80 protein-coding genes and 1 pseudogene (1 of these 81 only partly in view) are annotated in these 98,268 nt (G+C 69.3%); 36 read left to right on the top strand and 45 right to left on the bottom strand.

Translation table 11 applies throughout. From position 1 onward, the window contains the following. Nucleotides 1-637 precede the first annotated feature (637 nt). From C7416_RS05260 to C7416_RS05245, 4 genes are read left to right on the top strand one after another with little or no spacing between them, the layout of a single operon-like run. A complete protein-coding gene (locus C7416_RS05260; RefSeq protein WP_111517431.1) occupies nt 638-2,278 on the top strand; it encodes a cyclic peptide export ABC transporter in 1,641 nt (546 codons plus the stop codon). A 26-nt stretch (nt 2,279-2,304) separates the two neighbouring features. Continuing rightward, a complete protein-coding gene (locus C7416_RS05255) occupies nt 2,305-3,330 on the top strand; it encodes an alpha/beta hydrolase (RefSeq protein WP_111517430.1) in 1,026 nt (341 codons plus the stop codon). A gap of 60 nt (nt 3,331-3,390) precedes the next feature. Continuing rightward, nucleotides 3,391-4,473: a GNAT family N-acetyltransferase gene (locus tag C7416_RS05250; protein WP_111517429.1), complete on the top strand. Its 1,083-nt coding sequence runs from the start codon at nt 3,391-3,393 to the stop codon at nt 4,471-4,473. Then, a complete protein-coding gene (locus tag C7416_RS05245; RefSeq protein WP_111517428.1) occupies nt 4,470-5,828 on the top strand; it encodes a lysine N(6)-hydroxylase/L-ornithine N(5)-oxygenase family protein in 1,359 nt (452 codons plus the stop codon). The genes C7416_RS05250 and C7416_RS05245 overlap by 4 nt, the downstream gene beginning before the upstream one ends. On the opposite strand, the gene C7416_RS05240 is transcribed toward C7416_RS05245, so the two are convergent. Further along, nucleotides 5,792-6,484 (bottom strand): 4'-phosphopantetheinyl transferase family protein, encoded by a 693-nt coding sequence (locus tag C7416_RS05240; protein ID WP_240988282.1) that lies wholly within the window; start codon nt 6,482-6,484, stop codon nt 5,792-5,794. The genes C7416_RS05245 and C7416_RS05240 overlap by 37 nt on opposite strands. Nucleotides 6,485-6,784: 300 nt before the next feature. On the opposite strand from C7416_RS05240, the gene C7416_RS05235 reads away from it, so the two are divergent. Further along, the gene (locus C7416_RS05235; protein ID WP_111517426.1) at nt 6,785-7,336 is read left to right on the top strand and encodes an RNA polymerase factor sigma-70; all 552 of its coding nucleotides are present in this window, start codon (nt 6,785-6,787) and stop codon (nt 7,334-7,336) included. 22 nt (nt 7,337-7,358) lie between these two features. Here the strand turns inward: C7416_RS05235 and C7416_RS05230 are convergent, their stop codons facing one another. The 3 genes from C7416_RS05230 to oxlT form a co-directional block, all read right to left on the bottom strand. Continuing rightward, complete coding sequence (locus C7416_RS05230) at nt 7,359-8,108, bottom strand: dienelactone hydrolase family protein (RefSeq protein WP_111517425.1); 750 nt, start codon at nt 8,106-8,108, stop codon at nt 7,359-7,361. A 77-nt stretch (nt 8,109-8,185) separates the two neighbouring features. Further along, complete coding sequence (locus C7416_RS05225; protein WP_111517424.1) at nt 8,186-8,998, bottom strand: helix-turn-helix domain-containing protein; 813 nt, start codon at nt 8,996-8,998, stop codon at nt 8,186-8,188. 163 nt (nt 8,999-9,161) lie between these two features. Continuing rightward, a complete protein-coding gene (oxlT, locus tag C7416_RS05220; protein WP_111517423.1) occupies nt 9,162-10,484 on the bottom strand; it encodes an oxalate/formate MFS antiporter in 1,323 nt (440 codons plus the stop codon). 1,045 nt (nt 10,485-11,529) lie between these two features. Here oxlT and C7416_RS05215 point away from each other — a divergent pair. Then, entirely contained in the window at nt 11,530-13,053 is a 1,524-nt protein-coding gene (locus C7416_RS05215; protein ID WP_111517422.1) for a Fic family protein, read from the top strand. 19 nt (nt 13,054-13,072) lie between these two features. Here the strand turns inward: C7416_RS05215 and C7416_RS05210 are convergent, their stop codons facing one another. The 4 genes from C7416_RS05210 to C7416_RS05195 all read right to left on the bottom strand — a co-directional run bounded on the left by C7416_RS05210 (nt 13,073) and on the right by C7416_RS05195 (nt 26,590). Beyond that, complete coding sequence (locus tag C7416_RS05210) at nt 13,073-23,776, bottom strand: LWXIA domain-containing protein (protein WP_111517421.1); 10,704 nt, start codon at nt 23,774-23,776, stop codon at nt 13,073-13,075. Between the two features lie 183 nt (nt 23,777-23,959). Beyond that, the gene (locus C7416_RS05205; RefSeq protein WP_111517420.1) at nt 23,960-24,763 is read right to left on the bottom strand and encodes a putative hydro-lyase; all 804 of its coding nucleotides are present in this window, start codon (nt 24,761-24,763) and stop codon (nt 23,960-23,962) included. A 119-nt stretch (nt 24,764-24,882) separates the two neighbouring features. Next, a complete protein-coding gene (locus C7416_RS05200) occupies nt 24,883-25,842 on the bottom strand; it encodes a LysR family transcriptional regulator (RefSeq protein ID WP_111517419.1) in 960 nt (319 codons plus the stop codon). Between the two features lie 142 nt (nt 25,843-25,984). Then, the gene (locus C7416_RS05195; protein ID WP_111517418.1) at nt 25,985-26,590 is read right to left on the bottom strand and encodes an SRPBCC family protein; all 606 of its coding nucleotides are present in this window, start codon (nt 26,588-26,590) and stop codon (nt 25,985-25,987) included. Between the two features lie 525 nt (nt 26,591-27,115). Here C7416_RS05195 and C7416_RS05190 point away from each other — a divergent pair. After that, nucleotides 27,116-28,429 carry an MFS transporter gene (locus C7416_RS05190; protein WP_111517417.1) on the top strand — a complete coding sequence of 438 codons (1,314 nt, stop codon included), beginning with the start codon at nt 27,116-27,118 and terminating at the stop codon, nt 28,427-28,429. A gap of 324 nt (nt 28,430-28,753) precedes the next feature. After that, nucleotides 28,754-29,740: a helix-turn-helix transcriptional regulator gene (locus C7416_RS05185; RefSeq protein ID WP_111517416.1), complete on the top strand. Its 987-nt coding sequence runs from the start codon at nt 28,754-28,756 to the stop codon at nt 29,738-29,740. A 204-nt stretch (nt 29,741-29,944) separates the two neighbouring features. Here the strand turns inward: C7416_RS05185 and C7416_RS05180 are convergent, their stop codons facing one another. The 13 genes from C7416_RS05180 to sctV form a co-directional block, all read right to left on the bottom strand. Next, nucleotides 29,945-30,979 carry an EscU/YscU/HrcU family type III secretion system export apparatus switch protein gene (locus tag C7416_RS05180; RefSeq protein ID WP_111517415.1) on the bottom strand — a complete coding sequence of 345 codons (1,035 nt, stop codon included), beginning with the start codon at nt 30,977-30,979 and terminating at the stop codon, nt 29,945-29,947. Nucleotides 30,980-31,004: 25 nt separating this feature from the next. Beyond that, on the bottom strand, nt 31,005-31,820 hold the full coding sequence (gene sctT / locus C7416_RS05175) for a type III secretion system export apparatus subunit SctT (RefSeq protein WP_025584980.1): 816 nt from the start codon (nt 31,818-31,820) through the stop codon (nt 31,005-31,007). Then, nucleotides 31,813-32,325, bottom strand: a complete 513-nt coding sequence (locus tag C7416_RS05170; protein WP_111517414.1) for a type III secretion protein HrpD — start codon at nt 32,323-32,325, stop codon at nt 31,813-31,815. The genes sctT and C7416_RS05170 overlap by 8 nt, the downstream gene beginning before the upstream one ends. Continuing rightward, nucleotides 32,322-33,704: a FliI/YscN family ATPase gene (locus C7416_RS05165; protein WP_111517413.1), complete on the bottom strand. Its 1,383-nt coding sequence runs from the start codon at nt 33,702-33,704 to the stop codon at nt 32,322-32,324. The genes C7416_RS05170 and C7416_RS05165 overlap by 4 nt, the downstream gene beginning before the upstream one ends. Before the next feature lie 17 nt (nt 33,705-33,721). Then, a complete protein-coding gene (gene sctL, locus C7416_RS05160; protein ID WP_111517412.1) occupies nt 33,722-34,330 on the bottom strand; it encodes a type III secretion system stator protein SctL in 609 nt (202 codons plus the stop codon). After that, on the bottom strand, nt 34,312-35,178 hold the full coding sequence (locus C7416_RS05155; RefSeq protein WP_240988283.1) for a type III secretion system protein SctK: 867 nt from the start codon (nt 35,176-35,178) through the stop codon (nt 34,312-34,314). The genes sctL and C7416_RS05155 overlap by 19 nt, the downstream gene beginning before the upstream one ends. Beyond that, nucleotides 35,175-35,972 carry a type III secretion system inner membrane ring lipoprotein SctJ gene (sctJ, locus tag C7416_RS05150; protein WP_111517410.1) on the bottom strand — a complete coding sequence of 266 codons (798 nt, stop codon included), beginning with the start codon at nt 35,970-35,972 and terminating at the stop codon, nt 35,175-35,177. The genes C7416_RS05155 and sctJ overlap by 4 nt, the downstream gene beginning before the upstream one ends. Beyond that, nucleotides 35,969-36,445 carry a hypothetical protein gene (locus tag C7416_RS05145; protein WP_111517409.1) on the bottom strand — a complete coding sequence of 159 codons (477 nt, stop codon included), beginning with the start codon at nt 36,443-36,445 and terminating at the stop codon, nt 35,969-35,971. Before C7416_RS05145 ends, sctJ begins: the two co-directional genes overlap by 4 nt. 61 nt (nt 36,446-36,506) lie before the next feature. Further along, nucleotides 36,507-36,707: a hypothetical protein gene (locus C7416_RS05140; RefSeq protein ID WP_018007336.1), complete on the bottom strand. Its 201-nt coding sequence runs from the start codon at nt 36,705-36,707 to the stop codon at nt 36,507-36,509. A gap of 105 nt (nt 36,708-36,812) precedes the next feature. Next, a complete protein-coding gene (locus tag C7416_RS05135) occupies nt 36,813-37,949 on the bottom strand; it encodes a type III secretion system protein SctD (protein ID WP_111517408.1) in 1,137 nt (378 codons plus the stop codon). Continuing rightward, nucleotides 37,949-39,694, bottom strand: coding sequence for a type III secretion system outer membrane ring subunit SctC (sctC, locus tag C7416_RS05130; protein ID WP_111517407.1), 1,746 nt, complete (start codon nt 39,692-39,694; stop codon nt 37,949-37,951). The genes C7416_RS05135 and sctC overlap by 1 nt, the downstream gene beginning before the upstream one ends. 53 nt (nt 39,695-39,747) lie before the next feature. Further along, complete coding sequence (locus C7416_RS05125; protein ID WP_018007333.1) at nt 39,748-40,014, bottom strand: EscS/YscS/HrcS family type III secretion system export apparatus protein; 267 nt, start codon at nt 40,012-40,014, stop codon at nt 39,748-39,750. A 1-nt stretch (nt 40,015) separates the two neighbouring features. Continuing rightward, nucleotides 40,016-42,184: a type III secretion system export apparatus subunit SctV gene (gene sctV, locus C7416_RS05120; protein WP_111517406.1), complete on the bottom strand. Its 2,169-nt coding sequence runs from the start codon at nt 42,182-42,184 to the stop codon at nt 40,016-40,018. 203 nt (nt 42,185-42,387) lie between these two features. Between sctV and sctQ the strand changes: the two genes are divergently transcribed. Beyond that, nucleotides 42,388-43,575: a type III secretion system cytoplasmic ring protein SctQ gene (sctQ, locus tag C7416_RS05115; RefSeq protein ID WP_111517405.1), complete on the top strand. Its 1,188-nt coding sequence runs from the start codon at nt 42,388-42,390 to the stop codon at nt 43,573-43,575. A 43-nt stretch (nt 43,576-43,618) separates the two neighbouring features. Continuing rightward, nucleotides 43,619-44,278, top strand: a complete 660-nt coding sequence (gene sctR, locus C7416_RS05110) for a type III secretion system export apparatus subunit SctR (RefSeq protein ID WP_012356083.1) — start codon at nt 43,619-43,621, stop codon at nt 44,276-44,278. A gap of 42 nt (nt 44,279-44,320) precedes the next feature. Here the strand turns inward: sctR and C7416_RS05105 are convergent, their stop codons facing one another. Continuing rightward, nucleotides 44,321-44,623: a BrnA antitoxin family protein gene (locus tag C7416_RS05105; protein WP_111517404.1), complete on the bottom strand. Its 303-nt coding sequence runs from the start codon at nt 44,621-44,623 to the stop codon at nt 44,321-44,323. Next, nucleotides 44,607-44,876: a BrnT family toxin gene (locus C7416_RS05100; RefSeq protein WP_111517403.1), complete on the bottom strand. Its 270-nt coding sequence runs from the start codon at nt 44,874-44,876 to the stop codon at nt 44,607-44,609. Before C7416_RS05100 ends, C7416_RS05105 begins: the two co-directional genes overlap by 17 nt. 246 nt (nt 44,877-45,122) lie before the next feature. On the opposite strand from C7416_RS05100, the pseudogene C7416_RS05095 reads away from it, so the two are divergent. Next, nucleotides 45,123-45,284 (top strand): annotated as a pseudogene (locus tag C7416_RS05095) (EscR/YscR/HrcR family type III secretion system export apparatus protein); the annotation flags it as partial. A gap of 209 nt (nt 45,285-45,493) precedes the next feature. Here the strand turns inward: C7416_RS05095 and C7416_RS05090 are convergent. Continuing rightward, nucleotides 45,494-46,012 (bottom strand): GNAT family N-acetyltransferase, encoded by a 519-nt coding sequence (locus C7416_RS05090; protein WP_111517402.1) that lies wholly within the window; start codon nt 46,010-46,012, stop codon nt 45,494-45,496. A 66-nt stretch (nt 46,013-46,078) separates the two neighbouring features. After that, a complete protein-coding gene (locus C7416_RS05085) occupies nt 46,079-46,729 on the bottom strand; it encodes a TetR/AcrR family transcriptional regulator (RefSeq protein WP_111517401.1) in 651 nt (216 codons plus the stop codon). Between the two features lie 33 nt (nt 46,730-46,762). Between C7416_RS05085 and C7416_RS05080 the strand changes: the two genes are divergently transcribed. After that, the gene (locus tag C7416_RS05080) at nt 46,763-48,274 is read left to right on the top strand and encodes a phytoene desaturase family protein (protein WP_258400910.1); all 1,512 of its coding nucleotides are present in this window, start codon (nt 46,763-46,765) and stop codon (nt 48,272-48,274) included. 70 nt (nt 48,275-48,344) lie between these two features. On the opposite strand, the gene pgaD is transcribed toward C7416_RS05080, so the two are convergent. The 6 genes from pgaD to C7416_RS05050 form a co-directional block, all read right to left on the bottom strand. Then, nucleotides 48,345-48,782: a poly-beta-1,6-N-acetyl-D-glucosamine biosynthesis protein PgaD gene (gene pgaD, locus C7416_RS05075; protein WP_111517399.1), complete on the bottom strand. Its 438-nt coding sequence runs from the start codon at nt 48,780-48,782 to the stop codon at nt 48,345-48,347. Beyond that, complete coding sequence (gene pgaC / locus C7416_RS05070; protein WP_111517398.1) at nt 48,779-50,116, bottom strand: poly-beta-1,6-N-acetyl-D-glucosamine synthase; 1,338 nt, start codon at nt 50,114-50,116, stop codon at nt 48,779-48,781. Before pgaC ends, pgaD begins: the two co-directional genes overlap by 4 nt. Beyond that, complete coding sequence (pgaB, locus tag C7416_RS05065; RefSeq protein ID WP_111517397.1) at nt 50,113-52,131, bottom strand: poly-beta-1,6-N-acetyl-D-glucosamine N-deacetylase PgaB; 2,019 nt, start codon at nt 52,129-52,131, stop codon at nt 50,113-50,115. The genes pgaC and pgaB overlap by 4 nt, the downstream gene beginning before the upstream one ends. A gap of 15 nt (nt 52,132-52,146) precedes the next feature. After that, nucleotides 52,147-54,666 (bottom strand): poly-beta-1,6 N-acetyl-D-glucosamine export porin PgaA, encoded by a 2,520-nt coding sequence (gene pgaA / locus C7416_RS05060; RefSeq protein ID WP_240988285.1) that lies wholly within the window; start codon nt 54,664-54,666, stop codon nt 52,147-52,149. 775 nt (nt 54,667-55,441) lie between these two features. After that, nucleotides 55,442-56,752, bottom strand: coding sequence for a sensor histidine kinase (locus C7416_RS05055; protein WP_111517395.1), 1,311 nt, complete (start codon nt 56,750-56,752; stop codon nt 55,442-55,444). Further along, nucleotides 56,749-57,489: a response regulator gene (locus C7416_RS05050; protein WP_111517394.1), complete on the bottom strand. Its 741-nt coding sequence runs from the start codon at nt 57,487-57,489 to the stop codon at nt 56,749-56,751. Before C7416_RS05050 ends, C7416_RS05055 begins: the two co-directional genes overlap by 4 nt. A gap of 237 nt (nt 57,490-57,726) precedes the next feature. On the opposite strand from C7416_RS05050, the gene C7416_RS05045 reads away from it, so the two are divergent. The 3 genes from C7416_RS05045 to C7416_RS05035 all read left to right on the top strand — a co-directional run bounded on the left by C7416_RS05045 (nt 57,727) and on the right by C7416_RS05035 (nt 60,587). Then, nucleotides 57,727-58,440, top strand: a complete 714-nt coding sequence (locus C7416_RS05045; RefSeq protein WP_111517393.1) for a cytochrome c biogenesis CcdA family protein — start codon at nt 57,727-57,729, stop codon at nt 58,438-58,440. A gap of 3 nt (nt 58,441-58,443) precedes the next feature. Then, complete coding sequence (locus C7416_RS05040) at nt 58,444-58,983, top strand: thioredoxin family protein (protein WP_111517392.1); 540 nt, start codon at nt 58,444-58,446, stop codon at nt 58,981-58,983. A gap of 272 nt (nt 58,984-59,255) precedes the next feature. Beyond that, complete coding sequence (locus C7416_RS05035) at nt 59,256-60,587, top strand: nucleobase:cation symporter-2 family protein (protein WP_111517391.1); 1,332 nt, start codon at nt 59,256-59,258, stop codon at nt 60,585-60,587. Between the two features lie 38 nt (nt 60,588-60,625). Here C7416_RS05035 and C7416_RS05030 read toward each other — a convergent pair whose 3' ends face one another. Beyond that, entirely contained in the window at nt 60,626-61,201 is a 576-nt protein-coding gene (locus C7416_RS05030; protein WP_111517390.1) for a M23 family metallopeptidase, read from the bottom strand. 147 nt (nt 61,202-61,348) lie between these two features. Between C7416_RS05030 and C7416_RS05025 the strand changes: the two genes are divergently transcribed. Beyond that, nucleotides 61,349-61,663 (top strand): TFIIB-type zinc ribbon-containing protein, encoded by a 315-nt coding sequence (locus C7416_RS05025; RefSeq protein ID WP_111517389.1) that lies wholly within the window; start codon nt 61,349-61,351, stop codon nt 61,661-61,663. A gap of 59 nt (nt 61,664-61,722) precedes the next feature. Here the strand turns inward: C7416_RS05025 and ggt are convergent, their stop codons facing one another. After that, nucleotides 61,723-63,339, bottom strand: coding sequence for a gamma-glutamyltransferase (gene ggt, locus C7416_RS05020; RefSeq protein WP_111517508.1), 1,617 nt, complete (start codon nt 63,337-63,339; stop codon nt 61,723-61,725). A gap of 380 nt (nt 63,340-63,719) precedes the next feature. On the opposite strand from ggt, the gene C7416_RS05015 reads away from it, so the two are divergent. After that, complete coding sequence (locus tag C7416_RS05015) at nt 63,720-64,517, top strand: AraC family transcriptional regulator (protein ID WP_111517388.1); 798 nt, start codon at nt 63,720-63,722, stop codon at nt 64,515-64,517. Between the two features lie 9 nt (nt 64,518-64,526). Here the strand turns inward: C7416_RS05015 and C7416_RS05010 are convergent, their stop codons facing one another. Continuing rightward, the gene (locus tag C7416_RS05010) at nt 64,527-66,167 is read right to left on the bottom strand and encodes a hypothetical protein (RefSeq protein ID WP_111517387.1); all 1,641 of its coding nucleotides are present in this window, start codon (nt 66,165-66,167) and stop codon (nt 64,527-64,529) included. 145 nt (nt 66,168-66,312) lie between these two features. On the opposite strand from C7416_RS05010, the gene blaOXA reads away from it, so the two are divergent. Then, the gene (gene blaOXA, locus C7416_RS05005; protein WP_111517386.1) at nt 66,313-67,152 is read left to right on the top strand and encodes an OXA-1206 family carbapenem-hydrolyzing class D beta-lactamase; all 840 of its coding nucleotides are present in this window, start codon (nt 66,313-66,315) and stop codon (nt 67,150-67,152) included. Nucleotides 67,153-67,358: 206 nt separating this feature from the next. Continuing rightward, on the top strand, nt 67,359-68,264 hold the full coding sequence (locus C7416_RS04995; protein WP_181461142.1) for a hypothetical protein: 906 nt from the start codon (nt 67,359-67,361) through the stop codon (nt 68,262-68,264). 67 nt (nt 68,265-68,331) lie between these two features. Here the strand turns inward: C7416_RS04995 and C7416_RS04990 are convergent, their stop codons facing one another. After that, nucleotides 68,332-69,045 (bottom strand): hypothetical protein, encoded by a 714-nt coding sequence (locus C7416_RS04990; RefSeq protein ID WP_111517383.1) that lies wholly within the window; start codon nt 69,043-69,045, stop codon nt 68,332-68,334. Nucleotides 69,046-69,494: 449 nt separating this feature from the next. Here C7416_RS04990 and C7416_RS04985 point away from each other — a divergent pair, with 449 nt between their 5' ends. The 3 genes from C7416_RS04985 to C7416_RS04975 all read left to right on the top strand — a co-directional run bounded on the left by C7416_RS04985 (nt 69,495) and on the right by C7416_RS04975 (nt 73,067). Then, nucleotides 69,495-70,820, top strand: coding sequence for an MFS transporter (locus tag C7416_RS04985; RefSeq protein ID WP_111517382.1), 1,326 nt, complete (start codon nt 69,495-69,497; stop codon nt 70,818-70,820). Nucleotide 70,821: 1 nt separating this feature from the next. Then, nucleotides 70,822-72,060 (top strand): metal-dependent hydrolase family protein, encoded by a 1,239-nt coding sequence (locus tag C7416_RS04980; protein WP_111517381.1) that lies wholly within the window; start codon nt 70,822-70,824, stop codon nt 72,058-72,060. Nucleotides 72,061-72,164: 104 nt separating this feature from the next. Further along, nucleotides 72,165-73,067: a LysR substrate-binding domain-containing protein gene (locus C7416_RS04975; protein WP_111517380.1), complete on the top strand. Its 903-nt coding sequence runs from the start codon at nt 72,165-72,167 to the stop codon at nt 73,065-73,067. A gap of 4 nt (nt 73,068-73,071) precedes the next feature. Here C7416_RS04975 and C7416_RS04970 read toward each other — a convergent pair whose 3' ends face one another. Next, nucleotides 73,072-74,043 carry a Bug family tripartite tricarboxylate transporter substrate binding protein gene (locus C7416_RS04970; RefSeq protein WP_111517379.1) on the bottom strand — a complete coding sequence of 324 codons (972 nt, stop codon included), beginning with the start codon at nt 74,041-74,043 and terminating at the stop codon, nt 73,072-73,074. A gap of 328 nt (nt 74,044-74,371) precedes the next feature. Here C7416_RS04970 and C7416_RS04965 point away from each other — a divergent pair, with 328 nt between their 5' ends. Beyond that, nucleotides 74,372-74,608: a DUF2795 domain-containing protein gene (locus tag C7416_RS04965; protein ID WP_111517378.1), complete on the top strand. Its 237-nt coding sequence runs from the start codon at nt 74,372-74,374 to the stop codon at nt 74,606-74,608. A 39-nt stretch (nt 74,609-74,647) separates the two neighbouring features. Here C7416_RS04965 and C7416_RS04960 read toward each other — a convergent pair whose 3' ends face one another. The 3 genes from C7416_RS04960 to dkgB all read right to left on the bottom strand — a co-directional run bounded on the left by C7416_RS04960 (nt 74,648) and on the right by dkgB (nt 77,303). Then, nucleotides 74,648-74,860: a hypothetical protein gene (locus tag C7416_RS04960; RefSeq protein ID WP_111517377.1), complete on the bottom strand. Its 213-nt coding sequence runs from the start codon at nt 74,858-74,860 to the stop codon at nt 74,648-74,650. Between the two features lie 446 nt (nt 74,861-75,306). After that, nucleotides 75,307-76,422 carry an alkene reductase gene (locus C7416_RS04955; protein ID WP_111517376.1) on the bottom strand — a complete coding sequence of 372 codons (1,116 nt, stop codon included), beginning with the start codon at nt 76,420-76,422 and terminating at the stop codon, nt 75,307-75,309. 74 nt (nt 76,423-76,496) lie between these two features. After that, the gene (dkgB, locus tag C7416_RS04950) at nt 76,497-77,303 is read right to left on the bottom strand and encodes a 2,5-didehydrogluconate reductase DkgB (protein ID WP_111517375.1); all 807 of its coding nucleotides are present in this window, start codon (nt 77,301-77,303) and stop codon (nt 76,497-76,499) included. Nucleotides 77,304-77,476: 173 nt separating this feature from the next. Between dkgB and C7416_RS04945 the strand changes: the two genes are divergently transcribed. Continuing rightward, a complete protein-coding gene (locus tag C7416_RS04945; RefSeq protein WP_111517374.1) occupies nt 77,477-78,403 on the top strand; it encodes a LysR family transcriptional regulator in 927 nt (308 codons plus the stop codon). A gap of 7 nt (nt 78,404-78,410) precedes the next feature. On the opposite strand, the gene C7416_RS04940 is transcribed toward C7416_RS04945, so the two are convergent. Then, nucleotides 78,411-79,319 carry a LysR substrate-binding domain-containing protein gene (locus tag C7416_RS04940; protein WP_111517373.1) on the bottom strand — a complete coding sequence of 303 codons (909 nt, stop codon included), beginning with the start codon at nt 79,317-79,319 and terminating at the stop codon, nt 78,411-78,413. A 186-nt stretch (nt 79,320-79,505) separates the two neighbouring features. On the opposite strand from C7416_RS04940, the gene C7416_RS04935 reads away from it, so the two are divergent. The 9 genes from C7416_RS04935 (at nt 79,506) to C7416_RS04895 (ending at nt 87,843) form a co-directional block, all read left to right on the top strand. After that, nucleotides 79,506-80,540, top strand: coding sequence for an ABC transporter substrate-binding protein (locus C7416_RS04935; protein ID WP_111517372.1), 1,035 nt, complete (start codon nt 79,506-79,508; stop codon nt 80,538-80,540). Nucleotides 80,541-80,603: 63 nt separating this feature from the next. Next, a complete protein-coding gene (locus C7416_RS04930; protein WP_111517371.1) occupies nt 80,604-81,683 on the top strand; it encodes an ABC transporter ATP-binding protein in 1,080 nt (359 codons plus the stop codon). Nucleotides 81,684-81,717: 34 nt separating this feature from the next. After that, nucleotides 81,718-82,599: an ABC transporter permease gene (locus C7416_RS04925; protein WP_181461153.1), complete on the top strand. Its 882-nt coding sequence runs from the start codon at nt 81,718-81,720 to the stop codon at nt 82,597-82,599. A 12-nt stretch (nt 82,600-82,611) separates the two neighbouring features. Continuing rightward, complete coding sequence (locus C7416_RS04920; protein WP_111517369.1) at nt 82,612-83,406, top strand: ABC transporter permease; 795 nt, start codon at nt 82,612-82,614, stop codon at nt 83,404-83,406. Nucleotides 83,407-83,418: 12 nt separating this feature from the next. After that, a complete protein-coding gene (locus C7416_RS04915) occupies nt 83,419-84,555 on the top strand; it encodes an NAD(P)/FAD-dependent oxidoreductase (RefSeq protein WP_111517368.1) in 1,137 nt (378 codons plus the stop codon). Beyond that, a complete protein-coding gene (locus C7416_RS04910) occupies nt 84,545-84,913 on the top strand; it encodes a (2Fe-2S)-binding protein (RefSeq protein ID WP_111517367.1) in 369 nt (122 codons plus the stop codon). Before C7416_RS04915 ends, C7416_RS04910 begins: the two co-directional genes overlap by 11 nt. Beyond that, nucleotides 84,906-86,285 carry an FAD/NAD(P)-dependent oxidoreductase gene (locus C7416_RS04905; protein WP_111517366.1) on the top strand — a complete coding sequence of 460 codons (1,380 nt, stop codon included), beginning with the start codon at nt 84,906-84,908 and terminating at the stop codon, nt 86,283-86,285. The genes C7416_RS04910 and C7416_RS04905 overlap by 8 nt, the downstream gene beginning before the upstream one ends. Beyond that, the gene (locus tag C7416_RS04900) at nt 86,275-87,444 is read left to right on the top strand and encodes an NAD(P)/FAD-dependent oxidoreductase (protein WP_111517365.1); all 1,170 of its coding nucleotides are present in this window, start codon (nt 86,275-86,277) and stop codon (nt 87,442-87,444) included. Before C7416_RS04905 ends, C7416_RS04900 begins: the two co-directional genes overlap by 11 nt. A 45-nt stretch (nt 87,445-87,489) precedes the next feature. Next, nucleotides 87,490-87,843 (top strand): RidA family protein, encoded by a 354-nt coding sequence (locus tag C7416_RS04895; protein WP_111517364.1) that lies wholly within the window; start codon nt 87,490-87,492, stop codon nt 87,841-87,843. Nucleotides 87,844-87,992: 149 nt separating this feature from the next. Here the strand turns inward: C7416_RS04895 and C7416_RS04890 are convergent, their stop codons facing one another. Both C7416_RS04890 and C7416_RS04885 read right to left on the bottom strand, forming a co-directional pair. Further along, on the bottom strand, nt 87,993-88,418 hold the full coding sequence (locus C7416_RS04890) for an SRPBCC family protein (RefSeq protein ID WP_111517363.1): 426 nt from the start codon (nt 88,416-88,418) through the stop codon (nt 87,993-87,995). Between the two features lie 34 nt (nt 88,419-88,452). Then, nucleotides 88,453-89,472 (bottom strand): aldo/keto reductase, encoded by a 1,020-nt coding sequence (locus C7416_RS04885; protein WP_111517362.1) that lies wholly within the window; start codon nt 89,470-89,472, stop codon nt 88,453-88,455. 125 nt (nt 89,473-89,597) lie between these two features. Between C7416_RS04885 and C7416_RS04880 the strand changes: the two genes are divergently transcribed. The 3 genes from C7416_RS04880 to C7416_RS04870 all read left to right on the top strand — a co-directional run bounded on the left by C7416_RS04880 (nt 89,598) and on the right by C7416_RS04870 (nt 94,776). Further along, nucleotides 89,598-90,524 carry a LysR family transcriptional regulator gene (locus C7416_RS04880; protein WP_111517361.1) on the top strand — a complete coding sequence of 309 codons (927 nt, stop codon included), beginning with the start codon at nt 89,598-89,600 and terminating at the stop codon, nt 90,522-90,524. A gap of 134 nt (nt 90,525-90,658) precedes the next feature. Next, the gene (locus C7416_RS04875) at nt 90,659-94,138 is read left to right on the top strand and encodes an adenylate/guanylate cyclase domain-containing protein (protein ID WP_111517360.1); all 3,480 of its coding nucleotides are present in this window, start codon (nt 90,659-90,661) and stop codon (nt 94,136-94,138) included. Beyond that, entirely contained in the window at nt 94,135-94,776 is a 642-nt protein-coding gene (locus tag C7416_RS04870; protein ID WP_111517359.1) for an HD domain-containing protein, read from the top strand. Before C7416_RS04875 ends, C7416_RS04870 begins: the two co-directional genes overlap by 4 nt. Here C7416_RS04870 and C7416_RS04865 read toward each other — a convergent pair. The 3 genes from C7416_RS04865 to C7416_RS04855 form a co-directional block, all read right to left on the bottom strand. Further along, nucleotides 94,757-95,788 (bottom strand): patatin-like phospholipase family protein, encoded by a 1,032-nt coding sequence (locus C7416_RS04865; protein WP_111517358.1) that lies wholly within the window; start codon nt 95,786-95,788, stop codon nt 94,757-94,759. The two genes, C7416_RS04870 and C7416_RS04865, sit on opposite strands and share 20 nt — an antisense overlap. A 170-nt stretch (nt 95,789-95,958) precedes the next feature. Further along, nucleotides 95,959-98,103, bottom strand: a complete 2,145-nt coding sequence (locus tag C7416_RS04860; protein WP_111517357.1) for a xanthine dehydrogenase family protein molybdopterin-binding subunit — start codon at nt 98,101-98,103, stop codon at nt 95,959-95,961. Beyond that, nucleotides 98,100-98,268 carry the 3' end of a (2Fe-2S)-binding protein gene (locus C7416_RS04855; protein WP_111517356.1) on the bottom strand. The gene runs 317 nt beyond the window's last position, so 169 of the gene's 486 nt are visible here — the last part of the coding sequence; its start codon lies beyond the right edge, outside the window — the gene reads right to left on this strand; its stop codon occupies nt 98,100-98,102. The genes C7416_RS04860 and C7416_RS04855 overlap by 4 nt, the downstream gene beginning before the upstream one ends.

Genomic DNA, 98,268 nt, shown 5'->3' with positions numbered 1-98,268 from the left:
GGGCGGCATCATCTGCTCAACCACCCACTCCTTGTACTCCGCCGGATAGCGTTTCATTCTCCAACCGCTTCCGCCCTCCATTGTCCTTCATCGAAAGGCGGCGGGACGACAACTATCCTGACATGGAGGGAAGCGCCAAGAAGTAGGCAAGAAACGCGTCGCCTATGCGGCTGGCAATCAATTCCGCGGCGTGGGTGGTTCGGGGGGTGGTGATTTCCGTTTGGCGTGGGTGCCCGTTCGAACCTGCTAACGCTATGTGAGTCAGGGGCGGTGCCTTCGATCACCTACTTTTGAACGATCCCAACAGGGCGTAGGCAGCCTGCTGCTGACACTATCGGTGCGACGCCTTCGGCTGCGCTGCGCGCGCTCCCTATCTCAGGTTTATTGCTCGGGCACGGAGTGCATCGCTGCGCTCGCACGCGTTGTCGCGGGCGATCCCTCGAGCGTTTATTGCCGCTTGTTTTCTCCCCTCTCCCGCTTGCGGGAGAGGGGCGGGGGAGAGGGCCGGCGCATCCACGAAGTCAACCGCATCTATCCGCGCGGCCCAACCTTATCCCCCGGGATCGCCCATGCGCCTAATTTTCCCCCGTCGCCGCACGTCATCCGCTCAGTAACGACCCTCCGCCTCTCAGCCCGCATGACGCTATTTGCCTCCCTGCCGCGCACGCTGCGCCTTACCATCGTCCTGGCCGCCGCGGCCAGCCTGGCCGCGGGCCTGTGCGCGGTCGGCATGGTGGCGCTGATCAACCGCGTGCTGGCCTCGCAGGGGGCCGAAGCGCCGCGGCTGGCGCTGCCGTTCGCGGCGCTGGCGATCGCGGTGCTGGCCTGCCGCACGCTGGCGTCGACGCTGTTCGTGCGCGTCAGCCAGAGCGCGCTGGCGCGCATCCGCGCGCAAATCTGCGAACGCTTTATCGGCGCGCCTTATCCGCATATCGAGCAGACCGGCAATGCGCGCGTGCAGGCCGCGCTGGCGGACGACAGCACCCATGTCGCCAACGGCCTGTCCGTGATCCCCGTGGTGCTGACCAACGCCATGGTGGTGCTGGGCTGCCTGGGCTACCTGGCCTGGCTGTCCTTGCCGACCTTTGCCATTGCCTGCGCGATCCTGGGCGTGGGTTCGTGGATCTATCACCTGAACCACCGCCGCGCGCTGGTGCACCTGAAGCAGGCCGGCGTCGCCCAGGACGCGCTGCACGGCCAGTTCAAGGCGCTGGTGGCCGGCGCGCGCGAGCTCAAGCTCAACCATGACAAGCAGCGCAGCTTCCTGCGCGACAGCCTCGGCACCACGCTCGAAGCGGTGCGCGCGGCGCGCACGCGCGGCCTGTCGATTTTCTTCGTGGCGCTGGGGTTCGGCAGCTTCCTGTTCTTCGCGGTCATCGGCGGCGTGCTGTTCGCGCCGCGCGCGACGCCGCTCGATCCGGCGGTGATGACGGGCTTCACCATCATGTTCCTGTACATCATGTCGCCGCTGGAATCGCTGCTGAACGCGCTGCCGGCGCTGAGCATGGGCCGCGTCGCCTACGCGCGCATCGAGGCGCTCGGTGCGGATGCCGATCCCGAGGTGCCGCCGGGCGCGCCGCCTGCCGCGCCGTTCTCGTCGGTCGCCCTCGACGGCGCCAGCCACCGCTACTTCCACGAGGGCGAGAACAGCTTCTTCGCGCTCGGGCCGGTCGACCTGGTGCTGCGCGCCGGCGAGATCGTGTTCCTGGTGGGCGGCAACGGCAGCGGCAAGACCACGCTGGCCAAGCTGGTCGCGGGGCTGTACCCGCCGCTGTCGGGCCGCCTGCTCCATAACGGCAAGGCTGCCGACCCGGCGCGGCTGGCCGACTACCGGGCGCTGTTCTCGGCGGTGTTCTCGGACTTCCACCTGTTCGACACGCTGCTGGCGCACGATCCTCAGGACGAAGCGCTGGCCAACCGTCTGATCGAGCGCTTCCAGCTTGGCCACAAGGTCGGCGTGCGCGCGGGCCGCTTCACCACGCAGGCGCTGTCGCAAGGCCAGCGCAAGCGGCTGGCGCTGATCGTCGCGTGCCTGGAGCGCCGGCCGGTGCTGATCCTCGACGAATGGGCCGCCGACCAGGACCCGCTGTTCAAGGACATCTTCTATCGCGAGGTGCTGCCTGAACTGCGCGCGCAGGGCAAGGCGGTGCTGGTGATCTCGCACGATGACCGCTACTTCGGCCTGGCCGACCGCGTGGTCCGGATCGAAAACGGGCAGCTTGCCGGCGACGCCGCGCCGCCCGCCGCCACGCCGGTGCCGGAAGCCTCCGCCGCCTGATCCCTTCTTCCCCATCCGCATCGATCATGGCACTGCATCCCGATCTCGAAGCGCTGCTCAACATGGTGGAAATCGCCACCGCGACCGGCAAGCGCCCGGTCATCCACCAGCTCACGCCGGCGCAGGCGCGGCGCGAATTCGACGCCGCCTCGGCCGCGCTGGACCTGCCGCCCGAGCCGCTGGCGCGGGTCGAAGCGCTACTGGTCCCGACCCGCGACGGCCAGCGGCTCGATGCCCGCCTCTATGCGCCGCGCACGCACGGCGACGGGCCGCCGCTGCCGGTGCTGCTGCATTTCCACAGCGGCGGCTTCACCGTGGGCAGCCTGGACTCGCATGCCGCGCTGTGCAGCGCGCTGGCATCGCGCACGCCCTGCGCGGTGCTGTCGGTGGCGTACCGGCTGGCGCCGGAGCACCGCTTCCCGACCGCGGCCCACGATGCCATCGACGCGCTGGCGTGGCTGGGCGCGCACGCCGCCACGCTGGGGCTGGATCCGGAGCGGATCGCCGTGGGCGGCGATAGCGCCGGCGGCACGCTCGGCGCGGTGCTGGCGCTGGCCGCGCGCGACGACCCCGCGCTGCCGCAGCCCTGCCTGCAGGTGCTGTGCTACGCGGGACTGGGCGGGCGCACCGACACCGATTCGCACCGGCGCTACGGCCAGGGCTACCTGCTGGATACGGAGACCATCGAGTGGTTCTACCGCCAGTACCTGCGCGATGCCGGCGACCGTGGCGACTGGCGCTTCGCGCCGCTGCTGGCGCCCGACCATCGCGGCGTGGCGCCGGCCTTGCTGGTGCTGGCCGAGTGCGATCCGCTGCGCGACGAGGGCCACGCCTATGCGCGCAAGCTGGCCGATGCCGGGGTGCCGGTGACGGTGCGCGAGTATGCGGGCATGGTCCACGAGTTCCTGCGCATGGGCAATATCGTTGCCGATGCCGCGCAGGCGCATGAGGACATCGCCGAGGCGCTGGCGCAGGCGTTTTCCTGTGTGCGTGGCCGTGTGCAGCCGCTCGCGGCGGGCCTAAATTCGACGGCCGCTGCCTCGTCTCGATAGGCAAGACGGGCAGCGCCTGGCGCGTGCCCGCAACCATCGCCTCGCCTGCACAGGACTTCGATGCCGACTACGCTCTCTCTTTTCCCTCGCCACGTTTCCTTCGCCGCCGACCCCGCGCTGCGCTGCGAAAGCCGCTTCGACGGCGCGACGCTTACCGTCACGCAAGCCGCCGCCGCGCCGGTCCGTTTTGCGCTCGACGGCGACGCGCTGCGGCTGCTCGATACCGAGGCCGATGCCGCCGCGCTGGCGCATGCCGCGATGGCGGCGCTGGACGCCGCGTTCGCGCACGGCGCGCCGCGCACGCTCCGCGTGCAGCTCGAGTCCCGCGACGCCGAGCAACGGCTGCATGCGCTCGGCGTGCTGGTGCGCGATGCATCCGGCGCGCGCGGCAGCGTGGCCCATGCCGGGCTGCTGTGGCAACGCCCCGAGCTTTACCTTGCACCTTCGGCCGGGCCGTATCCGCTGCGCTATGTGCTGACCGACGGCAAGCGCCACCCGCAGCGCGCACCGAAGCCGCACGGCGTGGTCTATGCGCGCCATATCCCCTGGCTGGACCGGACGCTGACGCTTCGCGCCGCCGAACTCGAGCGCGACCTGCCCCTGCTGCACCGCTGGATGAACGACCCGGACGTGGCGTATTTCTGGAACGAGGAAGGCGACGAGGCCAGGCACCGCGCCTACCTGCAGGGGCTGCTCGACGACCCGCACATGCTGCCGCTGATCGCCGCCTTCGACGACGTGCCGTTCGGCTACTTCGAGGTGTACTGGGCCAAGGAGAACCGCATCGCGCCGTTCTACGACGCGCACGACCACGACCGTGGCTGGCATGTGCTGATCGGCGAGCCGGCGTTCCGCGGCAAGGCCTTCCTGACCGCGTGGTTCCCCGCGATCCAGCACTACCAGTTCCTCGACGATCCGCGCACCCAGCGCATCGTGGGCGAGCCGCGCGCCGACCATGTGCGCCAGATTGCCAACCTCGACAAGGCCGGTTTTTCCAAGGTCAAGGAGTTCGACTTCCCGCACAAGCGCGCCATGCTGGTGATGCTGCTGCGCGAGCGCTTCTTTGGCGAACACCTGCTGCTTCCCTCCCTGGCCCCCTCCCCGGCCTCTCCTTCGACTGCTCAGCAAGGACCGAACCCATGACGCTACGCGAGATTCCCCCGGCCGCCCACGACCTGGTCGGCATCGGCTTCGGGCCGTCCAACCTGGCCCTGGCGATCGCGCTGCAGGAGCAGGCCGCGGCCGGCCGCCCGCTCGACGCCCACTTCATCGAGAAGCAACAGGACTACCAGTGGCACGGCAATACCCTGGTGGCGCAGAGCGAGATGCAGATCTCGTTCCTGAAAGACCTGGTGTCGATGCGCAACCCGACCAGTCCGTACAGCTTTATCAACTACCTGCATCGCCACGGGCGCCTGGTCGATTTCATCAACCTGCGCACCTTCTACCCCAGCCGCATGGAGTACAACGACTACCTGCGCTGGGCCGCCAGCCACTTTGCCGGGCAATGCAGCCACGGCGAGGAAGTGGCGCGGATCGAGCCGGAAGCCCAGGGCGGGCGCATCGGGCGCGTGCGGGTGGTGTCGGTCGATGCGCAGGGCCGCGAGCACACGCGGCTGGCGCGCGCCATCGTGCTGTCGACCGGCGGCACCCCGCGCATTCCGGAAGCGTTTGCCGGCCTGAGCGGCGACCCGCGCCTGACGCACCACAGCGGCTACCTGAGCTGGATCGGCACGCAACCCTGCGCCAGCGGCAAACCCATGCGCATCGCCGTGATCGGCGCCGGCCAGAGCGCCGCCGAGGCCTTTATCGACCTGCACGACAACTATCCTTCGGTGAAGGTGGACTGGATCATCCGCGGCGCGGCGCTGAAGCCGGCCGACGACAGCCCCTTCGTCAACGAGATCTTCGCGCCGGCCTACACCGATGTGGTGTTCGAGCAGGCGCAGGCGGGCCGCGACCGGCTGATCGACGAATACCTGAACACCAACTACTCGGTCATCGACGCCAACCTGATCGACCAGATCTACGCCATGCTGTACCGGCAGAAGGTGAGCGGGCAGTTCCGCGTCAACCTGGTGACCTGCAAGGCGGTGCAAAGCGCGCAATGCGGCGCCGGCGGCATCGAGCTGGCCATCGGCGCCACCGCGCCGGGCGCGCCCGCCGATACCGACACGCGTCGCTACGATGCGGTGGTGCTGGCCACCGGCTACGAGCGCGAAAGCCATCGCCGGCTGCTGGCGCCGCTGGCGCGCTACCTGGGCGATTTCAGCGTCGACCGCAACTACCGCGTGCAGGCCGCACCGGAGCTGGCGGTGCCGGTGTACCTTCAGGGCTTTTGCCAGAGCAGCCACGGCCTCAGCGACACGCTGCTGTCGGTGCTGCCCGCGCGCGCCGAGGAAATCGCCGGCGACATCCACGACGCGCTCGCTGGCGAACGCCGCTGGATGGCGCAGCCGGCTCAGGCCGGCGGCACCCAGGCGATCGCCGCCGCGTAACCGTCCGGCGCGGCAAGCCGGTACAACCGCATCCGCGCCAGCGCCGCCGCATGTCCGGCGAGTTGGCCAGATTCAGGCACCACGGCGAGGCGGCCCGCGCCGCCCTGCCCGTCAGCCACCACCGACACATGCTGCAGGTGGTCAGCGATCCCCAGGCCAAGCGCCTTCAGCAGCGCCTCCTTGGCCGTCCATCGCAGGAAGAACGCGCGCGGCCAGGCGTCGGCCGGCAGCGGAGCCAGCCATGCGCGCTCGCGCGGCGTCAGGCAATGCGCGGCCAGCTCGCGCATTGCCGCCAGACCCAGGGCCGGGTCGATGCGCTCGATATCCACGCCGACCTCCCAGCCTGCTTCCGCCAGCACGATCCACGCGTAGTCCCCCGCATGCGCGACGTTGAACGGCGGTGCCGCGATGCCGTCGAGATAAGGCTTGCCATGGCTGCCCGCGCCGAAACGTAACGTCGACGGCGAGCAATCCAGCCGCCGCGCCAACACGGTACGCAAGGCCACGCGCGCGCCCGTGAAGCGCCGGCGGTCAGCGGCTTGCCGCAGCGTGGCGCAGCGCGCCTGCTCGGCAGGAGCAAGGCAGCTGGCAACCGCAATCGCCGCCGCATGCACCGGATCGGCAAGATCCACCTGCCACAGCGACAGCTGCGGCACCGGCGCCGGGAGACGGCGCGGAAATTCGGCAGGGGGAAGGTGTCGACAGTCCATCCAGGTCAGGACGAATGGCGGCGACGCAAATTTAGGGGGCGCCGACGGACTGGGAAACGGCCTAGCGCTAACGGCGCTTGTCCCTAGACGAAACATCCGCCGCGAAATTTAATTTCTCTCATATGCCGAAATGGTGCCATTAATTTCAATTTTGGTAACATCTGTGTTACGTTTTCCTTTATTGCGAATCATTCGCATTCGTATTAACGTACGACTCCGCACTGCAGCAATCCCAGGAGCCGCCCCATGCTTTCCCTGACCGAACCAGGCCTACACGCCGCTCCCATCCTGGCAGGCGATTCCCTGCTCGGGCTATTCGTAGCCAACCGGCGCGCCCTGGTCGGCGCCGCGGCGCGCATCGTGGGTACCCGCGACCAGGCCGAGGACGTGGTGCAGGACGCTTTCCTGCGCCTGCGCGGCATGGCCGACGAGCCGTCGATCCGCTGCCGGCTCAGCTACCTGTTCCAGGTGGTGCGCAACCTGGCCATCGATACCTACCGCCGCCAGACGCTCGAGCAGAAATGGATGGCGCCCGAAGACGAAGGCATCAACGCGCCGTCGCCGACCACCACGCCCGACATCATCGCGATGGACCGCCAGGCGCTGTGCGCGCTGGCCGGCGCGCTGGCGGAACTGCCCGAGCGCACCCAGCGCGCCTTCGAGATGTGCCGGCTGCAGGGGATGACGCAGAAGGAGATCGCGTCGGAGTTGGGGGTCTCGCCGACGCTGGTGAATTTCATGGTGCGCGACGCCTGTATCCATTGCCGCGCCAGGCTGACGCGGCAACAGGCGATCTGAACGCGCCGCGCCGGTCCTGCCGCTAGGCGGCCGCCGCGAAGCGCTCCGCCAGGAACGCCGCGCATGCCGCCCACGAACGCCGGTCGGCCGCGGCATCATAGACGATGCCGCGCTCGGGGAAGTTGGCGTCCTCGAACGTAAACGCATGCCGCGCATGGCCATAGGCGTGCAGTTGCCAGTCGGCGCCGGCCTGCGTCAGCTCCGTGGCGATGGCGAGCACGTCCGCAGGCGGCGCCACGGGATCTTCCCAGCCATGCAGCAGCAGCACGCCGGCGTCGATCGGGCCTTGAGGGCCGATGCGCGGGGGCTGCAGCACGCCGTGGAAGCTGGCCGCGGCCACCAGGCCGGGCGCGGCGGCGCGTGCCAGGTCCAGCGCGCACAGGCCGCCGAAGCAGTAACCCACCGCCGCCATGCGCTGCGGGTCCACGCCGGGCAAGCGCCTGGCCGCTTCAAACCCCGCCAGCAACCGCCGGCGCAGCAAGCGGCGGTCGGCCAGCAGCGGGTCCATCAGGTGCGCGTTGTCGCCCTGCTCGTCGCCGCGCACGCCCTTGCCGTACACGTCGGCGGCAAAGCAGGGATAGCCGAGTGCCGCGAAGCGGTCGGCGCAGCGGCGCATCGCCGCGTTCAGGCCGCTCCACTCATGGGCCAGCACCACGCACGGCGTGCGTGACGCTGCCATCGCGGCCGGCCTGGCGAGGTAGCCCTCGAAGACCGTGGTGCCATCCGTATAGGAGATAAAGCCGCGCTCCGGCGGCAGGCTTGCAGCGTTCATGGTTCCCTCCGTTCAGGCTGCCAGCATGCGGCCGCGCGGCAACGCTGTATTGAACGTTTGGGACGTGCCTGGCCCACTCACAGGTAGAACGCCGGCGCCCCGGTCGGGCGCTGCCCAAAGGACGCCGCCAGCGCCGACTGCCCGCTGCGCGCATACGCGCCCGGCGTCTGCGCCACGCTGCGGCGCCATGCGCGGATCTGGTGGGACTGGTCGCTGTAGCCGTGCAGCGCATCGCCCGCGCCGCTCTGCACCGCCTGGATGCTGTGCTGCAGGCGTTCCAGCTCCATCAGCTGCCTTGGGCCGAGCCCCAGCTGCTGCGCGAACCAGCGGTTCAGCTGGCGCCGGCTGACCGCCATCAGGCTGGCGACTTCCTGTACCTGCCGGCCCTGGCGCAACAGCGCGTGGGCCGCGCGCATCGGTTGCAGCGCCGCGGGCTCCCGCAGCGTCGCCAGCCGCTGCAGCAGCCACGCATCCAGCCGGGCAACGATGCGCGCCGGCGTCCAGGCGGCGCTCAGGTCAGCGCTGAGCGCGTGGCTGGCCCGGTCACCCAGGTACCCCGCGAGGTCCAGCAACTGGTCCCTGCAGTCGGGCCCGATGCCGGGAAACAGCCGCGCCAGCCCGGCGCCGCTCAGCATCGCCATGACGAAATACGTATCGGACCACGACTGCCAGCGCCGGCTGGCCGACTGGAAGCCCAGCAGCGACACCGTCGGCACGATGGGGCCGCCCACCATCGCGTTCGGGCGGCCGAAGTTGACCGACAGCACCGCGCCCGGGTACGGACAGGTGGTGATATCGCTGCCGGCGTAGGTGCCCTCCAGGTCCTGCACGAACCAGTAGCCGTCGACATAGGGCGTCAGGGATGGGCACGGGGCGAGGACCTGAAACATGACTGAGGGGCGCTGTGGCGCGCCGGGGTGGGCATGGGCATACCTTTATCACAGGCGCCACGCCTCCGGCGCAGAGCCGGCCCATAAAAAAAAACGGGCTTCCGAAGAAGCCCGCCCTTTCTGCCGCGATACGCCCTTATCTGGCGCCGCTGCGGTATTGCCCTCAGGCCGGTACCTGGGTTCCGGCTGCCGCGGTCTCCTTCGAGAACAGGCTCCGGGCGGTGGCGACGTGGCTCTTCAGCACCGGCCGCAGCACCATGATCGCCAGGAAGGCCGCGGTCAGGTCCATCGCGGCCACCGTGTAGAGCACGGTGGACCAGGTGCCGGTCGCTTCCATCATCAGGTTGCCGATCGGCACGAACAGTGCGCCGATACCCTTGGCGGTGTAGAGCACGCCGTAGATCTTGCCGATGTGCTTGGTGCCGAAGGCATCGCCGGCGAGCGCCGAGAACAGCGAGTAGACCTCACCCCAGGCCAGGAACACCACCCCGGACAGGATCAGGAACGCGTACGGGTTGCTGCCGAAGTAGCCCAGCGCGATGATGCCCAGCCCTTCCAGCGTGAAGGCGATCACCATGGTCTTTTCGCGGCCGATGTTGTCCGAGATCCAGCCGAACAGCGGACGCGAGATCCCGTTCATGATCCGGTCCAGCATCAGCGCCAGCGGCAGCGCGGCCATCACGAAGAAGTGCAGGTCGACCTTGAACTCCTTCACGCCGAGGTCCTTGGCGATCACGCCCAGCTGCGCCACGGCCATCATGCCGCCGGTGACGACCAGCACGAACATGACCAGCATCAGCCAGAACAGCTTGGTGCACAGCGCTTCCTTGAGCGTGTAGTCGCGCGTGGCCTGGACCAGCTTGGCCGACGCCTTGACTTCATGCGACTTGGGCGAACGCAGGAACCACGCCGCGACGAAGGCGAGCGAACCCTGCAGCAGGCCGAAGAACAGGAAGGTGTGCTGGAAGCCCTGCGACTCGATCATCGCCGCGATCGGCAGGATGGTCGCCGCCGAGCCCGCGCCGTAGCCGCCGGCAGTCAGGCCCACGGCCAGGCCGCGGCGGTCCGGGAACCACTTGAGGGCGTTATTGATACAAGTGGCGTAGATCGAGCCCACGCCCAGCCCGCCCACCGCCGCGCCGACGTAGAAGCCCATCAGCGTGGTCGCCTGCGAGTTGATGCACCAGGCCGCGCCGATGAACACCGCGCCGAACGCCACCATCATGCGTGGCCCGAACTTGTCGATAAAGTAGCCTTCGATCGGTGCCAGCCAGGTCTGCACCAGCACGAACACCGTAAACGCGACCTGGATGCTGGCGCGGGACCAGCCGTAGGTGTCCTGGATCTCCGGGACGAACAGGGTCCACGCGTACTGGATGTTGGCGGTGGCGATCATGCAGATCACCCCCACGATCAGCTGCATCCAGCGTGTGCCTTCGGGGACCTGGTGATTGACGCCCATCCCCATTGCCGATGGATTACTCATTGCGCGCTCCTTGAATAGATTGGCCATTAACTCGCGACAGGGCGGAGGAATATACGGTCGCGCTGCGCCTCAGCTTAGGGGTGGCTGCTGGCATTTCATGTCTCCTAATGTCATTGGCATTTGTTTGCCTCTTATCACGACGCGACCTGAGGTCTCCGCCCTCACCTCTCTCTCAAACTTAGGAGCGGCGATGGGATACACAGTATGTGATATATCAACGAAGTCAAGCGAAAGCCGGGGCAGGGTTTTCACTGAATTAATGCGGGCCATTGATTGACGACTTATATTCACGACAAAACCGCATCAGAAGCTGTATGCAAAACCTGGCAGCGGTGCCGGGCGGTGGCCGCAATCCCTTGACTGGCGCGGAAATCTGGCGCCCGCTCCGGCATCGATGAGTATTTCTTCTGAATCCACCCCGATCACAATGGCGCATTATCATTACAACATTGTCATGATGACAGCCGCGTCATGATGACAGAATTGTCATGATTATCCCCCACCGTCCGGGCAGATTCAGGCTAAATGCCTTCGATTAGGCTCGTGCCGGCATATAAAAAAAATGCCCGCAGGCGAACCTGGCGGGCTGAGGCATGATGCGTGACATCGGCCGCAACATGTAGTTGCAGTTATAGGCGATAAATGGAGCCGGTCAAATAGCGGAAATAGGTTTTACGCCGATTAATTGGCAAACTCAGAGAAAACCCTGAGCCGATCTTTCGGCGGTGCCGTCGATTATGTGGCAATGCGCCTCGATTATGACAAGGCTGTCATTTTGAGCGGCGTTTAAAAACCTCGGCGTCGGCGCGGCGCTGGCTGCCCATGTAGACGAAAACGTCATCGCCTGCGCCTGGAATAGACAAAACAGCAAGCGCAGTAGAGCGCCTCGTAAAGCCGTCCGCTGGCCGGCCGACTTGCCCCCATGGCGCGCCGGCCTCATAGATGAAATTGCCAGAAATCCGTCGTTGAGTAGATGTTTTGGTAAGTCCGGTAGAAGCTATGGTAAGCTCCGCGGGCATCAGCCCCTCGCTTCACCGACCTCCGCATGGCTCATGCACCACTAGGCTACGACGCCCTGATCCGCCAGTTCGGCCTGCGCGTGCCGCCGTTGCGCTGCACCTCCGCGCTTGGCGACAAGACCGGCGTGCTCAGCACCCATACCGGCCCGGACGGCACCACGCGCACGGTCTACCCCCGCAACCGCTACCGCGGCGGCGACACCACGGTGGACCACCTCACCTTTGCGCTGAAGAAAGAGCTGCTCGACCTGACCGTGCTGGCGGCGCTGTTCGAGCAGCCGCAGGCGGTGCAGGACGTGCGCGCCTGGCTGGCGGCCACGCCCACCTCGCGCTATGCCCGGCTGAGCGCCTTCTATGCCAAATGGCTGGCCGGGGCGCAGTTCGATTACAAGCTGCCGGCGGGAGCGCCGCGGGTGCTGGCGCTGGATGAGGCGGAATACGTGACCGGCCCGTCGACGCCGGACCTGCAGTTCGGCATCCAGAACAATCACCTCGGGCCGGCGGCATTCTGCCCGGTGGTGCGCCGTACCGAGAAGCTGGCGCGCTGGATCGCCGCCGACCTGCCCGGCCGGGTGGGCAATGCCATCCGGCGCCTTGAGCCGGAGTTGCTGGCGCGCGCGGTGGATTATCTCTACCTCGCCGAAACCCGCTCGACCTATTCGATCGAGCATGAGATTCCCGATAACCAGCGCGTCGCCAAGTTCCGGCGGCTGCTGGAGTATGCCGGCCAGCGCGTGCCGCTGACCGAAGCGCAGCTGTGCGAATGGCAGAACGAGATCATCTCGGGCCTGCGCGCCGAATACAGCTTCCGCGACCAGCAGAACTGGCTGTCGCGCGGCGGGCGGCTGCGCAATATCGCGGACTATATTCCGCCGCCACCGGCGCAGCTGGGCGCGATGATGGACGGCATTGCCGCGGTCGCGGGGCTGGTCGAGACCCACGCGGCAAACCCGATCGTGGTGGCGGCGTGCGTGTCGTTCGGCTTTGTCTTTGCGCACCCGTTCTATGACGGCAACGGCCGCCTGCATCGTTTCCTGATCCACCACCTGCTGCGCCAGGCCGGCGTCACGCCCGAGGGCGTGGTGCTGCCGGTGTCGGCGCGCATGCTCAAGCAGCTCGACGTCTACGCCGGCCTGCTCAAGGCCTATTCCGCGCCGCGTACCGCGCTGCTCAACTACGCGCTGGATGCGGACAGCGACACCATCCTGATCAAGTCGCCGCAGCCCTACTGGCTCTATGCCTCGTTCGACGCCACCGCGCTGTGCGAATTCGTGTTCGAGTGCATCGAGCAATGCGTCGAGCAGGACCTGGCGCAGGAGATCCAGTACCTGCGCGCCTACGACGCCAGCGTGACCCGGCTCGAAAGCTGGCTCGACCTGCGCCAGTCGCGGCTGTCGAACCTGATCGACCTGATCGTGCAGAACCACGGCGAGCTGTCGCGGCGCAAGCGCAAGCTGTTCGAGGACATCACCGACGGCGAGCTCGCGCGCATCGAAGCGGTGGTGCGCGACGAGTTCGCGGATTACCTGGAGCGCCACGCCAGCAACTGAAGCGCGGCGCCCCGCTGCCCTATCGCGTCACGTCTAGCTCCCAGCCAGGCTCCAGGTGGTCGGGGTTGTCGGCCAGCCGATAGCGCGGGTTCAGGTTGATCAGTTCGCGCAGCGCGAAGTTGGCCACCTGCTGGTCCGGCGTCATCGCCTGCGCCCGGGCCTCGGCCTTCTGGCCGTCGGACAGCAGCGTGTCGAGATGCGCGCCGGCGATGCCCCATAGCGTGGAACCGGCGACGTTGTCCGGACTGTATGGCTGCACGCGTACTGATCCGGATGCGGGGCGCTCCCTCGGGGTCTCCCTGGGTGGTTCTGCCGGGGTCTCTTTCGGTGGCTCCTTCGGTGGCTCCTTCGGCGGCGCCGGAGGCGTCGAGGGGCCGCCGCTGGGCGTCGGCGTCGGCGCCGGCCGCGGCGCGCCCTTGTCTTCGTCCTTGAGCAGCTCCACCAGGATCTTGGCGCCGAAGTTGACGATCACGCCGCCGCCCAGCAGCAACAGCCCCTTGGGCATGGCCCGGCCGAAGAAATCCCATTTCTGCGCCAGCCATGGCGTGACCGGCTTGTCCACGGCGTCGGGATCGGCGGCCCTGGCCAGCCGGTTTTTCTCGGCATTGATCAGCTTCTGCTCGTTGCGCGACTGCAGGTGCGCGCCGATGCCGAACACTGCCAGGCTGCCCGCCTCGATCGCGCCGACCACGCCGCCGGTGTGCATCATGTCGGCCACGGCCAGCGGCACCGCGCCGACCGAATACGCGTTCATCACGAACTTGCGCAGCCGCGCGCCCAGCAGCGCGGGTTGCGCCAGCCCGGTGTGATAACCCGCGCGGGCGGCAAAGTTGACCGTGCTCAGCACCGAATTGGCGGCCAGGAACACCGCGCTGCTGTAGGTCAGCGGCTCGCCGATCTGGGTCACGCCGTGCTCGCCGAACCACAGCATGGTGTTGCCGTTGTTGATCGCCAGCGTGGTCAGCTGCAGCGCGTCGTTGACCTGCCCGGCGCGCGTATTGGGCGTCAGCATCGAGGCGCCGATGGTGCCGATCACCGCCTGCGCCTCGCGGATCTTGTCCGCGGCCTCGGGCAAGTCCTTCTTGTCGGCATCGTGGGCGTAGGCGTCGAGCTGGTCCAGCGCCCTGGCAAACTTCTGCTGGTTCGCTTCGTTGATGCCCCACACCGCGGTGCCGGGCTTCTCGGTCAGCGCGCGCCGCAGCCAGGCGATATCGGCGGGCGAGTGCGTGCCGGCGCGCCGGATCACTTTGTTGGCATGCACGGTGCGCCCCATCGCCACGCTGCCGCGGTAGATGAAGCAGCCGGCGCTGGTCAGCACCAGGTTGGCACCGGTCTGCGCCGAGATCGCCGCGGCGCCGGAGGCGGCGGCGAAGGTGCCGGCCGCCGACACCGCCAGCGCGGTGCGCACCTTCCACGGCCGCGGGCCATTGCTGCCGGGCGGCGGTGCGTTGCCGGCCGGGCCATGCGAGATGGTGGCGCGCACCACTGCGCCCTCCCCGCCCTCGCCGCCCTGGGTGCCGTCGCTCCCCCTGGCGCGCGCTGCCTGCTGCATCGCGTCCAGCATGCGATACACCGCGCTCCCTTGCGACGCATCCGAGCCGGTCTCGACATGGGTCAGGTCGGCCACCTTGACCGTGCCGTCCGGGAACAGCGCGAACTCCACGTCGCCCAGGTGCAGGCTGCGCGTCTTCATGGTGTCGGCCAGCGCGGCGATATCGCGCGCCGAGCGATCGTTGAGCAGCGCGGCAGGTTCGGGCCGCAACTGGCCGGCGGAATCGAACAGGTCCTTGGTGCTGGCCGCGTAGCGTTCGTAGCCGATGGCCGGGCGCCCGAACGCCTCGAACGACGCCGGCCCGAAGCTGCGCACGGTATCGAGCCCGTGCGTGCCGGCGGCCTCGGCCATGGCGGCGCGCTCGCCGTGCACCATGTCGCCCAGCCAGGCCTCGTTGGCAATGCCGACCGCCAGGTCCTTGCCGAGCGCGAACACGGTCTTGGCGCCGCCGCTGCCCAGCCGGGGCCCCAGGTAGGTCTCCAGCCGCACCCGTTCGCGGGTGCCGTCGGGCCGGCGCAGGAACACGTTGCCATGGTGGTCAATCTTGAAGCTGTGGCCGGCGTAAGGGTCGGGCTGCGGCGACAGGCGGCGCCAGCGGCCCGGCTGCGCCAGCTCGATCTGGCTCCTGGCCGGATCCTGCGCGTAGGCGCCGCGGCGCAGCGCGAACTCCGGCACCAGCACCTCGGTGCCCATCACGTCGGCCACCTGCTGCGCCAGCATGCGCCCCTGCGGCGCATGCGCGCCGTCCAGCGCCAGCACGATGGGCTGGCCGGGCTCCCAGTCGTGCGCCAGCTGGAGGGCGAGCTCGTGGGCGCCGATGCCCTCGCCCCCCTCGCCACGCAGGCCGCCTTCAGGGCGCACGGCCCCGACCACCACCAGGTGATCCCCGGGCGCGTTGACGCGCACCGCCGGCTCGCCCAGCGCCAGTTCGGCCCAGCGGTCCGGCGCCTGGCGCCAGCTGGCCGGCACCGGATCGCCCGCGGCGCGCGCGCCATGCTGTTGCACCGGCTTGCCGCCGCGCGTGACCGCCACCACCGGCAGCGCCGGCATGGCGCCGTGGAAGCGGCCGCCGTCCTGCACATGCACCGGCGCGCCGGAAGCGGCCATGGCGGCGGGATCGGCGGCCACGCGCAGGCGCGCGCCATGGGCCAGGTCGCTACCCGGCGCGCGGAACGCATCCACGTCGAGCCGCCCGTCGGCGCCGTAGACGCGCGCGTTCAGCCCGGTGGCCAGTTGCTGCACCAGCGACACTGCGCCGTCCTGCCCGTAGCAGCCGTACAGCACCACCGGCATGCCGTCCTGGTAGTCCGGGTGCGCGCGGATGCGGTCGATCACCGCCGGCGCATCGAGCAACGGCTGCGCGCCATCGTCGCGGCCGCCCGCGCGCATCGCGATGCCGCCGAACAGGCCCTCGGCGCGCACCGTGAAATGCCCGGGAACCTGCGGCACCGACACCGCCACCGCCTCGTCGCCAAAGGTCTTCTGCCCGGCCTGCTGCGCCAGGTCCAGGTCCGCCCGCCCGCGCGGAAACTGCTCCAGCTGGGCCAGCACGTCGATGCGTCGGCCGTCCTGCTGGCGCACCAGCGGCAGCCCGGCACGGAAGTCATCGGGCAGCGCGGCGCGGATCTCGCCGTGGTAGTCCGGATTGAGCGCAAAGCCATCCGCGTGCGGCTTGTGCCCGCGCAGCGACAGCGGCACGGTGCCGATCACGCTGCGCGCATCGACCGTACCGTGCCGCGCCGCCTCGCGCTGCGACACGATGGCGATGCGGAAGTTGCCGCCCGCCTGCAGCGCCGGGCCGAGGTCGCGCATGGCCTGCTGCAGCGACAGGAACGACGCTTCGGGCAGCCCCGCGCGCAGCGGCATCGACAGCCCATCGCCATGGGTCACCACGTAGTGCACGCCGGCCAGGCGCCCGCCGGAGCCGTGGATGCCGTCGACCGTGGCCTCGATCGCGGCGCGGCTCGGCGCGCCGTCGCGCACCGACCAGCTGCCGTCGCGAATCTGCGGCCGCGCCGCGGGCATCGCCGCCGGCTGGCTGCCCGCGTCGTCGGCGCGGCTTGCGGCAGCGGCCTTGCGCGGCAGCTGCCCGCCGTGCGCGACCACCGCTTCGGCGGCGTCGGCCAGCGGCGTGCGCGCCAGCGCCGGCCCGCCCGGCAGCGGTGCGCGCGCGGCACCCGGCCCGCGTGGCTCGCCGCCGGCGGCGGCGCGTCCGTACAGCGTGATCACCGCCTGGTGCACCTCGGTCGAAAAGCCATCCACCGTTGCCACCCGCTCGCGCGAGACGCCGTCGACGGCGCCGGCATCGGCCGCGGCCTGCAGCACGCGGCCCAGTTCCTCGGGGCTCTGGAAGCGTTCCGGCATATTGCCCCGGCGCAGCAGCAGCGCCGACACCGCGTACGCGCCCCAGTTCGACACGCTGGCGGTGACCACATGGTCCACCGGCACCACCGCGGCGATATCGCTGCCGTCGAGCGCGCGCGGGATCAGCCCGCCGACGCCGCCCATGCCGGCCTCGTTGCCGCCGTCACCGACGCCCAGGGTCTCGATGCCGTCGATGGCATTGGCTTCCAGCACGATCTGGTCCAGCGCCGGGTTGAAGTCGTCGATGCCGATGCCGCGCATATTGTGCTTGGTGCCGCGCGCGCTGCGCGACGGCAGCTCGATCGCCATCACCCGGTCGGGGCCGACCTCGCGCAGCAGCGCGCGCGCCGGTTCGGCGGCGCGGTCCACCGGGGCATCGAACACGCGGATATTGTCGAGCGGCTCGCCCATTTCGCGCAGGATGCCTTCCAGGATCGGCCGGTTGGCCGAATCCACCACGTAGGTCACCTGCTTGCCGCGCAGCCGCAGCGCGCGGCCCAGTTCCGCGGTGCCCGGGGGGCCGTCGGTTTCCGGCATGTCCTTGGCCACCGAGAAGCCGGTCACCAGCATCACGTTGCTGGCGTCTTCCAGCGACGCCGCCGCGCGCTCGGCGCCGCCCGGCATGTAGAACTCGCGCAGGCCGCGGCCGATGTAGTTGAAGCTGATGCGGTCGACCGGCGAGAGGTGGCGCCCGCCGTCGACCAGCGCCAGCGCCGGCGACACGTCGGCGGCCTCGCCGAAGGCGGTCTTGAACACACGGATGTCTGGGCGCCGGCCCATCGCGTGCGCCAGGCCGGACACCCGCGACGGCTGGCCGGTGGTGAAGACGATGGTCGGCAGGGTCTTGTCGTCGGGCACCGCCGACGGGTCCAGCGGCTCCTCCAGCAGCGCGCTGCGGTCGATCAGGCCCTGGTCGACCAGCATCTCCACGCCCTTGCGAGCCTGGTACTGCATCGGGTCGATCAGCGTGACGTCGCTGCGGCCGATGGCATCGAGCTGCTGGCGCACCAGCGTCTCCAGCGCGGGATAGTGGGTGCAGCAAAACCACAACGAGGTGGCGTCGGCCGGGATCTGCTCGGCATTGATGTACTTGGCCACCAGCCCCTTGAGCTGCTCCAGCTGCGCGCCGTCGGCCAGGTGCATCAGGTTGTTGACCGCATCGGCCCACTCGGTCGCGCCGATCTCCTTGACCGTGACGCTGCCGCCGCTGGCCTCGGCCACCGCTTCCAGGTAGGCGTGCAGCTTGACCGTGCCGGGCGTGGCCACCACCACCGGGCGCGCGCCGCCCTCGGTGACGATCTTCGGCGCGGTCTGCATGATCAGGTTGACCACCTTGGCCTGGTGGGTGCCGGCCAGCGCTTCCGGAAACGCCGTGCACGCCGTGTTGCATGCGAACAGGTCGACCGCCCCCTTGGCCTTCTGCGCCGCGACCACGCCGGCATGGACCAGGTTGACCAGGTCGCCGCGCTCGCGCCCGCCGTAGGTGCCGGCGGCATGGTCGGTAAAGGCCACCACCTGCACCGCCTTGCCGGTCATGGCATAGGTGTGGCGCGCGATGTTCTGCGCGGCCAGCAGGCCGCCGTTGCTGGAATCGAAGGCGGTGATGACGATCGCATCGTCCTGCACGCGGATGCCGAAGTCGGCCGGGTCGATGCCGTCGGGCAGGAAGCGCCGCTGGATGCCTTCGAACAGCTGCGCCATGTCCAGGCCCGCGGGCAGGCGCTCGGCCGCCTTCTGCAGCAGCTCGTAGACGCCCTTCTGCACGGTCTTGTCGTAGCCGCGCACGCTGGTGGCGCCGACCTCCAGCGTGACGCCGTCGCGCGCCTTGTGGCGCGCCATGGTGTCGAGCAGCGCGCCCACGGTCTCCACGCTCGGCATGCCGCGGTCGTGGCCCAGCGCGCGCTGCACGCCGAAGCCGATCGCCTGCGCCGCCAGGTTGGAGTTCATGCCAGTCACCAGGTGGTCGGCGCCGACGTCGGACCAGCTGTCGGCCAGCTGCTCGGTCACCGCCATGTCGCGCAGCAGGCGGTCGCGCGCGGCGCGCATGCCGGCCTCGTTGCCGTGGTCGCCGACGGCGATGGTGACCATGTCGGCGATGTCGTTGGCGTCGATCAGCAACTGGTCGAGCATGGCGTTGCCGCGTACCCGCTCGCCGTTCTGCAGCCGGTATTCGTTGTTGGTGTTGCGCCCGGCCACTTCCACCGCCACCACCGCCTGCGGCTTGTGCATCGCCAGCAGCGCGCGCGACTGGCGCCCGGCGCTGGCGAAGTCGCGGGCCGAGAAGGTCTCGACGCGCGCATTGGGCTGGTTCAGGTCCTGGCGCAGCATCTGGCGCAGCGTACGCGCGTGTGCGCGGTCGGTGACATAGACCACATCCTTGCCCAGCGAGGCCAGGTAGGCGCCCAGCGAGGCGGCCCCGACCGGGCCGTTGGTCTCGGCGCGGCCGTGCGCGGTCAGCGGGCCGGTGACGATCATCACCGAGTCCAGGTCGGCCAGCGCGCGCGCGGCCATCTCGGCGCCGTAGGGCACGCCGATGTTCTCCATGCTGCCGTCGATCCACAGCACGTTGTCCAGCGGCGAGATCGCGTTCTGCCGCAGCGACATGCGCGCGGGGGCATCCGGACCGTCGGCATGCGCGGCCAGCGCGGGGCCGTGGCTGACCGTGCGGCGTTGCACGCCGGCGTCGCCCTCGGCCACCGGGTGCCGCGGGGCGCGCGCCAGCGCCGGCGTGGCGCTGGTGGTGCGGCGGCGCGAGGCCGGCACGGGGGCGTCGGTGCGGCCGCTGCCGCTGCGCTCGCCCGACGGATTGCGCGCGGCGGACTCCGTCACGTAGCGCGCCATGGCGCGGCTCATGGCGCGGTCCATCATGCCGTGGATCACCCGTTCCTGCAGCATCGCGCCGCGCGTGACCGCCATGTCGAAGGCCGCGGCGGTGCCGAGCCTGGCCGATTGCCAGGGCGTGAGGCGGTGCGGGGTGCGCAGGTCCCGGGCCGGAGCCGTGCCGCCGTCGCTCGCCGGCCTGGCGCCGCTGCTGCGCTCCGGTGTCGCGGGCCTGGCCGCGCCCGGGCCGGGTTCGGCGTCGGCCTGCTTGCCGGAGCGGCCGGAGTGGCCGTCGGCATCGGTGCGCGCGAGCGGCTGGCCCTCGGCGTCGCGCCCGGCCGTGCCGCGGCGCGTGGTGGGGCGCGTCGCGGCTGGCACGCCACTGCCGTCGCGGAACTCCCCCAGCGCTTCCGGCGCCACGCCACGCGCCGGTCCGCCGATGCCGGCCGGATCGCCCGCGCCGACGCCGCGCCCGCGCATCGCCTGGTAGCCGTCGCGCACCGACTCGCCGATGCGCTTCTGGATCGCCATCGGCAGCATCTGCGTGGCGCCCATCAGCAGCATGGCGCCGTTCTGCAGTTTCTCCGACACGCTCATCTCACCGCCATGCTCGGCGAACATGGCGGCCTGCTGCAGGGTCTGCACCCCGCCGATACCAAAGCCCACGCCATTGAGCACGCGGCTGGCGCTGCCGTAGTGGCCGGCGCTTTGGGTCAGCATGCCGCCCGCCATCTGGCGCAGCGGGTTGGTGCTGCCGGCCAGCCGGGTGCCCGCGTTCATCGCCAGCGCGCCGGTCTTGGCCAGGCCCATGCCGCCCATGCCCGCCAGCGAGCCGGCCACGTTCAGCCACTGCGCCATCGCTTCCTGGCTGGCAAAGGGATTGACCGAACGGCCATGGTCCGAAATATTGTCCAGCGCGGCCCACGAGGTGCCGACGCCGTACCCCATGCTGCCCACCATGCCCACCCACGCCGCGGCCACCAGCGGCGTCAGCGTGCCGCCCGAGGCCACCGCCAGCACGCCGCCGGCGACCGCGCCGACCGCGGCTACGCCCAGGTTGACCCAGCCCCACACCTTCTCGCTGGTGGTGACGATATGGGCGTCCATCGCGGCGTAGTCGACATGGCCGTCGCGGCCCAGGTCCAGGTTTTCGGCGAAGTAGACCGTGCCCTTGTCGGAGAGCAGGTTGTTCTCCTGGAAATCGCGCTTCGCGTCCAGTTCCTCCTTGCCGTAGACCGAGCCCTGGTCGTCCACCCACAGGGTCTTGCCGTCCTTGCCCTCGAACTCGAACACCGCGGTCTGGTAGGGCACCCCGCCGGGACCGGCCACGTACATCGGGATCGCCTTGACCGTGGTGCCGGCCTTGGCGTCGGCGGCGATCTGTTCGCGGATCGCGTTGGCGTCGCCCTGCGGCGCGCCGAGGGCGATGGCCTCGGACAGCCCCTTCTCGTCCGAGGCCTTCGCGCTGAGTTCTTCCTTGCGCATCGCCAGGCTGTCGAAGGTCTGCCGCAGGATCTCGTCCTTGTCGAGCTCGAAGCGCTGGTTGGCTTCCTTCGCCTCGTCGGTGCCGGCGTAGTCCTCGCTGCCGCGCTGCACCGCATTGCGCAGGTAGACGTCGGACATCACCGGCGCGTCCTTGCTCGACTTCAGCGACTGCTCGAACGCCGCCGACAGCCCGATGTGGCCCTTGGCGGCCGCGTCCTGGGCGCCGCCGTAGATGCGTCCCTGGCGCGACGAGCCGCCCTGGTTCATCATCATCAGCATGCTGACCTCGTTGTCGCGATCGGTCAGCCAGCTGGCCGTGCTGGACGCGGCCGGGGCCGTGCCGGGCTTGGCCTGCGGGTTGCGCGCGTAATAGCCGGCATCGGCCGCATCGACCACCGCCGACAGGCCATGGTAGAAGTCGTCCCAGTCGTTGTACCCCGGCGACTGGCTGTTGTTGCGTCCGGTCCAGTCGTTGCTGTACTCGGTCTTCACCGTATCCAGCAGCGTGCCGGCATCTTCCTCGATCAGGTGTGGCGCCACTTCCTGCAGGTACACGCCCACCTTGTCGGCATACATCTTCTCCTGGCCGATGATGGGCCGGCCCTCGTCGTCGTGGGTCTTGTTTTTCAGATCCTGGTCCATCGACGCTTCGATCTGCGCCTTGAACAGGTCGCCGCTGAAGCGATCGTCGTGCACGTCGACGTAGAGCTGGCGCTCCTCGGGCGTCTGCGCGGCATCGGCGCCGGCCTTGCGGATCTGCAGCGCGCCGGTGACGTCGCCGCTGTCCAGCTTCTGCGCGATGCCGCGGGTCATGGCATCCACCCGCAGCGGCACCGAGCCTTCCATGAAGCCGAGCATCCGGTTCAGGCCGCTGGCGGCCTGGTCGCGTTCCGCCTGGCTGAGTTTGGGGTCCTCGCTGCGCGCCTTGAGCTGCTCGACGGTGTAGCCGAGCAGGCCTTTCTCGGCGACGCCCTTGTCGTAGGCGATCCGGGCCGGATCGGTCGCGGACAGGTCCGCGGCCGGCACCAGGCCGTCCGCGCCCAGCGCCTTGAACATGACGTAGCCGGCCGGGTTGTGTTCCATCAGCGCGCGCTCGGCTTGCGGCAGGTCGCGCGGCGTGGTGGAGTTGGGATCAGTCTTGGCCTCGGGATCCAGCGTCAGCCCCTGCGCCTGCGCCATTGCCAGCGTGGTCGGGTCGTTCTGCGCCAGCTTGCGCTCGAAGTCGGTCGACGCAGTCAGGTGCTCCATCTCGCCGGCGATGCGCCCGCGCAGGTCGACCCGGTCGATCAGCTGGCCCATGCCGCCCTCGGTGCCGTAGCGCGCCTTCAGGTCCTGCACCGCCTGCTGGCGATAGCTGTCCGGCACCTTGACGCCCTGGCCCGACGCCAGCGCCTGCAGCTGCGCATCGGCGTCGCCGACCTTGCCGTTGGCCAGGGTCAGGTCGTACGAGCGGTCCGCCATCGAGAGGGTGCGGTCGTGCGGATCGTTGCGCACGTCCTTCAGCGCCTGGTCGGCATGCTGCTTGTAGGCGTTCGCCGCGACCGTGTCGATCTCTTTCTGCATGGCGTCGAGGAAGGTCTCCTCGGCCTTTACCCGTTCCTGCTGTGCCTGCTCATGGGCGTCGCGCGCGGCGACCAGTTCGTCGTCGGCCTCGAGCTCGAAGCGCCGGATGCCGCCGGGAATCTTCAGGTAGGCGGCCTGTTCCTGGTCGACCCTGGCGGCGGCCTGCTGCTCATTTTCCTGCGCCAGCACCACGTTGAAGCGCGCGCCCTGGGTGTCGCGCGCCTGCTGCGTGCTCTCGGTCTTCAGGAATTGCGTCTTGGTCTCTTCGATATTCAGCGCGACATTGGGGTCGTCATAGCGCTTGCGGATCTCCTCGGCCTTGGCCTCGACCGCCGCCTTGACATCCCCGCCGGTGGCCGCGGCGTTGTTGGCGGCCACGCGCAGCTCGTTCTGCGCGCCACCCATCACGTTGCCGTACTTCAGGCCCAGCGGCTGCCACTGCTTGTCGCTCATGGCGCGGCCGTCGAGATCGGCCACGACCTTGTCATAGGCGTCCTGCGCTTGCTGCTGCCAGCCATCGGTCAGCGCCTTCGCATCGTTTTCCTTCTTCTTGCGCGCTTCCTCGGCGGGATCGGTCTTGGGTTTCTCGGGCGGGGGCGCATCGACCTGCATGGCCTTGGGCGACTGCGCGCCGGTGGCATTGGCGGTGTAGAGCGCCGGCGTCACCACCACCGCCTGCGGCTTGTCGGGCTGGTCCGCGGGTCTGCCCTGCTGATTTTGTTGGGTTTGTTGCGACTGTTGCGACTGTTGCGCCTGCTGCGTGTTCTGGGTGTCCTGCTGGCGCTGGGTCTCGCGCGCCTCGGCCGCGCGCTGGGCGCGTTCGGCAGCTTCGCGGGCGGCCCGTTCGGCGGCCTCGCGCGCGGCTTCGGCGGCGGCGCGGGCCGCGGCCTCGGCGGCCGCGCGCGCGGCAGCCCGGATGGCATCCATGAAATCCAGCATGACGCAAGTCTCCTGGCGACGCCGGCGCGTGCCGGCAGGTCAGACGGTTGCCGATGCCCGGGCACGCGGCCGGGGCCGCGCGCCAGCAGCGGGCAAGCCGCGGGCATCATGCGCGCCGATTCTGCGCGCGTCGGCGGCGCAGGCCAACTATGGGAATTCGTAGGCCCTGCGCAGGCAGGTTGGTTACAGGCGGTTGTTGTCGAGGTCGGTCACCAGCATGCAGCCGGGCGCATGGGTGATGCAGATCTCGGGCCGCGCCTCGCGGATCACCGCCTGGGGCGTGACGCCGCAGGCCCAGAACACCGGGATTTCATCGGCGTCGAGCGGCACCGCGTCGCCGTAGTCGGGCGCTTCGATATCCTCGATGCCGATCAGCCGCGGGTCGCCGATATGCACCGGCGCGCCGTGCACGTCGGGATAGCGCGCGGTGATCTCGGTGGCCAGGATCGCATCGGCGGCCTTGAGCGGGCGCATCGACACCACCAGCTTGCCCGACAGCCGGCCGGCCGGACGGGTCTCGATCGCGGTGCGGTACATGGCGACGTTGCGGCCCAGGTTGATGTGCTTGAGCGGCACGTTGGCCGCCAGCAGCGCCTGCTCGAACGAGAACGAGCAGCCGATGGCAAAGGCGACGAAGTCGTCGCGCCACAGCTCGGTGATGCCGGTGGTCTCGTGGTAGGCGTTGCCGTCGCGGTAGACCCGGTACATCGGCACGTCGGTGCGGATGTCGACGTCGCGCCCGAGGTTGCGGAACACCGGGTCGCCCGGGTCGGTCACGTCGATCAGCGGGCAGGCCTTGCGGTTGAGCGCGCAGAACTGCAGGAAGTCATAGGCCCAGTCGCGCGTCAAGATCACGATATTGGCCTGCACGTGGCCGCGCGCCAGGCCGCTGGTATGGCCGCGGTAGCGGCCAGCGCGGATCAGCTGGCGCAGTGCGGCGGGGTCTTCGGGCAGGAGCGAGGCGGCGTGCTGGAGCGGCTGGTTCATGGTCGGCAGGCGGGCGCCGGGCGGCGCGCAAAGTCGGGTTGACCTGCCGATTCTGGGCGCCGGCCGGCGCCGGCGTCCAACAAATCTTTCGGATCGAGCGCGATAAAGGAATCCGATGACTACGAGCCCGCGGGGGGCGCCGCCGATGCCGCCGCGGGCGCCTGCACCGGCACCGCCATGTCCTCGCCGACCTCGGCGCAGAACTCCGCCACCACACTGGTGGCCAGCCCGACGATCGACTCGTTGACCTCCAGCCCCGCGCCAATGCGCCACGAGGCGACGATATCGAGCGCGGGCGGATGGTTCTCCACGTCGACCACCGACAGCGTACCGTCGGCCAGCTCCTTGCGCACCAGTGCCGGCGGCACCGCGCCGATGCCGAAGCCGTCGCCGATCAGCCGCGTCATCGCCGCCACCGAGTTCACGCAGTTGATGCGCGGCGACGCCACCCCGTTCAGGTGGAACAGGCTCAGGATGTCCTGGTGCGGGCGCGAGTTCTTGACGAAGGTGATGACGCGCTCGGCGGCCAGTTCGTCGAGCGAGGCATAGGGCCGGTCACAGGCGGAGCCGGTGGCGACGATCCAGCGGATCGGGTAGCGCGCCAGTTCGACATTGCGCACCGTTTCCAGCCGCAGCAGGTCGGTCTGGAAGATCACGTCGAGATAGCCCTTCTGCAGCTGGTCGCACAGGTTCAGCGCGGCATCGGCGGTCAGTTCGATCTCCAGCGCCGGATAGGCCTGCATCGCGCGCTTGACCACGGTGGAGAGCCAGGTATGGATCACCGAGTCCATCGCGCCGATGCGCACGCGCCCCGCAATGGCGCGCGAGCGGTCCAGCGACTGCCGCATATGGTGCATGGTGTTCACCATCTTCTCGGCGTACTCCAGCACGCGCTGGCCCTCCGGCGTCAGCGTCACGCCGCGCGAATCGCGCAGGAACAGCTTGACCCCCAGGTCTTCCTCCAGCACCGCGATACGGCTGGAGATCGAGGCCTGCGTGCTGAACAGCTTCTCCGCGGTCAGCCGGAAGCTGCGCAGGCGGGCCACCCAGACAAAGGTTTCTAGAAAGCGCAGGTTCATGGGCGATGGGTATGGGCTGCCGCTCCGGCGTCAGCGTGTCGAAGCCAAAGAATCTACGCGATGACACGGTGGCAAACAAGCGTTTGACAGCGGCGCTCGGGAGCGTGCCATGCTGCCGCGCAGCATGGCCGGCGCGCCGCGCTCACGCTCCCAGCTGCGACGGCTGCGACGGCGTCGGCGGCTGGCGCGGCGGGATCAGTGCCGGGCCGCGCGCGGCCTCCTCTTCGGCCTCATGCTGCGCCGCTTCGGCCTGCGCCTTCATGCGCTGCAGCGCGGCCAGCATGTCGTCGCCCAGCGCCGCCGGATACTCGGCGTGCGCGCCGTCGGGCACGGCCGACGGGTCCAGCCACATCTGCCAGGTCACGCGCGTGGTGCCCACGCCCTGCCCCGGCGCGGCCTGCAGCCGACCGCGCGTATGGCTGGAGAGCTTGCGGTAGCTGTAGGAGAATGGCCCCCTGTCGGTCAGCACGTCGACCGCCGGCAGCCCGCCGGCCTTGTGGGCCATGCGGCGTACCGTGCCCGGGCTGCCGCTGCCCAGCACCACGCGGCAGTCCTTGTAGACGGTGTCCCAGTCCGGCACCGCGCAGTAGCCGCCGGCCAGGTCCCACACCCGCGCCGGATCGGCCAGCACCTCGACCGAGCGCTCCACGGGGATCAGCTGCGCGTGCGCCGGCGCCTGCCACGCCAGCAGCAGCGCCGGCACGGCGAGCCGGAGCGTGGACAGGTTCAGGCAGACAAGGCTAGGCATCGGCAAGGCGGCACGCGCACGGTGAGGGCAATGGGTGCAAGCCTAGCCGAGCGCGGCGGCGTGTGCCATTACCGAAGGCTCGTAGCGCCCGGGGCTTGCAACACCCCGGCCTACGGGTTTCCGTAGGCCCGTGGCCAACCCGCATGCGCTGGCGCGCCGTATGCTTATGCCCTCGCGGGTGCGGGCCCGCGCGCGCCGCCGCGGCATCGGGGAAAACCCGCGGGCCGTGGCGATGGCACCACGGGCTGGAACGGCGCCAGCCGCGCATTGACGGGCTTTCAGCACAGGAATCAATTTTTCTTATCGGCCGCCGCCCGAAAAACTAGTTGGACGCGGGCTGCCGTGCCTTTCAAGAATGCAGTCAGCGGGCGCACCGCAGGAGGCGCTGCAACCGCGTACCGCCGCGCCGACAGTCGCCAACGAAACGCGCCAGCGGTAGCCGGCAACGCATGCCGGGACCACAAGGCAAGCGCCGCGCACCACGCGCGCTGCCAGGCCGAGCCAGACATCGCACGAGAGGAATGCATGGAAACGCAGATCGGCAGTATCCAGAGCCCCCAGCCATCATCGCCCGCCAACGCCGAGGCAGCACCGTCGCGCGGCTTCTTTTCCTGGTACCGCGACATCACCGCCAATGAGCGCCGCACCTTCTGGAGCTGCAAGGTCGGCTACGCGCTCGACGCGATGGACACGCAGTTCCTGAGCTTCGTCATCCCCACGCTGATCGCCACCTGGGGCATCAGCCGCGCCGACGCGGGCTTTATCGGCACCGCCACGCTGCTGACCTCCGCCGCGGGCGGCTGGGTCGCCGGCATCCTGTCCGACCGCATCGGCCGGGTGCGCACGCTGCAGCTGACCATCCTGTGGTTTGCCTTCTTCACCTTCCTGTGCGGGCTGGCGCAGAACTATGAACAGCTGCTGGTGGCGCGCGCGCTGATGGGCTTCGGCTTTGGCGGCGAATGGACCGCCGGCGCGGTGCTGATCGGCGAAGCCATCCGCGCGCAGGACCGCGGCAAGGCGGTGGGCATGGTGCAGGCCGGCTGGGCCGTGGGCTGGGGGCTGGCGGCGCTGCTCTATGCGCTGGTGTTCTCGCTGCTGCCGGCCGAGACCGCATGGCGCGTGCTGTTCCTGATCGGGCTGCTGCCGGCGGTATTCGTGATCGTGCTGCGCCGCCTGGTCAAGGAGCCGGAGGTCTATACCGAGCACAAAGCGCGCGAGGCCCAAGCCAGCGAGAAAACTTCGTTCGCCGCGATCTTCTCGCCGCGCCTGCTCAGCATCACGCTGCGCGCGGCGCTGCTGACCACCGGCGCGCAGGGCGGCTACTACGCCATCACCACCTGGCTGCCGACCTTCCTCAAGACCGAGCGCGGGCTGACCGTGCTGGGCACCGGCGGCTACCTGGCGATGGTGATCGTCGGTTCCTATATCGGCTATGTCACCAGCGCCTACCTGACCGACCGCATCGGCCGCAAGCGCAACTTCATCCTGTTCGCGCTGGGCTCGATGACGATCGCGCTGGCCTACACGCACATCCCCGTCAACGACACCGTGATGCTGCTGCTGGGCTTTCCGCTGGGCTTCTTTGCCTCGGGCATCTTCGCCGGCATGGGCGCGTTCCTGACCGAGCTGTTCCCGACCAGCGTGCGCGGCTCCGGCCAGGGCTTCTGCTACAACGTGGGCCGTGCCATCGGCGCGTTCTTCCCGTTCCTGATCGGCCATGTCAGCCAGCAGATGTCGCTGGGCCACGCCATCGGCATCTTCGCCGCGGCCGCGTATGGCGTGCTGATCCTGGCCGCGCTGACGCTGCCGGAAACGCGCGGCAAGGCACTGGAAGCGTAGGGCACAACATGACACCCGCGGCCAGGCGCCGCGGCGTGCGCACAGCACAATAACAATCACGGCAGCCCCACGCGGGGCCTGCCCAGTTTTCTTCCGACGGGAATCGGGTCAGCAGTATGTCGGGCTTGCCAGCTCGACGGCAAGGCAGCGCAGCAGCGATACGCGCTGGCGATGGCCAGGCTCCGTGCAGCATCCGGCGGACCGCCACGACCGGCACGACGCGCCGCGCCCCGCAGTGCCGCCGCGCAGGCCAGCCCCATTTGCGCGCGTGGACCGGCTCACAAGGCCGTGGTCGCACGCCAAGACTCGTTGTCGGAGGCCTACATGATCAAAGATGTGGAAGTCGTGCCGTACCGTGACGCGGGGGCGTCCGGGCATGGCACCGCAGCAACCACCGCACGCCCCACGGCCCGCCCGGCCACCACGCCTGGCAGCGCCCCGGCACTGGTGGCCAACAACGGCATCAAGGTATTCGGCGAGCGCCACCTGGTGCCGGTCAGGCAGCGCGTGCGCCACGGCGCCACCCCCGGCCTGGTGACCGCGCTGCAAGCCGAGCCGACTCACGAAGGCCGCAGCGCCGTGATGCAGTCCGCCATCCGCGCGATCGGCTTCGACTGGCTGGGCTACGCCACCGCCGCGCATGTCGGCGGCCAGCTGCAGCCGCGCACCTTCTTTGAAAGCTATTCGCCGCCGGGCTGGCGCGAGCGCTATTTCCGCGAGCGCTACTACGAGATCGATCCGCGCACCCCGCAGCCGGGCACCTTCTGCCTGCCCACCGTGTGGGATGCCGATGACCTGGCGCAGACGCCGCTGGGCAACGTGCCACCGCTGCGCCGCCGCCGCTTCCTGGAAGACCTGCGCGACGCCGGCGTGCGCAGCGGCATCTTCCTGAACCTGCCGATGCCGGGCAACAGCGAGTTCGTGCTGATCAGCTTTATGTCGGGCATCGAAAGCCGGCGCTGGATCGGCGATTCCGTGGTGGGCCAGGCGCTGGCGATGGGACTGGCGCTGCATGAGTTCCTGACCTGCCACGTCGAGATCCCCGCCTTTGCCGGCCGCCATCGCGAGGGCCTGTCGGACGTGCAGCGCGATATCCTCGCCTGCCTGGCGCAGGGCCTGTCGGACAAGGAGATCGCGCGGCGCATGGACATGTCGATCTTCAACGTCGACTACCACATGCGCCGGCTGCGCAGCCACTTCGGCGTGCGCAACCGCGTGCAGTTGGCCAGCGCGGCGACATTGCTGCGGCCGCCGGGGGCACCGCTGTCGGTGGACAGGGGGAAGGATGCAGCGGGGGTGATTGCGGCCTAGTTTGATGGGGTTGGGATTTGCCTCAGACCTTCAGACTCCCGCTTGTGTACTCCCTCTCCCGCTTGCGGGAGAGGGTTGGGGAGAGGGCCGGAGCCTCAACGAAGTGAGGCCATCAATATTGCCAGCGCCCGCCCTCTCCCCCGACCCCTCTCCCGCAAGCGGGAGAGGGGAGAAAACCCCGCAGCGTGGACGCTTTTGTCCACCTCACTCTCCTTTCGCCCACCGCATCAACTCCGCCACCCGCTCGAACAAGGTCCGGTCGATATACCGGTCCAGCGGCACGTTCAGGTACAGCCGCTGCGCCAGGTCCGAATCGAAGGCCGACGGCACCAGGTAGTCCGCCGCGGCCTGGCGGATGCGTGCCGCCACCTGGCCGCTGCCCTTGGCCACCACCCGCGGCAGCGTGCCGGGGCCGTCGTAGCGCAGCGCCACCGCGTACTGGGTGGAATAGACCACCGCGGTCGACACCCGCACCCGCTCGCTGACGCCGAAGAACGCGGCCTCGAAGAAAGCGGCGCGGCGGCGCCCGGCCATGATCGGATCGCCCTGGGTCTCCTTGTATTCGCGGCGATACTCGTCGACGCTCATGCGCTGGCGCTTCATGAACTGGTAGCGCTCGTGCACGTAGTCCACCACCGCCATCACCAGGTAGATCACCGCCGCCCAGCAGCACATGCGCAGGATGATGTAGGCGACCAGCAGCAGGATTTCCGCCGGGCGCGCGTAGCCGGTGCGCACACCGTCCTCGATCGCGCCCAGCGCGAGCACGTAGACCAGCCCGGCCAGCAGCAGGATCTTGACCAGGATCTTGGCCAGGTTCACCAGGTTGCGCACGGCGAACATGCGCTTCAGGCCCTCGGCCGGGTTCAGCCGCGCCAGGTCTGGCTTGATCTGCTCGAACGCCACCAGCGGCCCCACCTGCAGGAACGCGCCGACAATGCCGCATACCAGCGCCAGGCCGACGATCGGCAGCACGCCCATCAGCAGGAAGCGCGCCGCGGCCTCGCCCAGCACCAGCATCTGCTGGTCGGCCAGGTGCTGCGGCACGCTGCCCATGGCGCTGTGCCACAAGGCCTGGAACAGCCGCACGAAATAGCGGCCCAGCAGCCACAAGCCGGCCAGCACGCCGAGGAATACCACCGCCGAGGTGACGTCGCTGCTGCGCGGCACCTCGCCGCGCTTGCGCGCATCGTCCAGCTTGCGCCGGGTGGCCTCGAGGTTCTTTTCGCTGTCGCTCATTTGGCGTCGATATGTTGCGTCGCTGCTAGCGTGCCGCGCCCCGGCGCAGCATCTCGATCAGGATATTGTCCGGGCGCAGGAAGCCCTGCAACGTATCCACCATCACTGCCAGCATCAGCACCAGCATCAGGAACGCCACCGAGATCTTGACTGGCTGGGCGAACTGGAACACGTCGAACTGCGGCACGAAGCGCGCGATCAGCGCAAAGCCCAGCTCGACGATCACCAGCAGCAGCAGGATGGGCGCGGCCAGCTTGACCACCCACGAGAACAGCGTGCCGGCATAGAGGTTGGCAAAGCCCATCGACGCCAGCGACATCTCCGGCCCGAACGACATCACCGGCCAGAACGCGAACGACTCGACGATCACCCCGGTCATGGCGATAAAGCCACCCAGCGCCGCGAACAGCGCGATGCCGAAGTGCGACAGCAGGTTCTCCATGGGCCCGTCTTCCTGCTGTGTCACCGGGTCGAAGAAGGTGGCATTGCCCGAGCCAGTCTGGAAGTCGATCAGCTCGCCGATCATCTGCAGCGCCACGAAGAACAGCCCGAACGCCATGCCCAGCAGCAGCCCGATAAAGGCCTCCTTAAAGATCAGCACCAGCCACAGGCCACCGGCGACGGCGTCCAGGTCGATACGCGCGCCCGGCGACACGAACAGCGCGATCGCCAGCACGATGCCGTTGCGCGCCACCCCGGGAATGGCCTGCTGCGACAGGAACGGCAGCACCGTAAACGCCGTCAGCAGGCGCGGCATCACCATCACGATCGGCATGATGACCTCGCGTCCCCATTGGAACAGCAAGGCGGGATCGAGCAGTTCGCCCTGCATCTCAGGCATGCCGCCCGTCGTGCCGGCCGGCGTGCCAGGCGCGGGCCGCGGCTTCGTCGATGGCCTCGTCCTCGCGCCGCCCGGCGCCGGCGCGCAGCGCGCGGCGTTCGCGCAGCGCCAGTTCGCGTGCGCCGTCCAGCCGCGCCTGCGCGCGCAGCAGCGCGCGGCGGGCCTCGTCGAAGGCGGCACGCCGCCGCGCTACTTCGTCGAGCACCGTGGCAAGGTTGGCATTGGCCCGGGCAATGCGAGCGTCGAAGGCGCTCTGCCAGCCCTGCGCATCGAGCAGCCCCGACACCGACACCCCGCCCTGCGACGCGCCCTGCCGCAGGCGTTCGATGAACGCCGCGCGCTCGGCCAGCGCGGCCTGCACCGCCTGCTGCGCGGCCTCGGCCTGGCGTAGCCCGGCCATCACCTGCGTGCGGTGCTGCTGCAGCGCGCGCAGCGCGTCTTCCTGGCGGCGCTGGCGCACCGCCTCGAGCTGGCCCAGGCGCGGGTCGGCGCCGCCGGCCGTCATCGCGCGGCTCCGGCAAGCGGTGCGGGCTCGCGCACGCGCAGCGCCTGCGCCAGCTTGTCGACGGCGCCGGCAAAGGTGTCGAGCCGCGCCGCCGGCTGCGCCAGGTAGGCGCGGATATCCGGCATCGCCGCCACGGCCGCGTCGGCGACGGGGTCGGCGCCGGGCCGGTATTCGCCGATCTGCAGCAGCAGCTCAAGCTCCTGGTACCGGGCCAGCAGCTGGCGCAGCCGCGCCGCGTCGCGCGCGTGCGCGCCGGCCGCTACCTGGGGCATCACGCGGCTGACTGACTGCAGCACGTCCACCGGCGGATACTGGCCGGCGCTGGCCAGCTTGCGCGACAGCACGATATGGCCATCGAGGATGGAGCGCACCTCTTCGGCGATGGGGTCGCTGTCGTCCTCGCCTTCGGTCAGCACGGTATACGCGGCGGTGATCGAACCCTGCACGCCGGTGCCGGCGCGCTCCAGCAACTGCGGCAGCATCGAGAACACCGACGGCGGATAGCTGCGCCGCGTCGGCGGCTCGCCGCTGGCCAGGCCGATCTCGCGCTGCGCGCGCGCCAGCCGCGTCAGCGAATCGACCAGCAGCAGCACGCGCCGGCCCTGGTCGCGGAAATGCTCGGCGATTGCGGTGGCGGTATAGGCGCAGCGCACGCGCTCCATCGGCGAGCGGTCCGAGGTCGACACCACCAGCACCGTGCGCGCCATGCCGTCGGGGCCCAGGTTGTATTCGATGAACTCGCGCACCTCGCGGCCGCGTTCGCCCACCAGCGCGACCACGTTGACATCGCTGGACGCGCCCCGCGCCAGCATCCCGAGCAAGGTGGACTTGCCCACGCCGGGCGGCGCGAAGATGCCCACGCGCTGGCCCTCGCCCAAGGTCAGCAGGCCATCGATGGCGCGCACCCCGGTGGCCAGCGGCTCGCGGATCAAGCGGCGCGTAAGCGGGTCGGGCGGCTCGTTGTCCACCGGCACGCGCGCCACGCCGTCGAGCGCGCCCTTGCCGTCGATGGGCTCGCCCAGCGCGTCGAGCACGCGCCCCAACAGCGCGGCGCCGGCCGGGCACTGGTGGCCGTGGGCCGACGGGATGACCTCGGTCAGCGCCGACACGCCGGTGGTGCGCCCCAGCGGCGTAAGCAGCGCGGTCTGCTGCACGAAGCCGACCACCTCGGCCAGCAGCGGCGGCTCGCCGGGCGTGACCAGCTGGCACAGCTCGCCCACATGGGCCTGGATGCCGGTGGCGTTAATCAGCATGCCCACCGCCTTGCTGACGCGCCCGCGCATTGCCACCGGCGTGAAATGCTCGAACGCGCGTTCCAGGTCGGCGGCGGCATGCTGCAGCGCGGCTTCGATATCGGTGGCAGGGAGTTCGGTGGACATGTCGTCAGCCTCGGGAATCAGCCCGCGCGCAGCCGGCGCGCAAAGGCTTCGAGCTGGGCCTGCAGGCCCACTTCCATGGTGCCCGAGGGGGTCTGGATGCGGCAGGCATCGGGTTCCAGCCCCGGCTCGACCACCACGTTGGCGCGGCGCGGCCACTCCTGGGTCTCGGCCAGGCGGTCGAGCAGGCTGCGCACCGCCTGCTCGCGGCCCAGCGGGATCTGGATGGTGATGAAGGGCTCGGCCCGCACCAGCGCCTCGACGCGCTGCAGCGCCACCTCCAGGATGATGTCGGGGTCGAGCTCGCCGGCGATCTGCTGCACCGCCTTCATCACGATCTCGGCCATGGTGCGGCGCATCGCGCCCAGCTGGCGCTCGGCCTCGGCGGCGGTGCTGACCTGCGCCGCGGCGTGGTCGGCGTGCGCGCGCGCCCAGCCTTCGCGGTAGCCGTGCTGGCGGCGCTCCTCGGCCTCGCGCTGGGCTTCGGAGCGGATCTGCATGGCCTCGCTGCGCGCGGATTCGATCACCGCGGCGGCGTCGAGCAAGGCGGCATATTCGGCCTCCTTGAGCACCTTGCGCTCGGACAGCAGCTGCAGGTTTTCGCTGGTGATCAGAAAAGCCAGTGCCATGCCGGGAACCGTTCGGGGATCAGGTTGAGCAGCAACAGCTCGCGCAGCTGCGCGGCCTGCGTCGGAGTCAGCGGTGCCGGCGACAACGCCGCCAGCCGCCGGGGAAACTTGCACCGCAGCGCCTGCAGCAGCGGCGCCGCATATTCCGCGGTTTGCGCCTCGGCGGCCAGCGCGCCGCACAAGAGCCCGCACAACAGCCGATACCCGCGCTCGGCCATCAGCCGGCCGGCGCCGGCCGGGTGCTGTCGCAGCGGCGCCAGGTTCATCGGCAGCGCCGGCAGCGCCGGCACGCGCTTCAGGATAAAGGCGACGGCGTGGCGGTCGAGCCGGCGCGCGGCACGGCGCATCGCGCGCGGCGCGCTGCCGATCAGCGGCGCCGCCAGCGCCCCGGGCAGCGGCGCGATGCTGTCGGCCAGCTGCGCCGGCAGCATGCGGCGCTCGCTGGCAAAGCCCGCCTGGTGCACTGCCAGGCCAAGCCACCACGCCAGCAGGCGCAGGTCGCTGCGCGGCATCAGCACCAGCCGCGCCAGCGAGGGCGGCGCCTCGAGCAGGCGTTGGATCGCGGCGTCACGGGCGCCGTCCGCGCCGGCCAGGCCCAGCGGCTGCGCCAGCACGTCGGCGGCGGCGGGGCCAAAGCGGTCCGCACGGCGCCACGCCAGCGGCCAGTCGGCCGGCAGCCAGCTGGGATGCAGATGCGCCAGCGGCCGCTGCGCCAGGTCCGCCACCGCGCGCGCCAGCGCCGGGTCCGGCAGTGCCGGCGGCGCAGGTGCGAACGCGGCGGCCAGCGCGCCGGGCAGGTAGGCGCCAGGCGCGGCCTCGGCAGCGGCAACCGTCGATAGCGGCGTCAATTCGCGCTCCGCGGCGCACCACGCCGCTGCGGCCAGCGCAGCGCGCCGCGCTGCCATGCCACCACGGCCGCCACGGCCAGTGCAATCGCCGCCGCCGCGCCGACCGCGATCGCGGCAAAGCGTCCGAGCGCATAGCCGGCCGCCGGCCCCGGCGCGCCCGCCTGCGGCGCGAACGGGCGTGCCTCGACCAGCGACAGCGACACGTTGTCGTGGGTCACACCTTCGATGCTGTGCGCCACCATGTCCTTGACGGTCGGCACCAGCAGGCGCAGGTCGGTATCGGCGCGGTGCTTGATGAACACCGCCGCCGACGACGGCCGGATCTTGTCCGAGAGCGGATCGGTGGCGGGAATCACCACATGCACGCGCGCGGTGACCACGCCGTCGATATTGCGCAGCGTTTCCGACAGCTCCTGCGACAGCGCGAAGATATAGCGCATCCGTTCTTCGGTCGGCGTCGCCACCAGCCCCTGCTTCTGGAACACCTGCCCCAGCGAGGCAAAGCGTTCGCCCGGCAGGCCTTCGCTGCGCAGGATCTCCAACGCGGCGGGCAACTGCGATTCCTCGACCCGCACGCGCCACTGGCCCTCGCCGGTGCCGCCGCTGGTGTCGGCGCGCGCCTTCTCCGCATCGATGCCCTCGGCGGTCAGCGCGGCCAGCACCTGGTTGGCCTCGGGTTCGTTCAGCGACGCGTACAGGTCGACCTTGCATGCGGCCAGCGCCAGCGCCATCAGCGCCGGTGCCAGCCGGGCCGCGCGCGCAAGGCGCCGGGACAGCGGTGGCGTGGGCATCATTGCTGGTTCTTCAGCAGGCTGTTGAACAGGTTGGTGCCGGCGCTGCCGATGCTGGAGGTCACGTGGATCGACGAGAACAGCTCCAGCGACTGCGTCTGCAGCAGCATGGCCTGGTACACCACCTCGCTGGTGCTGCCCTCGTAGATCGACGCGAACATGCCGTCGCGCAGCTCCTGCAGGCGCGCGGCCTGGCGCGCCGATTCCTCGCCGGCCGAGACATAGCTGGCGCGGATGGCGTTGCCGAGCGTGGTCGAAGTCGGGTCTGCCGCCTGGGTCACGTGCGCGGTGCGCGAGCCGTCGGCGGCGCGGCCCTGCTGGACCATCTGCGCGAACTGCCGCGCATCGGCCGGGTCGGCCTGCGCAGCCGGGGCCGCGGGCGGCGACTGGTGCGCGGCGACGGTGGCGCTGTCGGGCGCTGCGCCCGCAGCAGTGGTGGCATTGGCGGCGGCAATGGCGGCGGTCGGGTCCATCATGGCTCTCCTTGCAAAGCGTTGGGCGCCCCGGCATGCCGGGGCGCATGGCAGGCGCCTGCCGTCAGTTGGTGCGCGAGGTCTGCTTGACGTCCTGCATCGCGCCCTGGACCAGGTTGGCCTTCTGCGTGTTGTGGGCCATCTCGCTGCTGACCACCGCGTTCTGGCGCGTCAGCGTGTCCTGCAGGCCCAGGATGTTCACCGAGAACTCCTGCGCTTTCTGCTGGATTTCCTGCATCTTGGCATTGAGGTCGACTTCAGCCATGACAATCTCCTTCAGGTAGGTTGGCGTCATACACCTGCCCTCCGGGGGCAAGCGGCATCTGCGCCCGCGGGCGCAAATCCTGTGGCACGGCGCGCGCGTGCGCCGTCATCGCCGTGCCTGCGGCGGCACCGGGCTGTCCTTCAGCACCACGCCGTCCGCGTCGATCCGTTCGATCTCGGCGCCGTTCTTCAGCACCGCCCCTTCGAAATAGCGCGCGCCGTTGGCCAGCTGCACCGAGCGCGTGCCGTTGCCGTCTTCGGTAATGCTGACCACGCGCGCGGGAAACACGCCCTGCCAGTTTTCCATGTGGCCATCGCGCACTTGCCGGCGCCGGCTGTCGGCGGTCTCGCGGTAATCGATCTTGTCGGACACCAGCACGCCCGGGTGCAGGTCCTCGATCACGCGCCGCACCTTGTCGCGCCCGTGCACCGGGTCGGCGGTACCGCTCAGCAGCACGCGCCCCTGGCCCTGGTAGGCGATGCCCACGCCGGGCTCGTCCAGATAGCGCTGGATATGCTCGATCAGGTCGTCCGCCGAGCGTACCTGCTGCTGCACGCCGCGGCCGAACGGCGCCAGCGCCTGCACGATGCGCTGCCGGTCCACGCGCGAATTGACGAAGCCCTTGACCGTGACCGTGCCGTTGGGCAGCGACACCACCTCCAGCTCCGGATACGCGGCCACGGTCTTGCGCACGGCGGCGGGGTCCGCCTGCTGCGTGCGCGGCGCCAGCCCGCCGTTGGCGTAGGTGGCGGCAAGCCAGCCTGCGCCGACCAACCCCACCACGCCGGCCACGCCGAGCGCTGCCAGCAGCGCGCGCCCGGGCCGGCGCCCGCCCTGCTGCTGCGCGTCGGCATCGCGCGCGGCGCGCCGGCCGGATTCGGCCCAGGCAAAGAGCGTGTCGGTGGCCTCCGACATGCCCGGCTGCGCGCGCAGCAGCTCGACGTCGAGCGCGCCGATGGTGAGGATGTCGCCGCCCGCCAGCGCGAACGCGCGCTGCGTGGTGGCGCGGCCGTTGACGTTGACCGCGGCCTCGCCGACGCGCTCGGCCGATACCGCCAGCTCGCCCACGTTCAGTACCAGGTGGCGCGGCTGCACCTCGGCGCCGGGCACGCTGATGTCCACGTCCGCCGCGGTGCCGAGCACATTGGCGCCGCGCCGCAGCGTGACCTGGCGGCCGTAGACATCGCCGCCGAGAAAGCGCAGGGTCCAGCCGGAAGCTTGGGAATCGCGCAGGTCGGCCATCAGCTCATCCCCGGGATCACCAGGCGCGGCGTCAGCAGGTAGAAGCGCTCCATATTGTTCTGGCGCTTCTCCTGGTACTTGAACAGGTTGCCGATGATCGGCACGTCCTGCAGCAGCGGCACGCCGGACGAGGCATTGACCTTCTCTTCGGTGGTGTAGCCGGCGATCAGCAGGCTCTTGCCCTCTTCCACCATCGCCTGCGTGGTGATCGAGCGGCGCCGAACCACCGGGATGCGGTCGACGGTCTCGCCCGACAGGTTGCCGTCGGCGATGTCGATGGTCAGCATCACCGCTCGGTTCTGCTGCTCGTCGACCACCAGCGGGGTCACGCGCACCGCCGTGCCGGCGGTGACGTTGAACAGGCCCGCATCCTGGAAGCCGTCGACGCGCACATAGAATTCCTGCAGGTTCTCCAGCGCGGCCTCGGTGTTGTCGAGCGTCAGCACCTTGGGCCGCGCGACGAAGTTGGCTTGCCCGCGCTCGGCCAACGCCTTGACGCGCGTGAGCAGGTAGCGGGTCACGTCGCTGCCGATGGCGCCGGTAAACTGCAGGCCGCTGCCGATGGTCGCCGCGGTGGTGCCGGCCTCGTTGGCAAGATTGCCGAAGCTCAGGCCGGCGTTGCCGTTGCCGCCGCCGAGCTGCAGGTCGATATGGCGCGTGTGCAGGCGCCAGTCGACGCCCAGGCTGTCCAGGTCGGCCTGGCTGATGTCCATGATGGTGACTTCGATCTCCACCAGGCGCGGCTTGACGTCGAGCGATTCGATCAGGCGCCGGTACTGCGCCATCTTGTCCGGGGTGTCGCGCACGATCACCGCATTGAGGCGGGTATCGGCCTGGAACTGCGGCAGCTGGCCGCTGCCCCAGTTGTTCTGCATGCCAAGGCCCAGGCCGACGCCACCGCCGCCCATGGCATCAAGCATCTGCGACGGGTCCGCGCTCGGGATGCCCCCGCCACCGCCGCCCTCGCCCATGCGCAGCTGGGCCTGGCGCGTGGCGCCGCGGCTGGTGCCCAGGCTGGGGCCGGTGCCGGTGGCCAGCGTGCGGTTGCGCCCGTACAGGTTGCGCAGCACCGTGACCACGCCGGGCACGGTCATCTCCTTGCCGGCGCGGTTGATGCGGAAGTCCGAGGCCCACGAGTACTTGAGCGGGAACAGCTGGATCTCGGCGCGCTCGTCGGCGATGGAGCGGTCGTCGACCGCGCGCACGGCGGCGCGCACGGTCTCGACGTAACGCTTGGGCCCCGACACCATCAGCGTGCCTTCCGCATCGTTGATGGTGATGGGATAGCGCGAATCGGGCACCTGCATGCGCTCGAGCGAATCGCGCAGGCGCGCGCCGGAGCCGCGGGCGATCGGCAGCACCTCGCTGCGCGCCTCGCTGGCGACGTCGATATACAGCAGCGAACCGTCGTAGTAGTAGGTCAGCCCGAACATCGAGCACACGCTCTTGAGCACATGCTGCGCCGATTCATTGAACTTGCCGCTGATGGTTCCTTCGACCTTGGGGTCGATCACCGCGGTGGTGCCCTGCGAGGCGGTCAGCTCGCGCAGGAAGTCGGCCAGCCGCTTGTCGCTGGCCGAGGCCTGGAACGGCTTGTTGGGCCAGCGCAGGTCCGCCGCGCGCGCCGGCTGCGTGCCGCCCAGCAGCGCGCATGCCAGGCACAGCAGCCCTGCAGCGGTGCGCCATGCCGGCCAGCGCGCGGCGCGGCCAGTCGATCCGTGTTCCCCGTGGTGCCCCAGCATCATGTCAGTTTGCTTGTCCGTTGGTCCTGCGTGGTTGCCTGCGCATCGAGTTCTCCCTACAGGAAGGTCAGCATGGTCTGCAGCGCGCGCTGCGCGAAGCGCATCACCTCGCCGCCCAGCCAGCCGCCCAGCAGCACCAGCGACACCAGCACCGCGATCAGCCGCGCCGAGGTGCCGATGCTCTGGTCCTGGATCTGCGTCACCGCCTGCAGCACCGCCACCACCAGCGCCACCAGCGTGCCGATCAGCACCACCGGCAGCGTGACCCACAGCACCACCAGCAGCGCCTGGCGCGTGATGTCGAGGATGGTGTCGGCGCCCATCTCACTCTCCGGCCGGGTTCTGGATCCAGCCTACCGGCACCAGCGTCACGTCTTCATCGACCTCCTGGTACGACAGCACCGGGATGCGCGGCGCGACCGGCTCGATCAGCCGCTTGATATAGCGGCGCACGTCGACGCTGACCACCACTACCACGCGCGCGGCGCCGGCACCGCCGGCCGCGCCCGCCGCGCCCGCCGCGCCCGTCTTCTCGGCGGCCTTCTCCAGCAGCACGCGCAGCTGCTCGCGGATATCGCGCGTGACGTCGTGGCTGAGCAGCAGCAGGTTGCCGCGCGCCGCCTTTTCGATCGCGCCCTGCACGCGCGCTTCCAGCGCGGGCTCGAACAGCACCGCATCCAGCGAGCGGTTGGCGCCGACATGGCGGCTGGTGATCAGGCGCCCCAGGTCCACGCGCACCAGCTCGGTCAGCGCGATCGCATCGGTTTCCTTGGGGGCCCAGGTGACCAGGCTTTCGAAAATGGTGCGCAGGTTGCGGATCGGCACGCCCTCCTGCAGCAGCCGGCGCAGCACGTCGGTGATGCGCTGCAGCGGCACCACGCGCGCCAGTTCCATCACCAGGTCCGGCGCCTCGGCCTGGATCACGTGGATCATCGACTGCACGTCCTGGATGCCCAGCAGCGGCGCCGCATGCTGCTTGATCACCGCGCCCACGTGCACCGCCAGCACTTCCTCGCACGACAGTGTGCGCACGCCGTCGGCGGCGCCGGCCTCGGCCGGCACCCACACCACTTCCGGGAACGGGCCGAACGGTGCGCCGGCCTCGGCCACGCCCTGGTCCACGCGCGCGCGGGCACCGGGCTCCAGCAGCCGCTTGCCGGGCCGCAGCACGCCGCCGGAAGCCACCACGTCCTGCACGCGAATGGCATACGCATCGCGCTCGCCCAGCGCGCGGTGCTGGATGCGCAGGCGTGGAAACACCATGCCGAGCTCGGCCTCGACCTCGCCCTTGGCGGTGGTCATGCGCTGCTCGAACAGCCGCAGGTCGATGCGCCCGCGCAGCGCTTGGTCCAACTCCAGGGCCAGCGCCGGCGCCACGGCGGCCTGAGTACCGGCCGCCGCCGCGCCTTCATCCGCATCGGCCATTTCGATCCAGGTGACGGTGCCGGTGCTGCGCTGCGCGCGGCGCAGCAGCAGGTAGCCGCCGCCGGCCACCACCAGCGCCATCAGCCCGAAGGTCCACTTGGGAAAGCCCGGCACCACCACGAACACTGCAATGGCAAGCCCCGATACCACCAGGGCCTTGGGCTGGGCCAGGATCTGCTTGCCGATGACCTCGCCCAGGTTGGGCGAGCGGGTGCGCTCCTCATCGGACGAGACCCGGGTGATCACCACCCCGGCCGCGATCGAGACCAGCAGCGACGGGATCTGCGACACCATGCCGTCGCCGATGGTCAGGATGGCATAGCGCTGCAGCGCCTCGCCGATGCTCATGTCCTTCATCAGCGTGCCGATGGTGATGCCCGCCAGGATGTTCACCAGCGCGATCACCACGCCGGCGATGGCATCGCCCTTGACGAATTTCATCGCGCCGTCCATGGCGCCATGCAGCTGGCATTCCTGCTCCAGCGCGCGGCGGCGCTCCTGCGCCTGGCCTGCGCTGATGGTGCCGGCACGCACATCGGCGTCGATGCTCATCTGCTTGCCCGGCATCGCATCCAGCGCAAAGCGCGCGCCTACCTCGGCGACGCGCTCCGAGCCCTTGGCGATGACGATGAACTGCACGATGGCGATGATCAGGAACACCACGCCGCCGACCACCACGTTGTTGCCGACGATCAGCTTGCCGAAGGTATCGATGATGTGGCCCGCGTCGGCATGCAGCAGGATCAGCTTGGTCGACGCAATGTTCAGCGACAGCCGGAACAGCGTGGTGAACAGCAGCAGCGACGGGAACGTCGACAGCGACAGCGCCGACGGGATATAGGTAGCGACGATCAGCAGGGTCAGGCTCATGCCCAGGTTGATCGTCAGCAGCAGGTCCAGCAGGAAGGTCGGCAGCGGCAGCACGAACAGCGCGATCACGGCAAACAGCAGCAGCGTCAGCGCCAGGTCTGACTGGCGCGACGCCGCCGCCGCCATCTGCTGCAGCCCCGGCGCGCCCGGGCCGAGGCCGCGCGGGAACGCTGGGAGGTTTGCCGGGAGTTTCGCCATCGTCCTTGCCGGTGGGATCAGTGGGCGCAGTGTATGGCCGCCCCTGCACAGCGACCAGTACCGAGGATTCGTAGCGCACGCCGCACATCCGGCCTGCTCGGCCGCCGCCTGGCGGTTTCGGGCGCGGGCCTACAAGGCTTCGTAGTGGACGCGGCTGCACCCCGCTGCTTATCGTTGCGTCTCGAGCAACCCAGCCACTCCACATGTCCTCCGTCCTGCCCCGCCCCGGCCGCGACCCGTCCGCGCAGGAGCCCGCCGCGGCTCCGCGCGGCGGCACGCGCGTGCTGGTGCATGGCGCCGCCGCGGCGGCAAGGCTGGCCACGACGGGCCTCGATGCCACCCCGGCGCTGCCGCATATGGAGCCCGATATCGCGCGGCTGTCCGGCTGGCTGGCCTGCCGCGCGGCCGCTGTGCCGGTGCGGGTGGGCGGGCACGACTGGCAACTCCGTTTTGTCCCGGCCGACCTGGAGATCGCGGCGCGGCCCGGGGCCGGCTATGCCTTCACCTGCGGCAGCAGCCACGGCGTGCTGCGCTGGGATGTGGCCAGCGAACGCCTGCTGCTGGGGGCCCCTGGCGCGGCCGAAGCGCTGCCCGCATTGCTGCGGCACGCGCTGATGGCGGACGCGCTGGCCGAAACGGTAGCGGCACTGGGCCATGCGGTGCCCGACGCCTTCAGCTGGCAGCCCGATGGCGTCCGGGCGCAGGCAGTGGCTGCGGCCCATGCCTTTGGCTTCGAGCTGCGGCGCGAGGCACCGCCGGCGCGGCTGCGCGGCACGCTGCAGCTGGACCAGCCCGAACGCCTCGCGGCGCTGCCCGCAGGATCGCCCGCGCCGGCACCGGCGTGGATGGAGCGCCTGCCGGTGCCGATCGCCGTACGCATCGGCACCACGCGGCTGGCGCTGGGCGAGATGCACGGCATCGAGCCCGGCGACATCGTCGGCATCGACGACTGGCATTCGCAGGGCAGCGCGCTGGCGGTGCGCTGTACCACCGGGCGCCACGGCCCGGGCTGGACCGCGCTGGCCGAGGGCCGGCGCCTGGTGGTGCAGGCCGGCGCCGACAGTACCGACGTTTCAAACGGAGCGCATATGGAAGAGCAAGACCCCGCACGGCAGGCCCAGCCCATTCCCCATCCGGACGCGGCGCAGGCGCCGCTGTCGCGGCTGGACCAGCTGGAAGTGACGCTGCGCTTTGAAGTGGGCGACGTCGCGGTGCCGCTGGCCGAGCTGCGCGCGGTGGCCCCGGGCTATGTGTTCGAGCTGCCGCAGCCGCTCAAGCAGAGCGAGGTGCGCATCGTCGCCAACGGCAACCGCATCGGCACCGGCACCCTGATCGCGGTCGGCAACCGGCTGGGCGTGCGCATCATCACCTTTGCCGGCGGCGACGCATGAATCGCGGCAGGCCGCCCTCTCCCGTTGCGCCCGGGTGCATGCGATGAACAGCGGACTCTACAATCCGGTCCTGATCCTGACCATCATCCTGACGTTCGGCATTGCGCCCTTCGTCGCGCTGATGGTGACCAGCTACACCAAGCTGGTGATCGTGTTCGGCCTGCTGCGCGCCGCGCTGGGCCTGCAGCAGGTGCCGCCGAACATGGTCCTGAACGGCATCGCCATCATCCTGACCGCCTACATCATGGCGCCGATCGGCTCCGACGCCTTCGACGCCATCAAGCGCCGCGCCGACGCCAACGCCGCCTTCAACGTCAACGACGTGGTCACCGTCTACGACGCGGTCAGCGGCCCGCTCAAGGAATTCCTGGTCAAGCACACCGAGGAGCGCAATCGCACCTTCTTCGTCCAGTCCGCCAAGCGCATCTGGCCCGAGGGTCGCGCCGACGACCTCAAGTCCGACGACATGATGGTGCTGATCCCCAGCTTCACGCTGTCCGAGCTGACGCGCGCCTTCCAGATCGGCTTCGTGGTCTACCTGGTGTTCGTGGTGGTGGACCTGATCGTCGCCGCCATCCTGCTGGCCCTGGGCATGTCGATGGTGGCACCGACCACGATCTCGGTGCCGTTCAAGCTGCTGCTGTTCGTGATGCTGGAGGGGTGGACGCAGCTGATCCAGGGGCTGGTGCTGTCGTATCGGTGAGGGTGGGTGCCGTCGCACTCATACCACTGCGACCGAGACGAGTCACGGACGATGCGTACGAAGCCAGTCCTTCAGGGCGTCATTCATCCGCGTTTGCCAGCCGTCGCCACTGGCGCGGAAGGCGGCCAGGACTTCGGCGTCGTAGCGGATGGTCACCGACTCTTTTGGGTTGGCAAGCCTGGGTCTACCGCCTCGATTCCTGAGCGGCTGCATTTGCTTCATCTCTTCTGCGCCTACCTCGTAGGTATCCGGGTCGGCGGCAATGCCACGGTTGATCGCCGCGTCCTCTTCAGGCGTCGGCAGGATGACCGTGCGGCCCGACCGGCTCTTAATAGCTTGCGGCATAGTCCTGTACCTCTCGCATGTTTGCCTTGCGCAGGCTGATTACGTGAAAAGTCTCGCCCCGCTGCGTGAACACCACGCAATAGAGGCGATCCCCGATGAAGCCGAATCCGATCTCGCGCAACTCGCGGTAGTCGTTTCGGGTGTCCGGCCTGCACATCACATCCGACCAGTCGATCTCGGCTGCCATCGCAAGAGAAATGCCGTGCTTGACGGTGTTGGCCGCATCCTTACCGAAGTCGAAGCTGATTTGCATGGTGTTATTGTAGTTACAACAACCAACCTGGCGCAACAGGTTTTTGTAGTTACAGATTGAGGCCCCTGGCCGAGTGGTCAGGTGCGCCTTTCCGGCAGGATCTGCCAGGGTTGAACGGCTCGTGCTTGAGGGAAGCACTAGCGGCGAACCTGCATCATTACCGACACGCGGTTGGTCGTCGAGATTTGGTACCACGTTGTGTCTGCGTGATGCACCCACCTACGCCATCACCGCCGCCACCGCGCCCTCATCGTGGTGGTGGACCTGATCGTCGCCGCCATCCTGCTGGCGCTGGGCATGTCGATGGTCGCGCCGACCACGATCTCGGTGCCGTTCAAGCTGCTGCTGTTCGTGATGCTGGAGGGGTGGACGCAGCTGATCCAGGGGCTGGTGTTGTCGTATCGGTGAGGGTGGGTGCCGTCGCGTCTATACCACTCTCGTCACCGGCTGGTAGCCCGCCATTCTCGCGTCGGCCGTCAGCAAGGTCATGCCCGATTTCCCACAGGCTGACCGCGGAAACAAAGATCTCGTTGGCCGGATCCGGGATGACTGCCGGGCGACGGCCGGCAGTTGCGGGCTGGCCAAGGCAGCCCCAAGGGCTCAATCCTGCTCCGGATCTAGCTTTTCACCTCGAATGACTCGTGATACCTGACCACCCCTGAGGGCACGTGCGGGCCGAACGCAATGGCTTGAAAGTACTCTGCCGGAACCCCGGGCAGTACGAGCGATGACCGTGCCGCGAATCCAAAGCGGGAATAGTAGGCCGGTTCCCCCAGTACCACGCAGCCTTGCGCGCCGGACTGTTTCAGGCGATCCAGGGCCGCACGGATGAGCTGCGACCCCACCCCGATGCCTTGATGAGCAGGCAGCACCGATACCGGACCCAGTCCGTACCATTGCGCACTTCCGTCCGAGATTTCGACCGGGGAAATGGCGACATGGCCGACCACGTTGCCGGACAGTTCCGCGACAAGCGAGATCTCCAACTGTCCCGCCGCCCTAAGGGCCGTGATGATCAGCTGTTCCGTGCCACTGGAGTGGGTGGCGACTGCGAAGGCGGCCTGGGTTACGTGGGTAATTGCGTGGACGTCGTCCGGACGCTCGCTCCTGATCAGGAGCGCATCAAACGTGGTCATTCAGTTTTCCTAAGATCGATACGCATGGAAGCCCAACCGAAAGGTACTGAGTGTTGAGCCGAACGTTTATCGCCTTCGCGACCCCGCTGCATGGGGCCTGGTACCGGGCGCAGTGTCATCAGCATGGGCGGCGCCCTGCATAAAGAAATCCAGGGCTTTGCCAAGCTCGTCCTCCAGGCCCACGTCCGAATTGCTCAACCAGGTCATGACGGCACCCAGATACAGAAAATGCAGATAGTGCGCCAGGCGCTCGGCCGCCGTATCAGGCCGGATCTCGCCGGCCTGTTGTGCCTGGTCGATGAGCTGCACATACAAGGGAAGCATGTCCGAACTGGTCTGCTGCTCCATGCCATCACGCACTTGCTGGAAGCGAAAGCGGATATACGGCGCCGCATACTGCCGATGGTGTTCCCACCAGCTGGCCGAGCCATGCCACAGCGTTGCCACGCGTGCGACGAAGGATTCCCGACTCAGAACGTAGTCCTCCACCGCCGCTTGCAGGTCTTGCTCGAGCTGGTTGTGCATCCAGTGCACCAGCACCGCCTCTTTGACGGGGAAGTGGTTGTACAGCGTGCCTCTCGCAATATCCGCCTCTGCCGCGATCTGTTCCATCGTGACCGCTTCGTATCCGTCGCGTTCGAATAACGCGTGCGCGCTGGCAGCGATGCGGTCACGCGTCTGCTTTCTTTTACGGACCATCCGATCGTCTTCGCTCATGGCAGTTGCGGCTGAATTGGACATTGTCTAGTATTGTACATTGTCCAATATCACAAGGGAAAGCCGTCGATGCGTGCAACGAAAGAATCTCCCACGGTGGTCATCGGGGCCGGGCTGGCAGGACTGGCCGCCGCGCTTTCGCTGTCTCGTCGTGGCATCCCGGTGACGGTTGTGGAGGCGCAGCAGAGCGCGGGCGGATGCTGTTCGACCGAGGTGTCCGACGGGTTTACCTTCAACAATGGCGCGGTTTACGTCGCCGTGCCCTCATTGCTTCGTGCCGCCTTCGGGCGCGTGGGCCTGAGCTTCGATGACGAAGTCGAACTCGTCTGCATCGCAAAGCCCCACGCGACTTTTCTGGACAATGGCACCGCCGTGCACCTTTCAACCGCCGAGCACTCGTACGTGGACGGCGCCGACCACCACCGCCGGACGCAGGCGCTGCGAGACGGGCTGGCCAGGCTGCGGGACGACTGGCGTCCGATCTACGCAACCCTGGTCCGCGACGTGCTTCCGGAAGAACCGTCGCTGCTACGTACGGTCGGCAAACTGTGGAGGCACCTGCCGCGAATGGGCGGCCACGTAAACGGACTGATCGCGTCTTATTTTCCGGACGGGGATCTGCAAGCTGCTGTCGCCTCGACGTTGCTCTACACGGGCCTCGCGCCCGACCGGCTCCCCGCGACACAGATCATCGGCTTGCTGGCCTTGCTGGAGGAAGGCTTTCATCTGCCGCGCGGCGGCATGGGCGCCATTAGTGATGCGCTGCTGCGAGCCCTGCAGGGGCAATCCGTCCCGGTACGTTTCGGTACCCGCGTCAGGGAGATTGCCGTCAGCGACGGTCGGGTGCATGGCGTTGTGCTCACCGACGGAGAACACATCCCAGCATCGCACGTCGTCGCCACGTGTTCGGGATTGGGTGTCGTGAAGAACCTGCTGCGTGCCGCCGACGTCCCGCGAAGCCTGGCCGCAAAGGCAGACAAGGCTCCGTTGTCGCACAGGGCCATCTCCATCCAGATCGGATATTCCGGTGCCGCGGCAGCCGACGCATTCATCGTCAACCATGTACCGGCGATGGAAAAACAAGGCGCCATGCACGTTCGCAGGCCCGACGTCCCGCAATGGATTTCGTACACGCAGCCAACGCGGGTTCTCCCGGAATTGGCACCCCGGGGCAGGCATGTCATCGAGCTGTACGCGCCCGCCAGCGATATTCGCTCGGTATCCGAATGGAATCCGGCATGGAGCGATTCGGCATTGGAGAAATACCTGGACGCGTTGCAGAAGCGGGTCCCCGGCATGGCCATCGAAACGACCCGCGTGATCGATCCGCAGGACTTTGCCCGGGAACGACAACTGCATGAAGGTGCGCTGTATGGAATTGCCCCGGGTTCTCCACCCCACCGATTCCTCCCGCATCGGACACCGATCCGTGGGCTATACCTGGGCGGACAAACGACATTCCCGGGCTATGGCGTGCCGTCGGCAATGCTGTCTGGCATACAGTCCGCGGAGTCGCTGGTTGCTGACTTGTCTCGGTCGCGCTGACGTCATTGGCCAGGGAGCGCCGGCTGGCATCAGCCTGGAAGAAGCAAAGGACTACGATGCCTTGGGCTGGTCACGACACCACCGCCCTCACCTCCGCCACCCCCCCCTCATGCGTGTGGTCCACCACCGCCACCTTGGCCAGCTGAAGCGCCCGCACGCGCTGCCCCGGCAGGCCGAAGCTGCGCGCCAGCTCGTCGATGCGCAGCGCGGGCAGCGGCTTGCGGCGGTCCAGGCCGGCGAAGCGATACTGGTTGTAGAGCGCCCATGACAGCAGCACGATGCCGTTGAACAGCCCCACCAGCACGTAGACCGTCAGCGTGCCCATGGTAGGCAGCAGCGCGGCCCAGAACGGTACGCCGGGGCCCGCGGAGGCTTCCTCCAGGATGGCGCGGATGCCGCTCGCGCCGAGGTAGAAGAAGCCGGCCCAGGCCAGCGCCGTGAGCACGGCGTCGAGCAGCCAGCGCAGGCGCGAGCCGCGGGTACGGATGATCATGCTTTCGGGTTTCATGACGACCTCATGGTGTGGATGCCCCGGTCGGGGCTGGTCCAGCGCGCACGCTGGCGCCGGGTCTTGAGCATGACCTTGGGAAAGGCCAGCAGCGTGGTCAGCATGCCGACCATCCAGTACGCCAGCGGATACCAGATGATCCAGTACAGCGTGCGCGCCAGGCGCGGCTCGTAGCGGCGGTCGATCAGCACGCTCAGGCCGAACTGCAGCAGGCACACCGCGGCCAGCACCATGCCGGTAAAGCCCGGCGGCATCAGCTTCTGGATGCGGATATTGGCCGGCAGCTCGACGAAATGCCCCAGCGCCCACAGCAGCAGCGACATGGCGAAGGCGAAGGCCCAGCCCGCCGACAGGCAATACTCCGCCATCAGCGGCCACAGCCGGCGGTGGCGCCAGATCCAGATCGAGCGCACGTTCTTCATGAACACCTCGGCCCCGCCCTGGGCCCAGCGCAGGCGCTGCTTGAGCAGGCCGCGCACGGTCTCGGGCATCAGGATCCAGCACAGCGCGCGCGGCTCGTAGAAGATCGACCAGTGGTCGCGCTGCAGCTTCCAGCTGATGTCGATGTCCTCGGTGATCATGTCCAGGCTCCAGTAGCCCACGCGGTCCAGCGCGCGGCGCCGGAACGCGGCGACCACGCCCGAGACGGTGAAGACCTGGCCGTAGACGCGCTGGGTGCGCTTGATCAGGCCGATGATCGACGAGAACTCCCCTACCTGGATCCGCCCCACCAGCGTCGAGCGGGTGCGGATGCGCGGATTGCCCGTGACTGCGCCGACGCGTGGATTGGCCACCATCGGCGCAACCAGGTAGGCGGCGGCGTCGGGATCGAGCGCGGCATCGCCGTCGATGCAGACCAGGTATTCGCCGCGCGCGGCCAGCGCGCCCATGCGCAGCGCCATGGCCTTGCCCTGGTTGTGCGCCAGGTGCACCACGCGCAGGCGCGGGTGCCGCGCCGCCAGCGCGTCGAGCAGGGCGCCGGTGCCGTCGCGCGAGCCGTCGTTGATGGCGATCACCTCGAAGTTGCGGTAGCGCTGCGCCAGCGCCGCCAGCAGGGTTTCCTCGCCGTTCTTTTCCTCGTTGTAGCACGGCACCAGGATCGAAATGAACGGCTCGCCGGGCACCTCGGGCGCCTCGCGTTCGGCGCCCCAGCGCCACTTGCGCTCCCAGTGCCACCAGAAGTACAGGCCGCCGGCGATCCACAGGCCGGACATGAACAGCGGATAGAAGAACACAAAGGCCAGCAGCAGGTCACCGGTGGCAAGGGCGGCCAGCGCGAACGGCAGCGCCAGCGCAAGGCACAGGATGACCAGGGCAAACAGTCGTTCGATCATGGTGCGGGATACCAGGCGTTGGACAGCGCCGGCCGGATCACCTCGAGCCGGGGCTGGTTGTTGTGGAAGTCGTCCGGGTAGTAGCCGAAATTGCGCGCGCCGCGGCGCTGCAGCCGCTGCATCCAGCCGGCCAGCACCGCGCTGTCGACCGGACGGGCCCCAGGGGCGCGCCAGTCACGGGCTTGCAGCTCGAACACGGTGCGCCGCAGCGCGCCCGGGCGCTGCGCGATGGTGTCGACCATGCGGTCGAGCCATGCGTTCTCCTGGCCCGCCGGCACCTGCTCCATGTGCGGCATCGCCATCGGCGCGGTCCAGTCGTAGGCGGCAAGGAAGTCGTCCAGGTTCTGCGCGAACCACGCTTCGCTGTCCGGCTGCAGCACCGGCAGCGCGAAGATGTTGCGCGCGGTCTTGATGGCGGGCCCGCGCACCTCGCGCACGCGCGCGGCTAGTTCGTGGGTAAGGTCCACCAGCGCCCGGCTCTTCATGCGCGTCCAGCGCTGCATCTGCTCGGGGCTGGCGCGCAGCTCGGCGACCGAACCGGGCAGGCCGGCGGCGCGATACGCGGCCAGCGCCGGCGCGCTGGCATCCTCGAAATCGCCCAGCAAGGCGTCGTCGTGGAACAGGATGCCGTCAAAGAAGGCGTGGCGTGCCAGGTCCTCATACAGGTCGCCGATGCGGGCCCGCGCCACCGGGTCGAACGGCGACAGGCGCCGGTACTGCTTCGGGTCGACCGCCGCCGTGCCGGTGGCCGGATCCCAGCGCGCCACGCGCGCCAGCGACGGGTCGAGGTCGAAGCTCAGCACCGGCATCCACGCATACACCTTCACGTTGGCGCGGTTGTCGAGCTGCCACGCGACCCGGTTGAACAGGTCGGCGCGCACCGGCAGCCAGCGGTTGGGGAAGTACACCGACCTGATCAGCCCGTCGCCGTCGTCGTCGGAGAACGCCTGCAGGAACACGGTGTCGATCTTCAGGTCGGCGATGCGCTGCACCAGCAGGCCCAGGTTGCGCTCGACCTGGGCGGGATCGGGATCATAGACATAGTCCAGGTCCACGTGCGCGACGCGCATGCCGTTGGGCTCTTCCATCGCCACCACCGAGCGGGCGAAGCCGCGCAGGCCGGGATCGTCGCTGAGCAGCAGGCGCGCGCCCGACATCATGCGGTCCACCGTGGCCAGGCCGTCTTCCAGTGTCAGCGCCATCTGGTAGCCGTTCTCGGCGACGATGCGCAGCGCCGCGCCGCCCTCGGCGCCGTACGGCCAGATCCACACGCGCACCGGCTTGCCGGTGACGGCGCGCACCTTGGCGGTGATGCGGGCCACGTCGGCACGCAAGCGCGCCTGCTGCGCGGCATCGCTTTCATAGCGGCCGGTGCCGGCATCGAAGGCGCGCACCGCCGCGGCCGGCTCGGTATTGCCCTGCGGGTTGGCGCGCACGCCGTAGTGCAGGGCATCGGTATGCGCGCCGATTTCCACCAGGCCCGAGGCGGCGATCTCGCGCACCTGCTGCCAGTCGAGCAGGCGCTCGCGCGCCGTCGGCGTGCCGCCGAAATCGACCGGCTGCCCCGGCGGAGTATCGAGCCAGCCGCCCACCGGCGCCAGCACCGCCGGCCAGCGGTAGGCCTTCAGGATCGGCAGCACGCGTGTGTAGAAGCTGCGGTAGCCGTCGTCGAAGGTCAGCAGCACCGCACGCTCGGGCAGCGGCGGGCCGCCGCGGCGTGCCGCCAGCACCTGGTCGACCGAGACCGCGCGGTAGCCGTTCTCGCGCAGCCAGGCCAGCTGGCCGACCAGGTGGTCGGTGCGCACGCTCAGGTAGGCCTGGTCGGGGTCCTTGTCTTCGACGTCGTGATAGGCCAGCACCACCACATGGTTGCGCGGCCACGGCTGCTCGGCGGCCGCGGCCGGGCGCTGTGCGGGCGGCGTGAACACCGGGATGTCCTTGGCGCAGGCGGCCAGCAGGCACGCGGCCAGCACCAGCCAGAGCAGACGGCAGGCGCGCCGCAGGGTTGCGTTCATGGCTTGCATTCCTGTTCAGAAGCGGTAGGTCATGTCGAAGACGATGCGCAGTTCGCGCTCGCGCTGGCCGTCGTAAGGGCGGCTGGTGCCGGTCACGGTAGCGCCCACCTCGAACACGTCGTTGGTGCGGAAGCGCTGGCCGTAGCCCACCAGCAGGATCGCGCCGGTGCCGAAGCCGCGCTGGCTGTAGGCGCCGGTGCCGGCCAGGAACTGCTGCTCCCAGACGGTCTCGTAGCGCCGGTACAGCATGTGCGTCAGGCGCACCGACGGCAGCACGGTCAGGTCCGAGCGCGGGTTGTAGTACGGCGTGTCGGCGCGGCTATTGCGCGACGCCCACAGGTCGACCAGCAGGTCGGCCTTCAGGTGCGGCGCGGTATAGAAGCGCTGCACGCCGGACACGCCCGCTTCGAGCCGGTCGTTGCCGTCGCTGAAGCGCGACGGCGCCACCGTCAGCATCCATTCGCTGGCCTCGCTGCGGCGCCAGCGCGCGTAGGCCTGCACGGTGTCGGCATAGATGCCGTGCTTGAGCGCCTGCAGCGGCGTGCCGGTCGAGCGCAGCGCCGCCGAGGCGCCCACGCGCCAGCGGTCGTCGATGTCGTAGTCGGCGGCGATGCGGCCGCCCTGGCGCGCGCCCTGGCCATAGCCATGCAGCGACAGCTCGCCCTCGACGGTCAGGTCGCGCACGCGCCATTGTGCGCCGGCGCGGGCCCAGCGGTAATCGACCCGGCCCTCGTCGAAGCGGCCGGTGGCATAGCCGATGCCGCCGAAGGCCCGCCAGTCATAGTTGATGGGTGGGGTGTACAGCACCGCTTCGATGCCGAAGTTGCCGTTGCCGACCACGGCGCTGTCATTGGCCAGCCCCCGGTAGCCCTCGATGCGCAGCTCGGCCTTGTTGTGGACCTGCCACTCGCGGTCGAGGCGCCGCGCGGTGAGGTCTTCGGGGAAGCGCGCCAGGGTGTCGTCGCGCAGCAGCTCGGCCTGGCGCCATTCCTGCAGATCCAGCGCCGCGTGTCCCTGCTGCACCTCCACCGGCAGGCTGCGCGGGGTCAGGGTCTCGGCCAGCTTCAGCTCGCCCTCGGCCGCGCGCGGCCAGCCGCGGGCGCGGTAGACGTCGGCCAGCGCGGCGCGCAGGCCGGAATGGCCGGGCGCCTTGCGCACCAGGTCTTCCAGCTTCTGCTGCGCCGATTCAGTGGCGTCGGCCTGCAGGTCGGCGCGGGTGGCGGTCTGCTCGGCCTGCAGCCACAGATCGTTGGGCTGGCGCATGGGCTGGCCGCGCACCCAGCGCCAGCGCGGCTGCTCGGTGCTGGCCTGTGCCACGGCCTGCGCGGCGGGGTCGAAGGCCTCGGCCTCGGCGTGCGCGTAGTAGAGGCCGGTCTGGGCCTTGAGCCGGGTTTCGGCATCCAGGCCCTGCGGATAGGCGTCGCGCACCTGGCGGAACAGCGGCGCGGCCTGCTCCGGCTGGCGCAGATACAGGTAGGCGGCGGCGACATCGCCCAGGGCATAGGCCGGGATCTCGACGCCTTCGGCGCGCAGCGCCTCGTATTCGTTCACCACGTCCTGCATCCGGACCCGCGCGTGCAGCGCGGCGAGCCGGTCGATGCGCGCGCGGCGAAGTTGCGGCGCGGCCGGCGGCCCCAGCGCCTGCAGGGCGGGCAGCAATGCGTCATAGCGTGCCAGCGCGCGATCGGCGATGGCGAAGCGCTCGGCCTCGGTGCGCGTCGGCATGTCAGCCAGGCGCACCAGCTCGGCCGCGGCATCGAGCTCCAGCGCCAGGCGCGCGCGCTGGTCGAACAGTTCAGGATGCTCCCCCGCGACGCGCAGCGCCGCCTCGGGCAGTCCCGCGCGCTGCAGCGCGCCGACATATTCGCGCACGACATCGGCACGCCGGGGCGCGCGCAGGTACGCCTGGTCGACCTCGAACAAGGCCGCATATGGCTCGCCGGCGCGCGCCTGCGCGTAGGCCAGTGCCAGGCGGCTGTCGACGGCCGCGGGCTCGCGCTGCACCAGCGCCTGCCCCAGCGCCACCGCCTCGGCGGCCTGGCCGCTGTCGGCCAGCACCTTCACCTCGCCCAGTGCGAACACCGCTTGTGCAGGAAAGCGTTGCCGGCCTTCGCGATAGCGCGCCAGCGCCTCGTCCCAGCGGCGCTGGTCGCGCAAGGCGCCGGCCACTGCCGCCAGCACTTCGGGCGGCATCGCGCGGGTCTGGCCCAGATTGCCATAGGCTTCCAGCACCTCGTCCGGCCGTCCCGCCCAGCCGGCGATGACGATGCGGTCCCACGCCGCCCGCTGGTCCAACGGTGCGCGCGCCACGCGCTCGCGCAGCATCGTCAGCGCGGGCGCATAGTCGCCGGCACGGGCGCGCCGGATCAGCGCGTCATAGTCAGAATCTGCATGCGCGAGTGCCGGCAGCCAGCACATTGCCGCCAGCCCCGCGGCGAGCCCCGCGGTCAGTCCGCTACCCAGCGCGGCCGGAGCGCGCCGACGCCTCCCTTGCCGCCGCTGCGCCCCGTCGCGGGCACGCTCACGGCGCTTCATCAGTGAATCCATGGGATCCGCAGCCTGTCTCTGTGTTGCCCAAGCCGGCGCCGCGCACCGATGACACAGGCGCGCGCGGCTTGAGCTCCGTTATCGGCTTATCGCATGGCGGCACGAGGACACGGAACCCGATCGGGCCTGGCCGGGTGCGAAAACCGGCAGAACAGGCCTACGGGATCCGGCGCGGCACCGAGGAACTGCGCCGGATGGCCATTCGCAGCGGGAATGGCGTCGTGCAACCGCAGGGGCCGATAAATCGGGCTGCGTTGCCGCTAATGCGAAGGCGATTGTAAGGAGAGTGCGGCGGAGAGATTGTTAATTTTCGCAAACGAATTGGTGACTGCATAAATTATCTCAATCACTAATTCGTTTATGTCGCGCGCAAATGTCCGGATGCGGTTGCACGATACCGAGCCTGGCGGGCGCTGCGACACAGCCCGCATTCCCAGCGCAGGCATGGCCTCCACGCGAATCCATGCATACCGCTTTGGATATCCGAATTCAACAAATTTCCGCCGATTTCAGGCAATAAATCAATCCGCCGATGGGCATCGCTCTAGCAATAATTGATTATGATTTTAATGTCATAACCCAAATAGGCCAGACGGCGTTTATCCCCCGATCAGGGGATGGAATGGGATTTTTGCCTAACGGATTTGGGGGATTGGCGCCGCAACGACGGTGCCTGGAATATCCGGGTGACTGACTTCGTGGGGCCGCCGGCCCTCTCCCCCGCCCCTCTCCCGCAGGCGGGAGAGGGAGAAAAAACCCGCTCTCAGGCGGGCAGGCGCAGTGTGGCCTGCAGGCCGCCGCCCTCGCGATTGGCCAGTTGCAGCGTGCCGCCCAGCGCCTGCGTCAGTTGCAGCGCGATTGCCAGGCCCAGGCCGGTGCCGCCGGTGCCGCGGTTGCGCGAGGTCTCGACGCGGTAGTACGGCTGCATCACGCGCTCGAGTTCCGCCTCCGGGATGCCAGGGCCGCGGTCCTGCACGGCGATCTGCAGCCAGCCATCGTCCTGCCGCGCCACCGCCAGCGTGACCTCCGCGCCGAACTTCAGCGCGTTGTCGATCAGGTTGGTCAGGATGCGCCGCAGCGCCTGCGGGCGTGTCAGCAGCGGCGCGCCGGCCTGGCCTTCGATGGCGATGGCATGGCCGGCGTCGAGGTAGTCGCCGGCCAGGCTGTCGAGCAGTGCATCGGGATCGATGCGGGCCGGGGTCTCCGTGCCACCCTGCAGGGTGCGCGCATAGGCCACGCCTTCGCGCACCAGGTGCTCCATCTCGCGCAGGTCGTTGTAGAGCTTCTGCTGCGTGGGCGAGTCTTCCATCAGGTCCACGCGCAGCCGCATGCGTGTGATCGGCGTCTGCAGGTCGTGCGAGATCGCGGCCAGGATCTGCATGCGCTCATCCAGGTAGCCGGCGATGCGTGCCTGCATGGCGTTGAAGGCGGCGGCGGCATGGGCCACCTCGGTCGGGCCGGTTTCGGGCACGCGCTGCGCCTTCAGGTCCGGCCCCAGGTTCTCGGCGGCGCTGGCCAGCTGGCTGAGCGGACGCGTGACCACGCGCACCGCCAGCCAGGCACAGGCCACCAGCAGCGCCAGCTGCGCGGCCAGCATCGCCAGCAGCCACGGCGAGACCAGCGAACGCCTGGGCTGCACGTCGATCGTCAGCGGGCTGCCATCGTGCAGCCGCAGGTGTACCTGGAAACCGCCGCCCGGCTGGCTGCTGGCCGAGACCGGATAGCGACCCTGCAGCGCCTCGGCAATGGTGTCGACGGCCCTGCGCGCCAGCGGCGCGCGCGGCGGCTCGCCCGGCGTGCCGGCATCGAGGCGGTAGCTGTAGTTGTCGCGCCGCACCCGCTCCAGCCAGGCCGCGCGCTGGTCCGCCGGCAGCATGTCGAGCATCGCCACCGAGCTGGCCACGTCGCGTTCCAGGTTGCCCAGCATCAGCCGGTCGGCCGCGCTCTTGCGCTCCATCATCACCAGGCTGTACGACAGGCTCTGCGCCAGCACCAGCCCGACCAGCAGGATCACCATCAGTCGCGCGAACAGCGTGCGCGGCCATGCCAGCCCCTTGCGCGCGCGCCCGCTCATGCGCGCTCCTCGCGGATTTCGACGGTGGCGCTGAAGACATAGCCGCCGTTGCGCACGGTCTTGATGTAGCGCGGCTCGCGCGCATCGTCGCGCAGACGCTGGCGCAGGCGGCTCACCAGCAGGTCGATCGAACGCTCGAACAGCTCGGCGTCGCGGCCCTGGGTCAGGTTCAGCAGCTGGTCGCGGGTCAGCACCCGTTGCGGGTGGTCGACGAAGACGCGCAGCAGCCGGTATTCCGCGCCGCTGAGCGCGACGATCACGTCCTGCTCGTCGATCAGGTGGCGCGCGTTGGTGTCGAGCCGCCACGGGCCGAACGCCAGCACGCTGGCGGCCTCGGTGACCTGCAGGTTGGGCGGCAGCATGCGCGTGCGCCGCAGCACCGAGCGGATCCGCGCCAGCAGTTCGCGCGCGGCGAAGGGCTTGACCAGGTAGTCGTCGGCGCCCATCTCCAGCCCCAGGATGCGGTCGGCTTCCTCGTTGCGCGCGGTCAGCATCAGCACCGGCAGGTTGCGCCGCTCGCCCGCGCGCAGGTCGCGGCACAGCGCCAGCCCGTCTTCGCCGGGCAGCATCAGGTCCAGCACCACCAGGTCGACCGAGCCCTTGTCCAGCGCCGCGCGCATCTCGCGCCCGTTGGCGGCCAGGGACACGCGCATGCCGCTGCGCTCGAGGTAGGCGGCAACCAGTTCGCGGATTTCGCGGTCGTCGTCGACGATAAGGATATGGTCCTGCGGGGTCATGGCGGGTCCCGGAATCGAAGAAAGAGAAGGAGAAAAAAGGGGGCGGCCGGCGCCGGCAAGGTTGGCCGTCGCCTGGCCCGGTGCCGCCATTATGCGGCGCTGGCGGCGCGCTTTGTATCGCTGTGTATCCGGGCCGGGTCCGGACAAGAAACATTGCACGGCGGGCCGGATGCGGAAACAACGCCGATACGCCGGGACGGTGCAATGCAGTCATCGCCAATCCCGGAGTCCACCGCCATGATCGATGCCTACCTTGCCTTTGCCGCCGGCGTGCTGACGATTGCGTCGCCGTGCGTGCTGCCCGTGCTGCCCATGCTGCTGGGCGCTTCACTGGGCGAAGCCAGCCGCCTGCGCCCGCTCGCGATCGCACTGGGCTTCGTCTCCGCCTTTTCCGCGCTCGGCCTTGTCTTCGGCGCGCTCACCAGCGCCTTCAGCGACGCCCCGGGCGTGGTCCGCAACGTCGCCATCGCCATCCTCTTGGCCGCCGGGCTGGCTCGGCTGTGGCCGGCCGGCTTCACCCGCCTCACGGCCCCGTTCGCCGCGCCGTTCGCCGCGCTCACCGACCGCGCCGCCGGCGCCGGCAGCCGCGCCGGCAATGGCCTCGCCGGCGGCTTCGTGCTGGGCATGACGCTGGGCGCGGTATGGACCCCGTGCGCGGGCCCGGTGCTGGCCTCGATCCTGGCGCTGGTGGCCAAGGCGCAGGACCTGCACCGCGCCGCCGGCCTGCTGGCCCTGTTTGCCGCCGGCGCCGCCGTGCCGATGCTGGGCATCGCCTACGGCGGCCAGTTTGCCACCACCCATGTGCGCCGGCTGGCACGCCATACGCCGCGGCTGCAACAAGCCTTCGGCGTGCTGGTGGTGGCCACCGCCATCGCCATGTACTTCCAGTACGACACCCTCGCCGTCGCCTGGCTGACTTCGCTTTTCCCCGCAACCCAACCTGGAGCCTGAACCATGCCCCGCATCCTTCGTACCTTGTTTGCCGCAGCCGCCTTTGCCGCCGCCCCCCTGGCGATCCAGTCCGCCGCCGCAGCGCCCGCCGCGCCCGCCAATTACGGCACGGCGCCCGAATTCACCGGTATCGGCAAGTGGCTGAACTCCGAACCGCTGACCCTTGCCGGCCTGCGCGGCAAGGTGGTGCTGGTCGACTTCTGGACCTACAGCTGCATCAACTGCATCAACACCCTGCCCCATGTGCGCAAGTGGTACGACAAATACCGCGACCAGGGACTGGTCGTGGTAGGCGTGCACACGCCGGAGTATGCGTTCGAACGCTCCACCGGCAACGTCCAGGCCGCACTGAAGCGCTTCGACATCCGCTACCCGGTGGCGCAGGACAACGCCTATGCCACCTGGAACGCCTGGCGCAACCAGTACTGGCCCGCGCTGTACCTGGTCGATGCCAGCGGCAACGTGGTCTACAAGCACTTCGGCGAAGGCCAGTACGCCGAGACCGAGGCGGCGATCCAGAAGGCGCTGGGGCAACGCCGCTGAACCTCAAAGCCGCCATGCAGGCGGCTTCCGCGGCATCCGCCTTGTCTTCCAGCGCATGGGAGTTGATACAAATTGTATGCAATCTTTGTATCACGGTTCGCTGATCCCTGTTATTCTTGCACGCCTGTTGAGGCGGGATGCAGGTCCTGCCCGCCTCGCTCGCGGAGCTGCCGCACCTGGCCCGCGAGCGTGCACGAGGGCGCCGGGTTCCCCGCCCGGCGCCAGAAGAACAAGACAGCCCGGAACATCCGGGCAGACGACAGGAGACTCGAATGGCGCCCTTGCTGTTCCAGGTGGAAGACCGCCCCCCACGGTTGACGACGTTCTTGCTGGCGCTCCAGCACCTGCTGGCCGCGCTGGGCGGCATCATCGCGGTGCCGCTGGTGATCGGCGGCGCGCTGCGCCTGCCTTCCGACCAGGTGGTGGCGCTGGTCAATGCCGCGCTGCTGGGCTCGGGCATCGTCACCATTATCCAGTGCAAGGGCGTGGGCCCGGTCGGCATCCGCATGCCGTGCGTGATGGGCACCAGCTTTGCCTTCGTCGGCGCGGCCATCAGCGTTGGTGTGGAGCACGGCGTGGCCGGCATCCTGGGCTCGGCGCTGGCCGGCTCGCTGGTGATGATCCTCGGCAGCTTCTTCATGCCGGCGATCCGCAAGCTGTTCCCGCATACCGTCACCAGCGTGGTCGTGACCATGATCGGCCTGTCGCTGATCCCGGTGGCGATCGACTGGGCCGCCGGCGGCCAGGGCAGCAGCCGCTACGGCGCCCCCGGCAACCTGGCGATTGCCGTCGCCGTGCTGGCGCTGGTGGTGGCGGTGGTGCAGTGGGGCAAGGGCATGCTGTCGGCCTCGGCCATCGTCGTGGGCATTGCCGGCGGCTACCTGCTGTGCCTGGCGCTGGGCCTGGTCGACTTTACCCAGTTCCACCAGGCGCCGGTGTTCGCGGTGCCGCAGCCGCTGCACTTCGGCATGTCGTTCCCGATCTCCGGCATCGTCGCCATGTCGATCGCCTTCCTGGTCACCATCGTCGAATCGACCGGCACCTTCATGGCGCTGGGCTCGGCCACGCAGCGGCCGGTGTCGGGCAAATGCCTGTCGCGCGGCATCCTGTGCGACGGCTTCGGCTCGGCCTTCGCCGCGCTGGTGTGCAGCCCGCCGCTGTCCACCTTTGCGCAGAACGTCGGCGTGGTGTCGCTGACCGGCGTAGCCAGCCGCCATGTGGTGGCGCTGACCGGCGTGATGCTGCTGCTGGCCGGGCTGTTCCCGGTGCTGGGCGCGCTGGTGGTGACGATTCCGCAGCCGGTGCTCGGCGGTGCCGGCCTGATGATGTTCGCGATGATCGTTTCGGGCGGCATCCAGATGCTCAGCACGGTCCGCTTCACGCAGCGCAATACCCTGATCGTGGCGGTGTCGATCGGCTGCGGCCTGGCCGTGACCTTCCGTCCGGAACTGCTGGCCAAGCTGCCCGCTTTTGTCCACGAGGTGTTCGGCTCCGGCATCACGGTGGGCTCGCTGTCCGCGGTGTTCCTGAACCTGCTGCTGCCCGGCGGCAAGGAAGCCGCCGCCGACGAAGCCGGCCACGGCACGGTCGGCGAGGCCGCCTGAACGCCATTACCTCCCATTACCCCATCTCGCCGGCTGCGCTAGCGCGCGCCGCCGGCCATGGATGGCTTAAGTAGCGGGTAGGGATTGATCGCCCCACGCGCCGTGTAGATACCGTAGTGCAGGTGCGGCGGCGTACCCCGCGCATTGCCGGTGGTGCCGACATACCCCAGCACGGTGCCGGCTGCGATGATGTCGCCGGCGCGCACGCCGGCATACCGGTCAAGATGGGCGTAGTAGTGCATCTGCCGCCCCGGCCCCATCACCCACACCACGTTTCCCCCGAGCTGGTTGGTGCCGACGCGCGTGACGATGCCTTCGGTGGCCGACACCACTTCGCGGCCGCGCGGCGCAAAGATGTCGATGCCCTCGTGCTTGCGCCCGCCGGAGCGCGCGCCATGCCAGGTATCGCGCAGCGCCCTTGGGGCAACCCCGGCGACTGGCACCGGCAGCGCCGCCGGCGCGGGCCGGGCGGACAGCCGGGCCGCGTAGATGGCGCGCTCCAGCGGCGGCTGCAGCCAGGGCCAGGCCGCCCAGCCCAGGCCGAGCCACAGCGCCAGCCACGCCAGCCGGCGGACCAATGCAAGTACAGGAGGAAGGAGATGCGAGGCAGCCATATGCCTTCGACGGCAGCCTGGCATGCAAATTCCCAGCCCAAGCTCGCTCCATGGGCCGTACGCACCACTTCCTGCCCCCGCGCGGACCGAACCATCGGCGCCGCGGCCGGTCATAACTGGACCGTTTTCATTGCAACAGGAGAACCCATGGACTGTCCGGTGTGCCCGCAAACCCAACTCGTGATGTCCGAACGCCAGGGCATCGAGATCGATTACTGCCCCAAGTGCCGCGGCGTCTGGCTGGACCGGGGCGAGCTCGACAAGATCCTGGAGCGCTCGGCGGCAGCCCCGGCGCAGCAAGCCCCCATGCAGCAAGCGCCGCAGCAGCAGGCGCCGGTGCACAACGCACCGCCGCAGCAGGGCTACCAGCGCGGCTACGGCGACCATGACCGTGACCGGTACTACGAGCGCGAGCAGAAGCACTATCGGAAGAAGAGCATCTGGCACGAGCTGTTCGACTAAGCCGGACAGAGATGGAAAGAAAGGGCGACCACGGTCGCCCTTTCCTCGTTTACGTCCCGCTACAGGCCGGCCGCGAGGCCGTCGCCGCGCGGATCGGCCGCGCCATACATCACGCCGGTGACCGGGTCGATCAGGATGGCGCCGGCATGGCCCATGGTGTCGGTGAAGGCCTGCACCCGCTTGACCGGATGCCCGCGCCGCGCCAGTTCGGTGGTCACCGCCTCCGGCACGCGGCCCTCGATCTTCAGATCGTTCGACGACACGCCCCAGTTGCGCCCATAGAGCAGGCGCGGCGCATTGACCGCGTCCTGCGGCGACATGCCAAAATCGACAATGCGCGTCACCAGCGCCGCCTGCGTTTGGGGCTGCCCTTCGCCGCCCATGGTGCCGTAGACCAGGAACGGCTTGCCGTCCTTCAGCAGCAGCGCCGGGTTCAGCGTATGGAAGGTGCGCTTGCCGGGCGCGAGGTGGTTCACATGCGCGGGATCGAGCGAGAAGAACGCACCGCGGTTCTGCAGCAGCACGCCGGTGCCCCTGGGCACGATGCCCGAGCCGAAGTCGTGATAGACGCTCTGGATCATCGACACCACGTTGCCGTCCTTGTCGGCGGTGCCGAACCAAACCGTATCGCCGTGCGGATCCATCGGCTTCACATCCGCGCCGGCGCGCAGCATGCTGATGCGCCCCGACTGGGCCTGCCCGTGCCGCGTCGACAACAGCCGTTCCAGCGGGATCTGCACGAAGTCCGGATCGGCGAGGTAACGGTCGCGATCGGCAAACGCCTGCTTGGTCGCCTCCACCAGCACGTGGTAGTAGTCGGCCGTGCCTTCGCCCAGCGCGCGCACGTCGCGCTTGTCCAGGATGTTCAGGATCTCCAGCGAGGCAAAGCCCTGTGTGTTGGGCGGAACGTTGACGGCCTGGTAGCCGCGGTAGTTGACCGTGATCGGCTGGACCCAGTCGGCGCGGTGGCGGGCAAAGTCGGCCTGGGTCAGCACGCCGCCGTGCGCCTGCAGGTCGGCCACGATCTTGCGCGCGATCTCGCCCTGGTAGAACGCCGCGGCGCCTCCTGACGCAATCTGCCGCAGCGTGCCCGCCAGGTCGGGCTGGCGCAGCGTTTCGCCCATCCGGTAGGCCGATCCGTCCGGCTTCAGGAAGGTCTGGCGAAAGCCGTCGAAGCGCTGCAAGGCGCGGAATTCGGTGTCGGCCGGGTCGAGATTGACGCGGCTCCACGACGCCAGCGACGCCGACACCGGGAACCCACCTTCGGCATGGCGGATGGCGTCGGCCATCAGCTCCGGCCATGGCAGGCTGCGGCCCATGCCCTGGCGCGCGTACTGGTACGCCGCTTCCCAGCCGGCGACAGTGCCGGGCACCGTGATCGCCGACAGGTAGCCGCGCGCGGGAACCCGGTCGAGTCCCTTGTCCCGGTAAAGCGCGATGGTGGCGCGTTCGCCGGCGCGGCCACTGGCATTGAGCGCGCGCACCTCGCGCGTGCGGGCGTTGTAGATCAGCCAGAAGGCGTCGCCGCCGATGGAGTTCATGTGCGGGTACACCACCGCGATGGTCGACGCCACCGCAATGGCGGCATCGACCGCATTGCCGCCGCGCTCCAGCACGCGCAGCCCGGCCTGCGTCGCCAGGCGGTTGGAAGAGGTCACCATGCCGCCGGTGGCCATCGGGTTGATACAGGTCGAAGGCGTGTCGCAGTACTTGCCGGCCTCGTCGACGGCCCATGCCGGCGGGGCGGCCAGCATCAGTGCCGAACACATGCCGGCCAGGCGCAGAGCGGTGAAGAATCTGGTGCGGTGCATCGCAGGCTCCCTGGGTAACACAGCGAAGTTGCATGCCGGCGCGGACGCGACCGGCACGAGCGGTAGAGCGGATTGCCCGGATTGTCTTGTGGGGCGAGCGCAAGTTAGCCTGCGCCAGACAATCTGGCTAACGGCAAAGTCGCAGCCGGTGTCGGCAATCGGACATGAGCGGATATCGGCCGCGGCGCTGCCCGTGCCGCCAGCCCTCGTCCACCACTACCTCCACCACAACCACCGGACCACGCATGCCTGCCCATGATCCCGCCCTGCGCGCGCTCGCGCGGCTGCCGCGCCCGCTGTACGGCCATATCGAAGCCTTACCCAACCGCGTGCTGGGCTACCGCCACCGGCATCCGTGGTGCCAGTTCGCCTATGCCCTGCAAGGCGTGCTGGAGGTATGGACCGACCGCGGGCGCTTTGTCGCGCCACCGCAATGGGCAGTGTGGATTCCGGCCGGCGTGGCGCACCGCGTGCGCTGCGCGACGGGCACGCGCATCCGCAGCCTCTACCTGGACAACAGCGTGTGCGCGGCGACGCGGGCCCGGTGCCGCGTGCTGACCGTCAGCCCGCTACTGCGCGAGCTGATTCGCACCTTCAGCCACCTGCCGGCCGAATACGACGAACACGGCGCCGACGGGCGCCTGGCGCGCGTGCTGATCGACCAGCTTGGCGCCGCGCCCGAAGTCGAATTCATGCTGCCGCTGCCGGCCGACCCGCGCGTGCGCCTGGTCTGCAATGGCCTGCAGCGCCAGGCCGACCGCGACACCAGCCTGGCGGCGTGGAGCGCGCGGCTGGCGGTCTCGGGCAAGACCCTGACGCGGCTGTTCCAGCGCGAAACCGGGCTGACCTTCCGCGCCTGGCGCCAGCGGCTGCGGCTGCTCGACGCCGTGCCCCGGCTGGAGCGCGGCGAAGCCGTGACCGAGGTGGCGCTGGATTGCGGCTATGAGTCGCTGTCGGCGTTTATCGCGGCGTTCCGGCGGCTCTACAACATGACGCCGGGCGAGTTGTCGCGCGCCAACCGCGTCGTTCCCGCGGCCAGTTAGCGAACGCCGTCAGGCACGCTGGCGGCGGCGCCGCGCCGCTTCCGCCGCGGCGTCGCGCAACGCCGGCGGCAGCGCGCGCAGCTCGGCCGTAAAGAAGGCCCGTTCCGCCGGACGCAACCCGGGCAGTTGCCCGGCCAGCCGCTCCACCGCGGCGCAGGCGGCGGCGGTGGCGCCCTGTTCATGGGTCAGGTACCAGGCCGATTCCAGCAGCAGGTTGGCCAGTTGCAGCGGCGCCAGCCTGACGTGGCCGGCGTCATGGTCTTCCAGCGCAAAGGCGGCCACGGCCGACCAGCGCACGAAGCCCCGCGCCGGCGCAAACGGCGCATGGAACGGCCGCAGCGCCTCGACCGCGTCGGCTACGGAAAGCGGGCGCTGGCGGCGGAACATGGCCATGCTGTCGCTGGCGCTGGCCGGGCGGTCCAGCGGCGGTGCATCGGGCCCGCAGCTGCCGCGCGCGATGCGCAGCAGGAAGATCGCATTCCACGCCGTGCCGCCGCCGACGCCGAAGCGGTCGCAGATCCATTCCGACAGCCCCAGCCAGCGCATCGCCTGCCGCTGCACGGCGCTGGCGGACAGGCTGCGCCCGCCATCGATCAGCCCATGGCGCCAGAACAGCCACAGGCTCAGCCCGATATTGGCCGCGGCATGCTGCACCGCATCGACCGAATCGGCCTCGTAAGCGGCCTGCAGCGCGCCCGAGAACGCGTCCAGCGCGCACTGCGCCGCCGTCGCCGCGGCCGCATGCGCGGGGCGCATGGCATCGGCCTTGTGCAACAGCGCTTCGAGGTTCAGCACCTCGAAGCGCACGCGCGGGTTGTAGCGCACCACCAGGCGCAGCTCGGCATCGGCGTGCAAGTGCTCCAGCCCGGCACGCGCGCCCTCGCCGTCGCCGCGCGTATAGCGCTCCCAGGCGCGCACCACCTGCGCCATGGCCTGGAACGCCGGCGTGGCCGCGCCCGCGTCGGCCGCCTGCGCCAGGCGGTCAAAGCGCCGCAGCGCCGCGCGGCTCTGGTCGAGACGCCCGCAGCGGCGCCACGCCTGGCTTTCCTTCAGCAACGACAAGGCCTGCTGGAAACCATCGCCGGCCAGCCGGCGCGCCGCGCCGAAGGACTCCGCCACGGCAAAGCCGTGGGCGCCGGCATGCCCGTCCTGCGCGCTGCGCATGGCCTGCGTCAGCTCGCTCCAGAAGGCCATGTCGCGCATCACGTAGCCCGTGCCATCGCGCTGCGCCGGCGGCACAGGATGCGCCCCGGGAGGAAAGCCGAAATGCCGCGCCAGTGCAACCGGGCCCAGCGTGCGGCCATTGGCGACGAAGCGCAGCCGGCGCGCGCTGGGGGCAGCCAGCCAGAACGGCCCGCGGCTGCGCTGCGCCGGGTTGGCCGCGGCCGGATCGCGCGCGCGATCCGCGCCCCACCCCACCACGATGCCCCAGCGCGCGAAGTCTGCAAACGCGCGCGACACCAGCATGCGCAGGTTGGCCGCCGCGGGGAACGCGCTGCGTACCGCGGCGGCGGTGACCACGCCCTCGCCGCTGCGATGCGCATGCCAGGCGCGCGCCAGCAGCCAGACCGACTGGTAGCGCGCGGGCTGGCCATCTACGCGGTAGGGACTCGACACATCGATATGGATTGGGGCAGGTGAAGCGGGCATCGATCTGGAAGGCAGCATCAGTGGCGACGTCCGTCATGTTACGCAAGTTACAGGGCACGCGGTTGGCGCTGCGCAGGCGCTCTCCTATGCTGCGCATCACGGTCCGGGCCCGGATTGTCATTCCCTCAACTTCCCACGCACAACCATGAACAATCGTCTTGCCCGTCTGCTGACGCCGCTGGCCTTCGGCCTCGGCCTGCTTGCCGCCCACCTGCCCGCGCTGGCCGCGCCCAAGGAAGCGCCGCTCGACGCCGCGGCCCTGTTCCGCCAGGCCGATACCACCGGCACCATGGTGATCTACGACCTGCGGCGCGACCGCATGCTGACCTACAACCCGTCGCGCGCCGCCACGCCATATTCGCCGGCATCGACCTTCAAGATCATGAACTCCCTGATCGGACTCGAGACCGGCGCGGTGACCGACGTCGACCACGACAAGCTGCCCTGGGACGGCAAGGTCTGGCTGGTCGGCGGCAAGGCCGTGCTGCCCGAGACCTGCAACGCCGACGTGCCGTTGCGCGTGGCCCTGCCCAATTCGTGCGTGCCGGCCTACCGGGCGCTGGCGCGCCGGGTCGGCAGCGCGGCCTACCAGCGCTACCTGACCGCGTCGCACTATGGCAACGCCGACAGCTCCGGTCCGGTCGACCTCTTCTGGCTGAACGGCAAGCTGCAGATCACCGCCTACCAGCAGATCGATTTCCTGAAGGGCCTGGTGCAGCGCACGCTGCCGTTCTCGCCCGCCACCTTCAACGCCGTCGACGACATCACCGTGCTGGAGCGCACCGCCACTTACACCCTGCACGGCAAGACCGGCTGGGCCAGCTCGGCCAGTCCGGCGGTGGGCTGGCTGGTGGGCTGGGTCGAGCGCGGCAATGACGACTACCTGTTCGCGCTGAATCTCGACCTGCTGCGACCGGAGCATGCCAAGGCGCGGATGGAGATTGCGCGGGCGGCGTTGCGGCAGGCGGGGGTGCTGCCGGACTGAGGCCGGGCTCACCCTGTAGCGGCGGAACTATTAATGCAATTTTAGGATTGCGCTGATTTACCGGTGTGCATTGGATCTCTAGCTTGACTCGGCCGGCTTTTCCCGCGTGTTCCAACCTGCGTTACGCGGGAGCCTGCCGGCGTCCGAGCAACGGGACGGCCAGGACCGTCCCCATTCAGAGGTGAAATCCAATGAGACAACTGTTCATGCCGGCAGCCCTGCTGTCGGCCATCGCTTTGCTGACAGCCTGCGGCGGCGGCGACGATGGCACGAGCACCACGGCGCCACAATCCCCGCCATCCGACAACCAGCCCGCTCCGGAACCAGCGCCCAAACCAGCGCCCGAACCGGCGCCCGAACCGGCACCGACGCCAGAACCCAAGGGCGAACTTCTGCCCAGCCTCAGCGCCCCACAAGCAGGCTCGACCGCCGCGGTGGGCAACGGCAGCGAGGGAATCTGGGTCAGCTTCACGACGACCACGCTGATCGATTCCAGCGGCAGGTTCATCCAGCCGAGATTGATGGCCGTGCTTGGAGGCACGTTCCAGTTCTCAGGATCTACCTGGACGCTGGGCCCCGACACCCTTTATGAAACCGGACTACCCAGGCCAGTCACGGGCAGCGGCACCATAACCGCCGGCCAGCGCTTTAACGGCAACTTCGTGATTCCGCCGAATACCGATACCAACGAACTGGCGGGCATCTACGATCCGTCCAATGCACTGGCCGTGGACCAGGCCGCGATCGCCGGCAGCTGGAAGCAGAGCGGCTTTGCCATGCAGATCGATACCGAGGGGCATGTCACGGGTACCTACACCATCGGTACACGCGTGTGCGACCTGCAGGGTACCGCCACGCTGGCCACTCCCGGCTCGGCGAAGAACCTGTACGCGGTCAGGATCTTCGCCCAGGCGTCGACGCAGCCGGGCACCACCGGGTGCGCGCTGTCGACCGGCATCCCGCACAACGGCCTTGCCGCGATCCGGCTGATGCCGGCCAACGGTGAAGTCATCGTGAACAGCAACACGCGCTATGTGCGCACGCTTGCCATGGTCGCCAGCACCGGCACGGGAGGGTTCTTGGCCACGCAGATGTCGAAGCAACCGCAGTAAGCGGCACGCCGCGGGGGGCGCGGCATGCGCCGCCCGCATCGATGCCGCAAAAGCCCGTAGCGCTCGCCTACGGCAGGAACGCCGGGGACAGCAGGCGCAGGCCCACCGTAAAGAAGCGCGCCCCGCTACCGCCGCCGAACACGTTGCCGTAGGTGGTGTCGACCTGCACCCGGTCCTGCACCACCCAGAAGCGAAAGCCGCCCTGGAATGACGGCCTGCCGCGGTTCTCGCCGAAGGTCTCGGCGATCAGGAACACGCGCGGGTGCAGCTGGGTCTCGGTGCCTACGCCCCAGGTCATGCGGGTCTGGCGATTGCCGGTGTCGCGCTTGGCGCCCAGGTTCAGGTGCACGACGAAGCGGTCGTCGGCGAACGAGAACGACACCGGCACGTTGACATAGAGATTGCCCAGCACCTTGCCGGGCTCGGCATCGGGATGGTGGATCACCCCGCCCGACAGCGCGATGCCGTAGCCGTTGGTTTCCAGCGGCTTGAGCAGGGTCTTGGCCTGGAACTGCACGTTGGTGCCGTCCCAGCCACCATCGACGCGCTGCAGCGAACCGCCCAGCGTCAGCTCCAGGTTGCCGGTGGGATTGCAGCCGGGCAGCGCCCACAGCTCATTGCCGCCGGACTGGAACTGCATCCACGATTCCAGCTGGCAGGCCTTGGGATCGACGATGCGGGCATCGTCGGTGATCAGCGGCCGCGCCGCCAGCGCCGGCCGGCAGGCCGCGGCCACGATGGCCAGCGCGGCCACGCGTACGAAGAACTGGTGCCACACCATGGCAACCTCCTGAGCAAATACAGCCATCTGGCCGGCGACGATACACGCGGGCCATGACAAGACATCGAAAGGCAGCAAGGGAGGTCTGGCACCGGCGGGCACAGGCATGGGCCTGGCCGCATGGGGGCATGGCAGCGCCGGGCGGCGGCACTGCAGCGAAAGACCGCAGTGTCTCAGCGCGCCGGCGCAGCCGGGGAAACTCCCGTTGCGTGAGAAGGACTGGGACAACTGTCCACGGATAGCTCCGTTGGTTGGAACGGGGCGCAGTGTAATGCCGGCCTGTGGTGCGGTCAACCGGGACCCATGCGCCACGCGCATGGCGGCATGCGGAGATATCGCTACCGCCCGCCGGCCGCCCTCTCCTAACATCGTCGGCACCATCTGCCCGGCCGGGCGTGAAGCAGCGACCGGCCCATGCCCCCGGCAGGTGCCACAGAGGAGGAAACCCAATGCCAAACAGTGCTGCGCCAACGAGCGCACCGTACACGCCGCCGACCCAGGCGGCGCCCGCCATCCAGCCCAGCCAGCGCCGCCGCGCCATCATCGCCACGGTGATCGGCAACGGCCTGGAGTGGTTCGATTTCACCGTCTACAGCTTCTTCGCGGTCATCATCGCCAGGCTGTTTTTCCCCACCGGCAATGACCTCAGCTCGCTGCTGTTGGCCGTGGCGACGTTCGGCGTCGGCTTTTTCATGCGCCCGGTGGGCGGCATCGTGCTGGGCGTCTACGCCGACCGCGTCGGGCGCAAGGCAGCGCTGTCGCTGACCATCCTGCTGATGGCGCTGGGCACCACGCTGATCGGGATTGCCCCCACCTATGACCAGATCGGCATACTGGCCCCGCTGCTGATCGTGGTGGCGCGGCTGATGCAAGGCTTCTCCGCCGGCGGCGAGATGGGCGGCGCCACCGCCTTCCTGACCGAATATGCGCCGGCGCGCCAGCGCGCCTACTACTCCAGCTGGATCCAGGCCAGCATCGGCGTGGCGGTGCTGCTGGGCGCCGCGGTGGGCACCTTCGTCACCAGCTCGCTGAGCCCCGAGGCACTGAACAGCTGGGGCTGGCGCCTGCCGTTCCTGCTGGGCATCGTGATCGGCCCGGTGGGCTACTACATCCGTCACCACCTGGACGAGACCCCGGCCTTCCGCGATACCGCCGAGCGCGCCGATTCGCCGCTGAAGGAAATCTTCCAGGCCTATCCGCGCGAGACCACTGCCAGCTTCTCGATGGTGATCCTGTGGACCGTGTGCACCTATGTGCTGCTGTTCTATATGCCGACCTACGCGGTCAAGGTGCTGAAGGTGCCGCAGGCCGACGGCTTCGTCGCCGGCATGGCGGGCGGCTGCGCCATCATGGTGTTCGCGCCGCTGGTGGGGCTGCTGGCCGACCGCATCGGCCGGCGCGTGCTGCTGAGCGGCTCGGCGCTGCTGATCCTGGTGCTGGCGTGGCCGATGTTCGCGTATATCAACCACGTGCCCGGCCTGGCCTCGCTGCTGGTGTTCCAGCTGGTGTTCGGGGTGCTGATCGCCACCTATACCGGCCCGATCCTGGCAGCCTTCTCCGAGCTGTTCCCGGCGCGCGTGCTGTCGACCGGCCTGTCGGTGGCCTACAACTTCGCGGTGACGATCTTCGGCGGCTTTGCCTCGTTCATCATCACCTGGCTGATCGCCACCACCGGCAGCAGCATGGCGCCGGCCATCTACGTGATGATCGCCGCCGCCATCAGCCTGGTCGGCACCCGCTTCGTGCGTGAACCCTCCTACCTGCAACAACGCTGACATGTCCCACCCTACCCAGATCCTCTTTCACGGCGGCGATGTGCTCGAACCCGGCACGGGCGAGCTGCTGCGCGGCCACGACGTGCTGGTCGAAGGCGAGCGCATCGCGGCGGTCGGCCCGGCCATCGACGCGCCGCATGCCCAGCGCATCGACGCGCGCGGCAAGACCGTGATGCCCGGCCTGATCGACTGCCACGTGCACGTGCTGGCATCGCTGGCCAATCTCGGCCTGAACGCGGTGCAGCCCAATGTGCTGGTCGCGATCCGCGCGCTGCCGATCATGCAGCGCATGCTGGAGCGCGGCTTTACCACCGTGCGCGATGCCGGCGGCGCCGACTGGGGCCTGTCGCAAGCGGTGGCTACCGGGCTGGTGCCCGGCCCGCGCATCTTCGCCTCGGGCAAGGCGCTGTCGCAGACCGGCGGCCATGGCGATTTCCGTCCGCGCTCCGACGTGCTCGAGCCATGCTCGTGCGCGTTCCGCGCCGGCGCCATCGCGCGCGTGGCCGACGGCGTCGACGCGGTGCGGCTGGCGGTGCGCGAAGAACTCCAGAAGGGCGCGACCCAGATCAAGATCATGGCATCGGGCGGCGTTGCATCGCCCACCGACCCGATCGGCAACACCCAGTACAGCGAGGACGAGATCCGCGCCATCGTGGCCGAGGCCGAGGCCGCGCAGACCTACGTGATGGCCCACGCCTACACCGGCCGCGCCATTACGCGCGCGGTGCGCTGCGGCGTGCGTACCATCGAGCACGGCAACCTGGTCGACCGCGCCGCCGCCGACGAGATGCGCAGGCACGGCGCCTTTGTCGTGCCGACGCTGGTCACCTATGATGCGCTGGCGCGCGACGGCGCCCGCCTGGGCCTGCCGGCCGAATCGGTGGCCAAGATCGAGACCGTGCGCCAGGCCGGCCGCGACTCGCTGCGGCTCTACGCCGATGCCGGCGTGCCGATGGGCTATGGCTCCGACCTGCTCGGCGAGATGCACGACCACCAGGCTGACGAGTTCCGCATCCGCGCCGAACTGCTGGGCAACCTGGAAGCGATCCGCTCGGCCACCTCGATCGCCGCGGCCATCCTGCAGCGCGAAGGCGAGCTCGGCACCACCCGTGCCGGCGCGCTGGCCGACCTGCTGCTGGTCGACGGCAACCCGCTCGCCGATATCAGCCTGATCGCCGGCCAGGGCGAGCGCCTGAGCGTGGTGATGCAGGCCGGCCGCATCCACCGCCGCGCCGGCTAAGCCGGCTACCGCCACCCGAGGCCACGGGTGGCCGCCCCTCCCGCCCCGCCCGCCGGCATGTGCCGGCGGTCTATCATGGCGGCATCTCCGGCCCGGACGCCCCCATGCGCATTTCCCCGCTCCCGCCCCTGCCCAACCTGGTCGCCTTCGAAGCCGCGATGCGGCACGGCAGCTTTACCCGCGCCGCGGCCGAACTGCACCTGACGCAGAGCGCGATCAGCCGCCAGGTGGCGCAGCTGGAACGCTTCCTGGGGCGCAAGCTGTTTATCCGCGAGCCGCGCGCACTGCGCCTGACCGTCAGCGGGCAACGCTATGCCGAGGTGGTGCAGCGCCTGCTGGTCGGCTGCGCCGAGGCCACCGAAGACGTGATGAAGGTGCGCAGCCACACCGCGCTGACGGTGGCCTGCTCCAGCGGCGTCGCGGTGCTGTGGCTGACACCGCGGCTGACCTCGTTCCGCGCCGCCCACCCCGAGATCCAGCTGCGCCTGACCGTCAACGACAGCCTGTCGGCGCTGTCGCCGGCGGAGTTCGACATCGGGCTGTATTACCTGCGCGAAGGGCCGCCGCCCGGGCTGGCCGCGCGCCGGCTGTACGGCGAGGAAGTGTTCCCGGTCTGCACGCCCGGCTATCTCGGCGGGCGCACGCTGGCGCCGTCCGACCTGGCCGGCGAGACCCTGCTGATGCTCGACGACGGCCAGCGCCAGTGGATGTCGTGGCAGACCTGGCTGGCCCACCAGGGCCTGCCCGACGCCACGCCGCGCAACGTGCTGACTTCGAACCAGTATCCGATCCTGCTGCAGCTGGCCATGGAGGGCCAGGGCATCGCGCTGGGCTGGCGCCACATGATCGACGCCTGCCTGCGCGACGGCCTGCTGGTGCGCGCCTGCGACGCCAGCGCCAGCCTTGGCGGCGGCTACTACGCCGTATGGCCACGCGACCGCATGGAACCCGCCGCCGCGCGCGCGTTCCGCAACTGGCTGGTGCGGCAGGCGACGGCCGGGTCGTGACGGCTCAGGACCCGGCCTTGTAGTTCGTATCCTTGACGATCTTCGCCCACCTTGCCGCGTCCTCGGCGATGGTGGCAGCGAACTGTTCGGGAGTGCCGCCCACCACCTCGTAGTCGATCGCGGCCAGCCGTTGCCGGATCTCGGGCTGCGCCAGGATGCGGTTCATCTCCTGGTTCAGCCGCGTGACGATCTCCTTGGGCGTGCCGGCCGGCGCCAGCAGGCCGGCCCACGAATTGAACGCCATGCCGTCGAAACCGGCTTCCTGCATGGTCGGGACATCGGGCAGCGCGGGCGAGCGCTTGGACGCGAACACCGCCAGCGGGCGCAGCTTGCCGGCCTTGATCATTGCCATGCCGTTGAACGGGTCGATGGTCATGTCGACCTCGCCCGAGACCACCGCCTGCATCTGCGGGCCGGTGCCGCGGTACGACACGCTGACCACGTCGGGGGTGCCCGCCGCGCTCTTGAAGGTGGCGCCGATCAGCTCGATCATGCTGCTGCCGGCCGACAGGCTCAGCGGCCGGGACTTCGCCTTGGCCAGCGCGACGAATTCCTGCACGGTCTTGGCCGGCACCGAGGGGTGCACCACCATCACGAAGCCGATATTGCTGATCTGCGAGATCGGCGCGAAGCTTTTCAGCGGCTCATAGCCGGCCTTGTACAACACCGGGCTGAGGGTCTGCGCGCCGGCGGTATTGAGCAGCAGCGTATAGCCGTCCGGCGCCGCGCGCGCCACCACGTCGGTGCCGATGATGCCGTTGGCGCCGGGACGGTTCTCCACCACCACCGACTGCTTCAGCGCCTCGCCCAGCTTCTGCGAAATCAGTCGCGCCACCACGTCGGTGGCGCCGCCGGGGGCAAACGGCACCACCATGCGGATCGGCTTGCTGGGATAGGTGTCGCCCCACGCCAGCGCGGGCATCGCGCTCAGCACGGTGGCGCACAGCATCAGGCGGCGGCGCGGATTCGGTTGCATCGGGGGTGTCTCCTGGATGGCGGTGGTTGGAAGCAGCGCGGTATCCAGACCGCACCTGCCATTATTCATAGTTATGAATTTAATTTTACGCACATAAACTTTACCGTCAATTAGGGGTATGTGCGGACGGCAAGGACGGATGGAGTGCCGTGCGGAAGACGCCGCAGCACCGTGCCCGCCGCGATTCCGCCATGGCATGTGCCTTGCGTTTCCATCAGGATTCGACGTCGGGAACCAGACCGCAGCCCCCGGCGCCGGGGTCTGGAATGCGCAGGAGATTCTGCATCGGGAGCATTGCGCGTTCGACGCAACCTATCGGAGATCAGCCATGGCCAATGACAAGCATCCGCAAGGAAAGCCGCGCACGGATCGATGGGATCCGGCCGCCCTTGGGCAGGCATTGCGCGGCCTGGACTATCCCGCGACGCGCGGCGCGCTGGTTTCCGCCGCGCGCGACAACGACGCGGATGACGCGATCGTGGACGCCCTGCTGGGCATACCTGAGCAAAACTACCGGGATGCAGCGGAAGTGGCGCAGGCGGTTGCGCGGCACCTCGGCATATAGGTCGAGCCGCCGCGCATGCCGGAACCTGTGCCCGGGATTTCAGCGTCGATCGCTGTACAGCGGATCCAGGTCGTGCCGGAACAGTTTCCGCAGCGGAATGGGGTACTGGAATGCCAGCACGGGCTCCAGGGCGCCCTGCTGGTTCCGGAACACCTCGAACAGGCGGCGCCGGCGGTCGCTGTCCCAGCCAAAGACATAGACGTAGGCGCTGCCCCGCCACGCCAGCGTTTCGGCGCCGAACGGCGGCCCCACGTCGGCGAGCGGACAACAGCGGGCACAGAGCGCCAGGGCAGTCCTTTCCGGTCCGGTAAGCTCGTGGCTGGTGTCTGTTTCAAACGGCGCGACCAGGCCCGGGGCGAGCGATAGTGGGGGGCCGTTGGGGTGTGCCGGCGCTAGGCGGTGAACTGGCGACTGGTGGGCAGGCACTGTCTCACTCCTTTTTTGAGAGTTCCATATCGCGCGCCGACGGCACCAGCCGATCAAACGCGAATGATTCGCGCCTTCATATCGTTTTGCTTCTCCCCAAAAAGAAAGCGCCCGCGGGTTGGACCTGGCGGGCGGACTTTCCTGGATGCGGATGGCGCATTCGGACGGTGCCGATATTGCCTTGATATGTCGGTCGCAGCATATCCCTCTAAAGCACTACGGCGGCAACGGGACATCCGGCCGCCGGGCCGCCAGGTACGCCGCGGGACGGCTCAGGCCGCGGCTTGCGCCAGGGTCGGGTAATCGGTCAGGCCCTGGGCGCCGCCGCCGAACAGCGTGTCGCGCTGGTGCAACGCCAGCGGCGCGCCGACGCGCAGGCGCTCGGGCAGGTCCGGATTGGCCACGAACGGACGGCCGAACGCGATCAGGTCGGCCCAGCCGGCGGCGACGGCTTCGCGCGCACGCTCGGCGGTGTACTTGCCGGCATAGATCAGCACCCCCGGGAAGGCCTCGCGCAGCCGTTGCTTGAATGCCACCGGCATCAGCGGCGCGTCGTCCCAGTCCGCTTCCGCGATATGGAGGTAGCCGACCCCCAGCTCGCCCAGCAGCTTCGCGGCGGCAAGGTACGTCGTTTCGGGATCGTCATCGACGCAGCCGTTGAGCGTGGTCAGCGGCGCCAGCCGGATGCCGACGCGCGACGCGTCGCCGGCACCTTCGATCAGGGCCCGCGTCACTTCGCCGAGGAAGCGCAGCCGGTTCTGCAGCGTGCCGCCGTACTGGTCCTTGCGCGTGTTGGCGCCCGAGTCGATGAACTGGTTCACCAGGTAGCCGTTCGCGCCGTGCAGCTCGACCCCGTCGAAGCCCGCCGCGATCGCGTTGCGGGCCGCGGCACGGTACTGGTCGACGATCTCGCCGATTTCCTCCACCGTCAGCGCGCGCGGCATCGAGGCCGGGACGAAGCCCGGGGTGCTGCCGTCCTCCCCCGCGATGAAGACGTTGACGCCCTGCGCCTGGATCGGCGACGACGATACCGGTTGCTGCCCGCCCAGCAGGCTGGTGTGGCTGAGCCGGCCGACGTGCCAGAGCTGCGCGAAGATGCGGCCGCCGGCGGCGTGGACCGCGCCGGTCACCTTGCGCCATCCGGCCACCTGCGCCGGCGTATGGATGCCCGGCGTCCAGGCATAGCCCTTGCCGAGCGGGGCGATATAGGTGCCCTCGCTGACGATCAGGCCGGCGCCGGCGCGCTGCGCGTAGTAGGCGGCCATCAGGTCGTTGGCCTCGTCGCCGGGCTGGCTGGCGCGCGAGCGCGTCATCGGCGGCATGACGATGCGGTTCGGCAGCGTCAGGCCACCCAGTTGCAGCGGTTGAAACAGCGGATCCTTGCTCATGGTGCTTGTCCTGTCAGGTCCGCGGCCAGGGGGGCCGCGAACGGGTCATCGGGAAGGTCGGCGCGTCAGGTCACTCAGTCCCATTGCGGCGCCAGGCCGTCCGGGCTGACCTCGCGGCCGTTGCGCTCCAGCGCGGCGATCTGCGCCATGTCGTCCTCGCTGAGGCGCAGGCTCTGCGCCAGCAGGTTGCTGGCCAGGTTCTCGCGCTTGGTCGACGACGGAATCACCGAGTAGCCCAGCTGCAGCGCCCACGCCAGCACCACCTGCGCCGGCGTGGCCTGGTGCCGCTGCGCGATCGCGCCGATCACCGGGTCGCCCAGCACCTTGCCGTAGGCGAGCGTCATGTACGACGTCACGTGGATGCCTTCGCGCTGCAGGAACGCCACCAGATCGCGGTTCTGCAGGTAGGGGCTCAGCTCGATCTGGTTGGTCGCGATCGCGTCCTTGCCGACCGCGGCGATGGCCTGGCGGGTCAGCGCGATATTGAAGTTGGAGACGCCGATCTGCCGCGTCAGGCCTTTTTCCCGGGCCTGCGCAAGCGCGGTCATGAAGCTTTCCAGCGGCACGCCATTGCCCGGCGCCGGCCAGTGGATCAGGGTCAGGTCGACGTAGTCTGTACGCAGTTTGCGCAGGCTCTCTTCGAGGCTCGGCACGAGCTTGTCCGGGGCGTAGTTGTCGACCCAGATCTTGGTGGTCAGGAACAGCTCGTCGCGGCGCACGCCGGACGCGGCGACGGCCTCGCCGATCTCGGCTTCGTTGCCGTAGATCTGCGCGGTGTCGATGGCGCGGTAGCCCAGTTCGAGGCCGTTGCGGACCGAGTCGATGACGACCTGGCCCTGCAGGCGGAAGGTGCCGAGGCCGAAGGCGGGAATCTTGTTCATGGTTGTAGCTCCTGGGGAGAAGACACGGAAGAGTGTTTCGATGCAGCCATTCTGCCCGCCGGAACTGATGAGATAAACGCCTTTACTGGACAAAAATATTTGATTTGAGATCAAGGATTGCCACGCGCTGGCGCATCGTCTATAAACCAATCTGTCCTGATCCCGGCGCACCCATGAAAATCACGCTCGACGAACTGCTGGCCTTTGCGACCGTGGTCGACAGCGGCTCGATCACGGCCGCCGCGCAGCAGCTCGACCTCACCGTCTCGGCCACCAGCCGCACCCTCGCCCGCCTCGAGGAAAAGCTCAGGACCACGCTGCTGCGCCGGACCACGCGCCGCCTCGAGTTGACCGAGGAAGGCCAGGCCTTCCTGCACGATGCGCGCGCCATTATCGACTCGGTCGAAAGCGCGGAAGAACAGATGCTGGCGCGGCGCGAGAAGCCGTCCGGGCGCCTGCGCGTCGACGCCGCGTCGCCGTTCATGCTGCATGTGATCGTGCCGCTGGTGCGCGGCTACCGCGAGCGCTTTCCGCAGGTGGAGCTGGAGCTGAACAGCAACGAGGGCATCATCGACCTGCTCGAGCGGCGCACCGACGTGGCCATCCGCATTGGCCGCCTGAAGGATTCGACGCTGCATAGCCGGCTGATCGGCAACAGCCGGGTGCGCATGCTGGCCAGTCCGGCCTACCTCGACGCGCACGGCCACCCGCGCAAGGCGCAGGATCTCGGCAAGCACGCGCTGCTGGGCTTCACTCAGCCGGAATCGCTCAACGTATGGCCGATCCTGGGTGCCGACGGAGAGCCCTACCGGATCGAGCCGGCGGTGTGGTCGTCGAGCGGCGAAACGCTCAGGCAGCTGGCGCTGGAAGGCGCGGGCATCGTTTGCCTGTCGGACTTCATGACCGCGCACGACCGTGAAGCGGGCCGGTTGGTGCAGGTGCTGGCGCGACAGACGCAGGACGTGCGCCAGCCCATCCATGCGGTCTACTACCGCAATACCGCGATCTCGGCGCGGATCGCATCGTTCGTCGACTACCTGGCGGAAGCGATCGGCGGCAAGGGCGGCGCGCGCCAGGCGGCGGCGTGGGCGCAGCCGTGACGATGGTCTAGGCCACCACGAACCTGGGATCCAGCCGCGCCAGCGCAAACGCGCGGGTGTGCGCGACAAAGGCCTTGAGCAGGATCGACGGCGCGCGCTGCGCCGAGAACAGCACCGAGAAGTCGGTCGTCAGCAAGGGGTCGAACATGCGGAAGCAGACCCCGTCGCCCTTGTACTCCAGCGCGGTGATCGGGTCGATCAGCGCCACCCCCAGTCCCTCCTCCACGAACGCGCAGATGCTCCACGACACCTGCGTTTCCACCTGCACCTTGCATTCGATGCCGTAAGAGGCAAAGAGCGCATCGATCTGCAGCCGCGAGTCGAGCACGCGCGGATGCGAAACGAAGCGCTCCCCTGCCAGGTCAGGCGGGCGGATGACGTCCTGGCTGGCAAGCCGGTGCCCGGCGGGGATGGCGCACACCATCCGGGTCGACAGCAGCCGCTCGCCGTGCGTGCTGGGGTGGTTCATCGACAGGATGGCAAAGCCCACGTCGCAGCGCTGCTCCGAGACCATGTTGACCACCGTGCGCGACGAGTGCGGCAGCATCGTGATCTGGATCTGCGGGTGGTCCGCCATGAACGCCGCGATCGCGCGCGGCAGGAACGACAGCGCCAGCGCCGGCGCCGCGGCGATCTGCAGCGAGCCGCGCTGCATGTCGCGGATATCGAGCGCGGTCTGCGCGATGCGGTCGATGCCGACCAGCGAGCGCTGCACTTCCTCGAACAGCGCCTGCGCCTCGGCGGTGGGGTGCAGCCGCCCGCGCATGCGCTCGAACAGGGAAAACCCTACTGCCTCTTCCAGATCGGCGATCAGCCGGGTCGTTGCCGGCTGCGAGATGTGGAGCATCTCCGCGGCGCGCGTGACGGTCTGGCAAAGCATAACGGCCCGGAAGGCCTCGAGCTGGCGGATTTTCATGCAGCAAGTCTATAACACCATGTTATCGATGTCCCAAAAAAAAGAATTTTCCACGGCCCGAGCATCCTCCTAATCTATCCCGACACCGCGTATTACCGGACGTTCTTCGTTGCGGTGCAACGATAACCCGCCTGCATGGTTTTGGGGATCGATGGCAAGTTGACGGTGCATAACAGGGAGGAAAGCATGAAACAGCAAGTTCTCGCCGCGGCCGTGGTCGCGTTGTGCGGCACTTCGGCCGCGCTGGCCCAGCAGCCGACCCTCTACGTCGGCTCGTACGGCGGCTCGACCGAAAAGGTGTTCAAGGAAAAGATCATCCCGGCCTTCGAGACCCGGCATAAGGTCAAGGTGGTCTATGTCGCCGGCAATTCCACCGACACGCTGGCCAAGCTGCAGGCGCAGAAGGCGCGCCAGGAACTCGACGTGGTGCTGCTCGACGACGGCCCGATGTACCAGGCGCTGCAGCTGGGCTTCTGCGATGCCGTCAAGGACGCGCCGGTCTACAAGGACCTCTACCCGCTGGCGAAGCTGGGCGACAACAAGGCCACCGGCATCGGCGTGGTGGCGACGGGCCTGGTCTACAACACCGAGGCGTTCCGCAAGGCCGGCCTGCCGAAACCGGATTCGTGGGAGGTGCTGGCCGACAAGAAATTCCGCCAGAAGGTCGCGATCCCGCCGATCAGCAATACCTACGGCCTGCAGACGCTGATCATGTTCGCCAAGCTGCGCAAGGGCGGCGACCAGAATGTCGAGCCTGGCTTCGCCGCGCTGACGCGCGAGGTCGGCCCCAACGTGCTGGCCTGGGAGCCGTCGCCGGGCAAGATGACCGAGCTGTTCCAGAACGGCGATGTCACGCTGGCGGTGTGGGGCAGCGGCCGCGCACAAAGTCTGAAGGACACCGGCTTCCCGGTGGAATTCGTCTATCCGAAGGAAGGCGCCCCGGCGCTGCTGACCGCCGCGTGCCCGGTGGTGCAGAGCGATGTGGCCGAGGCCTCGCAGGCCTTTATCCAGTACCTGCTCACGCCCGAGGTGCAGACCGTGCTGGCCGACAGCCAGGGCTGGGGGCCTGTCAATGCCAAGGTCAAGCTCGAACCGAAGGTAGCCGCCAAGGTGCCGTACGGCAAGGCCCAGATCGACACGCTGCTGCCGACCAACTGGACCGTGGTCAACGAGAAGCGTGCCGAGTGGACCAACCGCTGGAACCGCACGGTCGAGCGCTGAGCCGGCGCCACCATCGCCCCACCATCGCCCCACGATAGCCACCAGGACAGCCCCCGCAAAACCATGAGCTTCCTCACACTGAGCGGCCTCGCGAAGGCCTTCGGCAGCTTCCATGCCGTTGAACACCTGAGCCTCGATGTCGAGCGCGGCGAATTCCTGTCGCTGCTCGGCCCGTCCGGCTGCGGCAAGACCACCACGCTGCAAATGATCGCCGGCTTCGTCGAACCCACGCGCGGCCGCATCGTGCTCGACGGGCGCGACATCACCGCGCTGCGCCCCGAAAAACGCGGCATGGGCGTGGTGTTCCAGAGCTACGCGCTGTTTCCGCACATGACCGTGGCCGGCAATATCGGCTTCGGCCTGGAGATGCGCGGCGTGGCCGCGGCCGAGCGCGGCCGCCGCATCGACGAGGCGCTCGAGCTGGTGCGCCTGGGCGGCCTCGGCAAGCGCTATCCGAAGGAGCTGTCGGGCGGCCAGCGCCAGCGCGTGGCGATTGCGCGCGCGCTGGCGATCCGGCCGGAGGTGCTGCTGCTCGACGAGCCAATGTCCAACCTCGATGCCAAGCTGCGCGAGGACATGCATATCGAGCTGCGCGCGATCCAGCGCCAGCTCGGCATCACCACCATCCTGGTCACGCACGACCAGGTCGAGGCCATGACCATGAGCGACCGCATCGCGGTGATGCATGGCGGCCGCATCGTCCAGCTGGCGACGCCGTTCGAAGCCTACGAGCGACCGCAATCGGCGTTTGCCTCGGGTTTCCTGGGCAAGACCAACAGCCTCGCCGGCGTGGTCGAGAAGACCAACGCGCGCTGCTGCGAAGTGCGCCTGGGCGACACGCTGGCGTACGTGCCGCATGAAGGCCGCCAGGTCGGGCGCGAGGTGCAGGTCTACGTGCGCCCCGAGAAGATCCGGCTCGGCCAGTGCGGCGACGGCGGCATCCCCGGCACGGTGCATACGCGGCTGTTCCTCGGCAACCACTGGATGCTGGAGGTCGACAGCGCGCTGGGCCGGCTGCGCGTAAGCCAGCCCAACCTGGGCGAGACCCCGCCGGCCGAGGGCGCAGCGGTCAGCGTGCTGTGGCACGACCAGGACTTGCGGGTGCTGGCCTGCGAAACCGCGACGGAGGCGCGCCATGCCTGATACTGCCACTCCCAACCTTGCAGGCGCGCACGCGATGGCGGCGCGCGCGCCGGGCAGGCCGTTCGCCGGCGCCGCCCCGTGGCTGCTGTCAGGGCCCGCGCTGCTGCTGTTCTGCGCGATGCTGCTGGTGCCGCTGCTGCTCACGGGCCTGCTGTCGCTGCACGCCTTCGACGGCACCCGCGGCGTGCTGCCGGCAATGACCGCCGCCAACTATCTCGAGATCCTCGGCGACAGCTATTACCACGAGATCTTCCTGCGCACCGCCGGCATGGCACTGGCGGTGACGGTGCTCGCGGTGGTGTTCGGCGTGCCCGAGACCCTGATCCTGTCGCGCATGCGCAGCCCGTGGCGCGGCCTCTTCCTGATCGTGATCCTCGGGCCGCTGCTGATCTCGGTGGTGGTGCGCACGCTGGGCTGGGCCATCCTGATGGGCAACAACGGCCTGATCAACGAAACCCTGCAGTGGCTGGGCCTGGTCGATGCGCCGGTGAAGCTTGTGTTTACGCAGACCGGTGTGATCATCGCGCTGACGCACGTGATGATGCCGTTCATGGTGATCTCGGTATGGGCGTCGCTGCAGAAGCTGGATCCGCAGGTCGAGCAGGCCGGCCAGGCCTTCGGCGCCTCGCCCTTCACGGTGTTCCGCCGCGTGATCCTGCCGCAGATCCTGCCGGGCATCCTGTCGGGCAGCATCATCGTGTTCGCGCTGTCGGCCTCGGCCTTCGCCACCCCGGCCATCCTCGGCGGGCGCCGCCTCAAGGTGGTGGCCACCGCCGCCTACGACGAATTCCTGAACACGCTGAACTGGCCGCTCGGCGCCGCCATCGCGGTGCTGCTGCTGATCGCCAACGTGATCGTCATCGTCGGCTGCAACCGGCTGGTGGAGCGCCGCTTCCGCCAGGTCTTCGAAGCCTGAGGAGCTGATGCCATGCGCAAGAACGGTCCCCTTTCCCTGCTGTACCACGCCCTCTTCATCGCCTTCATGGTGGCGCCGCTGCTGGTGGTGGTTGCCGTGTCCTTCACCGGCAAGGGCTATATCTCGATGCCCAGCGACGGCCTGTCGCTGCGCTGGTTCCGCGCCATTGCCGATGCGCACGAGCTCGTCGATGCGATCTGGCTGTCGCTGACGCTGGGCCTGGTCAGCGCCACCATCGCGGTGGCGCTGGCGGTGCCCGCGGCGCTGGCGCTGATCCGCCATCGCTTCCCGGGCCGCGGCGCACTGATGGCCTTCTTCCTGTCGCCGCTGATGATCCCGCACGTGGTGCTGGGGGTGGCCTTCCTGCGCTTCTTCACCACGCTGGGCGTGACCGGCTCGTTCTTCTGGCTTGCGCTGACCCACGTGGTGGTGGTCATGCCCTACGCGCTGCGCCTGGTGCTGGCCGCCGCCACCGGGCTGGACCGCGATGCCGAGCGCGCCGCGCTGTCGCTGGGCGCCAGCCGCTTCACGGCATTCCGCCGCGTGGTGCTGCCGCTGATCCTGCCCGGCGTGGTGGGCGGCTGGATGCTGTCGTTCATCCAGAGCTTCGACGAGCTGACCATGACCGTCTTCGTCGCCACGCCGGGCACCACCACGCTGCCGGTGGCGATGTACAACCAGATCGCCCAGACCATCGATCCGCTGGTGGCTTCGGTGTCCACGGTGCTGATCATCGGCACCCTGGTGCTGATGGTGCTGCTGGACCGCATCGTCGGGCTCGACCGCGTGCTGATCGGCAAGAACTGAACTTCGACTGACATGAACACATCCGATCTGATCGTGATTGGCGGCGGCCTGGTCGGCACCGCCATCGCCTACGGCGCCGCCGGGCAAGGCCTGCGCGTCACCGTGCTGGACGAAGGCGACGACGCCCTGCGCGCGTCGCGCGGCAACTTTGGCCTGGTCTGGGTCCAGGGCAAGGGCCTGGGCATGGCGCCCTACGCGCGCTGGACGCTGGGCTCGGCGCGGCTGTGGCCGCAGCTGCGCGATGCGCTGCGCGACGAGACCGGCATCGACGTGTGCCTGCGCCAGCCTGGTGGCTTCCACCTGTGCTTTTCCGAGGCGGACATGGATGAGCGCCGCCAGCGCCTGCAGAGCATCCAGGACGCGCTGCAGGGCGACTATCCGTTCGAGATGCTGGGCCAGCGCGAACTCGCGCAACGGCTGCCCGGCGTGGGCCCGGCCGTGGTCGGCGCCAGCTATACGCCGATGGACGGGCACACCAACCCGCTCAAGCTGCTGCGCGCGCTGCATGCCGCCTGCCAGCGGCGTGGCGTGCGCATCGTCGGCGGGCATGGCGCGCAATCGATCACGCCAGAAGCGGGCGGCTTTACGGTCAATGCGGGGGAAGGCGGCCACGCGCGCTTTGCCGCGCCGCGCGTGGTGCTGGCCGCCGGCCTCGGCAACCGCAGGCTTGCCGCGCAGGTCGGCCTGCATGCGCCGGTGGCACCGAACCGTGGCCAGGTGCTGATCGGTGAGCGCGCCAGCCACTTCCTCGACTTCCCCACCACCTATGTGCGCCAGACCGACGAAGGCACGATCCAGCTGGGCGACTCGATGGAGGACGTCGGCTTCGACGACGGCACCACCGCCGGCGTGCTCGCCGACATTGCGCGCCGCGGCGTGCGCAGTTTCCCCGCGCTGGCCGGCCTGAAGCTGGTGCGCGCCTGGGGCGCGCTGCGCGTGATGAGCCCGGACGGCTACCCGATCTACCAGGAAAGCCCGACCTGCCCCGGCGCCTTCGTCACCACCTGCCATAGCGGCGTCACGCTTGCCGCCGCGCATGCGCTGCGCGTCGCCCCGTGGGTGGCCGGCGGCGAACGGCCACAGGGGATCGACGTATTCACCGGCGACCGCTTCCTGAACTCTAACCAGACCTTCCACCATGCCCACTGATCGCCTGTTCAAACGGATTGCCGCGTCCGCAGCCCATGGCGGCGCCGACACCGTCACCATCGAATTCAACGGCGCGCCGCTGCGGGTGCCTGCCGGCTGCAGCGTTGCCGCGGCGCTGCTGGCCAGCGGCGTGACCCGCTTCCGCAATTCGCCTGTCAGCGGCGAGCCGCGCGCGCCGTATTGCATGATGGGCGCCTGCTTCGAATGCCTGATGGAGATCGATGGACAGCCGAGCCGGCAAAGCTGCCTGGTGACGGTGCGCGAAGGCATGCGCGTGCACACGCAGGACGGCGCCCGCACCCTGCCATTGCCCGCGCCGGCAGAGGCTGGCCACGCTGCGCAGGTGGCCCATGGCTGAGCATGACGTCGACATCGCCATCATCGGCGCCGGCCCGGCCGGCATGGCAGCGGCGGTAGCCGCCGCCGCCAGCGGCGCGCGCGTGGCCCTGCTGGACGAGCAGGAAGCCTGCGGCGGCCAGATCTACCGCGCCATCCAGAGCGCGCCACCGGAACGCCTGCGCATCCTCGGCCCCGACTACGCCGCCGGCCGCGCGCTGGCCGACCGCTTCGCCGCCAGCGGCGCGCAGCACATCACCGGCGCGGCGGTGTGGCAGGTCACGCGCGAGCACACCGTGCACTACCTGCGCCAGGGCCGTGTCGCCAGCCTGCAGGCGCGCCAGGTGATTCTCTGCACCGGGGCCATGGAGCGCCCGTTCCCGATCCCGGGATGGACGCTGCCCGGCGTGCTGACCGCCGGCGCCGCGCAGATCCTGCTCAAGAGCGCCGACGTGGTGCCGGCCGAACCGGTGGTGCTGGCCGGCTGCGGGCCCCTGCTCTACCTGCTCGGCTGGCAATACGTGCGCGCCGGCGTGCCGATCCGCGCCATCGTCGACACCACCGACGGCGCCGACTACCAGCGTGCGCTGGCCCACTTGGGCGGGGCGCTGGCGGGCTGGCGCTACCTGAAGAAGGGCCTGGCGCTGATGCGTGCGCTGAAGCGTGGCGGCGTGCCGTTCTACAAGGGCGCCACGGACCTGGCGGTCGAGGGCGACGAGGCGGTGCGGGCGCTGCGCTTCAACAGCCGCGGGCAGTCGCACCGCATTGCCACCCACGCCGTGCTGCTGCACCAGGGCGTTGTGCCCAATACCCAGTTCAGCTGGGCACTGCGCGCGGCGCACCGCTGGGACGACACGCAGCTGTGCTGGCAGCCGGTGGTCGACGACTGGGGCGCGCTCGACCTGCCGGGCATCTTCGTTGCCGGCGATGGCCGCGGCATCGGCGGCGCGGTTGCGGCCGCGCTGCAGGGCGAGCTGGCCGGCCTGGCGGCGGCCCATAACGTCGGCCGGCTCGACGCCGCGCAACGCGACCGCCAGGCTGCGCCGCTGCGCGCCGCGCTGCGCTCGCACCTGAGCATCCGGCCCTTCCTCGACGCGCTGTACCGCCCCAAGCCGGCCAACCGCGTGCCGGCGGACGACGTGGTGGTCTGCCGCTGCGAGGAAGTGACCGCCGGCGCCATCCGCGGCTTCGTCGCGCTGGGCTGCAGCGGGCCCAACCAGGCCAAGTCGTTCGGCCGCTGCGGCATGGGGCCGTGCCAGGGGCGCCAGTGCGGCCTGACGGTCACCGAGGTCATCGCCGACGCGCGCGGCGTGCCGCCGCAGCAGGTCGGCTACTACCGCATTCGTCCGCCGATCAAGCCCGTGACGCTCGGAGAACTGGCCAATGAAGGCTGACGCGCGCCACGGCAGCGGGGCCGATGCCGACGTGATCGTCATCGGCGGCGGGCTGCAGGGCACCTCGAGCGCGCTGCAGCTCGCGCGCAAGGGCTTGCGCGTGACGCTGCTCGAAGCCGACTATTGCGGCCGGCACGCGTCGGGGGTCAATGCCGGCGGCGTGCGCACGCTGGGGCGCCACATGGCCGAGATTCCACTGGCGCTGGCCTCGCTGGAACTGTGGCACCGGCTGGCGGACCTGACCGGCGACGACGCCGGCTTCGTCCCTAGCGGCCAGCTCAAGGTGGCCGAGACCGACGCCGAGCTGGAGGTGCTGCGCCGGCGCGTGGCCCAGCTCGAAGCCCTGGGCTTTACCCACGAAACGCTGGTCGACGCGCACACGGTGCGCGCCCTGGTCCCGTCGATCGCCCCCCATGTCACCGGCGCGATCTGGGCACGCCGCGACGGCCATGCGCTGCCCTACCGCGCCGTCACCGCGTTCCGCCGCGCCGCCGAAGCGGCCGGCGCGGCCATCCATGAAGCCACTCCCGCCGGACGCCTGGAATACGCGCGCGGCCGCTGGCACGTGCACACGCCGCGCGGCGTGTTCCGCGCGCCGCGGCTGGTGAACGCGGCCGGCGCCTGGGCCGGCACCTTCGCCGCGCAGCTCGGCGAACCGGTGCCGGTCGAGGCCGGCGGACTGATGCTGATGATCACCCACCGCGTGGCGCCATTCGTCAGGCCGGTGCTGGGCGCGACCGGGCGCGCGCTCTCGTTCAAGCAGTTCGACAACGGCACCGTGCTGATCGGCGGCGGCCTGCGCTGCCCTGCGGACGCCCGGGCCCGCCATGGCGAAGTCGACATGCTCAGGCTCGGTACCAGCGCGCAGACCGTGACCGCGCTGTTCCCGCACCTGGGTCCGCTGGGCATCAATCGCGCCTGGGCCGGGGTCGAGGCCTTCCTGCCGGACCAGATACCGGTGATCGGGCCGAGCCGCTCGGCACCGGACGTGGTGCATGCCTTCGGCTTCTCCGCGCACGGCTTCGAACTGGGGCCGATCGTGGGACAGATCGTTGCCGACCTTGTCACCGAGGGCCGCTCCGCCCTGCCGATCGACGCCTTTGCCGTCGACCGTTTCGACCGACCCCGCAGCGCCATGGCCGGCGCGCTGCGCGACTAGCTTCCAGCCGGCTCCCTTTCCAACTTTTTTCCCGAGGTCTTACGGATGAGCAATATCCAGCGTTTCCAGTCCACCAAACGTCTTTCCCGACTCGTCGTGCATAACGGCGTGGTCTACGTGGCCGGCGTCACGGCCACCGATGCTTCCGGCGATATCGGCGCGCAGACGCGCGATGTGCTGGAAAAGATCGACGGCTACCTCGCCAGCGTCGGCAGCGACCGCAGCCGGCTGCTGTCCGCGCAGATCTGGCTCAAGGATATCGAGCAGGATTTCGCCGGCATGAATGCCGCCTGGGAAGCGTGGATCCCCGAGGATGCGGTCCCCACGCGCGCCACCTGCGAGGCCAGGCTGGCGCGGCCGGAGCTGCTGGTGGAGATCATCGTGACGGCGGCGGTCTGACGCAACATTCGCCTCAGACCGCCACCCCCCGCATTACTCGCCGTACTGGAACAGCACGCGGCCCTCGCCCGGCACGCCGGCGGCCGCGTGGGCCTGCGTGATCGCACCAGCCATGGCCGCCAGCGCCATCCCTAGCGCAAGCAGGCGCTTCATGACGCCGCTCCGGCCAGCGTCGCTTGCAGCGCTTGCAAGCCATCGCGATAGATGCCCTCGAACAGCCGCGATGCCTCGTCGTCGCTCACGCCGGCGGGCGTGAACTGGCCGCACCACTCGACGCGAGCGGCCTGGTCGCCGTCGATGCCGATCACGCGCAGCGTGGAGCGGTAGCCGGTGACCGGAAACGGCGCCCGCAGGATCGAGTAGGTGTAGCTGCGCGCGCCCTGGTCGAAGGCCTCGAGCCGTTCGACGATGGCGTCGCCATCCGGATTGACGAGGCTGCGCACGCGGCCGCCCTCGCTCAGTTCGCTCTTGGGGATATACGGCAGCCAGTCGGGCAGCGAATCGAAGCCGCCAATCAGTTGCCAGACGCGGTCCGGTGACACCGGCAGCGTGATCGTTGCAGAAGCTTGTGCCATGGTTGGCTCCCTGAAATCAGAATGCAAAACAGGATCAGATGCGATCGCCAGGCAGCGGCGCGTTTGCCGCGACCAGGTGCTGCGCGCGCAGCTCGCGCCAGAAATCGGCCGGAATCTTCTCGTTCAGCGCGGCGACGTCCTCGGCGATGCGCTCCGGCCGGCTCGCGCCCGGGATCACCGCGGCCACCGCGGGATTGGCCAGCACGAATTGCAGCGCGGCGGCCTTGATGCTGACGCCGTGGCGTTGCGCGACCGCCTTGATGCGCTCGACCTTGCTGATGATCTCGGGCGGCGCCTTCTGGTATTCGAAGTGCGAGCCGCCGGCCAGGATGCCCGAGCTGTACGGGCCGCCAACCACGATCTCGGTCTTGCGCTCCGCGGCCTTCGGCATCAGGCGCTGCAGCGCGCGCTCGTGGTCGAGCAGCGAATAGCGGCCCGCCAACAGGAAGCCGTCCGGCTGCGCTTCGGCCAGGTCCAGCGTCAGTTCGATCGGCTCGACGCGGTTCACGCCCAGGCCCCACGCCTTGATCACGCCCTCTTCGCGCAGCCGGGTCAGCACCTTGAAAGCGCCTTTGCGCGCCGTCTCGAAATAGGCCAGCCACTCGTCGCCGTAGAAGTCCTGGGCGATGTCGTGGACCCAGACGATGTCGAGGCGGTCGGCCTTCATCCGCTTCAGGCTGTCCTCGATCGAGCGCAACGTGGCGTCCGCCGAGTAGTCGTTGACCATCTTGTTCGGGCGGCCGGCGGCAAACAGGCCACTTTTCTCGCCCAGCGCCCGCGCGCTGGCGTCCTCGACTTCATCCAGGATCAGGCGGCCGACCTTGGTGCTAAGCACGTATTCGTCGCGCGGGTGCCGGGACAGCGCCTCGCCCAGCCGGATTTCGGCCAGGCCCGCGCCGTAGAACGGCGCGGTGTCGTAGTAGCGCACGCCTTGCGCCCAGGCCGCGTCCACCGTGGCCTGCGCCTCGGCTTCCGGGATGTCGCGGAACATATTGCCCAGCGGGGCGGTACCAAAGCCGAGTACGTTGCCGGCCAGTTTGTCCTTGATGCTCATGACTGCTCCACAAAGTAAGTTGGGGTGAAGGCAGTCTAGGGTGGCCAGTTAAGTCTGTCCAAGACGGAATTTGAAAGACTTGATACCCTATAGGTCTGAGCCTCACCTATCACCCACGCCTGGACATGCTGGATATCCGTCAACTTCACTATTTCGTCGCCGTGGCCGAGGAAGAGCACGTCGGCCGCGCCGCCGAGCGACTCCATATCTCTCAATCACCACTTAGCCGGCAGATCGCCCAGCTCGAAGAGAAGCTGGGGCTGGTGCTGTTCGAGCGCTCCCAGCAGCGCATACGCCTCACACGCGACGGCCGCACCTTCCTGGCGGAGACCCGGGCCTTCCTGACCCACGGCACCCGGCTCGAATCGCTGGCCCGGCGTCTTGGCCGCGGCGATGAAGGCGGCCTGTGCATCGGCTACCTCGAATACGCGATGCACTCCGGCATCCTGCCGAACGCGCTGCGCGAGCTGCGCCAGGACCGGCCTGCCGTGCATATCGCGCTCTACAACCAGCAGTCGGCAACGCAGCTCGAAGGACTGCGCCAGCGCAGCCTTGATATCGCGCTGGTGTGCGAGCCGCCCTTGCCGGACGATCCGGACCTCGAGGCCGCCCAGGTACTCAACGACCCGATGCTGCTGGCGCTGCCCGAGGGCCACCCGCTGGCCGGGACCGAGCCGCTCACCCCGGCCGACCTCGCCGCACAGAAGTGGATCGGCGTGATGCACCAGGAAACCGCGCTGCGGCACGACGCCTTCATCGCGGCCTGCGCCAGGGCGGGTTTTACCCCCACCATCACCATGGAAGCGACCGAGCCGCTGGCCGCGTTGGGGCTCGTGGCCGCGGGGCTGGGCGTGACCACCATCCAGCAGAGCCTGCGTCACCAGGCACCGGCCGGCGTAGTACTGCACGAACTGTCGTGGCTCGACTACCGCACCCCGTTGTGGGCTGCCTGGCACAAGGTCAACCTGCGGCCGCTGGTCGAAATCTTCCGCCAGACCTTGCTGCAGTCGAGCATGATGGCCACCGCGCACACCGCGGCACAGGCAGGGTGAGCCGCACCGGTACTGCGCGGCAACGCAAGCCGCGTTCCGTTGGTTGCCACGCAGCGGCGTCCTTGACACCCACGCTATCCCGCCTCTAATAGCCTTAGGTACCGTCAAGCTGGCAACGACGGCCGGGAGGCGAAATGCGCTGCAGCCAATGCGGCTTCGGCAATCTGGCTGGCGCCAACTTCTGTGAGGCGTGCGGGGCGCGGCTTGCCCGCGTATGCCCGCAATGCGGCGCCGAGGCCACCGCGGCGGCGCGGTTCTGCCGCGTCTGCGGGGTCGGCCTGCCCGACGTGCCCGCCACGACTGCGCCTGCGCCCGCGCCGCGCCCGGAAAGTCCGGCGCCGGTCCACTACACCCCGCCGCACCTGGCCGGGCGCATCCTGGCCGAGCAGGCGGCAAGGGAAGCCCGCGGCGAGACCGCCGGCGAGCGCAAGACCATCACCGCGCTGTTTGCCGACATGGCCGGCTCCACCGCGCTGACCCAGGACCTCGACCCGGAGGACGCACGCCGGCTGATCGATCCCGTGGTGACGTTGATGATGGAAGCGGTCCACCACTACGAGGGCTACGTCGCCAAGTTCCTCGGCGACGGCATCCTGGCGCTGTTCGGCGCGCCCATCGCCCACGAGGACCATGCGCTGCGCGCGCTGTATGCGGCGCTGCGCATGCAGGACGCGATGCACCGGCACAGCGACCGCGTGCGCCTGGAGCGAGGCATTCCGCTGCAGGTCCGCATCGGCATCCATACCGGCGAGGTGGTGGTGCGCTCGATCCGCAAGGACGACCTGCACACCGACTACGATCCGGTCGGGCACACCATCCATATCGCCTCCCGCATGGAGGGCATCGCCACGCCGGCGTCGATCCTGGTGAGCGAGTCGACCCACAAGCTGACCGAAGGCTATTTCGAATTCAAGGCATTGGGCACCACCAGCGTCAAGGGCGTGCGCGAACCGCTGGCGGTGTACGAGGTGATCGGCCCGGGAGCCTTGCGCACGCGGCTGCAGGTGGCCGCGCACCGCGGCCTGGCGCGCTTTGTCGGGCGCCAGGACGAGCTGGCGCACCTGAACGCGGCGCTGGAGCAGGCCAAGGCCGGCAACGGGCGCATCGTCGCGGTGGTCGGCGAGGCCGGGGTCGGCAAGTCGCGGCTGTTCCATGAATTCAAGGTCAGGTCGCAGCAAGGCTGCCTGGCGCTGGAGACGTTCTCGGTCTCGCATGGCAAGGCCTTTGCCTACCTGCCGCTGATCGAGATGCTGAGGAACTATTTCCAGATCACGGCGCACGACGGCGACCGTGCCTGCCGCGAGAAACTGACCGGCAGGCTGCTGACGCTGGACCGCTCGCTGGAAGAGCACCTGCCCTACCTGCTCTACCTGCTCGGCGTGGTCGAGCCCGACTCGGCGCTGCCGACCATGGACCCTGCCCTGCGGCGCCAGCGCACCTTTGACGCGATTGCACGGCTGCTGGTCCGCGAAAGCCAGAACCAGCCGCTGGAAGTTATCTTCGAGGACCTGCAATGGCTGGACGGCGAGACCGAGGCCTTCCTCAACATGCTGGTCGACCACGTGCCCGGCGCGCGCATCGTGCTGCTGGTGAACTATCGGCCAGAGTACAGCCACCGCTGGGACGCCGGGGCTCATTACTCGCAGCTGCGGCTGCAGCCGCTGGGACAGGCCGAGGCGCAGGAGCTGCTGACCGCGCTGCTCGGCGACGACCCCAGCCTGGCGCCGCTGAAGCGGCTGATCCTCGACAAGACCGAAGGCAATCCGTTCTTCATGGAGGAAGTGGTCCAGACCCTGGCCGAGGAAGGCGCGCTGCTGGGCCAGCCCGGCAGCTACCGCATCGAGAAGGCGCCGGCGCTGCTGCACATCCCTACCACCGTGCAAGGCGTGCTGGCCGCCCGCATCGACCGTCTGCCGCTGCCCCAGAAGGAGCTGCTGCAGACCCTCGCCGTGATCGGCAAGGAGTTTCCGCTGGGCCTGGTGCTGCGCGTCACCGGCCTGCCCGAAGAGCGCCTGCATCCGCTGCTGCGCGACCTGCAGGGCGCCGACTTTATCTACGAACGCCCCGCCTTCCCCGAGGTGGAGTACGCCTTCAAGCACGCGCTGACCCAGGAGGTGGCCGGCAGCTCGCTGCTGACCGAGCGCCGCAGCGCCCTGCATGAAAGCTCGGCGCAGGCGATCGAGGCGATGTTCCACGGCCGGCTCAAGGACTACTGCAGCGAACTGGCCCACCACTACAGCCACAGCGGCAATGTGCCGAAGGCGGTCGAGTACCTGCACTGCGCCGGCCAGCAGGCGCTGCAGCGCTCGGCGCAGGAAGAAGCAATCCGGCACCTGAGCGAGGCCATTGCCCTGCTCAAGCGCCAGCCCGACAGCGGCGAGCGCGAGCGCCTGGAACTGACGCTGTTGCTGACGCTGGGGCCCGCGTTGATCGCCGCGCGCGGCCAGGCCTCGCCCGAGGTCGAGGCAAATTACCGGCGCGCGATGTCGCTGTGCGAGCAAGGGCGGCAGACGCCCTATGTGTTCTCGGCGCAGCTGGGCATGTGGGCGTTCTACCAGCTGCGCGCCCAATACCAGGTGTCGCTGCCGCTGGCGCGGCGCCTGCTTGCCTTGGCCACCGAGTCGCAGAAGCCCAAGCAGCTGGCCGAGGGCCACCGCGCACTGGGCGCCACGCTGTTCCGCCTGGGCCTGCTGGAAGAGGCGCGCGCGCATATGGAGGCCGTGCTGGCCGTGCCGCACCCCGAGCATTCCGCCTACGACTTCCTGACCGGCTACGGCCGCGACCCGATGGTCCATGCCACCAGCACGCTGGCCTGGATCCTGTGGTACCAGGGCTTGGCCGACCAGGCGCTGGCGCGCAGCCGCGAGGCGCTGGCGCTGGCCCGCGCGCGCCCGGATGCCTACAACCTGGCGCTGTGCCTGGTGTTCGCGGCGGAACAGTACCGCTGGCGCCGCGATCCCGCGCAGGCCAGGGAATATGCCGAAGCCGCCATCGCGATTTCCTGCGAACAGGGCTTCCCGATCTACCTGGCCTGGGGCACCGTGCTGCAGGGCTGGGCGCTGTCTGAACAGGGCAGCCACGAGGAAGGCATTGCGCAGATGCGACGCGGCCTGGCCGCTTACGAGAAAACCGGCGGCGAACTCGGCATGCCGAACCTGCTGGCGATGCTGGCCGAGGCCTGCGGCAAGGCGGGCCAGCCCGCCGCCGCGCTGGACGTGCTGACGCGCGCCCAGGCCATGATCGAAGAGACCGGCGAGCGGCTCGATGAAGCCGCGGTCTATCGGCTGCGCGGCGACTTGCTGCTGCAGCTGGCCGCCCCCGACGCCGGCGCCGCCGCGAGCCACGAAGCCGAGGTCTGCTACCAGCGCGCGCTCGCGGTCGCGCACGGCCAGGGCGCCAGGCCGCTGGAACTGCAGGCCGCGCTCAGCCTGGCTCGGCTGTGGCAGCGCCAGGGCAAGGGCGACGCCGCGCGCGAAGCGCTGGCGCGCGTCCACGGCAGCTTCAGCGAGGGCACCGATGGCGCCGACTGGCAGGAGGCGCGGGCCCTGCTTGCCGAGCTGGCCGAGCTTGCCAACAACGACGCGGCCCGCGACCCGGGCCCGGCGCGCGCATGAGCACCGCCGCCGCCAACCCGCTGCAAGAGCGCTTTGTCGCGCTCTGGACCCTGGCGGGCGGCACCCGCGCGGCCGACGCGTATGCCGACCTGGCGCGCTGCTACGGCGAGCCGACCCGGCACTACCACACCCTGGACCATGTGCGCCGCTGCCTGCGCGACCTCGACTGGGCGCGCAGCGCGATACCGGATGCCGCCGACGTGGAACTGGCGCTGTGGTGCCATGACGTCATCTACGTGCCCGGCGCCGCCGACAACGAAGCGCGCAGTGCGGCGTGGCTGCAGCACTGGTCGGCGGGCACGGTTGGCACTGCCGCGCGCGTGGCCGCACTGATCCTGGAGACCACACACGCAGACGTGCCCGCCAGCCTGGCCGGGCGCTTCACCGCCGACATCGACCTGGCCGCGCTCGGATACAGCCGCGCGCGCTTCGAGGACAACGGCGCGCGCCTGCGCGCCGAGCGCACCGACCTGGACGATGCCGCCTATGACGCCGCCGAGCGCGCCTTCCTGCAGCGCCTGCTGGCCAGTCCGCGCATCTATGCCACCGACCTGTTCCGGTCCCGCTACGAGGCGCAGGCCCGTGCCAATCTGGCCTGGCGGCTGGCCCAGCCGGCGCCTACAGGAATTCCCCGGTGATATCGACGCTGGAGCGCTGGCCTACGCAGTCATAGTTGCGCTCCAGCCAGAGCGTGGCGGCCTGCCGGCCCTGGTCGCGCAGCGTGCACAGGAAGTTCCAGTCGGCGTTGTACTTGGTCGAGACCCCGAGCGCCGCCATGGTCTCGTCCGAGCGGATCGAATGGATCCACATCTCCTTCATCTCGTTGCGGTCGATCTTGCCCTGCTGGATCAGCGTGGTGACGAAGCCGATCGCACGCATCTCGCGCATCAATGACGAGTTGAAGCTGACCTCGTTGACCCGGTTCAGGATCTCCGCCGCCGTGGTCGGCACGCCGCGGCGCACGATCGGGTTGATGTGGACGATCACGACATCGTGGGTCTCGCAGTGATAGATCAGCGGAAAGATCGCCGGATTGCCGACATAGCCGCCGTCCCAGTAATGATGGCCGTCGATGCTGACCGCCTGGAACAGCGTTGGCACGCAGGCCGAGGCCAGCACCGCGTCGACGCTCAGCTCTTCCTGCGCGAAGATGCGGATGCGGCTGGTCTCGATATTGGTCGCGCACAGGTACAGCCGGATCGGGCAATGCGCGCGCAGCGCCGCAAAATCCACCTGGCCGAGCAGCACGTCGCGCAGCGGATTGGCATTGCCCGGGTTGAACTGGTACGGCGACAGCAGCCGCAGCGTGATGTCGGCCATGGCGTACAGCGGAGAATGGTTCAGCCCCAGCGTATGGCTGCCCTTGAACCACGGCAGCCAGCGCAACGGGTTGAAGCGCTGCGCAGAGTGCGCGATGGCCTGCCAGAAGTCATGCAGGGCCTGGCGCGCGCCGTCGCTGCCGCCCTGCATCAGGCCATAGGCCAGCACCGTGCCGTTCATCGCGCCGGCGCTGGTGGCGCTGACCCCCTCGACCACCAGCCGGCCATCTTCCAGCAGGCGGTCCAGCACGCCCCACGTGAACGCGCCGTGCATGCCGCCGCCTTGCAAGGCCAGCGCCACGGGCTTGGCTTGGACAGGCTCGGGCGGCATAGGTGTGTTCCCCTGGGCGGCGACAAGGCGCCATGCTCCAGTGTAGGGAAGAACCGCGCCCGGGGCGTAGGGCGCCGTGCGTGCTATGACACACAGCGCGGTGCCCGCCGCGGCACTGCCGCCCCCGCGATCGTGACAGCCGCATCACTTGCGGACGTGCCTGCGCCCCGCTACGCCAGCTCGAACCCGTGCCGCGCCAGCGGCAGCGAGCGCAGGCGCTGGCCGGTCGCGGCAAACAGGGCATTGGCCAGCGCCGGCGCCAGCGTCGGCACCGCCGATTCCCCCACGCCGCCGATGCGCTCGCCACTGGGCGCCAGCACCGCCTCGAAGCGCGGCGTCTGCGCCAGCCGCAACAGCGGATAGTCGTGGAAGTTGGATTGCTGCACGCGGCCGTCGGCAATGGTGATCGCGCCCGTCATGGCCGCGCTCAGGCCCCAGATGCTGGCGCCCTCGAGCTGGCGCTCGACGGTCGCCGGGTTGATCACGATGCCGCAGTCGATGGCATTGACGATGCGGTGCAGCGTAATGCGCTGGCCCTGCACCGACAGCTCCACCACCGTCGCGCACAGCGAGCCCCATGCCTGCGACAGCGCTACGCCGTAGAAGCGCCCTGCCGGCGCGCTGCCCCAGCCGACGTGCTGCGCCAGCCGCTGCAGCAAGCGCGCCGGGCGCGGACGGTCGGCCAGCAGGTTCATCCGGAACTGCAGCGGATCGGCTTTGGCGTGATGGGCCAGTTCGTCGATAAAGCTTTCGGCGAAGAAAGTGTTCTGCGTATAGCCCACACCGCGCCAGAAGCCCACCGGCACGGCGGTATTGACCATCGCATGGCGCACCGCCACGTGGGGCAGCGCGTAGGGCAGGTCCACCACCCCTTCGACCGATTTCGGGTCGACCCCGCCCTTGACCCGGTCCGGGAAATTGCGGACATAGATCGACGAGCAAGCCAGGCGCGCATCCAGCGCGCGGATGCCGGCCGCGCCCGGGGCCAGCACCGCGCTGAAGCGCGCCGCCGCCGCGGGCCGATAGAAGTCGTGCTGGATATCCTCCTCGCGCGACCAGATCAGCTTGACCGGCTGCCCCGCCGCCTTCGATGCCAGCGCGGCCTGGACAAAGACATCGAACTCCTCGCGCCGGCCGAAGCCGCCGCCGACGAAGGTTCCATGTACGACGATGCGGTCGGCGGGCAGCCCCAGCACGCCCGAGAGCCGCTGCGCGATCTCGCCGCAGACCTGGGTCGGGCCCCAGATCTCGGCGCGGTCGGCGCGCACGTCGGCGGTGGCGTTCATCGGCTCCATGGTGGCGTGGGCGAGATACGGCACCTCGTATTCGGCGGTGTAGGCCTGTGCGCCCTGCATCTGCGTGTCAGGATCGCCGTGGCGCAGCGCCATCGCCGAGGCGCTGCGCGCGGCATCGCGGTAGCCGGCCATCAGCGCCGCGTCGCTGGCCGGCTTGCCTTGCGGCAGGTGCCAGTCAGGATGCAGCGCGGCCAGGCCCTTGCGTGCGGTCCAGTAGCTGTCCGCCAGCACCACCACGGCATCGTCCAGCGGCACCACGCGCCGCACGCCGCGCACGGCCAGCGCTGGCCGGGCATCGACCCGGCGCAGGGTGCCGCCGAAGGCCGGGCACGCCATCACCGAACCCACCAGCATGCGCGGCACCTTGACGTCGACGCCGAACACCGCCGCGCCACGCGTCTTCAGCGGAATGTCTAGCCGGTCCGTCGGGCGGCCCAGCAGCTTCCAGTCGCGTGGGTCCTTCAGCGCCACGTTGGACGGGCGCGGCAGCGTGGACGCGCGCGCGGCCAGCGCACCGTAGCCGAGCGCGCGCCCGCTGGGCTCATGCCGGACCACGCCGTGCACCGCGCGGCACTGCGCGACCGGCACGCTCCAGCCTTGTGCGGCGGCCTCGCGCAGCATCTCGCGCGCGGTGGCGCCGATGCGGCGCAGCGGCTCGAACGACCAGCGCGCCGAGGTGCTGCTGGCGGTCGCCTGGACCTTGAACATGCGGTTGTTGTAGACCAGGTCGGTCGGCGCGAGCTCGGCACGCACCTGGCGCCAGTCGCACTCGAGTTCTTCGGCGATCAGCATCGGGGCGGAGGTCATCACGCCCTGCCCCAGCTCGGCCGACGGCACCATGATGGTGACGCTGCCGTCGGTATCGATGCGCAGCCAGGCGTTGACGTCGTCCGGGTCGCGCACGGGCGTGCCGGCATCGGCGGCCTTCGCCAGCGGCAGGTGAAAACCCAGCACCAGCGCCGCCGGCATGGCGCCGGCGGCTTGCAGGAAACGGCGGCGGCTTGTGTCGGGATGGCTCACGATGACGCCCTCCCCTTGGGGTCGCCCGCGTTCTGCGCGTTGGCGGCGCGCAGGATGGCGCGTTCGATACGCGGATAGGTGCCGCAGCGGCACAGGTTGGTGATACCGGCGCGGATCTCCTCCGGCCGTGGCGAGGGATTGTCCTTCAGCCAGGCGCAGGCAGCC

The organism is Cupriavidus phytorum (assembly GCF_003254285.1).
Taxonomy (GTDB): domain Bacteria; phylum Pseudomonadota; class Gammaproteobacteria; order Burkholderiales; family Burkholderiaceae; genus Cupriavidus; species Cupriavidus phytorum.
The sequence above is the reverse complement of the archived record's forward strand: the minus strand, read 5'-3'. Positions and strand labels throughout refer to the sequence as shown.

Bases quoted from the DNA above. Each gene is read 5' to 3' on its own strand.
- C7416_RS05260 (WP_111517431.1), top strand. From the start codon at position 638: ATGACGCTATTTGCCTCCCTGCCGCGCACGCTGCGCCTTACCATCGTC.
- C7416_RS05255 (WP_111517430.1), top strand. From the start codon at position 2,305: ATGGCACTGCATCCCGATCTCGAAGCGCTGCTCAACATGGTGGAAATC.
- C7416_RS05250 (WP_111517429.1), top strand. From the start codon at position 3,391: ATGCCGACTACGCTCTCTCTTTTCCCTCGCCACGTTTCCTTCGCCGCC.
- C7416_RS05245 (WP_111517428.1), top strand. From the start codon at position 4,470: ATGACGCTACGCGAGATTCCCCCGGCCGCCCACGACCTGGTCGGCATC.
- C7416_RS05235 (WP_111517426.1), top strand. From the start codon at position 6,785: ATGCTTTCCCTGACCGAACCAGGCCTACACGCCGCTCCCATCCTGGCA.
- C7416_RS05230 (WP_111517425.1), bottom strand. From the start codon at position 8,108: ATGAACGCTGCAAGCCTGCCGCCGGAGCGCGGCTTTATCTCCTATACG.
- C7416_RS05225 (WP_111517424.1), bottom strand. From the start codon at position 8,998: ATGTTTCAGGTCCTCGCCCCGTGCCCATCCCTGACGCCCTATGTCGAC.
- oxlT (WP_111517423.1), bottom strand. From the start codon at position 10,484: ATGAGTAATCCATCGGCAATGGGGATGGGCGTCAATCACCAGGTCCCC.
- C7416_RS05215 (WP_111517422.1), top strand. From the start codon at position 11,530: ATGGCTCATGCACCACTAGGCTACGACGCCCTGATCCGCCAGTTCGGC.
- C7416_RS05210 (WP_111517421.1), bottom strand. From the start codon at position 23,776: ATGCTGGATTTCATGGATGCCATCCGGGCTGCCGCGCGCGCGGCCGCC.
- C7416_RS05205 (WP_111517420.1), bottom strand. From the start codon at position 24,763: ATGAACCAGCCGCTCCAGCACGCCGCCTCGCTCCTGCCCGAAGACCCC.
- C7416_RS05200 (WP_111517419.1), bottom strand. From the start codon at position 25,842: ATGAACCTGCGCTTTCTAGAAACCTTTGTCTGGGTGGCCCGCCTGCGC.
- C7416_RS05195 (WP_111517418.1), bottom strand. From the start codon at position 26,590: ATGCCTAGCCTTGTCTGCCTGAACCTGTCCACGCTCCGGCTCGCCGTG.
- C7416_RS05190 (WP_111517417.1), top strand. From the start codon at position 27,116: ATGGAAACGCAGATCGGCAGTATCCAGAGCCCCCAGCCATCATCGCCC.
- C7416_RS05185 (WP_111517416.1), top strand. From the start codon at position 28,754: ATGATCAAAGATGTGGAAGTCGTGCCGTACCGTGACGCGGGGGCGTCC.
- C7416_RS05180 (WP_111517415.1), bottom strand. From the start codon at position 30,979: ATGAGCGACAGCGAAAAGAACCTCGAGGCCACCCGGCGCAAGCTGGAC.
- sctT (WP_025584980.1), bottom strand. From the start codon at position 31,820: ATGCCTGAGATGCAGGGCGAACTGCTCGATCCCGCCTTGCTGTTCCAA.
- C7416_RS05170 (WP_111517414.1), bottom strand. From the start codon at position 32,325: ATGACGGCCGGCGGCGCCGACCCGCGCCTGGGCCAGCTCGAGGCGGTG.
- C7416_RS05165 (WP_111517413.1), bottom strand. From the start codon at position 33,704: ATGTCCACCGAACTCCCTGCCACCGATATCGAAGCCGCGCTGCAGCAT.
- sctL (WP_111517412.1), bottom strand. From the start codon at position 34,330: ATGGCACTGGCTTTTCTGATCACCAGCGAAAACCTGCAGCTGCTGTCC.
- sctJ (WP_111517410.1), bottom strand. From the start codon at position 35,972: ATGATGCCCACGCCACCGCTGTCCCGGCGCCTTGCGCGCGCGGCCCGG.
- C7416_RS05145 (WP_111517409.1), bottom strand. From the start codon at position 36,445: ATGATGGACCCGACCGCCGCCATTGCCGCCGCCAATGCCACCACTGCT.
- C7416_RS05140 (WP_018007336.1), bottom strand. From the start codon at position 36,707: ATGGCTGAAGTCGACCTCAATGCCAAGATGCAGGAAATCCAGCAGAAA.
- C7416_RS05135 (WP_111517408.1), bottom strand. From the start codon at position 37,949: ATGGCCGACCTGCGCGATTCCCAAGCTTCCGGCTGGACCCTGCGCTTT.
- sctC (WP_111517407.1), bottom strand. From the start codon at position 39,694: ATGATGCTGGGGCACCACGGGGAACACGGATCGACTGGCCGCGCCGCG.
- C7416_RS05125 (WP_018007333.1), bottom strand. From the start codon at position 40,014: ATGGGCGCCGACACCATCCTCGACATCACGCGCCAGGCGCTGCTGGTG.
- sctV (WP_111517406.1), bottom strand. From the start codon at position 42,184: ATGGCGAAACTCCCGGCAAACCTCCCAGCGTTCCCGCGCGGCCTCGGC.
- sctQ (WP_111517405.1), top strand. From the start codon at position 42,388: ATGTCCTCCGTCCTGCCCCGCCCCGGCCGCGACCCGTCCGCGCAGGAG.
- sctR (WP_012356083.1), top strand. From the start codon at position 43,619: ATGAACAGCGGACTCTACAATCCGGTCCTGATCCTGACCATCATCCTG.
- C7416_RS05105 (WP_111517404.1), bottom strand. From the start codon at position 44,623: ATGCCGCAAGCTATTAAGAGCCGGTCGGGCCGCACGGTCATCCTGCCG.
- C7416_RS05100 (WP_111517403.1), bottom strand. From the start codon at position 44,876: ATGCAAATCAGCTTCGACTTCGGTAAGGATGCGGCCAACACCGTCAAG.
- C7416_RS05090 (WP_111517402.1), bottom strand. From the start codon at position 46,012: ATGACCACGTTTGATGCGCTCCTGATCAGGAGCGAGCGTCCGGACGAC.
- C7416_RS05085 (WP_111517401.1), bottom strand. From the start codon at position 46,729: ATGAGCGAAGACGATCGGATGGTCCGTAAAAGAAAGCAGACGCGTGAC.
- pgaD (WP_111517399.1), bottom strand. From the start codon at position 48,782: ATGAAACCCGAAAGCATGATCATCCGTACCCGCGGCTCGCGCCTGCGC.
- pgaC (WP_111517398.1), bottom strand. From the start codon at position 50,116: ATGATCGAACGACTGTTTGCCCTGGTCATCCTGTGCCTTGCGCTGGCG.
- pgaB (WP_111517397.1), bottom strand. From the start codon at position 52,131: ATGAACGCAACCCTGCGGCGCGCCTGCCGTCTGCTCTGGCTGGTGCTG.
- pgaA (WP_240988285.1), bottom strand. From the start codon at position 54,666: ATGAAGCGCCGTGAGCGTGCCCGCGACGGGGCGCAGCGGCGGCAAGGG.
- C7416_RS05055 (WP_111517395.1), bottom strand. From the start codon at position 56,752: ATGAGCGGGCGCGCGCGCAAGGGGCTGGCATGGCCGCGCACGCTGTTC.
- C7416_RS05050 (WP_111517394.1), bottom strand. From the start codon at position 57,489: ATGACCCCGCAGGACCATATCCTTATCGTCGACGACGACCGCGAAATC.
- C7416_RS05045 (WP_111517393.1), top strand. From the start codon at position 57,727: ATGATCGATGCCTACCTTGCCTTTGCCGCCGGCGTGCTGACGATTGCG.
- C7416_RS05040 (WP_111517392.1), top strand. From the start codon at position 58,444: ATGCCCCGCATCCTTCGTACCTTGTTTGCCGCAGCCGCCTTTGCCGCC.
- C7416_RS05035 (WP_111517391.1), top strand. From the start codon at position 59,256: ATGGCGCCCTTGCTGTTCCAGGTGGAAGACCGCCCCCCACGGTTGACG.
- C7416_RS05030 (WP_111517390.1), bottom strand. From the start codon at position 61,201: ATGGCTGCCTCGCATCTCCTTCCTCCTGTACTTGCATTGGTCCGCCGG.
- C7416_RS05025 (WP_111517389.1), top strand. From the start codon at position 61,349: ATGGACTGTCCGGTGTGCCCGCAAACCCAACTCGTGATGTCCGAACGC.
- ggt (WP_111517508.1), bottom strand. From the start codon at position 63,339: ATGGCCACCGGCGGCATGGTGACCTCTTCCAACCGCCTGGCGACGCAG.
- C7416_RS05015 (WP_111517388.1), top strand. From the start codon at position 63,720: ATGCCTGCCCATGATCCCGCCCTGCGCGCGCTCGCGCGGCTGCCGCGC.
- C7416_RS05010 (WP_111517387.1), bottom strand. From the start codon at position 66,167: ATGCCCGCTTCACCTGCCCCAATCCATATCGATGTGTCGAGTCCCTAC.
- blaOXA (WP_111517386.1), top strand. From the start codon at position 66,313: ATGAACAATCGTCTTGCCCGTCTGCTGACGCCGCTGGCCTTCGGCCTC.
- C7416_RS04995 (WP_181461142.1), top strand. From the start codon at position 67,359: ATGCCGGCAGCCCTGCTGTCGGCCATCGCTTTGCTGACAGCCTGCGGC.
- C7416_RS04990 (WP_111517383.1), bottom strand. From the start codon at position 69,045: ATGGTGTGGCACCAGTTCTTCGTACGCGTGGCCGCGCTGGCCATCGTG.
- C7416_RS04985 (WP_111517382.1), top strand. From the start codon at position 69,495: ATGCCAAACAGTGCTGCGCCAACGAGCGCACCGTACACGCCGCCGACC.
- C7416_RS04980 (WP_111517381.1), top strand. From the start codon at position 70,822: ATGTCCCACCCTACCCAGATCCTCTTTCACGGCGGCGATGTGCTCGAA.
- C7416_RS04975 (WP_111517380.1), top strand. From the start codon at position 72,165: ATGCGCATTTCCCCGCTCCCGCCCCTGCCCAACCTGGTCGCCTTCGAA.
- C7416_RS04970 (WP_111517379.1), bottom strand. From the start codon at position 74,043: ATGCAACCGAATCCGCGCCGCCGCCTGATGCTGTGCGCCACCGTGCTG.
- C7416_RS04965 (WP_111517378.1), top strand. From the start codon at position 74,372: ATGGCCAATGACAAGCATCCGCAAGGAAAGCCGCGCACGGATCGATGG.
- C7416_RS04955 (WP_111517376.1), bottom strand. From the start codon at position 76,422: ATGAGCAAGGATCCGCTGTTTCAACCGCTGCAACTGGGTGGCCTGACG.
- dkgB (WP_111517375.1), bottom strand. From the start codon at position 77,303: ATGAACAAGATTCCCGCCTTCGGCCTCGGCACCTTCCGCCTGCAGGGC.
- C7416_RS04945 (WP_111517374.1), top strand. From the start codon at position 77,477: ATGAAAATCACGCTCGACGAACTGCTGGCCTTTGCGACCGTGGTCGAC.
- C7416_RS04940 (WP_111517373.1), bottom strand. From the start codon at position 79,319: ATGAAAATCCGCCAGCTCGAGGCCTTCCGGGCCGTTATGCTTTGCCAG.
- C7416_RS04935 (WP_111517372.1), top strand. From the start codon at position 79,506: ATGAAACAGCAAGTTCTCGCCGCGGCCGTGGTCGCGTTGTGCGGCACT.
- C7416_RS04930 (WP_111517371.1), top strand. From the start codon at position 80,604: ATGAGCTTCCTCACACTGAGCGGCCTCGCGAAGGCCTTCGGCAGCTTC.
- C7416_RS04925 (WP_181461153.1), top strand. From the start codon at position 81,718: ATGGCGGCGCGCGCGCCGGGCAGGCCGTTCGCCGGCGCCGCCCCGTGG.
- C7416_RS04920 (WP_111517369.1), top strand. From the start codon at position 82,612: ATGCGCAAGAACGGTCCCCTTTCCCTGCTGTACCACGCCCTCTTCATC.
- C7416_RS04915 (WP_111517368.1), top strand. From the start codon at position 83,419: ATGAACACATCCGATCTGATCGTGATTGGCGGCGGCCTGGTCGGCACC.
- C7416_RS04910 (WP_111517367.1), top strand. From the start codon at position 84,545: ATGCCCACTGATCGCCTGTTCAAACGGATTGCCGCGTCCGCAGCCCAT.
- C7416_RS04905 (WP_111517366.1), top strand. From the start codon at position 84,906: ATGGCTGAGCATGACGTCGACATCGCCATCATCGGCGCCGGCCCGGCC.
- C7416_RS04900 (WP_111517365.1), top strand. From the start codon at position 86,275: ATGAAGGCTGACGCGCGCCACGGCAGCGGGGCCGATGCCGACGTGATC.
- C7416_RS04895 (WP_111517364.1), top strand. From the start codon at position 87,490: ATGAGCAATATCCAGCGTTTCCAGTCCACCAAACGTCTTTCCCGACTC.
- C7416_RS04890 (WP_111517363.1), bottom strand. From the start codon at position 88,418: ATGGCACAAGCTTCTGCAACGATCACGCTGCCGGTGTCACCGGACCGC.
- C7416_RS04885 (WP_111517362.1), bottom strand. From the start codon at position 89,472: ATGAGCATCAAGGACAAACTGGCCGGCAACGTACTCGGCTTTGGTACC.
- C7416_RS04880 (WP_111517361.1), top strand. From the start codon at position 89,598: ATGCTGGATATCCGTCAACTTCACTATTTCGTCGCCGTGGCCGAGGAA.
- C7416_RS04875 (WP_111517360.1), top strand. From the start codon at position 90,659: ATGCGCTGCAGCCAATGCGGCTTCGGCAATCTGGCTGGCGCCAACTTC.
- C7416_RS04870 (WP_111517359.1), top strand. From the start codon at position 94,135: ATGAGCACCGCCGCCGCCAACCCGCTGCAAGAGCGCTTTGTCGCGCTC.
- C7416_RS04865 (WP_111517358.1), bottom strand. From the start codon at position 95,788: ATGCCGCCCGAGCCTGTCCAAGCCAAGCCCGTGGCGCTGGCCTTGCAA.